Source organism: Phyllobacterium sp. SL163 (assembly GCF_049896885.1).
GTDB lineage: Bacteria > Pseudomonadota > Alphaproteobacteria > Rhizobiales > Rhizobiaceae > Phyllobacterium > Phyllobacterium calauticae.
Genome location: NZ_JAFCVE010000007.1, coordinates 1 through 110,660 on the forward strand (window position 1 = coordinate 1; position 110,660 = coordinate 110,660).

Below are 110,660 nucleotides of genomic sequence, written 5' to 3' on the forward strand. Positions count from 1 at the left end.
GACAGCTTCGACGTCAGCGGCCTGCCGGTTGCGCAGGACACCGCACTGGTGGAAGCCGGCCTCGCCTACGATATCGGCAGGGCCACCACGCTCGGCCTCACCTATACCGGCCAGTTCTCAAGTCAGGTCAACGACAATGCCGTCAAAGCCGATCTGACGGTACGGTTCTGAACCGCGGTTTGAAAAATGGCGGCAGGCTGCGTGCGCAGCCTGCCGTTTGCTTATTGGCCGCACAGAGGCTGTTACTGCTGCAGGCCGGGATAGGCCCACAGGCCCGACACACGCATCAGGTCGCGATAGATCACCAGCCGCTCATCGGCTGAAACCTTGGCCGCTTCGTCGAGCGATGGCGCATCGAGCGCCACGACTGGCACGACATTAGCGCCGATGCCATACTGCTTCAGCGCATCTTCCAGCAGGGTCCGGGCGCGGCGCATATGGCTGGAACTGGTCACCAGAATGACGCTGTCGGCCGTGTGCCGCTTCAGGAGGTTGGCGACATTCAACACATTGCCGACCGTATCCTTGGATTTGTCCTCGATCAGTATCCGGTCGCGGTCGACGCCCTTCTCCACCAGCCACTTGGTCATCAGGTCGCCCTCGGTGACACCCGCCTGCGGCTGGCCGCCGGTGACCATGACGCGCGCCGCCGGGTTGGCCTGCGCTGCCTTCAGCGTCACATCCAGCCGGTCGATGAGCGGCTTTTCCATCGTGCCATCCTTGGCCAGCGCATAGCCGAGCGCCACGATCATCACCTTGCCGGTCAATACGGGCACATCGGCATTGGGCTTGTCCGCGATGATCTGTTCGGCGCGCACAAAACGCTGACGGTAGGCTTCCGCCTTGTCGCGGTCGAGCCCGGCGAGCGCCTGATGCGCCAGCGCGGCGCCTGTTTCATCGTTGCCGACATGGGCCAGCGCCTCGATCCACGCCTGCGCCTCGAACGAGGTCTGGTCCTTGGCCAGGATGTCCTGATAGGTGGCGCGTGCCTCGCTCACCTTCTTCTGCAGGATCTGCGAGGAGGCGACGGCAAAGCGGAAATTCAGCTGCTCGGGTGCCAGCTTCGACGCCTCGGCGAAGGATTGCTCCACCACGTCGTAGCGGCCATGCAGGGTGATGCCCTTGAAAATCTCGGCTTCCGCCTTTTTGACGTCGCCGCCCGACCAGTAATATTGCATGCCGGTGTCGACGAGGGTTTTTATGCGCTCGGCATTCTGCGGATCGAAGGCGCGGGCGGGCAGTGCAACGGTGAGGGCGAGAAGGGCGGCGGTTGCGGCAAGGACGAGACGTTTCATGGGCGCTTTCTCCAGCGGGCTGTTGGGACGGGCGCAGGTTAACCGCGGCGCACGGTTTTGCAATCGCCCGTGATCACCGCTTTTTGACGGCGCACCGGTTTTGTCCGAGGGCTCGCACGTCTATATGACAGGGGTACGATCATCCCCGCCGGAGTTATCCCATGTACATCGTTTCGCTGAATTATGTCGCGCCGCTGGACGCGCTCGATGCAGCCGTTCCCGCGCACATCGCCTTTCTCGACCGCCATTATGCGGACGGCACCTTTCTCGCATCGGGCCGCAAGGTGCCGCGCACCGGCGGGGTGATTCTGGCGCGGAGCGAGAGCGAGGAGGCGCTGCGCGCCATTCTGGCTGAAGACCCGTTCTGGCAGAAGAAACTTGCGACCTATGACATCCAGCAGTTCACGGCGACAAAGACGCAGAAGGGACTGGAAGGTCTGCTGGATTGACATCGCCGCGGTTTGAAACGGTTCCGCCTATCTCATGGGATTTGCGCGACGGTGTTTTTCATCCGGAGCGGCAGTTTTAAACGTTTGTGCCTGTGAATCGCGTTTCCGCCGGATTTGAATGATGGGGCGGGCAGTGGACGGCTGCCCGCCGCGATCTTTCAACCGATTTTTACGGGTGGCACGATGACCCATGCAAATTTTATTGATACCGGTGCTTTCAAATTCAATGTAGTGGAACTCAACGGTCGCATTGGCGCCGAAATCCAGAATATTCGGCTGGATGGCGACCTGCCTGATGCCGATATAGCAGCGATCAATGGTCTGCTGCTGCGCCACAAAGTGGTTTTCTTTCGCGATCAGGGGCATCTCGACGATGTGCAGCAGGAGCTTTTCGCCCGGCGTCTTGGCGACCTTGTTCCCCATCCCACGCAGGGCGCCGTGCAAGGTACAGCTTCCATTCTCAACCTGGACACAAGCCGGGGCGGTGGACGCGCGGACCAATGGCACACGGATGTGACGTTCGTTGATGCCTATCCAAAATTCTCGGTCCTGCGGGCGGTGGTTATCCCGGCAACGGGCGGGGACACGATCTGGGCCAATACGCACGCTGCCTATGAGAATCTTCCTGCACCGCTCAAGCTTCTGGCTGAACAATTATGGGCCGTTCACAGCAATCTTTATGATTATGCTGCGGCCCGGCCGCATGCGACCGAGGCGGAACGCCAGCACTATGAGGACGTCTTTACCTCAACAATCTATGAGACCGAGCATCCGGTGGTCAGGGTGCATCCGGAAACCGGCGAGCGCACCTTGCTGCTCGGCAATTTTGTCCAGCGTCTGTCCGGTCTTTCCAAAAGCGATTCTGCCAAACTCTACGCGCTTTTCCAATCCCACATTACCAGCCCGGAAAACACCATTCGCTGGCATTGGCGGGCGGGGGATGTGGCAATTTGGGACAATCGCGCAACCCAGCACTATGCGGTCAATGATTATGGCGACCAGCACCGTGTCGTACGCCGGGCCACGGTCGACGGGGATGTGCCGGTCAGTGTCGACGGAAGGCGCAGCTTTACCCGCCGCAAGACAGCCAAGGCTTCAGCGCAGGCGGCCTGATCATCCACGTGGGGATGCCGGCGCGCCGCTGAACGCAATCACAGCAGCGGCGCGCAGTTGGCGCTTTTCAGAAAGGCATCGACCTGGGCTTTCCAGGACTGGTCGGGCACAAAGCCGCGCACGACGACAAAGCCCTCGTTCATATCCGCTTCGATCAGCACGGAATTGGCCGCCGATACCGGCTTGGTCTTGTTGAGTTCGATCATCTGCAGCGGCCGGGCGATGACGAGATCGAGCTGGTCGGCAATGGCGGTGCGGTCGTTGATCGAATAGATGTTCTCGCCCTGCCGGTCATAGACGGAAATCGACCAGTAGGGCGCCGTGCCGACGCCGGTGATGCGGGCGGGTAGGTCGGTGATGTCGAAGCGGCAAGCCACGGCTTCGAATAGCGGATCGAGCGCCAGCGGCACGGTCTGCGCCGTCGCCTGCCGCACCACGGGGTGGAAGGCCCAGTCTTCGCCATAGTCTGATATGCGCGACCAGGCATTGCGGTCGGAATAGAGCGGCACAAGCAGCACCACGGCCACATGCACGATGCCGGCGCCGACCAGGCCGAAGAGCAGGGCGCGGATCAGTCTACCCATCGCAGCTCACCTTTTTCACCGCCGGGAAGGTCATATCAACGAGGCCGGAATTGCCGCCGACCGGCGTATCGTAGAGCGTCATCACCAGCACCATGCGGCCGGAGCCGGCCGTTGCCAGCCAGTTGCCGGCCTGAGCCTTGGGCGAGACGGCAACGATGAATGCGCCGTTGTCGCCGCGGAAAATCTGGCGCGAGTGCAGGGCCGGCGGCCGGTCCGCGCCGGGATCGAGCGGAATCAGCGCCAGATCCGCCGCATAAAGCGTCCAGAAGCGCGAATTGGGACTGTTGCCGGCCATGCGGTAGGTGCACTGGCGATTGAGCGTCTGCCCCTGGTCGTCGCGGTAGGCGTAGAAGGCCAGGCCCTCGGCGCTGCCGAGCGGAAACGCACCCTCGCGCGCGGCGCGCGCCTTGGCATAGGGGTCGGACTGCGGCGTGCCCGCATCGGGATAGCCGGTCCATTGCCCGATGGTCAGCGTGCCGAAACCGTCGAAGCGGTTCACGGCATACCATGCACTCAGCGTGCCGCCGCCGACGGCAATGACAAGAGCGATGAGGGCAAGAAGCACATTTCGAAGCATGAACGATGACTACACGCGAAATGTGCGGTGAGGCAAGGTGGTGCGGGACAATTACGATTGTACCCGATGTCCTAGAATGTCAGCGTCACGACAATCCTGTCTTCGTATGTGCCCTTAGCGGGAGCAACGGCGATGGGTGTGGTCAATCGGCCTTCGACCGTGTGTTTGTTGACCGTATTGACCGTGTTGCCAATCCCCGAAAGCTTGCTCCAGGGCGAGGATTCGCCCGACGCGGTCTTGTTGAACAGCTGATAGGCCAGGAAATTGTCACCGTTTTTCATGCGCCGCGTGCCATCTTTAAAATTTTCACCATCGCCGAGATCAAGCGTGTAGGGCGTTTCATAGGTGCAGCGCACATCGATATTGGTCGTTGCGCGGATCGCCCCGGCGCCGGCATCTGCTGCGGAAAGGGCGCCTCTTGTGCCGAAATCAATCGGATCGAACGTATCCTTTTCGCCCTTGTTCTCGAGCTGGCAGGTTGTCAGGACTTCGGCTTGCAACTGGAATGGTGTCGTAACGCGCCTCGAGTGGGCCTTAATCTTTGACAGGTCATAACAGTCTGGCTCCCCCGTATTGTCATTGTAGGTAACGCTGACGAGGCTATACGTCGACGTATATGTGCCTGCCCGTACTCTACTTTGGTTTGCACGGGGCAAGTAGGTGGCCGTCAAATCCATGCGGCCCTCGAGAATGCGTGAGCCTTTCTTTAATTTCACCGCTCCTACGTTATCTTGATTGGAGTCGGGCGACTTGAATTTCCCCTCCCATGCGAGGCTGGAATCCTTCTGGGGCTGTCCCTGGTAAAACACATTGCCGTTGTTGTCTTCGATATAGGCGCAAATCACGCCCCCCATATCAACGACGTCCTGAGGGCATTCATAGATGATTTTGGCCGTGGTGGAGGCGGAAGTCGAGGCATTTGATATCAAATCTGCTATTTTTACGGTTCCAAGCGATTCCATACTTTTCACACTGCAGACCTGCGCCGATGCAGGTGATATCGACAGCAGGACGGTCAGGACCGACAGGGCGAGAAACCATCGGCGCAGGATTATGATCTTCAAGGCTCTCGCCAGAATCGCAGGCTCGCGGCGGGCAGGGCTTGGACTGGGCATTGCACTTCCTCTTTCTAGCGGCATGGGATCGGCCCGATTTCCGGCTGCGCGCCGGGCTTTGCCGCGTAGTCGAACGTGGCATGGCAGGTGCCGGCGTTTTCGGGCAGGGTGACGGTGATGCTGTTGCGGCTGGAAAGCCCGGTGAGGTAGGTGCGGCCGTCATAACCGGCGACGGTGGGCTGGCTGGACCCGTCAAGCTGCACCGCGGCGCCGAGCGGCAAAGGCTTGCCGTCCGGCCCGGTCAGGTTGACGATGGCGGCATCGACTTTGCTGACCCCAAAATCGACGACGGCGCCGGAACGGTCGGCAGGCACGACAATCGCCTGCGTCTGGTCCGGCTGCAGATCGAAGGACAGATTGGCCGGATCGATGGAAATGCGGTTGTTGCGGTAGGACTCCAGCGATGGGACGAGGGCACGCCCGCGGGAATTCGTCTTGGCGACGCGGCGGCTGTTGACCGAGACATCGACATTCGGACCGCCCGCCTTGACCACGGCAAAGGCATCGTCGACCCGATTGGCGAGGAATACGCCGCCGCCGGCGGCAACGACGGAGCCCTCGATGGTGCCGGTGACGCGGCCCTGATCGCCGGATTGCTCGACGGAGCCCGAAAGCTGCGCCAGCCGCGTGCGGTAATTGGCGCTGACCGAGCGGGCACCGTTGCCGCCACCGCCCTCACGATCCCGTATGGTCCAGCCGACAGCGCCTTCCTCGAGCCCGGAGGATCGCGACAGGCTGGTATCGACGCCGATGTGATCGCCATTGCGCGACAGGCTGGCCGAGGCGGTCATGTCCTTGCCGATGGGCATGGACAGACCGGCATAGACGCCGAAATCCCCGCCGCGGCTGAGATCGCCATAGCCGGTGACATAGAGCGAGACCTTGTCGAAGACCGTGCGCGACCAGGACGCGCTGACCAGGCTGGAATCGCTGTCGCGCCCGGCGCCATGAATGCGGGAGAAGCCGAGGCTGAGCGAGGAGGGATCGAAACCGAGCGGGAAGGAGAGGCCGACGCGATCGACCTGGCGGCTGCGGGCGGAAACCGGTGTCTCGTAATTGTTGCGCCGGTCCGCCACCAGACCGACATCATTATAACCGCCGATCATGCGGTCGCCGCCGATATAGAAGGAATAGCCGTTGCGGGAGACCTGATAATAGGCGGAAATCTTCTCGCCGACATCGCCCTCGTAACGGCTTGCCGCCACCGAGGCATTGACGGAGCCATAGGGGCCGAGGCTTGCGACAAAACCCGCGCCTGCGTTGACCAGGCTGCGGATGCCTTCCGCATGCCCCTCCAGGGTCAGCCAGTTGGCAAGCCCATAGCGGATGCTGGCGGAGGCGGCGATATCGCTGACATAGTCGAACGAGGTATAGCCGTAGCCAAGGCGCGGAAAGCCGATTTCGGCGGAATAATCCACATAGCCCTTGCGCAGCATGCCGGGGGCAAAGAAATAGGAGCGCTGGATCACGGATTCGCGGTCGAGCGCGTCCTTCATGACAATGCGCGCATCGCCGCCGCCGCCAAGGAAGGGCAGGCCGCTGAAATCGAACGGCCCCGACGGAACCTCGCCGGAATAGACCTTCATATTGTTGAGATAGAGATCGAGCGTCGAGGGCACCGAGGCGCTGCCGCTGAGACTGGGGACGGGCGTGGTGACCAGATCCGGGCGGATACCGAAATTGCGCCTGATCTGCAGGCCGCCCAGCCGATAGGACGAACTCCACGACAGCGCGCCGGAAACGGTATCGCCGATCTGGTAGGTCAGCATGCGCTTCGGATCGACATAGCGCCAGTTGCTGTCCAGCCGGGCGATGTCATAGCGTCCCGCATCGAAGGGGTTCATCCGGCCGAGGCCGCTTGTCGACAGTGTGCCGAAAGGCGTGAGCAGCCGTGACTCGGCACTGCCGCTCAGGCTGCCGTCAAGATTGTCGCCATGCCAGTTGGAACCTGATGTGGCATAGAGGGTGTAATTCGTCACCAGCCCGAAATCCGAACGGACCGCGGAATAATCGATGGGCTCGCTCTCGCCGCCGAGATCGACAGTCGTCGGCTCGCGCGCCCGATCCGGCGCGGTGAAGGCGATCATCTGGTCCACATCATTATATTCCCAGGCCACACCGGGCAGGCTGTCGAGCGGGATGAAACCATCCTTGCCCGCGACACCGCGCTCCGCGCGGAAACCGGCCTTGCGCAATTCGTCCGGCGTCGCCGCCAGCCTGCCGTCGGGCAGATGCCGGAAACGGGCAAGCACGCGCGAGGCATGGTCATTGACCTTGACGCCAAGCAGCAGCTCCTGCCCGGATGCGGGCAGTTCCGGTGTGATCGGCGGTGCCTCCTCGGCCAGGGCGGGTGACAGGGCGCCCGCCAGACAAAGCCCCATGCAGGCAAGCCGCAGATCAAGGCGTGACGACAACTGTCTGATTGACCGCATAGTCATCCCCCTTGGCCGTGACATTGACGCTGGCGCCAGGCTGGATGCGCTGCGCACCCGCACTGACGGTCCAGCGCCGGGTCGAGCCGGGCAGGACATAGCCGTTGAGCCCTTCACCGAAGGAAACCGTCCCGGCTTTGGAGGCGACCGCGAGACCGGCGATCTTGGCATGGCGATTGCCCACATTGGTGGCCTCGGCAATCAGGGTCTTGCCGGAGCGGCTGATATTCCATTTGAGCTCGGCACCGGCGGCTCTTTCGGTGAAGAAAACCGGGATGGAATAGCGCAGCAGCATATCCACCGAAGCAGCCGGGCGGCGGATATTGACCTCTGGCAGCTGGTCGACGAGCAGCCGGTAGGTTTCCTCGCCGGATTTCAGCGGCGGGGCGATGCGGGCAATGCGGATCGTATAGGTGGTGCCGGGTTGCAGCGTCGCGGCGGGCGGGCTGGCGACCACATCGCGGCTTGGCGTGAGCTTGTCTTCGCCGTTCACCTGGGTCCAGGAAAACACCCGAACCTGGACATTGACGGGACGGTCACCCTCATTGCGCAGGTTGACGGTGGACGTCTGACCGGGGGCCGTCAGATCGACGGAGATGGGCGAGACCTGCAGCGGCGCTGCGAGGGCGGTGTTGTTGAAAGCCAGCATGGAGGCAAAGGAGGTTACGGCGAAGAACAGCTTCGCGGAATGGGATAAAGTCATAAAAAATCCAGTCTAAATATTTGAAAAATCAAAATAAATGTATGTAAATCATTATCGTTCAAAATCGTTCAAATAGCGCTTGCCTGATTTTCGGCCGGACGGGCGGAGAATGGTGTTGCGTATGAGCAACACGACCGGATCGGCGACATTGCCGCCGCCGACCAGGACATCGATCAGAATTGAACCGTCACCGTCACCGTGTCCGTGTAGGTGCCGGGAAGATCGCGCATTAGGCCAACACTTTCGATTTTGCCGTAGACCGCGATCGACTGAACCGTACCATCTGCTTCTCTCGGGAGGGCAGGCATGCCAGACCGGCTACCATCACCCCAAAGTGTAGAGTGGGACGCGTCTGAGTATAAATAATAAGGGATGAAATCTTTATAGCGTGATTTAGAAGCGTCACCACTGCTTGGATCGTTTGGCAATATAAGGCGGCGGTAAAACGGTTGAGGCGGCTCACTATTCACCGGATTCATGCCAGGGCCCAGGGCGATATTGTACTGGATGCCCTTGGTGCACTGGGCTTTGATGAACCCTTCGATGACGCGACCAAAAGATCCAACAGTAGTCGTTCCGAAATCCAGAAGGGCATCGCTAACCTTGCACTCCTTGTCAATTTTCATCTTGATTTGCAGGCTGCCGCCGGTCGAGCCTGACCAGGCGGAAACGCCGGATGCAATCAGCGCGGACAGAGCAATGATGGGGATAACAATTTTCATTGTCGCTCCTAAAGGTATGTTTCAAATTCGCTGCTGGAGAGCGTGCATTCTTTGCACGCTCTCGCCACAAGAGAGCCTTAAAATGTCCGGGATAATCAGAAACTAACCGTCACTGTCACCGCATCTGTGTATTCGCCGGTAGCAACGCCTGTTGTCAACTTCGACACACGGCCGTAGACCGAATAAGGCTGCGCGGTGCCGTCTGCGATTTTAGAGTCAACGGTATCTTTTTCTTTAGTATTTCCCCAAACGTTCTTGCGGCCCTCGTCCGAATACAATTGATAGCCGACGTAGTTATTGGCGCCAGTGCCCTTCATCCGGCGGGTGGCAACATCACCCGGATTGGAGGGATTGTTACCGGCGTTCAGCCCAATACTGTAAGTGGTGCCTTTGGTGCACAGGACCTTGATGGTGCCCACGCTATCGGCATCTTGAGCCAGAATAGCCGGCGTTCCGAAATTAAGAGTGGCCTCACCGTCGGGATTGACCTTGCATTCCTCGTTGATCGTCAGCTTAACCTGCAGAGTGCCGGTCGCCGTCCTTGACTTAGGAGGCGTTTCGGCGGACCAGCCGGCAACGGTGGAGGTGAGGAGGGCGGATATGGCGATAATGGGGACGAAAACTTTCATCATTTCTCCTAAAGGGATTGTTCAAAAATCAATGTCTGAAAATGGCTGCTGAGTACAACGTTACTCACGCAGTAGTATAGTTGCCGGTTCAACGATAACCAGAAGAGACAGGATTTCAACCCGTAAATTTCAAGTTATTCGTGATACTTTAGTATAGTATATCGTGTATTTAACCTACTATAGATTGTATTAAATGCTTGAAATCAACCTTAGATTCAACCTTGAATATGTCGCCGTGCGGCGGCAGGTGATCGCTGCAAGCACAACCTGGCCCGCATTTCCGCTGCGCGCGGGGCATGGCGAATCAGTGTTATGCGCGGTTGTTCGTGCGTGGTTCACCCTTCAAAAAGCTCAGCAAGCTCACCATGAGGTGCGTGGTTCGAAAAGCTCACCATGAGGGAGGTGGTCTGGTGCACGGTTGATCACAACCGTTGCAAAAACTAACTCCCTGCAATCCCCCACCTTCCTCATGGTGAGCGAGTTTCAAGCCAGCCGTCGACCTTGCAGATTTCAGATCCCTGCAATCAACCGTCCTCCCTCATGGTGAGCTTGTCGAACCACGCACAGCATCGCGGCAAACGGCGTCAGCGGGCGGAGATTTTCGTCGGCACATCGGGCAGTTTCAGTGCCGGTGCTTCCTTCAGCGCCTGACCGATTTCACGCAGCGAGGTGACGGTGGCATTGGAGAGCACGCGCGGGCGCTCGGCTGCCTTCAACGCTTCCTCGTCCGCCGTGGCCGGTTTGGCGGCGGCCACCTTGTCCTGTTTCGGCATCGCCGGATCGATGCCGGGAATGGGCTTCAGATCGATGTTCTGGTGGGCGTAGTTCATGAAACGCTGCCAGGTCATCGCCGGCAGGATGCCGCCGGTCAGCTCCTTGGTCGGGGTGAAGTTGTCGTTGCCGAACCAGACGGCCGCGGTGTAGTTGCCGGTGAAGCCGACGAACCAGGCATCGCGGTAACTCTGGGTCGTGCCTGTCTTGCCCGCCACGCGCGTCATCGGCAGGGCGGCGCGCCGTCCTGTGCCCCATTCCGGCACCTGGCTGAGCATGATGTTCATGTTGAACGCCGCCTTTTCGGTGAGCGCCCGGTGCGGCTTGTTCCCGTCGGTCTTCCAGTCCCACAGGAGCTTGCCGTTCTGGTCGCTCACCTGGGTGAAGGCATGGCGCACGCCGGCAAGGCCGCCGGTGGCGAAGGTGTTGTAGCCCGTCGCCTGATCCATGACCGTCATGCCCGAGGTGCCGAGCACCATGGTCTTGTGCGAACTGATCACCGATTCCACGCCCATGGCTTTCGCCAGCGCCACGATGGGCGCCGTCGTCAGATAATCCTTGGCAAGGCGCACCGGCACCGTGTTGATGGATTTGACGAGGGCCGTCGTCAGGTCGATCTGGCCGAGATATTGCCGCGAATAGTTCTGCGGCGACCAGTTGCCCCAGGACACGGCGCCGCCCGAAATCATGGTTTTTGGCGTCATGCCCTTTTCCATGGCGGCGGCATAGACATAGGGCTTGAACGAGGAACCGGCCTGGCGCAGCGCCGCCGTGGCGCGGTTGAACTGGCTTTCGCCATAGTCGCGCCCGCCGACGATGGCGCGCACCGCGCCGTTGGTTTCCAGGACGACGATGGCCGCCTGCGTCACATGGTATTCCTTGCCGAACTGGCGCAGGTGATATTCCGCCGATTCCTCCGCCGCCTTCTGGATGCCGGTATCGAGCGTGGTGCGCACGACGAGGGTGTGCGAGGGCAGTTTCTGGCCGACGCGGCGGATCTCGTCAAAGGCCCAGTCGAGGAAGTAATCCGGGCTTTCGGAGCGGGCGCGGTCCACAACCGTTGCGGGATTGCGGCGGGCGCCGACCACCTGGCCCTCGGTCATCAGTCCGCCCTGCACGAGATTGCTCAACACCACATTGGCGCGGGCGCGGGCGGCAGGCAGGTTGACGTGCGGCGCATATTTGGCCGGTGCCTTGAACAGGCCGGCGAGCATGGCCGCTTCGGCGAGGTTCACATCCTTGACGCTCTTGCCGAAATAGAATTCCGAGGCCGCGGCGATGCCGAACGTGCCGCCGCCCATATAGGCGCGGTCGAGATAGGTCTGCAGGATTTCCTTTTTCGACAGGTTGGATTCCAGCCACAGCGCCAGGAACGCCTCCTTGATCTTGCGGTCGAGGCTGCGCTCATTGGTCAGGAACAGGTTTTTCGCCAGCTGCTGGGTGATGGTGGAGCCGCCCTGGACCACGGAATTGGCGCGCAGGTTTTCCGTCATGGCGCGGGAAAGACCAAGGAAATCAATGCCGAAATGGTCGAAGAAGCGGCGGTCTTCCGTGGCCAGCACCGCCTTGATCACATGGTCGGGCAATTCGTCGATGGGCACGGCGCTGCGGTGCAGGATGCCGCGCTGGCCGATCTCGTTGCCGTAGCGGTCGAGGAAGGTGACGGCGAAATCGTCGCGCGTGCGCCAGTTCTTTTCCGTGTCGTGGAAGGCTGGGATGGCGAGCGTCAGCATGACCACGGAACCGGCGGTGCCCCAGGTGAAGCCTTCGCTGAGGAGTTCGACGACGCCGCGCCGCCAGCCCGATACATGGAAACGGCGGAAGAAGATGGTGGTGTCTTCCCAGAATTCGGCGAGGCGGAAACGCAGCTCGTACAGCGACGAATCGATCCAGGCATCAAGTCCAAGCAGAGGCGAGACCTTGAATCGCTTGCGTTTCTTCTCGGTCAGAGTGTTTTTGGCCCGAGGCTCGTTCATCATGCCAATCTCTTGTCTGCCTGTCGTCAGCCACATCGCGCGCGAAGATATGATGTAGCCGATTACGCTTAACAGCTTCTTATGATGGCCGTTATAAGACCGCGGCAGTCCGTTTCGTCCCTTTCTATCTCAAGGAAAAATTTAACTCTTTTTCTGATCAGGCGACAAGGGGCGCAGCCGCCAACACCGAGATTTGATGGAGTCCGGGGCGGTTAAAATTCCACTTGCAATTGTGTTCCGGTGATGGATTGCTGTGGTTTTTTGGCGGGAGAGAAAGAGCATGTCCATCGAACACTGGCTGGCATTTGTTGCGGCATCGGCAATCCTTCTGGCCATTCCCGGTCCGACCATCCTGCTGGTCATTTCCTATGCGCTCGGCCATGGCCGTCGCTTTGCCGCTGCAACCGTGGCGGGTGTGGCGCTGGGCGATTTCACTGCCATGACGGCATCGATGCTGGGGCTCGGCGCCTTGCTTGCCGCCTCCGCCGCGATCTTCACCGTGCTCAAATGGATCGGCGCAGCCTATCTGATCTATCTCGGCATCAAGCTGTGGCGCGCCCCGGTGGCGGACAATGCCGCCGCAGGCGAAGCGCAGGAGAGCGATGGAAGCGCGCTGCGCATCTTCCTGCACACCTATGTGGTGACGGCGCTGAACCCCAAGAGCATCATCTTTTTCGTGGCGTTCCTGCCGCAGTTTCTCGACACCTCGCAGCCTGTTTTTACCCAGATGGTGATCTTTGAAACGACGTTCCTGGTGCTGGCAACGCTCAACGCCGGAACCTATGCGCTGATGGCCTCCATGGCGCGCCAGACCATCCGCAAGCCGAGGGTGCAGCGCGCGGTCAACCGCACCGGCGGTTCGCTGATGATCGGGGCAGGGCTGCTGGCGCTCGGCTGGAGGAAGGCTTCCGCCTGACGGCGGGTGTATTGAAAGAAAATAATCATATTTAGGAAAATAGTCCTTGACTGCGTGACGGAACTTCTGTAGGGTCTGGTTATCGTCAGAAATGTGCCCGGATCACTCCGGTGGCGGGCGATCTGATCTTCCAGGAATTGGCCATGACAATGATGGGGCGCGGCGAGAGCGCGCTGTGCCGCCGGCACGCCTATGATCTCTGCCGGCACTACGGGATTTCCGCCGACGCAATGGCGCCGGTGTTCGGCATCGGCCGGACGGAGTTCGAACAGCGCGTCCGCGATGACGGGCTGACGCTTGCATATCTGGAATGCCAGAACACGGAAATTACCCTCATTCACGATCTCATGGCGCTTTTGCGTGGGGAGTTGGAGCAACTGCAACTGGGAGACGAGACGGTGACGGCAAAGACACGGCTGGATGCTCTCGCGCAGCTTGCCCGCACCATGGATCGCCTCAGCGACATGCAGGAGAAGCGCGTTGAACAGCAGCGGTCCGTGCTCATGCTGAGCCCGGAAGAATTGCGCGAAGCGCTGGTGCGCATCGACGGAAGAATCCATGAACTTGCCCTCTGCCGCGCCGACGAACTGGTGCAGCGACAATCTCAGCCCTGTGCAGATGCAGGCACTGATCAACGAATGGGTGTTCCAGGGGCGGGCGAACCAGCAACCGCCGCATAGGGATTGGCGGACATGGCTGATCCTTGGCGGGCGCGGTTCCGGCAAGACCCGCGCCGGGGCCGAGTGGGTGAACAGTATCGTGCAGGGCTTTCCACCCTTCCGGCCGCGATCATCCCTCAGCATCGCGCTGGTGGGCGAAACGCTTGCCGATGTGCGCGAGGTCATGGTCGACGGCCCGTCCGGGATCATGGCAGTATCGCGGGCCGAGCGGCCGCGTTTCGAGGTGACGCGACGGCGGCTCGTCTGGGCCAATGGCGCGACGGCGGCAATGTTCTCCTCGGAGGATCCCGACAGCCTGCGCGGGCCTCAATTCGATGCAGCCTGGAGCGACGAACTGGCAAAGTGGAAACACGCGCAGGAAACCTGGGACATGCTGCAATTCGGTCTGCGCCTCGGGGAAAATCCCAAGCAGGTGGTGACAACCACGCCGAAACCCATCGCGCTGCTCAAGACATTGATGAATGATAATGCTGTTCTGGTGAACCGCATGCGAACGGCGGAGAACGAAGCCAATCTTGCCCAAAGCTTTCTGACACATGTGAACAGGCTTTATGGCGGAACCCGGCTTGGCCGTCAGGAGCTTGACGGCGAGCTGATTGAGGAGCGGCGCGATGCCCTGTGGTCCCGGTCGATGGTGGATGAGATTTACAGCAATGATGTGCCCGAGATGCAACGGATTGTCGTTGCCATTGATCCCCCGGCCAGCGCCACGCGGAAATCCGATGCCTGCGGCATTGTTGCTGCCGGACGTGATGCGGCGGGGACGGGCTGGGTACTCGCGGATGAGAGTTTTGCACCGGCCAAGCCCATCCAATGGGCACGGCGCGCGGTTGCGCTGTTTCACCGGCTGGAGGCTGACCTGATCATCGCGGAAATCAATCAGGGCGGCGATATGGTGGCTGCGGTGATTGCCGCGCAGGACGATAGGGTGCCGGTGCGCGGCGTGCGGGCCAATCGCGGCAAGGCACTGCGTGCCGAGCCCATTGCCGCCCTGTACGAACAGGGCAGGGTCCGACATGCGGGCCGGTTTGCCGCGCTGGAAGATGAGATGTGCGATTTCACCCATGCGGGCTTGTCGAATGGCCGCTCGCCGGATCGCGTCGATGCGCTGGTCTGGGCCCTGAGCGAGCTGATGCTGAAACGAGAGGTCATCCCGCGTGTTCGCGTGGTTGGCTAAACCCCGGGTTGCTTGGAAAGGCGGCGGAATTATTGTATTGTCTTGGAGTGGGACGCGAGCTTTCGCCCGCGCCCCTTTTCTTAGTAAGTGAATTGGACCCGGATGGTGAGTTGCCAGCTCGTTCGGGTCCTTTTCACTTCTAAGGTGATGCTAAGTGGCAGATACCACACGTTCACCTCCAAGTTTGAGAGCAAGGCCTTTGCCGAGGCCGGGAGGCCCATCGTCCCGGTGCACCTGCTGGCTCGGTGCGTGCTGCTTCGCTCTCAAAACCTATTCCGCTTCAATACATTGCCGGGTTTTGCAGAAGCTTCAACGAATGCAGGGTTGAATCGTCGCTGCGATATGCGGCGTGCGGTTGTTATCGGAGCGAGGGGCCATCCCGCGTGTTCGCGTGGTCGGCTAAACCCCGGGTTGCTTGGAAAGGCGGCGGAGTTATTGTATTGTCTTGGAGTGGGACGCGAGCTTTCGCCCGCGCCCATTTTCTTAGAAAATGAATTGGATCCGGATCGTTAGTTGCAAGCACGTCCGGGTCCTTTTCATTTCCAAGGTGATGCTAAGTGGTAGGTACCACACTTCCACCTCCAAGTTTGAGAGCAAGGCCCTTGCCGAGGCCGGGAGGCCCATCTTCCCGATACACCGGCTGGCTCGGTGCGTTCTGCTTCGCTCTCAAAACCTGTTCCGCTTCAACACATTGCCGGATTTTGCAGAAGCTTCAACGAATGCAGGGTTGAATCGCCGGTGCGATATGCGGCGTGCGGTTGTCCCGGCGAGCTGATCCGTTTCACCCAACAAAGAGAACATGTCCCATGGCACGTCATTGGCCGTGGCGCCGTCGCGCCGCGAACGAAAACCCGCCTCTGCAGACCAAGGCAGCGCAAGGGTTTGTCGCCCTGCAGTTCGACCGCGAAGCGCGCTGGTCGCAGGGCGGTTACACCGGACTGTCCCGGCAGGGATTCATGCGTAATCCCGTTGTCTACCGCTGCGTGCGTCTGCTGGCGGAAGCCGCTGCCGCCACGCCCTGGCTGCTCTACGAGAGGCGGACCGAACACACGCAGCATCCGCTGCTTGACCTCTTGTCAAATCCGCATCGCGGCGCCGACGGGGCCAGCCTGTTCGAAACGCTCTACGGTCATCTCCTTTTGTCCGGTAACGCCTATGTGGAAAGGGTCAGCAGCGGCAACGGTGCCAGCGAACTGCACCTTCTGCGCCCGGACCGGATACGCGTGGTCACGGGTGACAACGGATGGCCGCTGGCGCTCTGCTATGGCGTTGGCGCGAGCAAGCGCACCATCCCACTCGATGACGGGCAGGCACTGCATCTCAAACTGTTTCATCCGCTGGATGACCACTATGGATTTGCACCGCTCGAAGCGGCTTTGATGGCCCTCGATATTCACAATGCGTCCGGCGTCTGGAACAAGGCGCTGCTCGATAATTCGGCACGGCCATCCGGCGCGCTCGTCTATGCGCCTGCCGATACGGCACGGCTGACCGAAGCGCAGTTCGAGCGGCTGAAGACCGAACTGGAAGAGGGATACACCGGCGCGGCCAAGGCAGGGCGGCCGCTGCTGCTGGAAGGCGGCCTCGACTGGAAATCCATGGGCTTGTCGCCGCGCGACATGGATTTCATCGCCGCCAAGAATGCTGCCAGCCGCGATATTGCGCTGGCGTTTGGTGTTCCGCCCATGCTGCTCGGTATCCCCGGCGACAACACCTATGCCAATTATGCCGAAGCCAATCGCGCATTCTATCGCCTGACGGTGATCCCGCTGATCACCCGCACCGCCAAGGCCATCGGCAACTGGCTGGGTCCGGTTTATGGCACCGGGTTGCGGCTGGAGCCGGATTTCGATCGTATCGACGGATTGTCGATGGAACGGGACGCGCTGTGGCAGCGCGTATCGGCAGCGCCATTCCTCAGTGATGACGAGAAGAGAGAGGCCGTGGGATATGCCCGCAGGCCGCACGAATTTTCCGGAGAATGATCATGACAAACTGGTCCGATGCCGCCTGGATTCTGGCGGCAAAGGCAGCCGGTGCCGTTGCAGGCTCCGCTGTCTCACTTGCCTACATGCTGCCGAGGGACAAGAGCGAGGCAGCCATCCGCTTTATCGTCGGCATCGTCTGCGGCCTGGCCTTTGGCGGGCTGGCCGGTGTGAAGATTGCATCCGAACTCGACATTCGCGGCCAGCTCGGCGATGGCGAACTGATGCTGATGGGCGCTGCCGCTGCCAGTCTTGCGGCCTGGACCGCCCTTGGCATTTTTTCCCGTCTGACGGCGCGCATCGGTGAATCAAAACCTCCGCAGGATCATCCAAGTCCTTCCGGCAAAAGGGATATCGCCAATGCTGAGAAATAAGAGAATTGAGAAAAAGTTCGCTGGAGTGGCCATCGAACGGGTTGAGCTCGACGGCAGTTTTTCCGGCTATGCCAGCCTGTTCGGCGAGGTCGACCTTGGCAAGGATGTCATCGCGCCCGGGGCCTTTGCCGCGTCCATTCGCAAGCGTGGTGCCGCGGGCATTCGCATGCTTTGGCAGCACGATCCCAATGAGCCCATCGGCGTCTGGACCCGGATCGTCGAGGACAGGCGCGGGCTCTATGTCGAGGGCCGTTTGACGACCGGTGTTACCCGCGGGCGCGACGTGCTGGAACTCATGCGCTCCGGGGCAATCGACGGGCTGTCCATTGGTTTTCGCACCGTCAAGGCCAAGACGGATGGCCTCGGCAATCGGCGTATCCTCGAGGCGGACCTCTGGGAAATTTCCGTGGTGACGTTTCCGATGCTGCCCTCGGCTCGGGTCGGGCAGGTCAAGGCGCAGCCGGCAGACGTTCATGCGGCGCTGGCTGCAACCCTGCGGGCGGCCGCCCGGCGGCTCCGCGCTTGAATCATTCTCTCCATTTCACACACAAAGGATTTGAAATGACCGAACAATTTTCCACTCCGGCACCCGAAGCCAAGAATGCGGGCACACAGAATGTAGCCGAAGCATTCAATGATTTCATGCAGGCTTTCGATGAGTTCCGCCAGAACAATGACGACCGGATCAGGCAAATTGAAAAACGTGCCAGCGCCGATGTTCTGACCGATGAAAAGGTCGAACGCATCAATCACGCGCTGGATGAACAGAAGCGCGTGATCGACCATATGCTGCTGAAAAAGGCGCGGCCCACTCTGGAAACAGGGATGAGCCCGTTGCTGTCGCTGGAGCACAAGACCGCCTTCGACAGTTATATCCGGCGCGGCGACGAGCATGGCGTGCGCACCATCGAAGCCAAGGCTCTCTCCATCGGCTCCGCGCCCGATGGCGGCTATCTCGTGCCGCCGGAACTTGAGCGCGATATCGGCATGCGGCTGGCCGCGCTCTCGCCCATCCGTGCCCTCGCAACGGTGCGGCAGGTATCCGGCTCCGTGCTGAAAAAGCCGTTTGCGGTGAAGGGACCGGCTGTGGGCTGGGTCGGGGAAACCGACGCCCGCCCGCAGACGGAAGCCTCCAAACTGGCGGAACTGCAATTTCCCACCATGGAACTTTACGCCATGCCGGCGGCATCCTCGTCGCTGCTGGATGACGCGGCCGTCGATGTGGAACAGTGGATATCCTCCGAGGTCGAGACCGCTTTCGCCGAACAGGAGGGGCAGGCCTTCATAAACGGCAACGGCACCAGCCAACCCAAGGGTTTCCTGACCTATGACAGCATTGCCGATGCGATCTGGAGCTGGGGCAAGCTGGGCAGCGTCTCGACCGGCATTGCCGGTGGGTTTGCAGCCTCGAACGCCTCGGACATCCTGTTTGATACGGTTTACACGCTGAAGGCCGGATACCGGCAGAATGCCAGCTGGGTGATGAACCGCAAGACGCAGGCAGCCGTGCGCAAGCTCAAGGACAATGACGGCAACTATCTCTGGACGCCGCCCGCAGCACCTGGCCAGCAGGCCTCGCTGCTGGGCTTCCGGCTGACCGAAGCAGAGGCGATGCCACCGATGACAACCGGCGGCGCTGCCATTGCCTTCGGCGATTTCGCCCGCGGCTACCTGGTGGTGGATCGCACCGGGGTGCGGGTCCTGCGTGATCCCTATTCCGCCAAACCCTACGTGCTGTTCTACACGACCAAGCGCGTGGGCGGCGGCGTGCAGGACTTCGATGCGATCAAGCTGCTGAAATTCGCGGCGTAGTCAAACAGGGATCGGCTGCACGACACTTATCCAGCCGAACGCTTCTCAACCAATGCAGGAATGTCCATGACCATCACGGTAGTAAGGCCGCCGGCTGTGGAGCCGGTGGCTCTGGCGGATCTGCGTCAGTTCCTGCGGCTGAGCGGAACCGGCGAGGATGCACTGCTTTCCGGGTTGCTGAAGGCGGCACGCGAAACACTGGAGACCCTGACCGGACTGGTGCTGATCAAACAGCAGCTGCGGTTTTACACCGACCGCTGGCCGAATGACGGCCTGATAAGAATTGATCGCTATCCCGTGCAGTCCGTCGCTGCCGTGACGGCCTACGAGCCTGACGGGGTGCCGGTCGTTCTCCCGACCGTGGCGATGCATCTGGAGGCCGCAAGCCGTCCTGCACGGCTGCACCTGCAATCTCCGGCCCATGGGCTGGGCGGATTGGAGATCGATGTCATAGCCGGTTTCGGCGAAACGGGGGTGGATGTGCCGGATGCGCTCAAACACGCACTGATGACCCTGGTTGCCCACTGGTATGAGTTTCGCGGGACCTATAGCCCGGCCGACCATCCCGCCGCCCTGACGCCGGCATTCGAGCGTGTTGTCAATCTCTGGCGAAGGGTCTCGCTCTGATGCCGACGCTGTTCATTGATCCCGGCAAACTGGCGCATGAACTGCAGCTGGAACGGGCGGTTCTTGCCGATGATGCCGTGAACGGCAGCGTCGAACAATGGCAGGAAATAGCCACCGTCTGGGCGCATATCGAGCCGGCGGGTGCAGGCATGGTGTTTTACGGCGGGCAGAGCCTGGCCGAAATCACGCATCGCATCACGCTGCGGGGACGGGGTGATGTGAAAAGCGGCATGCGCCTGCGCAAGGGAGCCCGCATTTTCCGGCTGGTGACAATTCACGATCCCGATGAAACCGGGCGATATCTCGTCTGCCGGGCACGGGTGGAGGGGCTATGAAACTGAGCCTGCAAATAACGGTAGCGGACCTCATCCGGACACTGCGCTGGCGCGCGATTGAGCTGCGCGAAGAGATGACGGACGCGTCAAGGCCGGCCGGGTACGAACAGGAAGCGCCGGACAAACGAAAGCCCGTGCGATGACCAGCGCCGGGCTTCAACTGCAAAAGGCACTGTTGCAGGTACTCAAGGCGGATGCGGGTCTCAATGAATGGGTGAACCGGCGGGTTTTCGATCATGTGCCGCAGCAGGCCGACTTTCCCTACATCACCTTCGGGACGGCCAGCACCTATGACTGGAGCACGTCTACCGAACGCGGCGGCGAGCATTTGCTGACGCTGCTTGTGTGGACACATCGGGCCAGCCGAAAAACGGTTTTCGACATTATGGATCGGATCGAGCAGCTCCTGCTGTCAGTGACGCTACCTCTGGAAGGGCACAAACTCGTCAGCATCCGCCTCGAATACGCGCAGACGGCGCTGGCCGACAACCGCGGCAGCTTCGCCGGTGTCATGCGGTACCGGGCGGTGACGGAAGAGTTTCAGCCGTAGACTTCAAACGAGCCAGGGCACCGGCCGGGTGCCCTTTTGCATGGAGGACTTCAAACAATGGGCGCCCAGAGAGGCAAGGATATCCTGCTCAAACTGCAGGATGCGGGCGGCAAGTTCGTCACCTGCGCGGGGCTGCGGTCCAACCGGATCGCCTTCAACACCGAAACCATCGATGTGACCGACGCCGATGCGGCGGGGCGGTGGCGCGAACTCCTGGGCGGCAGCGGCGTGCAGCGCGCGTCGATCAGCGGTTCAGGTCTGTTCAAGGATGCGCAATCGGACGCGCTGATCCGGCGGGCATTTTTTGCAGGCGATATCCTGGCATGGCAGATCATCCTGCCGGATTTCGGTTCCCTGCAGGGACCTTTCCAGATCACGGCGCTCGAATATGGCGGCAAGCACGATGCCGAGGTGACCTTTGACATCGCCCTGGAATCCGCCGGCCTCATCCGTTTCACCGAGGCGGCCTGATGGCAAACCGGCATCGCGGTGAAATCAGCGCCGTCCTGGACGGGCGCGAATGGACGCTGTGCCTGACGCTGGGCGCATTGGCCGAATTGGAGGACGCCTTCATGGCGGCCGACATGGGTATGCTGTTGCAGCGCTTTTCCGGCGGTACGCTTTCCGCCCGTGACGCGGCAAAGATCATTGCTGCCGGGCTGAAGGGCGGCGGCAACAGCATAACGCCGGAGGAAGCAGCGCAGATGCGGGCGGAGGGCGGGGCAACGGGCTTTGCCCGCATCGTCAGTGAACTGCTGGCGGCGACCTTCGGTGAATCAAAAACGGAGCAATCCAGCGCAAACCCTTGAATGCCGCAGCAGATTCCGGCCTCGTCTTTCCGTGGGCGGTCCTCATGGGCGCAGGCTTTGGTCTGCTGCGGCTTTCCACATATGACTTCTGGGCAATGACGCCACGGGAAATCTGCGCGGCTTTCGCGGAGCCGCCGGGACAGGCAGCCTTCTCCCGGCCGCGGTTCGAACAATTGATGCAGGCGTTTCCCGATGCACCGGCTTTGAGCGAGGAATAGCCATGAACGACAAAATGACGGTGGCGATCGACGCCGATACATCGGGTTTCGAGAAGGCATTGTCTGACCTGAAGGCGCAGTCCGAGCAATTCGGCCGTGTCCTGACCGGGTCGTTGAAAAGCGCCGTGATGAGCGGCAACGACCTCGGTGACGTGCTGCGGCAGTTGGGGCGGGACATGGCTGGCATGGCGCTGACCACCGGTATGAAATCGCTCGAAGATTGGAGCGCGTCGATGTTTTCAAGCTTGCTGGGCGCGGCAAAACCGCATGCGAAGGGTGGCGTGGTTTCCAGCCCGACTTACTTTGGTGCGGGCGGATCGCTCGGGCTGATGGGCGAAGCGGGTGCGGAGGCCATCATGCCTCTGGCCCGCGGAGCGGATGGCAGGCTGGGTATTGCTGCGCATGGAGGCGGTTCGCCGGTGCAGGTGGTCCTGCACGTGAATACGCCCGATGCAGCCTCATTCCGCAAATCGGAAGCCCAGTTGACGGGGATGCTGGCGCGCGCCGTGCACCGCGGCACGCGCACCCTATAGGAAACAACGCGATGCAGCCTTTCCATGATGTCCGGTTTCCGCTCGGCATATCCTTTGGCGCAACGGGCGGCCCGGAATGGAAGAACGAAATTGTGGCGCTGACCTCGGGACACGAACAGCGCAATGCGCGCTGGGCGTCATCACGCCATCACTACGACGCAGGAACCGGCGTACGGTCACTGGCCGATCTGGAAGAGGTCCTGAGCTTCTTCGAGGCGCGGTGCGGTTCGCTGCTTGCGTTCCGGTTCCGCGATCCTTTCGACCATCAGTCCTGCGCGGCGGGCAAGCCGATTGCCGCGACGGATCAGGTGTTGGGACAAGGTGACGGAAAGCAGGCGGCGTTCCAGCTGCAGAAACGCTATGGCGATTATCGGCGCATCATCTCCAAGCCGGTACAAGGCTCCGTGCGGGTTGCGGTGGGCGGCATTGAAAAGCAGGAGCCGGCTGATTTTACGGTCGATGTGCTGACGGGCCAAATCGTGTTCAAACCAGACCGCATACCACCCGCAGGAACGTCTGTGACCGCCGGCTTTGCCTTTGACGTTCCCGTCCGCTTCGATACGGACCGGCTGACCATCAGCGTCAAATCGTTCAACGCGGGTGAAATCCCGACCATTCCGATCATCGAGGTGAAGGCATGAACCCCCTTTCTCCCGAGCTTGAATCACATCTTGCAGGTGATGTGACAACCCATTGCTTTTGCTGGATCATCCGTCGAAAGGATGGCGTCCTCCTCGGTTTCACCGACCATGACCGGCTATTGAGCATCGAGGACGTGCGCTGTGAACCGCAGACGGGTCTGACGGCCAGCGAGGCGACAAGTGCGCTGGGGCTCGCTGTTGATGGCGCGGAAGTCGAGGGTGCCCTGTCATCCCTCGGCATTACCGATAGCGGCGTGGAATCCGGTGCATTCGACGACGCCCTTGTCGAGACATTTATCGTCAATTGGGCGGCACCGCAGCAGCGGGTCCTTTTGCGGCGGGCAAGGATAGGCACCGTTACCCGCAGCGGCAACCGTTTCGTGGCGGAGCTGAAAAGCAGCGCCGTCGACCTCGACAAGGTGAAGGGACGGCGGATCACGCGGCTGTGCGATGCGGAGCTCGGTGATGCGCGCTGCGGCTATCGCAGCGATGACGAGAAGGGCAGCGTTTCCGGCGTGATATCCGACCGCGCCTTTCTGGCGAGCGGCCTGCACGCCGCCGCCGCGAACTGGTTCCGCAATGGCGTGCTCACCTGGACTTCCGGCGGCAAAGCCGGCCGCACCAACGTGGTGACCGGGCAGGAGATGGCGGGGAATGACATCCGGCTCGATCTGCGCGATGCGCCGGTGCCGGACATGCAGGCGGGCGATACATTTTCGCTGCTGCCAGGCTGCGACAAGAGCTTTGGCACCTGCAAGACAAAGTTCAGCAATACAGCCAATTTTCGCGGATTTCCGCATCTGCCTGGCAATGACGCCGCCTATAATTATGCCGACGGATCGGGCAATTTCGACGGCGGCGTGCTGGTGCCATGACCATCGCAATCGACGTTGTCGCCGAAGCACGTCGCTGGATTGGTACGCCATACCGGCATGGCGGCTCCACGCTCCACGTCGGCTGCGATTGCCTTGGGCTGGTGCGTGGCATCTGGCGCACGCTTTACGGATGCGAACCGGAAGAGATTCCCGTCTATTCCGCTGACTGGGCGGAAGCAGGACACGGCGATCCGCTCGTCCAGGCAGCGAGACGTCACATGGCCGAGAAGGCCGTGCAGGGTGTGGACGCGGGCGATCTCATCCTCTTCCGCTGGCGGGACGGCATGGCAGCCAAGCATCTCGGCATTTTGACGGGCGAGGAACACTTCATTCACGCCTATGAGGGGCACAGGATCATGGAATCGGCGCTGGTGCCGCAATGGCGAAAACGCATCGCGGCGGTCTTCGCCTTTCCCCTCCGCAGATAGGAACCACCCGGCATGGCCACGCTTATTCTTCAAGGAGTCGGAGCCTATATCGGCAGTGCCGTAACTTCGCTGGGCGCCTATCTGATTGATCGGGCTTTCTCCGGCACAAAGCCAATCGAGGGTCCCCGGCTGGCTGCCATGAAGCCGATGACCGCCGAGGAAGGGGCCGCCTTGCCGAAAGTCTACGGCTCGGTGCGGTTGACCGGCACCCTGATCTGGGCGACCCGCTTCGAGGAGGTGAAGTCCAGGCGCCGGACCGGTGCCAAGGGCGGACCGAAGGTGACGGAGTATTCCTATGTCGGCAATTTTGCCATTGCCCTGGCGGAGGGCGAAATCAGCCTTGTCAGGCGGATCTGGGCCGACGGCAGGGAAGTGGACCAGAATGCATTGACCCTGCGCGTTCACAAGGGCGGTGCGTCACAATTGTCCGACCCGCTGATCGAGGCGAAACAGGGAACCGGCAACGCGCCGGCCTATCGCAACACCGCCTATGTGGTGTTCGAACGGTTTCCGCTTGAGATGTATGGCAACCGCATACCGCAATTCCAGTTCGAGGTGGTGCGCGCCATCGGTACGCTTGCCCGCGATCTCAAGGCGGTCGCGCTCATTCCAGGGGCCACCGAATTCGGCCTGTCACCGACGCCGGTCACCTGCGAGCCCGCAGCCGGCGAAACGCGCGGCCTGAACCGCAATTGCCTGCGCGGCGCAACCGACTGGCAGGCTTCGCTCGACGAACTGCAGGCGCTTTGTCCGAGCCTGGAAAACGTTGCCATTGTCGTGCCGTGGTTCGGCACGGATCTGCGCGCTGGCCATTGCCGCATCCGGCCGGGCGTGATGGACCGCGAGGGCTATGACGAAAGCGAGGCATGGCGTGCCGGCGATGTCGCCCGCGACGAGGCCCATCTGATGTCGCGCAGCGGCGATTGTGCTGCCTATGGCGGTACGCCGTCGGATCGCAGCGTGACCGAGGCGATCCGCGCGGCGAAGGCGCGGGGCCTGAAAGTGACGCTTTATCCGTTCCTGATGCTTGATATCGCCGCCGATAACACATTGCCCGATCCCCATGGCGGCGCCCGGCAGGCGGCCTATCCGTGGCGCGGCCGCATCAGTTGTCACCCCGCGCCCTATCGGCCGGGCAGCAGCAACGGCACGGCTGCGGCGGCCGCCGAGGTCGCCGCTTTCCTGGGGGCCGCCGAAATCCGCTCGTTCGGAACCGATGACGGATCGGTGATCTATCACGGTGAGGGCGATGACTGGGGGTATCGGCGTTTCATCCTGCATCTGGCGCATCTTGCCGTTTGCGCCGGCGGTGTGGATGCGTTTCTTCTCGGCTCGGAGCTGTGCGGTCTGACGGGTATCAGGGGAACGGGTGACAGTTTTCCCTTTGTCTCCGGCCTGTGCACGCTGGCGGACGATGTCCGCACCGTGCTCGGCAGTGGCTGTATTTTGACCTACGGCGCGGACTGGACCGAATATTTCGGTCATCACCCGCAGGACGGATCGAACGACGCCTTTTTCCATCTTGATCCGCTCTGGGCGCATCCGGCCATCGGTGCGGTCGGGATCGACAATTACATGCCGCTCAGCGACTGGCGCGACGAGGACTACAGCGCCTCGGGCGCCAACGGTTTTTCCGGCCCCTATGACCTAGCGGCGCTGCAAAGCCAGATTGCCGCCGGCGAGGGCTTTGACTGGTACTATGCAACAGATGCGGATCGAACCGCGCGGCGGCGCACGCCGATCACCGACGGCTCGGGCAAGCCTTGGGTCTACCGCTACAAGGACATCGAGGCCTGGTGGAAAAACCCGCATTACAACCGCAAGGGCGGCGTCGAGAGCGCCAATGCCACGGCGTGGCAGCCAATGGGTAAGCCGGTCTGGCAGACGGAACTGGGCTGTCCGGCGGTCGACAAGGGCCCCAATCAGCCCAATGTCTTTCCCGATGCCAAATCCTCCGAGGGGGCGTTTCCGTATTTTTCCGATCACGGCCGCAGCGACCTCGCGCAGAACCGTTTTCTGCGTGCCCATCTAGACCATTGGCGCAGCCATGGCGGCGCCATGCTGAACACGAGCCGCGTCTATGTCTGGGCCTGGGATACGAGGCCGTTTCCTGAATTTCCCCTCAACCGCAAGCTCTGGTCCGATGGCGACAACTGGACCTCGGGGCATTGGCTGAACGGCAGGCTTTCCGGGGTTGCGCTCGATGAGCTGATTGGCGCTGTTCTCGCCGATTTCGGTCTTGCCGGGGTGGATGCGAGTGCGGCCGATGGCTTTGTCAGCGGTTTGATCGTCGAAGAGCCCGCACATGCCCGGTCGGTCCTTGAGCCGCTGCTGGAGGTGTTTGGTATCAACGCCTTCGAAGACGGTGCGACGCTGGTGTTTCAAAGCGCGGCGCGTGTTCCCGCGCAAACCGCGCTGATCGATGAATGCGTCGAGCCCGATGACAGGGGGCCGGTGCAGCGAAAGCTGCATGAAATCATGGAGCAGCCCGCCCGGGTCGAAATCGCCTATCGCGATCCGATGCTCGACTATCAGGTGGCGATGGCATCCGCCGGCAGGCCGGACGGCAAGGGAACGGAAAATCTCGCCGTTGCGGCCATGCTTGAGGCCGGTCAGGTCAAAGGCTTGGCGGAGGACTGGCTGCAGGCACGCCGTGCCGCCCGGCGGACCATATCGTTCGAATTGCCATGGAAACATGCCGCATTGAAGGTGGGCAGCCGCATACGGCTGGATGGCTCCATGCCAGTCAAGGATTATCTCGTCACCTCCATTGAAGACGGTGCAACCCGCCGGGTCGAGGCAAAAGGCTTGCCCCGGCATGTGCGGCACGCGGACCGGGCGGGATTGCCCGCTTCAACGGGGGTGGCAACGACGGTGTTCGGCCGTCCGCGTTTTCATCTGTGCGATCTGCCGATGTGGCCGGGTGCTGAAAATCCGCTTGATCAATTGCGGGTTGCCGCCTTTGCCAGGCCATGGGCGGGCGCATCCGTTCACGCCTCGCCGGAAGACACCGGTTTTGAGGCGCGGGCCGCGCTGCCGGAGCGGGCGGTGATGGGCAGGCTGGCGCAAACGCTGCCGGGCGGTGTCAGCGGCCGCCTGCTCGGCAATGCCGGTCTGGAGGTCGATCTTGACTTTGGCGAGCTGCGTTCCACCACGCTGCCACAGCTCTTCAACGGGGCGAATTCAGCCCTTCTGGCATCCCCCGACGGTCAATGGGAAATCCTGCAATTCCTCCACGCCGAGGAGGTTGCTGCCGACCGGTGGCGTCTGTCCGGCCTGCTGCGCGGGCAATGCGGAACCGAACGGGAGGCGCTGCAGCCACGGGAAAAGGGTGCGCCGTTCATCCTTCTGGACGGTGCGGTGATGCCGGCGGGATTGAAAGCCCGGGAAACGGGCTTGGCCCTGCGCTGGCGCATTGGTGCGGCGGGCCAGGATTTTTCCGACCGCTATTTCAGCACGGTGACAATGACCGGAGGCATCCGGGCGCTCGAGCCGCTCGAACCTGTCCACCTCAGCGGCAGGGCAGATGAGCAGGGCAATCTGCATATTGCCTGGATACGGCGCGGGCGCATCGATGCGGACAGCTGGCTGGCTGCGGAAATTCCGTTGGGTGAGGAGCGCGAGGCCTATCGGATCGAAATACGGAGCAGCGGCAAATTGATCCGGTCGGCCGAGGTTGCGCGACCGGAATGGCTTTATCCGGCGGCGCTGCGCCTGGCGGATTTCGGCAGTCTTGCAAGCGCAGTCGATTTCAGCGTTGCCATGATTTCCAGTGCTGCCGGTGCGGGCAGATACGCCCGGGCCATTTTTGATACGTCGACAAAAGTCCTTTAAAATCAAACTGTTTCAAAAGGAATTGATTATGACCAATGAAAAACAATGGTACCTGTCAAAGACCGTCTGGGCAGCAATCGCAACGATCGTCCTGTCCTGTTCAAGCTTCTTCAACGTGTCGCTGGATCATGACCTCGAGGCCCGGCTTGCCGATACCATCATGCAGTTTCTGACGGCGCTCAGCGGCATCGCCGCGCTTTTTGGCCGGTTGAGTGCAACGGCGCTCATTTCACGTAAAGAAATATGATGTTAAAAGACGTGACCTGTGGCAAACCTGTTATCAAAGGCTCACGCCACGTCCAACTGTTCATGCATCGTTCAGACTGCGATTGATAATAATAGCGCCATGATGAAACACACACTTTTCTCCTTGCCCCTAGCGGCCCTGATTTCAGCATCCGGCGTGCTTCATGCCGGGGCTGTTCCGATTGCACCCGATGCATCGCAGAACGGTGCGTTGCTTCAGCTGGCTGCGGCCGACTGCTCGCAGGTCGGCCAGCAGGTGGCCCAGTCCCAGGGAGGCACCCTGGCGCGCGCCACCTCGCAGACGCAGAACGGCCGCGAGGTTTGCGTGGTCGTGGTGCTCATTCCCGGCAAGGATGGTGAACGTCCGCGCCGCGTCGAGGTTGCGGTTCCAGCGAACTGAACCGGATGCCGTTTGATCTGTTGTTCAGCCTGTCCGGCGGGGAAAGTTGTGCATGAGAATACTCATCGTTGAAGATGACCGTGATCTGAATCGCCAGCTGGTCGAGGCAACGACCGAAGCCGGCTATGTGGTGGATCACGCTTTCGACGGCGAAGAGGGGCATTTTCTCGGCGATACGGAACCCTACGACGCGGTGATCCTCGATATCGGCCTGCCGCAGATGGACGGGCTGACTGTGCTCGAGAAGTGGCGGCGCGACGGGCGCATTATGCCCGTGCTGTTGCTGACGGCACGCGACCGCTGGAGCGACAAGGTGGCCGGCATCGATGCCGGGGCCGATGACTACGTCGCCAAGCCGTTTCACATCGAGGAAGTGCTGGCGCGCCTGCGCGCGCTGATTCGCCGGGCGGCGGGGCATGCCTCGTCGGAAATCACCTGCGGTCCGCTACGCCTTGATACCAAGACGTCGAAGGCGGCGGTTAACGGCACAACGCTGAAGCTGACCTCGCACGAATTCCGCCTGTTGTCCTATCTCATGCACCACATGGACGAGGTCGTTTCGCGCACCGAACTGGTGGAGCACCTCTACGATCAGGATTTCGACCGCGATTCGAACACGATTGAAGTGTTTGTCGGGCGTCTGCGCAAGAAAATGGGTATCGATCTGATCGAAACCATCCGCGGCATGGGCTATCGTATCAAATCCCAGGACAACAAGGCCTGACGGGCAGGAGCAGGGCACACGCGTGATCATACGGCTGACCCGCTACCTCCCCAATGTCCGGTCACTTTCCCTGCGCGTCATCCTCTTCTCGACGCTGTGGACCATCGTATCCTTCGTTGCCATCGCCACCATCATTTCGGCGCTCTATGGCGAAGCGCGCCAGCACAGCTTCCAGCAGCTGCTTTCGGCGCATCTGTTCAGCGTCATCGCTTCCGTCAGCGTGAATGACGGCACGCTGGTCGGACGGCCGGACCCCGGCGAAGTGCGCTATTCCAGCCCGTTTTCCGGCTGGTACTGGTCCGTCGATCCGGTCGCGGACAATCTCAAGGGGTCGCTGCGGTCGATCTCGCTGGGCGGAAAGAGCATCGATTCCCCGTCAACCCTGATGGTTCCCTTCGATACATCGTTCCAGCGCTCCTATACGGAGCCCGGCCTGAAGGGCGAACAGCTCTCCATCGTCGAAACGGAAGTGGTGCTGGATGCGGAAAACCGCGTCGCCCGGTTTCGTGTGATGGGCAATCTGAGCGAGCTGGAAGGCGAAATCGCCGATTTCCGCAACACGCTTTATTTCTATCTCGGCGTTTTCGGCATTGCCGGAACGCTGATCAATGCGGCTGTCATCCTGTTCGGCTTGCGCCCGCTTGACCGCGTGCGCCGTTCGCTCGCCGATATCCGTGAGGGCAAGGTTTCGCGGCTTGACGAGGATCTGCCCATCGAGATTGCGCCGCTTGCGCGTGAAATGAATGCGCTGATCGAAAACAACCGGCGCATCATGGAGCGCTCGCGCACGCAGGTGGGCAATCTCGCCCATTCCCTGAAAACGCCCCTGTCGGTTCTGGCCAATGAAAGCCGGACGATTGGCGGCGTAAAGGGCAAGATCGTCGCCGAACAAAGCGCGGCCATGCAGGTGCAGATTCAGCACTATCTGCAGCGGGCCCGCGTGGCGGCGCAGCGCGACAGCGTGGTCTTTCGCGCGTCCGTCACCCCGATCCTGACGCGTCTGGTGCGTGTCACCGCCAAGCTCAATCCGGGCATGGATATGCGCTTCGACAACAGGATGCCCGATGCCGTGTTTGCGGGCGAGCAGGAAGACCTTGAGGAAATCGTCGGCAATCTTCTGGAAAATGCCGGGAAATGGGGACGCAGCGCCATCCGGCTTACAGTGTCGGCCGCCAATCGGGAAACCATGGACAATGCATTCGATATCAGCGTCGAAGATGACGGTCCGGGTCTCGCGCCCGGCCAGATCAAGGACGCACTGACACGCGGAAAACGCCTGGATGAGAGCAAGCCGGGAACCGGCCTCGGGCTGTCCATCGTCCATGACACCGTGCGCGAATACGGCGGAACGCTGCGCCTGGAACGCAGCGAGGACCTCGGCGGTTTGCGCGCGCGGATCACGCTTCCGGTGGCCGGCGACTGAATGGCGCTTGCAACGGCACACCCAATCGGGTCATAAGTAATTGCCAGCTATTGCCTTTGTTGCGAGGCCCCGTAAAAACGGACCCATGATGAAATCCCAGATTGCTCTTTCGCTTATTGCCGTTCTTCTTCTCTCCGCGTGCTCGACCACGTCCGGCGCCAAGGGTGGAGGCACCTTTGCCCGCCTGACCGGCAAATCGTCCCAGCCGGCGACCTCGGGCGTGCTTGCGCCGCTCGGCAATGGCCTGCTCGGCAGCCGCCTGGCGGCTTCGCTCGATCCGGCTGACCGCAAGAGCGCGCTTCAGGCCGAATATCAGGCGCTGGAATATTCGCCTGCCGGCAAGGCTGTCGACTGGAAGAACAGTTCGGGTAGCCGCAGCGGCGAAGTAGTGGCGGCGCAGCCATACCAAGTCGGCTCGCAGAACTGCCGCCAGTATACCCACACCATCCGCATCGACGGAACGCCGCAGACGTCACGCGGGACGGCCTGCCGCAACGAAGACGGCAGCTGGACGCCGCTGATCTGACGCTTCCATAGCCCGATCATTTGCCCGCTTTGCGGCGAATTGCCCTAGCCGTGAAATCCATTTGGATTTTACGGCGCTTGCAGACTATGTCTCAACGCATGGTTTTCTGGATTTCTGCCGCACTGTTGACCGTTATCGCAACGCTCGTGGTGCTATTGCCGCTGACACGCCGCGTCAAAACAAGCGTGTCGGACAACACATATGATGTCGAGGTTTACCGTGACCAGTTGCGGGAGCTGGAGGCTGATGAGAAGCGCGGCATCATCGATGCTGCCAGCAGCGAACAGGCGCGCGCTGAAATCAGCCGGCGTCTGCTGAAGTCGGCTGCCGCCGCCGAAGCCGACAAAACGGTCTATCGCCCGCAGAAGAGCGCCACCCGCGAATGGCTGACGCTGGTGACCGTGCTGGCCATCCCGCTGCTTTCCTGGAGCATTTATGCCAAGACCGGCTCGCCGGATCTGCCTGCGCAGCCTCTGGCCGAGCGCCTGTCCCGTCCGGCGGATCAGGCGACACCTGCCGAACTGATTGCCCGTGCCGAAGCGCATCTCACCCTCAATCCCGATGACGGGCAGGGATGGGAAGTGCTGGCGCCGATCTACCTGCGCACGGGACGCCCCGCCGATGCGGTGACCGCCTACCGCAATGCCATCCGCCTGAACGGCGACAGCGGTCCGCGCCAAATGGGTCTGGGTGAAGCGTTGAGCGCCGTAGCGGGCGGCACGATGACGCCCGAGGCGGAAGCCAGTTTCAACCGGGCGCTCACGCTCAATCCCGGCGATATGCGCCCGCAGTTCTTCATCATCAACGGCTGGATGCAGCAGGGCAAGCTGGTTGAATCGCGCGACCTGATCCGCAAGCTGCTGGTCGATGCGCCCAGCGACGTGCCGTGGCGCGACGAGGCACAGGCGGCGTTGACACGGCTCGACAAGGAGATCGCCGGCGATGCGCCCGATGTCAGCGACATCGACAGGGCGACAGGTCCCGATGCGTCGCAGGTCGAGGCGGCGGCCGGGATGAATGTGCAGGATCGCGCCGCCATGATTGAGGGCATGGTCTCCAGCCTTGCCGAAAAACTCAAGCAATCGCCCGACGATGTCGAGGGCTGGGAAAAGCTGGTCCGATCCTATGTGGTTCTCAACCGCCCCAACGATGCGCTGGAAGCGCTGGCGAATGCTCGCAAAGTGTTGAGCGCCGACAAGGTTGCGCGTCTCGACGCAGTCGCCGATGATCTGGGCCTGGTGGAACAGCCCGGCGACACGCCGCGGGAGAAGAAATAATGACGCGCAAGCAGAAACGGCTTTCGGTGATCGGCGGCGCCCTGGTGGTGCTGGCCTGCGCGGCCGGCCTGGTGCTGTTTGCGCTGCAGCAGCGGATCGCGTTTTTCCGCATGCCGTCGGATATCGCCGCTGCGGACCTGCAGTCGGAATCGCGGTTCCGGCTGGGCGGCCTGGTTGAAAAGGGCAGCGTGGTGCGCGGCACGGGCACACGGATCACCTTTGCCGTCACCGATCACATCAAGAGCGTTCCCGTGACCTATGACGGTATCCTTCCCGATCTCTTCCGTGAGGATCAGGGCGTGGTGATCGAGGGCACGTTTGCGCCGGGCGGTGCGTTTCAGGCGGACAGCGTGCTTGCCAAGCATGATGAAAACTATATGCCCAAGGAAGTTGCCGACAGTCTGAAGGCCAAGGGCGTCTGGCAGGGGGAGAACAAGCAGCCATGACCGTTGAGCTCGGACATTTCGCACTGGTTCTGGCGCTCGCCCTGTCCATCGTGCAGGCTGTGGTGCCCGTGTGGGGTGCGCGGCGTAATGATGACCGCATGATGGCCGTTGCCGTTCCCGCTGCCTTCACGGTCTTTGCCCTGATCGCACTTGCCTTTGTCGCACTGACATCCGCCTACGTCGTGTCGGATTTCTCCCTGCAGAATGTCTGGGAGAACTCGCATTCGCAAAAGCCGATGCTGTACAAGATCACCGGCGTCTGGGGCAATCATGAAGGCTCCATGCTGCTGTGGGTACTCATCCTGACGTTCTTCAGCGCGCTGGTTGCCTTTTTCGGCAACAATCTGCCGCCTTCGCTCAAAGCCAATGTGCTGGGTGTGCAGGCCTGGATCGGCTCGGCCTTCCTGCTGTTCATCGTTGCCACATCCAATCCGTTCACACGTACCAGTCCTGCACCGATCGAAGGGCAGGACCTCAACCCGATCCTGCAGGACATTGGTCTCGCCATCCATCCGCCGCTGCTTTACCTCGGCTATGTCGGCTTTTCCGTCTGTTTCTCCTTTGCCGTGGCGGCGCTCATCGACGGGCGTATCGACGCCGCCTGGGCGCGCTGGGTGCGCCCATGGACGCTGACGGCCTGGATGTTCCTGACCGGCGGCATCGCCATGGGTTCCTACTGGGCCTATTACGAGCTTGGCTGGGGCGGCTGGTGGTTCTGGGACCCGGTTGAAAACGCCTCGTTCATGCCGTGGCTGGCGGGAACGGCGCTGCTGCACTCGGCCCTGGTGATGGAAAAGCGCTCTGCCCTGAAAATCTGGACGGTGCTGCTCGCCATCCTGACCTTCTCCCTGTCGCTGCTCGGCACCTTCCTCGTCCGCTCTGGTGTCCTCACTTCGGTGCATACCTTCGCCACCGATCCGGGCCGCGGCCTGTTCATTCTTGCCATTCTCGTGCTTTTTATCGGCGGATCGCTGGCGCTGTTCGCGCGCCGTGCCCAGACGCTCGCGCCGGGCGGGCTGTTCCAGCCGATCTCACGGGAAGGGGCGCTGGTGTTCAACAACCTCTTCCTGACGACGGCGACCGCAACGGTACTGATCGGCACGCTCTATCCGCTGCTCCTGGAAACATTGACCGGCGAAAAGATTTCCGTCGGGCCGCCGTTTTTCAACATGACCTTTGGTCCGCTGATGATCCCGCTGCTCGCCGCCGTGCCGTTCGGACCGCTGCTGGCATGGAAGCGCGGTGATATCCTTGGCGTCGCCCAGCGGCTGATGATGGCATTCTTCCTCGCCCTGCTGGTGGTGGCCGTGGTTCTCTACAAGACCTCGGGCACGGCGGTCTTCTCGGCGTTCGGCATCGGCCTGGCGTTCTGGTTGATGCTGGGCGCACTTACCGATCTTTCCCTGAAAGCCGGTTTTGGCAAGGCGCCCGTCAGCGTCATGCTGCGGCGGCTCGCCGGCCTGCCGAAATCGGTGTTCGGCACCGCCTTCGCCCATTTCGGCCTTGGCGTCACCCTCCTGGGCATCGTTGTCGTCTCGACGTTTGCCACGGAAGATGTGACGGTGATGAAGCCGGGCCAGACCGTCCGGGTCGCCGATTACACGCTGCGCTTTGACCGCATCGATCCGGTCAAGGATTCGAATTTCACCGAGGATCAGGGCAAGTTCACCATCCTCGACAGCGCGGCGCGGGAGGTGGACACGATGATGTCGTCCAAGCGCTTCTACCCCGTGCGCAAGATGCAGACCACCGAGGCGGGCATTAAGACATTCCTCTTCAGCCAGCTCTATGTCTCGCTGGGTGACGCCACGCCGGATGGCGGCATGGTCGTGCGCGTCTGGTGGAAACCCTATGTCACGCTGATCTGGCTCGGCGCGCTGGTGATGATGGCCGGCGGTGCCATGTCCCTGGCTGACCGGCGCCTGCGGGTCGGCGCACCCGGCAAGGCAAAAGCTGCCAAGCCGCAGCGGGCGAGGGGAGCCGTGGCATGAGGCGCGCGCTCGCCGCGGTTTTGCTGTTGCTGACGGCCCTGAGCTTCGCGGCGACCGGCGCACGCGCCGTCTCGCCCGACGAGATGCTGGCCAACCCGGCACTGGAGACACGGGCGCGCACCCTCTCCACCGAGCTGCGCTGCATGGTGTGCCAGAACCAGTCGATCGATGATTCCAACGCGGACCTGGCCAGGGATTTGCGCGTGCTGGTGCGTGAACGGCTGACGGCAGGCGATACGGACGAGCAGGTGCTTGATTTCATCGTCGCCCGCTACGGCGAATTCGTCCTCCTGAAGCCGCGCCTGATGCTGAGCACGATCCTGCTGTGGGGTTTTCCCGTTGCGGCACTGGTTGCCGGTGCAATCGCCATCGTGGTTTCGATTCGCCGCCGCCGCCGTTCTCCTCTGGAAACGCCGCCGCTGTCCGACAGCGAAAAGAAGCAGCTCAAGAAACTCCTGGCTGCTTCCAACGATTGATCCGCAACCGCTATGTGCGATGCGCGCCGATGACCGATTCCACATTCTGCCTGTGGACCGGCTCGTAGGGTGCGTAATAGGTCAGCACGCCCGAACGGAAATCGTCCGCGGTAAACGCCTGCAGGTCATCGCCAGCCAGTTCCGGCTCGTTGCGCAGGCGCATCAGCTTGCTGACATAGCGCCCCGTGGCGGCAATCAGCTCCGGCCCGTAGCCGCCGGCCACGATCACATTCTCCGCGCCGTGATTGGGCAGGATTTTTTCGATATCCCAGGTTGAAATCCGTTCCAGATCGAGCAGGTGGTTTTCCAGCCGGTTCGGTTCCGCCACATAGGTGATCGGCTCTTCCAGCGTGTCACCGGCAAACAGCAACTTCAGATGCGGCAGGATCATCACCGTGCCGTCGTGGCTGTGAATATCCACGTGGCGCAGCTGCACCGCGATGTCGCCGATCTTCAGGTCGCGCTCGCCCGTGAAGATGCTGTTGGGCATGACCAGCGGCCGGATGGGCGGCGTGCCGTTCTCCAGCCGTTCCCTGTTGTCGGTGAGCGCCTTGGCCGTCAGGTCATTGGCGATGATCTCGCAATCGGCAAACACCGCATTGCCCGCCACATGATCCACATGCCAATGGCTGAGCACCACGCGGATGTGCCGCACGCCTGCCTCCTGCAGCGTGTTGCGGATCAGCGCCGCATGCTGGTTTGAAATACTGGTGTCATAAACAAGAGCTTCCTCGCCGGAAACGATGGCGTAGGAACACAGGCCAAGCGTATAGGCTCCGTCATCCAGCCAGTTCGGATCGGCGGAATAGGCGCGCGCGCCGTCTATCCTGCCATCGTAAAATGCATAAACGCCCGGATAGGGCTGGTGCGTACGCATTGTGGATCCGAGCGGCGGCATTGATGGCATATGGGCTATCCTCCAGTGGCTGACGAATCGCAGCGCCAGAAAATTATCTTACAAATTTGTCATGTTGCGGAAATGGCGGCGTAACGTTCTTATCTGTATCACTGTTGGTTATTAAACGGTCGGATTTCCGATCGGGCGTCCAAGGAGAAAGTTTTATGTCTAACAATCGTACGTCCTCCACATACCGCAAGGGCATTGCTGCCGCGCTGCTCGCCTCGGCGCTCGCCGGGGGACTGCTGGCCACAGGCCCGCTCGCTGCCGTTGTGCCTGCGCAGGCTGAAGCCGTGCGTGTAGACGGCGCGCAGCAGCCTGGCTTTGCCGATGTCGTTGAAAAGGTGAGCCCCGCTGTTGTCAGTGTCAGGGTGAAGAGCTCCGTCCAGCAGACCGCCGATGACGGTTCGGGCATTCCCGGCTTCGACCAGCTTCCCGACAATCATCCGCTCAAGCGCTTCTTCTATGAATTCGGCGGCCCGAACGGTCAGCGTGGCATGCAGCCGCGCAAAGGTCAGCGCGATCACCAGAACCGTCCGGACCGCATGCGTCCCACCGCCCAGGGCTCCGGCTTCTTCATTTCGGAGGATGGCTATCTCGTCACCAATGACCATGTGGTCGAAGACGGCAGCACCTACACCGTTGTGCTCAATGACGGCACCGAACTCGATGCAAAGCTGATCGGCAAGGACAAGCGCACCGATCTCGCCGTTCTGAAGGTCGACGACAAGCGCAAGTTCACCTACGTGTCCTTCGGCGATGACAACAAGATGCGTGTCGGCCAGTGGGTCGTTGCGGTCGGCAATCCCTTCGGTCTCGGCGGCACGGTGACGGCCGGTATCATTTCGGCCCGCGGCCGCGATATCGGCGCCGGTCCCTATGACGACTTCCTGCAGATCGATGCGGCCGTCAACAAGGGCAATTCCGGCGGTCCGGCTTTCAACCTGAACGGTGAAGTCGTCGGCATCAACACCGCGATCTATTCGCCGTCCGGCGGCAGCGTCGGCATCGCCTTCGCCATCCCGTCGACGACGGCCAAGATGGTCGTCGACCAGCTGATCAAGACCGGCACCGTCTCCCGTGGCTGGATCGGTGTGCAGATACAGCCGGTCAGCAAGGAAATCGCCGAATCGCTTGGCCTTTCCGAAGAGAAGGGTGCGCTGGTCGCCGAACCGCAGTCCGATGGGCCCGCTGCCAAGGCTGGTATCCAGTCGGGCGACGTGATCACCGCCGTCAATGGCGAGACGGTCTCCGATCCGCGTGATCTGGCCAAGAAGATTGCCGCGATCAATCCGGGCAAGGATGCCGAGCTGACCGTCTGGCGCAAGGGCGAGGCCAAGTCGCTCAACGTGTCGATCAAGTCGATGCCCGGCGATGACAAGCAGGCATCGAACAAGGACAGCGGCGGCAAGCATCAGGATCCGGCTTCGGTGCTGGATGATTACGGCCTGACGGTTGTTCCTTCCGACGATGGCAAGGGTGTCGTGGTGACCGATGTGGATCGCTCCGGCGATGCCGCCGACAAGGGCATCACGACCGGCGACATCATCGTCTCGGTCAACAACAAGCCGGTCAAGAGCGGCTCTGACATCGATGCGGCGATTGCCGAAGCGACGAAGAGCGGACGCAAGGCCGTTCTCCTGCAGGTGCAGACCAACGACCAGTCGCGGTTCGTGGCCCTGCCCATCAACCAGGGCTAAGCGGTCCGGATAGGATTGCAGCGGCGCTGCACCTGTCCCCCCGTTAGCGCCAAAGCAAAGGGCAGCAGATTGTCGACAGATCTGCTGCCCGCCGCCGTAAAGGGTGCCATTGCTATGGTGCTTACCTCTGTCTCAAAACCGGCTTAGAATGAACGTCATGAAGATTCTCGTTATTGAAGATGACCGTGAAGCGGCCCGTTATCTGGAAAAGGCCTTTGCCGAGGCTGGGCACTCCGCCGATCTGGCAGGCGATGGCGAGACCGGCTATACCCTGGCGGAGCAGGGCAGCTATGATGCGCTGATCGTTGACCGCATGCTGCCGCGCCGTGACGGCCTGTCCGTTGTCGCCGCCCTGCGCGCCCAGGGCATCGATACGCCGGCGCTCATTCTTTCCGCGTTGGGGCAGGTGGATGACCGGGTGACCGGCCTGCGCGCCGGCGGCGATGATTATCTCACCAAACCCTATGCATTCTCGGAATTGCTGGCGCGCATCGAAGTGCTGCAGCGCCGTTCCAGCCCGAAAGAGGCGGAAACCATGTACCGGGTCGGCGATCTGGAACTCGACCGCCTGTCCCACACGGCCAAGCGCGCCGGGCAGGCCATTGTCCTGCAGCCGCGTGAATTCCGCCTGCTGGAATATCTGATGCGTCACTCCGGTCAGGTGGTGACCCGCACCATGCTGCTCGAGCATGTCTGGGATTATCATTTCGACCCGCAGACCAATGTGATCGACGTGCATGTCTCGCGCCTGCGCGGCAAGATCGAGAAGGGTTTCGACACGCCCCTGCTGCACACGGTGCGCGGCGCCGGCTACATGCTCAAGGCTGGCGGACTCGATGCATGAGCCGATTTTTTGCCATGATGAAAATGACAGCCGTCCGGCTGTCAGCGCTGTATCTTCTGCTTTTTACCGTATGCGCCATCGTGCTGGTCTTCTACATGACCAGTCTTTCCGTCAACCTTCTCACATCCCAGACTGAAGCCGCTGTCAACGAGGAGGTCGAAAGCGTCGGCCAGTCCTATCAGCGTGCGGGCATTGCCGGTCTTGTGCGTTCGGTTGACCGGCGCAGCCGTCAGCCCGGCGCCTATCTCTATCTCGTCGCCGATCCCGCCGGGCGCATCGTCGCCGGCAATGTGCAGAGCATCGAGGCGGGTGTTCTGCAGACCGACGGCTGGATCGAGCGGCCGATTGCCTATGAACGCTACGGCGAAACCAGCAGCGATCCGCAGGTGCATACCGCCATCGCGCGGGTGATCGTCATGCCCAATGGCATCCGCGTCATGGTCGGCCGCGATCTGGGCGAGCCGGAAAAGATCCGGCTCGTGGTCCGGCGTTCGCTCGGCGCGGCGCTGGGCATCATGGGCATCGGTGCGTTTCTGATCTGGTTTTTCGTCGGGCGGCGCGCATTGCACCGGATCGATGAGGTTTCCGCCGCGTCGCAGCGCATCATGGGCGGCGATCTCGCCGGACGCCTGCCGGTCAGCGGGTCAGGCGATGAGTTCGACCGTCTGGCCGCCAATCTCAACGGCATGCTGGCGCGCATCCAGGAATTGAACGAAGGGGTGCGCCACGTCTCCGACAATATCGCGCATGACCTCAAGACACCGCTGACCCGCATGCACAACCGGGCGGAATCCGCCCTTGCCAATGCCACGACCACCAAGGCCTATCGGGCGGCGCTGGACGGAATGATTGCCGATTCCGACCAGCTGATCCGCACCTTCAATGCCATTTTGATGATTTCGCGGCTGGAATCCGGTTATTCCTCCGAGACGATGGAGCTGTTGCCGCTGTCGACGGTCGTGCAGGACGTCTATGAGCTGTACGAGCCAACGGCCGAAGAGGCGGGCATCCGTTTCGTGCTCGGCGCGGAGGATGCAACGCCGGTCCGCATCAACCGCGAACTGGTTGGGCAGACCATCTCCAATCTGGTCGACAATGCCATCAAATATGCCGGCGGCGGTGAAAAGCCGGTGGAAATATCCCTCGCTGTGGAAAAGCAGGATCACACGATCCGGGTGATTGTCACGGACAATGGCCCGGGCATCCCGCCCGATCAGGTGGATCGGGCCACGGAGCGTTTCGTGCGCCTGGAGGAAAGCCGTTCGCAACCGGGGTCAGGACTGGGTCTCAGTCTTGCCAAGGCGGTGATGAAATTGCACGGTGGCACTCTGGAATTGCAGGACAATGCTCCGGGGCTGCGCGCTGTGCTCGCTTTCCCGGTGGGGGAGGAGACCAAATGAATGTCAGGACCAGGGCATCCGGCCTTGATGATGCAGCGTTTTTCGCCCGCGATCTGCGCCCGCTGACACCGCTGGACAAGAAGGCGGGCGCCGCCTTTCTGGCCGAGCTTGCCGACAGCGCCGCCGGGAAGGAATGCCCTGTCACCGCTGGCGTGAAGGGCCATGGACAAGCGGCAGCCTTCCTCGCGGCTGTCCTCGACCTCTCGCCCTATCTGCGCACGGTCTTCATTCGCCGCCCTGGCATCCTGGAACCGCTGTTCGCCATGCCGCTGGCACAGCGTCTTGACGCGCTCATGCAGAGCGTGGCGGCAAGCTCGGAAGCCGAAAACATCACCGAAACCGGCATTATGGCTGTCCTGCGCCAGCTGAAGCTGGAGGGGCATGTGCTGATCGCGCTGGGCGATCTTTCCGGCGTGTTCGATACGGCAGAAACAACCCGCTGGCTGTCGCGGCTGGCGGAAGAAAGCGTGCGGGCGGCCGTGCGGTTCCTGCTGCGCGATGCGCACGAGTCCGGCAAACTCAAGCTTCCGGACCCGGAACACCCGGAAAAGCAGTGCGGCTGGATCATCCTCGCCATGGGCAAGTTCGGCGCGTTCGAACTGAACTATTCCTCCGATATCGACCTGATCGTCTTCATCGACGAGCACAGCCCGGCCATTCCCGACCCCTATGAATGCGTCGAGACTTTCTCGCGGCTGACACGGCGCCTCGTGCGCATCCTGCAGGACCGCACCGCCGACGGCTATGTCTTCCGCACCGATCTGCGCCTGCGCCCGGATCCAGGATCAACCCCGCTGGCAATTCCCGTCGGCGCTGCGCTCAACTATTATGAGGGGCGCGGCCAGAACTGGGAACGTGCCGCCATGATCAAGGCGCGGCCCGTCGCCGGCGATATCGCTGCGGGCAGGCAGGTGCTGGCGGAGCTTGCGCCCTATGTCTGGCGCAAATATCTCGACTATGCCGCCATTGCCGACGTGCATTCGATCAAGCGGCAAATCCATGCCCATAAGGGCCATGGCGAAATTGCCGTACGCGGGCACAACGTCAAGCTTGGCCGGGGCGGCATTCGCGAAATCGAGTTCTTCGTGCAGACCCAGCAACTGATTGCCGGTGGCCGTTTTCCGCAGCTGCGCGGCTCGCGCACGGTGGACATGCTGGCGGCGCTCAACGGCCTTGGCTGGATCAGTGCGGAGGCACGCGACACGCTGGTAGAGAAATACGGTTTTCTGCGCGATGTGGAGCACCGCATCCAGATGATCGCCGACGAGCAGACCCACATGCTGCCGGAAGACGACGAGAATTTCCTGCGGGTGGCCCACATGATGGGCTATCGCGACGGTGACGCCTTTGCCGCCGATTTCCGCCAGTCGCTGAAAACCGTCGAAACGCACTATGCGGCGCTGTTCGAACAGGCGCAGGAACTGGCGGGCGAGGCTGGCAATCTGGTGTTCACCGGCGATGTCGACGATCCCGATACATTGGAAACCCTGGCGAAATTCGGCTTCGAACGCCCGAGCGATATCTGCCGCGTCATCCGCACCTGGCATTTCGGCCGTTACCGCGCCACCCAATCGGCGGAATCGCGCGAGCGCCTGACTGAACTCACGCCCGTGCTGCTCAAGGCCTTCGGCGCGACAAGCCGGGCCGACGAAGCGCTGATGCGTTTCGATGAGATGATCAAGGGCCTGCCAGCCGGCATCCAGCTGTTCAGCCTTTTGCAGTCCAACCCGCGGCTGCTTGATCTGCTCGTCCTGATCATGGGCGCGGCGCCGCGCCTTGCCGACATCATCACCCGCAAGCCGCATGTCTTCGACGGCATGCTCGATCCGGCGATCTTCGCCGATATTCCGACCCGCGCCTATCTGGCCGAGCGGCTGGAAAACTTTCTCGGGCCCGCCCAGGTCTATGAGGACATTCTCGACCGCCTGCGGATTTTCGCAGCCGAGCATCGCTTTCTCATCGGCATCCGGCTTCTGACCGGCGCCATCGACGGCATCCGGGCGGGCAAGGCCTTTTCCGATCTCGCCGATCTGGTCATCGACCGGGCCTTGCAGGCGGTGATCGACGAATTCGCCAGCAAGCACGGCACCGTGTCTGGCGGGCGCATCGCCATTCTCGGCATGGGCAAGCTTGGCAGCCGCGAGCTGACCGCAGGCTCCGACATCGATCTCATCCTGCTCTATGACCATGATGCGGATGCAGAGGAATCCGATGGCGAAAAGCAGCTGGCGCCATCGCAATACTATATGCGGCTGACCCAGCGTCTGATTGCGGCGCTTTCCGCCCCTACGGCGGAGGGCGTTCTCTACGAGGTGGATTTCCGCCTGCGCCCCTCCGGCAACAAGGGGCCGGTGGCGACGCATATCGATTCCTTCCGTAAGTATCAACGCACGGAAGCCTGGACCTGGGAACACATGGCGTTGACCCGGGCGCGGCCCGTGGCGGGCGATACCGCGCTCTTCGGCGAGATCGAGACGGATATCAGCGAGATTCTCAGCCTGCCGCGTGATCCGGCAAGGATCGCCAAGGACGTGGCCGAAATGCGAACACTGCTGGAAACGGAGAAGCCGCCGCGCGATGCCTGGGACATGAAGCTGGTTCCCGGCGGCATCATCGATCTCGAATTCATTGCCCAGTTTGCCGTGCTCACCGGCAATGTCGAGGGTCCGATCATTGCCCATTCGACAGCCGAAGTGCTGACAAAACTCAAGGCCGGTTTTGCCGAACCTGTCGTGACGGATCAGCTGGTGGGCGCGGCCAATCTCTATACGGAGCTGACGCAGATCATCCGGCTGTGCCTGAACAGCGACACCCGGCGCGAGGATTTTCCGCCCGGCCTCGGCGATCTCCTGTGCCGCGCCTGCGATCTGCCCGATCTCGGGCGGGTGGAAACCCATCTGGAAGACACGGCCAAAGCGGTCCGCAAGACATTCAATGCGGTGCTGCGCGACGCCCGGGCGAGTAAGTCCAATGGAAAATAGAGCGTTCTAAACCCGCCATTCCTCCCGCACCGGGCCGATGGTCCGGGTGGGGATGCGCACGGAGACGATGGTGCCGACGCCCTCGGTCGAGCGGATTTTCAGCGCGCCGCCATGCAGCTCGGTCAGCGAGCGGGAAATGGCAAGCCCGAGGCCCGAACCCGTATGGGTCTTGGTGAACTGGTTTTCCACCTGTTCGAACGGCTGGCCGATCTTCTTCAGCGCCGATTTCGGAATGCCGCAGCCCGTATCCTCGATGGTGAACACCAGCGCGCCCGACACCTTGCGCGCCCGCACCGAGATGCGTCCGCCCGTATCGGTGAATTTCACGGCGTTCGACAGAAGGTTGATCAGGATCTGCTTGATCGCCCGCCGGTCGGCATTGAGCGTGACGCTGTCGGCGATTTTTGTTTCCACCTTCACGTCCTTGTTCAGCGCCTGCAGCGAGACGACGCGCACCGTCTCGTTGATCAGCGGGCAAAGGTCGATCTCTTCACGGTCGAGCGAGAAGTGACCGGCCTCGATCTTCGACATGTCGAGAATGTCATTGATCACGTTGAGCAGGTAATTGCCGCTGGTGTGGATGTCGTGCACATATTCCTCGTAGCGGTCGGAACCGAGCGGCCCGAATGTGCCGGAATGCATGATTTCGGAAAAGCCGATGATGGCGTTGAGCGGCGTGCGCAGTTCGTGCGACATGTTGGCGAGGAATTCGGATTTGGCCCGGTTGGCCGCCTCGGCGCGTTCCTTCTCCACCGCATATTTGCTGTTGAGTTCGGTGAGTTCGAGCGTGCGCTCGACTTCGGATTTGCGCGCAAGGCTGAGATCGTGAATGGTCGCCATCAAGCGGCGCTCGCTGTCGACCAGCCGCTCTTCGTGCACCTTCAATTGGGTAATGTCCGTGCCCACCGAAACGAGCCCGCCATCCTGCGTGCGCCGTTCATTGACCTGCAGCCAGCGACCGTCGGCCAGCTGCCGTTCGAAGGTCAGCGCGCCGGCACGGCCATGTTCATTGGCCATGCGCTTTTCAAACGCAACGGCGCGGATGCGCGGCTCCAGTTCATCCCTGCCGATGCCGGGAAGCAGGCATTCATTGGCGAGGCCGGAATATTCGTTGAACTTGCTGTTGGACATGACGAGGCGATTGTCCGCGTCCCAGAGAACGAAGGTTTCGGAAATGCTCTCGATGGCTTCGCGGATGCGCTGGTCGGCCTGTGCGGTCTGTTGGGCAAAGCGGTGCTGCTCGCTGACATCGACGGCGACGCCGACGAGATGGGTGTCGCCGACGGTGGCATCGGCAACCTGCGCGCGTACCCGCATCCAGACCCAGTGACCCTCGGCGTGGCGCATGCGGAACACCCGGTCGATCTGGCTGATCTCGCCCGCCGCCACCTGCGCGGCCAGACCGTAAAGCTTGTCATCATCCTCGTGGATGATGGACGAGATATCGCCGAGCGACAGGATCGCGTCATAGGCTTCATAGCCGAGCATTTCATACATGGACCGCGACCAGTAGACCCGGCCGCGCGCCATGTCCCAATCCCACAGGCCGCAGCGTCCGCGTGCCAGCGCCGTATCCACCCGCGCCTGGGTGTGCTGGTAGAGCGCATCGGCATCCTGCGCCCGCGCCGACTGGCTGAAATAGGCGTAGAGGACCACCAGCATGATCGCGGCGGTTCCGGCGAACAGGGTAACATTGACGGATATCATCCGCCGCCATTCGGCAAAGATCGCATCGACCGGATGCATGACGAAGACGGAATAGCCGCCGCTGCCGGTCCGGCTGAACGCGGCAAGGCCCGTCGTGCCGTTCATGCGCACTTCCATCACCCCGGCGCGCTCGCCGAACAGGAACAGCGGCTGGCCGTCGGTGACAAAACTTTCCAGATTCTTGTCACGCCAGCGGTCGCCGCCATCCGACGAGGCGACGATCTTCGATTCACCCGAGGCGATGGCGATCCACATGCCGTGCGGGATGAGGTCGTTGGAGCGCATCTCGGCGATGATGTTCTGCAGCTCGCCGCTGTCGAGTTTCTGGCCGGCCTTCATCCGGTTGTCGATGATGCTCGCCATGTGGTTCGCGGCCAGCGCCAGCGTGGCGCGGGCCGTCCGCTCCGTATCGTCGCGCCAGGACAGGAGCGACATCGCGCGGGCTGTTGCGAGGATGATGAGGAAAATAATGATCAGCGGCGGAATGGCACGGCGCAGGTAAGGCTCGGCAGCCAGCAGCTTGCCGTAGGCAGGGTCAGCGAGAAGTTTGATATGACCGGAAAGACGGGTGCGCCCCCGCGCAGTCTCCCGCTTTCCGGCATAATCCTTCCCCGTCGGCGCGCGATACGCGTCCGCATTTGCCATCGAATGGCCCCCTCAATTGCCTGTATAATCAGTGATTTGCTTCGCCACGCCGCACATCCGAAGCACCTGTAGTGAATCAAAACTGATTCGGTGTGTCCAGTCCTTTTGTTAAATATTTAGCAATCATTGTGGCAGCCATGAATCAGTTTTGCAGCCGATTCGACTAAGCCTTTGAAAAGACTCCACGTCCGGAAAAGGCCGGCGAGGGGTAAAACGATGCCCCGGCCGGTGGATAACCGGCCGGGGCATCAAAACGGGGAAGAGACAGCCGAATCTTCAGGCAAAACCGGTGCGAAGCAGGCTCAGGCAAGCGTCCTTTGAACGATGTCGCTGACGTCGGCGGAGAGGTCCTTGACCACGGCGATGGAGGCCAGGGCCTCGCGCGCATGCTCGCGCCGCACCGCCTCGAACGAGCGCCAGGAACGCATGGCTGTCAGGAGCCGCGCCGCAAGCTGCGGGTTCTTCTTGTCGACGGTCAGGATGGTCTCGGCGAAGAACCTGTAACCCTCGCCATCGGCACGGTTGAACCCGGTCTGGTTGCCGCTGGAGAAGGCGCCGATCAGGCCGCGTGTCCGGTTGGGGTTGTCGAGCGAGAAAAGCTTGTGAGTCATCAGATAGCGCACCCTGGCCAGAGCGCCTTCGCCCGGCTGGGTCGCCTGGACGATGAACCATTTGTCCATGACGAGGGCATCATTGCCGAAGCGGTCTTCGAACGCCTTGAGCGCATTCTTCGTCTGGCTGCTGTCGCCGAACCGCTGCACGAGCACCGCCAGTGCCGCGACGCGGTCCGTCATGTTGTCCGCATGGCTGAACTGGGCCGCCGCGCGTTTCGGGCTGCCGTCGGCAGCGCTGAGATAATCGAGCAGCACATTGCGCAAGGCGCGCCGTCCGGCGCCTGTCGCATCGGGCTTGAACGGGCCGCTGTGGTCGAGATCGTCATACAGCTGATCGAATTTGGCGACATGCGCTTCGGCAACGGCAAGAATGAACGCCTCGCGGCTGCCCAGAATCGCATCGGGGTCGATATTGCTGCCGAGTTCCCGGGCGATATCGCTTTCCGACGGCAGGCCGAGGCACAGCGCCCGGAAGGCTTCGTCCAGATTGCTGTTGAAGGCGATTTCTCCGAGAAGCTTGATCGACGAGCTTTCAATGGTGGCGGATTTGCCGCCGCGCACGCGCTTGGCATTGCTGGTCAGTTTCGCCGTCAGCAGCTGCGTCAGTGCCTGCCAGCGGTTGACGGCATCGCCGTCGTGACGGGCAAGGAACGTCAGATCGGAGCGGGTGAGTTCGCTGGTCATGGTGACCGGAGCGGAGAAACCGCGCAAGAGGGAGGGCACCGGCCGTTCGGTGATGCCGGAAAAGCTCAGCCGTTCCTTGCGCTTGAACAGGTGGATGACATCGCCCTTGACCGTTCCGCCCTTGACGGATTTCGGCCTCAGCTCACGCCCCTTGGCGCCCAGCAGGGCAAACTGCACGGGAATGTGCATGGGCTTTTTCGACGATTGTCCGGGGGTGGCCTTCAGCGATTGTTCGATCTCGATTTCGAAGGTCTGCGTCGCCTGATCGTAATCATAGGTGATGGCGAGGTTGGGCGTACCGGCCTGGTCGTACCAGAGGGCAAACTGGCTCAAATCCTCGCCGGACGCCTCCTCAAACACCTTGATGAAGTCCTCGATTGTCGCCGCATCGCCGTCATGACGCTCGAAATACAGATCCATCCCCTTGCGGAACAGGTCGGCGCCGAGAATGGTGCGGATCATGCGCACGACTTCCGAGCCCTTTTCATAGACGGTTGCCGTGTAGAAATTGTTGATCTCGCGGAACTGGCGCGGGCGCACGGGATGGGCGAGGGGGCCGGCATCTTCCGGGAACTGGTGGGCTTTGAGACCCTTGACCTCGGCGATGCGCTTGACGGCGCGCGAGCGCATGTCGGCGGAAAACTCGTGATCGCGGAAAACCGTCAGGCCTTCCTTCAGGCACAGCTGGAACCAGTCGCGGCAGGTGATGCGGTTGCCCGTCCAGTTGTGGAAATATTCGTGGGCGATCACCGCCTCGATGCCGGCATAGTCGATGTCGGTCGCGGTCTCGTGGTCGGCAAGCACATATTTGTCGTTGAAGACGTTGAGCCCCTTGTTCTCCATCGCGCCCATGTTGAAATCGGAGACGGCAACGACGTTGAAGACGTCGAGATCATATTCGCGGCCGAAAACATCCTCGTCCCATTTCATCGAACGCTTCAGCGCATCCATGGCATAGAGCGCGCGGGGCTCCTTGCCGTGCTCGACATAGATGCCGAGATCGACGGGGCGGCCGGACGCGGTGGTGAAACTGTCGGTGATGACCCCGAGATCGCCCGCCACGAGCGCAAAGAGGTAGGCAGGCTTGGGATGGGGATCGTGCCAGACGGCAAAATGCCGGCCATCGGCCAGGACACCCTTTTCGCCCGGATTGCCGTTGGCCAGAAGCAGCGGCGCTTCCACGGCATCGGCTTCGACGCGGACCGTATAGACAGACAGAAGGTCAGGGCGGTCGTAGAAATAGGTGATGCGGCGAAAACCTTCCGCTTCGCACTGGGTGCAGTAGACGCCGCTGGACCGGTAGAGGCCGGTCAACTGGCGGTTGGTGGTCGGATTGACTTCCGTGGTGATCTGCAGCTTGAACGTGCCGCTGTCGGGCAGGGCGCTGATTTCAAGGCGATCGGGCGTGGCGACATAGGCATTGTCGCCCAATGCGACGCCGTCGATGCTGATGTCGATGAGTGTGAGTTCGTCGCCGTCAAGGACAAGCGGTGCATCGGCGGCAACGCCCGGCCGGCGTTCGATATGCAGTATCGACTTGACGATGGTGCGCTCGGGATGGAGCGAGAATTCAAGGTGGGTTTCAGGAATAAGAAAATCGGTTGGCTTGTAATCTTCAAGATGAAAGATCTGGCCGGTATCGGTACGCATTGGGAAACTGTCCTTTTTGTGGTGCCGGACCGTAGCCGTGTTTGCCCCGGCATACAACAAAGCAGCCGGTTTTTTCCGCGTATGCCGTTGCTTTTGTTCACTTCCGTATGTGCTTGGAACATGCAACGTGATCGCATTGGTATCTGGAAGGATTCGTCAAAGTAACCTATACAGATATATCAATTCTGTTTCTCTCCGTTCGCTCCCTCAAGGAATACCAGTCGTGACAACTATCGTTCACCAGAAAGACGGTGGACCGCCCCTCACGGATAAGGTGCGCAGCACCAATGTCATGCTCGGAATTGGCCTCAAGGTCGCTTCGGTCTGCGTCTTCGTCTGCATGTCCAGCCTGCTGAAAGCGTCGGATGGCATCCCCGCAGGACAGCTGGTGTTCTTCCGCTCCTTCTTCGCCATCTTTCCGGTTATCGTGTTCATCGCGTGGCAGGGCCAGCTGAATGTCGCATTCAAGACCAACGAACCCTTCAGCCACTTCTGGCGCGGTTTTGTCGGCGTCAGCGCCATGAGCGCCAGTTTCTACGGCCTTACCAAGCTGCCTTTGCCGGAAGCGATTGCCCTCAGCTATGCCACGCCCCTGCTGACCGTGTTGTGCAGCGCGGTGTTCCTGCGCGAGACCGTGCGGCTTTACCGTTGGAGCGCTGTGTTTGTCGGGCTCATCGGCGTGCTGATCATTCTCTGGCCGCGCATGACCTTCTTCACCGGTCAAAGCGAATTTGGTGGTGAAGAGGCAATCGGCGCGCTGGCCACCCTTTGCGGGGCGGGGCTTGCGGCCATCGCCATGCTGCTGGTGCGGCGGCTGGTCCAGACCGAGCGCACCCCGACCATCGTCGTCTACTTCTCGATTGCCTCGAGCGTCATCGCGCTGGTCAGCCTGCCTTTCGGCTGGGTCTGGCCCACGCCGATGCAGGCGACTTTCCTGGTCATGGCCGGTATTGCCGGCGGCGTGGCGCAAATCCTTCTGACCGAGAGCTACCGGCACGCTGACATGTCGACCATCGCACCGTTTGAATATACGTCGATGCTGCTCGGCCTGGTCATCGGCTACATGCTGTTCGGCGATATTCCGTCCAGCGAAATGATGACGGGTGCGGTCATCGTCATCAGCGCCGGCATCTTCATCATCTATCGCGAGCGCCAGCTCGGGCTTGCCCGGGCACGGGCGCGCAAGGCCTCGACGCCACAGGGCTGACCCTAGTCGTCCTTGGCCGCGCTGATAGCCGGATTGAGCTGCAGCGTTTCCGGCGTCTGCGGCCTGTCCGGCGCGCGGTAGACGAAGTCCGGCCGTTCCGACGGCACCTGCCGGGCCCGGCGCAGGCTGCGCCAGAAGGCGTAGGAACCGTAGGCCGCATAGCAGCCCGCCATGGTCATGAAGAACCCGGCGGGGCCAGTGACATCCATCAGCCGCCCGGCAATCTGCGGGCCGATCATGCTGCCGATGCCGTAGACGATCAGCAGCCCGCTCGAGACTTTGACGAATTCGCTCGGCTCGGCAAAATCATTGGCATGGGCGACGTTGAGCGAATAGATCGGAAACAGCACCGTGCCGAAGGCGAACATCAGGGAATAGATGACCCAGGGGGTAACAGGCTGCACGATGATCATCGTCACGGACAACAGGACGCCGACAATACCGGCCACCACCATCACATAGCGCCGGTCGACAAAGTCGGAGATGCGCCCGATGGGGTACTGGAAGATGGCGCCGCCGATCATGGCGCTGGCAATCATCGTGGCGATGTCGAAGGTGGAAAGGCCGATTTCGCGGCCATAGATCGCCGAGAGGAAATTCCACGCGCCCGCTATGATACCGGCAATCAGCGAGCCGATCATCGCAGCGGGCGATTTGCGGTAGAGGCCGGGCAGGTCGAGCGAAACCTCGGTCAGCGGGCGCGGCGACTGGGCATTGGAAAGCCCGGTTGGCACGAGGGCTGCGGCATAGATCAGTGCACCGATCATGAACAGCGCCTGTGTCGCCGGATTGCCGAACGGCAGGATGTATTGCCCGACCAGCAGGCCGATCATCGATACGATCATGTAGATTGAAAACACCATGCCGCGCGTGGCGTTGGTCACGCGCTCGTTCAGCCAGCTTTCAATCACCATGTAGCTGCCGGCCAGCGAGAAACCGGCAAGCGCCCGGAACAGGGTCCAGGCCCACGGGTCGATGATGAGCCCGTGCAGCAGCATCGACATGCTGAGCAGGGTCAGGAGAACGGCAAAGACGCGGACATGGCCGACGCGGCGCACCAGACGCGGAACGACAATGCAGCCACCGGTGAAGGCGAGGGCATAGCCCGTGCCAAGCCAGCCGACCGTGGTCGGCGACCAGCCTTCTATTCCCGCGCGCAACGGCAGCAGAATGCCTGCCAAACCGCCGGCGGTCAGCATCAGGAAGGTGCTGGTCAACAGTGCCGCAATCGGCAAGAGCTGGCGAAACATATGGGGACCCTGCGTTTCTGCACCGGAAAGTACAGGTTTCACCGGGCTTCAGAGCCGGAAATTACGACACTGTCATTCCAGTTTTGCGCCATGGCATATGAATTATTGCGTGAGGGCGCGCAACTGTATTTTGGCGGCAATGAAATCACGCCAGGCAAAGCGCTTCTGGGCTGAATTGCGCAGGAGATAGGCCGGATGCAGCGTCGGCATGACCGGGATGTCGATCCCCGCCGCCGTGCGGTGGGTTTTCCAGTTGCCGCGCAGCCGCAAAATGCCTTCCGGCGCATGCGTCAACGCCTTGGCAGCAGGGCCACCAAGGGCAACCAGCAGTTTGGGGCCGGCAAGTTCGATCTGCCGTTCAAAGAAGGGGCGGCAGATCTCGGTTTCCAGCGGCGTCGGTGTGCGGTTGCCCGGCGGGCGCCAGGGAATGGTGTTGGCGATGTAGACGCCGGTGCGGTCAAGGCCGATGGCGCTGAGCATCCGGTCGAGCAACTGCCCGGAACGGCCGATGAACGGCACACCTTCCAGATCCTCTTCGCGTCCCGGTGCCTCGCCGACGAACATGATGGGGGCGTGCGGATTGCCGTCGGCAAAGACCAGGTTCTTGGCAGTGAATTTCAGATTGCAGCCATCGAAGGATGCAAGCTGCTCGCGCAACTGTTCAAGCGTGGTGGCGCTCGAGGCGAGCTGCCGCGCCAGCGCAATCTTGGTGTCGTCGGGGACGGAGGTCTTGTTCAATGCCGGCGCTGCCACCGGTTGCGGCTCCGGTCGCGGCCGCTCGGCCTGCGGTACTGCCTGGCGCGTTGCTGCGGGCGGCTGAACAGGCTTGCGTGCGGGCTCCACTGCGGTAAAGCGGTCGACCGGCGCGTCCTCAAGCGGTGTGTCGGCACCGGCTTCGGCATAAAAGTGCAAGAGTTCACGCAGGTCGGGCAATGGCTGATCCTTGAACCCGGATTGGAGCGGGTCTCTCCTTCAAGTCGCAAATTGCGCGCGTGATTGCAAGGTCAGGTGGAGGGAATGCGCGGCTCCTGCACCAGATAAAAGATGCGCTTGGGCGTAAAATCGCCGATCGGGAAATCCATGCTCACATTTGCCTTTGGATCTACCTTGCCATCATGAAACAGCATGCGGTCATAGGGCTCGAAATCGTCGTCGTAGGCGGCAAACAGATTGGAATGGATCATCCCGGTCACATCGCAGGGCTGGCAGAAGGACAGCCCGTCACTATAGTCGCTCGGTTCCCCGAGCAATGACTGCAATTCGAAGAAAAACTCCTGCCACGGGCGGCCGCTGCCATTAATGGCCCGGATCTGCAGATGGAACAGCAGGCCAAAACCCTGGGGCACGAATCCTGGCTTTCCCACGCTGGAGTTGCGAATGACGAGCGTGACCGGAACGATATCATTCAGCTCTTCGGTGATGACGATCGGATCTTCGGTTGTGCCGGTCCCGCTGACCGAGCGGATACTGAACCCGCCCATTTCATCGGAAAAACTATAGGGCCCAACGGTCCATTTCTTCTGCTCCTGCGCTGCAGAATGGGTAAAAATCATGGTGACAGCCAGAACACTGCCCATTGTCCAGATCATCCAGAGTGATCTCATCCCGTCCCCGCTTGTTGGTTATCCCCGATCCACCAGCAGTTTTTTATGCGAGACATGTCAATGGAGACGAGTATGAACGAAATGCGCAAAGGCGCAACTGGGTTGACCTGCCAGCGGATGGCATGGTGCGCGGTGCGTGGTTCGACACGCTCACCATGAGGAAGGTGGTTTGATTGCAGGGCGCATCTGCGATGTCGCAGATTGTGGCTCCCTGCAACTCTCACTCTCCCTCATGGTGAGCGTGTCGAACCACACACAATGGCCCTGCAACTTCGCCCGAGAAACACCGGCAAACGCCCTTGATGTCACAGCCGTCATCCTGTTCCCGCGCTTTGGAAATTCCGCGACACACAGGGCCAAATTATTGACGTTTACGTTAAGGTAAATTATAAATTGTGGAAATGGTCGTAGGATGAGGGCAATTGGCCGCATCTTGAATGGATGCTAGCCTCTGTCATACGGCTATTGTTGCGTTACAAATGGGAAAAACACAGGCGAAGTGTTTGCGGGGCATAGCATTCAGGAGGACTTCATGAGCGAGACAAACGAACTTCCAGAGCGGGAGAGCATGGAGTTTGATGTCGTGATTGTCGGCGGCGGCCCATCGGGCCTGTCAGCGGCGATCAGGCTCAAGCAGATCAATCCTGAACTGTCGGTCGTCGTGCTGGAAAAGGGCGGCGAGGTCGGTGCCCATATTCTTTCCGGCGCGGTGGTCGATCCCATCGGTGTCGACAAGCTCTTGCCCGGCTGGCGGGACGAGGAGGGACACCCCTTCAAGACACCGGTGACAGCGGATCACTTTCTGGTTCTGGGGCCGGCAGGCTCCGTCCGCCTGCCGAATTTCGCCATGCCGCCGCTGATGAACAATCACGGCAATTTCATTGTTTCGCTGGGGAATGTCTGCCGCTGGCTCGGCACCAAGGCGGAAGAGCTGGGCGTCGAGATTTATCCTGGATTTGCCGGTTCCGAAGTTCTCTATGACGATAGCGGTGCGGTCATCGGTGTGGCTACCGGCGACATGGGCATCGAAAAGGACGGTTCGCACGGTCCGGCCTATACGCGCGGCATGGCGCTGCTCGGCAAATATACACTCATTGCCGAAGGCGCGCGCGGCTCGCTCGCCAAACAACTCATCGGCAAGTTCAAGCTTGATGAAGGCAAGGAACCGGCCAAATTCGGTATCGGCCTGAAAGAGCTCTGGCAGATCGATCCGGCCAAGCACAAGCTGGGCCTGGTGCAACATTCCTTCGGCTGGCCGCTCGACCTGAAGACGGGCGGCGGTTCGTTCCTCTATCACCTCGAGGACAATACGGTGGCCGTCGGCTTCGTCATGCACCTCAACTACAAGAACCCCTATCTGTCGCCGTTCGAGGAATTCCAGCGCTTCAAGACGCATCCGGCCATTCGCGGCACGTTCGAGGGCGGCAAGCGCCTTGGCTATGGTGCGCGCGCCATTACCGAAGGCGGCTGGCAGTCGGTGCCGAAACTGTCCTTCCCCGGCGGCGTGCTGATCGGGTGTTCGGCGGGCTTCGTCAACGTGCCGCGCATCAAGGGATCGCACAATGCCATGCTCTCGGGCATGCTGGCGGCGGAACATGCGGCGGCGGCACTGGCTGCGGGACGCGCCAATGACGAACTCATCTCCTACGAAAACGCCTGGCGCACCAGCGAGATCGGCAAGGACCTGAAGCGGGTGCGCAACGTCAAGCCGATGTGGTCGAAACTGGGCACCGTCGGCGGCGTGGTGCTTGGCGGCATCGATATGTGGCTGAACACGATTTTCGGCGGCTGGTCGCCCTTCGGCACGTGGAAGCATGGCAAGTCCGACGCGGCGTCGCTGGAACCGGCGGCCAAGCACAAGCCGATCGCCTATCCCAAGCCCGATGGCGTCTTGACCTTCGACCGCCTGTCCTCGGTGTTCCTGTCGAACACCAACCACGAGGAAAACGAACCGGTCCACCTCATCGTCAAGGATCCGGCACTGCAGAAATCGTCGGAACACGATGTCTTTGCGGGGCCATCGACACGCTATTGCCCGGCGGGCGTTTATGAATGGGTCGAGGAAAGCACCGGACCGAAATTCGTGATCAATGCCCAGAACTGCGTTCACTGCAAGACCTGCGATATCAAGGATCCGAACCAGAACATCAACTGGGTGCCGCCGCAGGGCGGCGAGGGGCCGGTCTATACCAGCATGTGATGAAAAGCCCGGTTGATCCGGGCTTTTTTCCGATTGAGGCCCGGGTGAAAGCTCGCGTCTTTTGTCGATCAACCGACCTGTACCGGAGTTTGCCCGTGATCACCTGCTATCTCAAATATGTCATCGATCCCTACAAGCTTGCCGAATTCGAGGACTATGGTCGCCGCTGGATCGCGCTCGTCAATCGGCTGGGCGGAAACCATCACGGCTATTTCCTGCCGAGCGAAGGGGCAAGCAACATCGCCTATGCGATGTTCAGCTTTCCCAGTCTTGCTGACTATGAAACATACCGGCAGCGCATGGCAAAAGACCCCGAATGCCAGGCGGTGTTTGAAATGGAAAAACACAATCGCAGCATCGTCAGCTACGAGCGCAGTTTCCTGAGGCCGGTATTCGAATAATCACTGCGTCAGCATCACGGTCTGCAGATCCGGACCATCATCGGCTGCCGCATCGATTGCAAACCGCAGGAGCAGCGGCAGGTGATCCGAGCCGACGGGCCCGAGCGTTTCGACGCTTGCGCCCGATATGCGGCTTGAGACGAGAATATGATCAAGCGGCAGGCCGATCCATCTGGCCGCTTTTGCCAGCGTGCCGTTGATCAGCCAGCTCGGGCGCAATCCATCCACCGGCATGGTTTTGCTTGCCGCCGCGATCTGGCGAACGGTTTGGCTCCATGGCGCGGCATTGAAGTCACCGGCGACAATCATCGGCCCCTGCAGCCGTTCGAAATAGGCACGCATTTCCTCAACATTGTCAGGTTGCGCAAACGGCCAAGGCCAGTCCAGGTGCAGGGCGGCAACCAGTGCGGTGCGGCCGCCGAAATCAATCCGGGCGAGGCCGGCAAGAGCGTTGCCGATGCATTGCGGCGTCGTGCCCAGCGCAAAGGGGCGGCGGGAGAGGATCGCCACGCCGCCGATGCGTTTGCTGCTGGGGCAGTAGAGATTGTAGGGATACCGCGCTTCAATCGCCGCGAGCTTCGCCCGCCAGCTGTCCGAAACCTCCTGCAGGGTGATGACGTCGGGGCTCTGCTGCGCAATCAGTCGGATAACCTCCGTCTGGTCGGCATTGTCAAAGCGGAGGTTCAACTGCAGCAGCGTATATTGCGGTTGGCCGGATGGCGTGGCGGCTAGCGGCGTTCCGGCTGATGCGGGCGCGGGAGCTGGGGCCAGCACGGTCGACAGGGCCATGACCGCCAGAATGATGGTCATCAGGCTTTCCCGCCACAACCCCATGAAAAGGGCTGGCAGTGCCGTGAGGATCATGAGCGCGGCGAGGTGCATGCGGAAGTGCGCGAATGCATCGAAAGCCGGATGCACGGAACCGAAAAATCCGAGCACCAGCGGTACCGACAGCAGGACCGGTACAAGCACGGCCGCGAGCTTCACCCAGGATGATTTTGTCGTTGTTGTCATGGTCACGCATTAAACGGTCAATTGCGACGCAATCAAGATGCGGAATGTCAGATCGCGTTCTCCGCTCATTCAGCGATGAGCCATCGCCGCAACCTCGAAATGCAGACCGTCTTCAACATTCAACTCTGCATTCGTTGCTGTTTTCGCGGGATTTGCAAAGGTGTCCATCACTCAGGCATTTGAGAGCGAAGCAGTATGCATCGAGCCAGCCGGTGCATCGGGAGGATGGGCCTCCCGACCATGGCAATGGCCTTGCTCTCAAAACTGGAGGTGACGCGATGTGGTATCTGCCGCTGAGCATCACACTGGAGATGAAAAAAACCCGGAGCAGCTGGTCACTGATCCTCCGGGTTCAATTCACTATCTAGAAAAAGGAGGTGGGCGAAAGCCCATCTCCACTCCAGAAGAATACGGCAATTTGTCCTTGTTTCCAAGCAGGATTTGCTGACTTTGGGCGCCAGTTTGCCGATATAAAGCCCTTAATTCTACTGGAAGGCCATTTCGAAGAAGCTGCGCAACTTGCGCGAGTGCAGTTTTTCCGGCGGCATTTCCGCCAGTTTCTCCAGCGCTCGGATGCCGATCTGCAGATGCTGGGCGACCTGACGCTTGTAGAACTCCGTTGCCATGCCCGGCAGCTTCAATTCGCCATGCAGCGGCTTGTCGGAGACGCACAGCAGCGTTCCATAGGGCACGCGGAAGCGGAAGCCGTTGGCAGCAATGGTCGCCGACTCCATGTCGAGCGCAATGGCGCGCGATTGCGACAGGCGCTTCACCGGTCCGCGCTGGTCGCGCAGTTCCCAGTTGCGGTTGTCGATGGTGGCAACCGTGCCCGTGCGCATGATGCGCTTCAGGTCATAGCCCTCAAGTCCCGTGACTTCGGCGACCGCCTGTTCGAGCGCCACCTGCACTTCGGCCAGCGCCGGGATCGGCACCCAGACCGGCAGGTCGTCATCAAGCACGTGATCCTCGCGCACATAGGCATGGGCCAGCACATAGTCGCCGAGCGCCTGCGTGTTGCGCAGTCCAGCGCAGTGGCCGAGCATCAGCCACGCATGCGGGCGCAGAACCGCGATGTGGTCCGTGATGGTCTTGGCGTTGGAGGGGCCGACGCCGATATTGACCATGGTGATGCCGGCATTGTCTTTCTTCGCCAGATGATAGGCGGGCATCTGCGGCAGCCGTCCAATCGGCACGCCCGAAGTCGGCGCGTCGTCACCGGCTTCGGTGATCAGGTTACCCGGTTCGATGAACCGCTCGTAGCCGCCGCCACCCTCGGCCATCAGCCGCCGCGCCAGCGCGCAGAACTCATCGATGTAGAACTGATAGTTGGTGAAGAGAACATAGTTCTGGAAATGCACGGGACGGGTCGCGGTATAGTGCGACAGGCGGTGCAGGGAATAATCCACGCGTTGCGCCGTGAATGGCGACAGCGGCATGATCCCGTCAATATCGTCGGTCTCATATTCGCCATTGACGATCCGGTCATCCGTGGCGTTGAGATCGGGAACATCGAAGAGATCGCGCAGCGGGCGCTGGAACGCATCGGCAACCGAGGATTCCACATAGGTGCCTTCAAGGAAGGCAAAGTGGATGGGGATCGGTGTCGTTGATTCCTGCACCGTGACCGGGCCGCCATGATTGCGGATCAGCAGCCTGATCTGTTCTTCCAGGTAGCTTTCGAAAAGATCGGGCCGGGTGATGTTGGCCGAATACTGGCCGGGCGCCGACACATGGCCGAAGGCGAGGCGGGAGTCGATCTGCGCATAGCTTGATGTGGACAGACGCACTTCCGGATAGAAGGCTCGGAAATGCGTGTTGTTTTCCACTTTGCCCTTGGCGACCTTGTCGAAGCCATCGCGCAGAAACTGCGTGTTCCGCTCGTACAAGGCGATCAGCGCCTGCACGGCGGCTTTCGCGTCGGTGAATTCTTCGGGTTCAACATGGGGCGGCATGCTGATGGCGACGGGTTTCTTTGTTCCGATTCGATTGTTCATGCTCCTAATATAGTGAAATCGGATGTCAGTTGGGAGATGGCAAAAAGCCTGAAATTTCAATTCGGTTCAGGCTGCCCGCCAAAGCCGGCCGGAAATCGGTCGCCGGCTATTGCGATCGGGCATCGGGCACTTATGTTTGACCGGATAGAGTAAGCTCCCAGGAGATCGATATGACGACGCAGACCAAGCCGATTGAACTTTACTACTGGCCGACACCCAACGGCTGGAAAATTTCCATCATGCTGGAAGAGCTTGGGGTTCCATACGATCTCAAATTGGTCAATATCGGCAAGGGCGAACAATTCGAACCGTCATTCCTCAGGATCGCGCCCAACAACCGCATGCCCGCGATCATTGATCCGGAAGGGCCGGGCGGCGAACCGATCTCCGTGTTCGAATCCGGTGCCATCCTGCAATATCTCGGCCGCAAGTTCGGCAAGTTCTATCCGCAGGGCGAGCGCAAGCGCGTCGCCGTGGAGGAGTGGCTGTTCTGGCAGGTGGGTGGCCTCGGGCCCATGGCCGGGCAGGCGCATCATTTCCGGCAATATGCACCGGAAAAGATCGAATACGGCATCAACCGCTACACCAACGAGGTCAACCGTCTTTATGGTGTGATGAACCGGCGTCTGGAAGGCCGGGACTATCTTGCCGATGACTATTCCATCGCCGATATGGCGTCGTTCGGCTGGATTGTCTCCCACGCCAATCAGGGGCAGGATCTCAATGATTTTCCCAATCTCAAGCGCTGGTTTGAAGCCATAAGCGCCCGCCCTGCCGTTCAGCGGGGCAGGGATCTGGGCAAGGAAGCGCGCCGCAATCTTGCCGACGACAAGGACGCGCAGAAAATCCTGTTCGGCCAACGGGCGCGCTGACAGGCGAGCCATCGTCGGGAGCAGGATCAGCCCTCTACAGGTGCCGCGCCTCCGGCGGCGCCTCTGCCCAGTTGTCGTGCAAGCCATCCTGATATTGCACAGGGGCCGCCAGCAGTTCTTCCAGTGAAAGGTCATCGAGAACGGACAGGTTGACGGCATAGAAGGGCCCGCCCATCACCTCCAGATTGCCCTGTCCGAACGGCTTGACGCCGCAGGTCCTGCAGAAGGAATGCGTGATCGTCTTGCTGCCGAACTGGTATTGCGTGAGATTGTCAGCGCCTGCGAGGATCTGTACCGCATCACCGCTGGTAAAGGCTTTCCAGAACCGCAGCTTGGCACAGAACGAGCAATTACATTTGCTCGTACCGGCATCGAGATCGATCGTGCATTCGAAACGGACGGCCTGGCAATGACAGCTGCCATGATAGGTTTTTTTCATCGGATATCTCCGCGGGGAATGATCGAAATCAGTGACAGCAGCTATCGTCGGCGGATTTGGCGGTGCCGGCATATTCGTCATGGCGCTTGACCCAGTTCTTGCCGAGACCGCCAAGATCGGGCGTGCCGTCCCAGCCCTCCTGCCGGCCGAGCGGCGTCAGGTCGAGATAGTTGTAGGTGCCCAGCTGCAGGTCGCCGCCGCGTCCATAGCTTGAATAGGTGTGGTAGACCGTATCGCCGTCGCGCAGGAAGACACTGGTTCCCGGCTGTTCGCCCCGCATGAACCAGGGCATGCCCTTGCGCTCATATTCCTCGGCCGTGGTGTAATTGTAGACGGGCGGCATGACGGCCTCGTCCAATGTCACGTGAAAATCATAGTTGAAATCGCTGTCATGCGACGACATCCACGGGAAGGTCCAGCCCATGCGTCTTCTGTAAGCTTCGATTTCGGCGACAGGTGCGCGCGAGACGGCGACCAGCGTGGTGTCGCGGGCGTGCAGATGTGCCAGATTGCCGATACTGTCGGCAAGGAAGGAGCATCCGGGGCAGCCTTCGCCTTCGCCCGGTCCCAGCATGAAATGATAGACGATCAACTGGCGGCGCCCCTCGAACAAATCGGACAGGCCGAGTTTGCCCTTCGGCCCCTCGAAAACATAATCCTTGTCGATCCGGACCATCGGAAGCGCACGGCGCTCACGGTTCAGGGCATCGCGCTGTTTGGTGAAGGCCTTTTCCTTCAGCAGAAAGGCTTTTCTGGCCTCGTCCCACTCGGCGCGGGAAACAACCTTGCGGTCGTCAGGGTGTGCATGGGTGTTCATCGTTTCCTCCTTGATATTGGCTCAAGCGATAATCAGTCCATAAGCGAGGGCATGCGCTCCTCAGTGAAGGCGGCCCAGCGGCTCGACATAGGCCTCCAGCCGTTCCATGCATTCGGTCCAGCCATTCTCATGCGAATCCCGGTCGCCGGCGGAATCGAACGGTGCCTGATGGAAGACGAGCCGCGTGCGCTGTCCCTGCGCGCTCATGGTGACGGTTACCAATGTCTGCGGCCCGCGCAGGCCATCGCTATCCTCCCAGGCAAAGGTGAAGACGATCCGCTCCGGCTCGACGATCCGCGTGTAACGGCCGACCATCCAGGCATCCTCGCCATCGGGAGAGCGGATGGACGAGCGATAGGCACCGCCCTCCCTGAAATCGATCTGGCAGTTCGGGCAGGTGAAATTCTTCGGCCCCCACCAGCGCACGACATGCTCCGGCTGTGACCAGACCTTGAAAACGAGCGCCACCGGCGCATCGACGATTCGGACGATTGTCAGTTCGCGATCATTGTCCCTGCGGGCCAGCGCTGCGGTCATGGTTCCTCTTCCTTCCCATTCCGAACGGATATTACCTAACTCATAGGTTAAATAACCTTTTGGTTTAATACACTCTGATTTTGCCAACGTCAACATTGCCGGGGCGTACTTTTTTGCGTCACACATTTTCCTTGGAAAGCGCCACATCCGGCATCAGTTTCCGCTCCGGCAAGGACCGCCTTGCGATTCACGATGCCGGAGACGCAGATGAGACATGTCAGGTCATATTACACGCCGCGCTGCACGTGTTGGGTCCATGCCGGTTGTTCCGGCCCTGTCGCTGTCGATCAGACCGGCGGGCGCAGCGAAGGAGCGGGATATCGAAGCCGCGTTCAAAGACCTGGAGAGGGCAAGCGGTGCACGCCTTGGGGTTTCGGCGCACGGTACGGGCAGCGGTAAGCGCATCGCAAGAAGGCGCAACCCGGACGGGCCGGCCATATCTGGCGCAAGCAAACAAAAACCCCGCGAGAGCTCTACGCTTTCACGGGGTTTGGCATGCCGTCTGAAAATTACTGGCGTGTCAGGCTTTCGCTCTTGCAGATGAGCCCGCCCAGCACGCAACCGGACAGGGACAGGGTGTTGCCACTGACGCTGGCCTTACCATTATAAGTCTTGCCCTCGTCAAGCTTGTTGACCTGTCCCTTGTAGGACCCGCCCTTGCCGGACATCTCGCCGATGGATTTGCCCTTGTATTCGCCGGTCAAGACCGTGCCGCAATACTTGTCGGCGCCGCAGGACGAGTACTGGATGAGCGTACCTGTCGGCCGCTTCCACGTGCCGACGATCGGTTCCTCGGCCAGTGCCGGACCTGCCATCAATACAACGCCGGCGCATGCCAATAAGAGTTTGCGATTCATATGTTCCTCCCGATAAGGGTTGTGCGGCAAATGGGGTCTCTCCGCGTCCATTTGCATGTCCCTTACGTAAACGTAATTCAAAAAAACCCTGAAAGGAAGCCTTATGCGTGCTCGCAGCCGGGCTTTTTTGCAGGCAGGCGTTGCGGAACGGAGAGGAGATTTCTGTGTGAATGGCTCCAAGCCCGGCAAAAAGAAGCTGTGCCTTGGTTAGCAAAGGCTTGAAATCGGACATTGGCATTTTAAGCGAATTTGATCCAAATGCCTGCAATTGCTGGGGCGATATATTTAATGAATTCCGAAGTTTACCAGTTGTTTTTGTTTTGTTTGGCTCCAGTTAATCATGCCCCTTAACAGCAATTTGAGGGCTGTGTGGCATTCTCGAAAACATCGAAAGAGCACGCCAAAACAAACAAATCAGGCGGTTCTCAGAAGTCTAACAGGGCTTATCGGTTTAAACAGGGACTCGGTAAAATGGCACGCTTTGATCTTCAGAATATCGATGCCGGACATGTCGGCGGCACCGCAGAAACGGACATCCTCTTTGAAATGGGCATCATGTATGCCACGGGCCGTGACTGTGCCGTTGATCATGTCGCCGCGCATAAATGGTTCAACATTGCGGCCATCAAAGGCAGCGACCGGGCTGCGGAACTGCGCGCCGAACTGGTGAAAACCATGTCCAAGGCCGATCTGGCAACGGCCATGCGCGAAGCCCGCGAATGGATGACCACACACTGAACTGCAGATGCCTGGTGCGTGGTTCGACAAGCTCACCATGAGGGAAGTGGGTTGGTGCAAGGTTAATCACAAACGTTGCAGAACCTAACTCCCTGCAATCCTCACTCTCCCTCATGGTGAGCTTGTCGAACCACGCATGAGCGCTCAAGCCACAGCGGCACGAGACAACAATGGCTCAGCCCATCGGCTGGAACGCATCGCGGATCACCTTGGCCATGCCGTCAATCGCAGGGCTCATCATCCGCGGATTGCGCCGCAGCACGACATTCGATGAATCAATGACCGGAAATCCCTCTGCTTCCGTCAGTTCGCGGCAGCCCGGCGGGATGTTGCTGCGCGCGAGCGGGGCGATGGCAAGGCCGGAAACCGCTGCTATTTTCAAGCCTCCGCCCGTATCGCAGCTGTAGGCCACGCGATAATCGATCCTGTTGCGCTCCAGCGATCCCATGGCGAATTTCCTGCACCAGTCCGAGCGCTCGTAGATCGCGATGGGAACGGGCGTGATTTCATGCACGCAATGCACCTCCGAGGTGACCCAGACGGTCGGGTCGATAAACAGAACCTCGCCGGTTGCCGGCGGCTCCCAGTTGAATATGACGGCAAGATCAAGCTCGTCCGCATCCAGTGCGGCCAGTTGCTGCGCCGAATATCCGCATTTGACCGTTACCTCCACTTGCGGATGCTGGCTGGCAAAGGCGGCGAGGGCGCGCGGCAGGATCGTGTAGCCATATTCTTCGGGAAGGCCGATCCGCACGGGGCCGCCAAGCGGCTTGGCCCGGATCGTCGCCATGGTTTCATCGAGCAGCGCGACGATGCGCTGCGCGTTGACGAGCAGTGCTTCGCCCTGGGCGGTCAGCGCAACGCCGCGCGAGCCGCGGGCAAAAACGCTTTCTCCCAGAACCTCCTCAAGCCGTTTGATCTGGACGCTCACGGCCGATTGCGTGCGCCCGATCCTTTCCGCCGCGCGGGTGACATTGCCGGCCGTTGCCACGGCCAGGAACGTGCGGAGCAGATCGCTGTCGAGCGGCGGGTTCATGGTGTTCCCTGCAATTAAAAATTCGAATGACAGGCATAATTTCTATTCGTTTGATGTATGTCAATGCTTGCGGCAAGCATGGTGATTATTCACCATTCGAGATCATCTCCATGTCTGTTTTCTGCTTGTTTTCAAATCTTTGGAAGGGTTTGCAGATCGCTGATCGCGAGGCTCGCCAACTCGCGGTATTGTCGCGCAAGCCGGGTGAACATTTGCTGCGCGATGCCGGTATCACGCGCCAGGACGCAGCCGGGATCGCCTGCTGCTATCGTCTGAAGCGGCTGCGGGTACTCCTGCGGCACGGGAACCAGCCCCGCCATTGACATGGCTGCCGGTTTGACGCTGAACACTCTTCTTCGGCAATTCCACATTATTGACGCAATCAGGACGAGATTATTGTTGCGATTGCAACCTAGCCGTTAGATGGCATCATGCTAAGGGGCCATTGTTCTCGTGGGAGCGCCGCTGCGATCCGGCAGGTCTGAGTTACCGGCCCGATTTCAAGGGGGCTGCACATTCGGGAGAATCTGGAGCAAGATGCTTTAGATTGTCACAGTAATGCAAATATTTTCTTCTAAACGATGTGTAGTATAAAGTTTTAAATCAGATATATTTTTATCGATTTAGAATTGATTTGATAATAATGCTCATTTTCTATGTTGTTTTGTCTTTGTGTTATGAATTTTTGTGAGAGGCTATGATTAAACCTATCATTAGAATTATGATAGTTAATTCGATTTAATGTGGTTTTTTAGTGAGACTTTCGCAACTCTTAGGGGTTGCGAACACTGGGATATCAGCTAAGTAAACGGTTTATGGAATTTTTGATTCTTAAAGAAGACGGGGAAGTTATGCAGGACGAGCTTGGGGCATTATTATCAAGGTTGAGCCACGCTCAAAAAGAGTTGATAATTTTGACTGCAAAGACCAATGCTTTTCCTGACAATAACACCTTGAAACGGATAGCCACACTGGCGTTGAACATTTCCGCCGTGGAAGCCCTGATTGCCGATACGCAGAACCGCGACAAACGCGCGAAAATGACCAAGGCAAACGATTAAAAGCATTGAACGGCATGAACACCCGTTGCCGATAGAGGCGCTGTTCATGCCGTTCTGTCGATGAAACCGTTGTCAGCACATCAGACGCTGGCAGGACCGGTGCGGGTTGCCTCGAACAGGAACCAGTGGCGGCGCTCGGATTCATCGATGTAATTCTCGATGATGCTCGTGGTGGCACTGTCATGGTATTCGCTGCAAAGCTCATGCACCTGCCGCAGATAGCCGATAAAGCTCTTCGTGTCATCGCGCAGTTCGGCCAGCATGTCCTCCGGCGTCACGAAATTGGCGTCGTTGTCGAGCAGGCGCTGCTGGGCGGAAATCTGCCCGATGGAGCGCAATGTTGTGCCGCCGATCTTGCGCACGCGCTCCGCCAGAACGTCGGTCATGTCAAAAATCTGGGCGCCCTGTTCATCCAGCATCAGGTGATAATCGCGAAAATGCGGCCCGCTCATATGCCAATGGAAGTTTTTCGTTTTCATGTAGAGCGCGAAGGTATCGGCGAGCAGCGCGTTGACGGCGGCTGCGATATCGCGGGTCGCGTCCGCGCCGAGATCGGTGGGCGTTGCGGTGGGCGCGCGTTTGATCGTCTGCAATGATTTGGTAGCCATGGGTCGATCTCCTCTGCTGTGAATGGGAAATTCTTACGACTTGAGTAGGCAAGTGGTGCTCGTCACAGATATACGACTAGCACGACTGTTTGTCATTTCTGCTTCAAATCTTGGTCAACGCGGCGACTTCCGCCTCTTCGAAGCGCACAAGGGCGGTCTTCTCCTTAACTTGAGCCCCTTCGTTGACGATCTCGGCAATTTTTCCGTCATGCGGAGCGGTGATGGAATGTTCCATCTTCATGGCCTCCAGCACCAGGAGAACCTGCCCCTTCCTGACGAGATCGCCGGCAGAGACCCGGACGGATTTCACCAGACCCGGCATCGGCGCGGTCAGCCGGTCACCCGCTCCTCCGGCCTCGTCGGCCTGCTGCAGGGGATCAGGCACGGCAAAAATTGCCACCACGCCCCTGGCGATGACCGCAATGCCTTGCGGTATTGCCGCGGTCTTCGCCCGCAGGTTGATGCCTTTGCCGGTGATGTGCCAGCCGCTGCCATCGCGCCGCACCCGCAGGTCAAGGGTGGCGTCGGCTGCGGCGACCTCGAAACGATCGTCATCCAGAACCGTAATGCCATAGCGAAGCGTATGGCCGGGCTCGCCCAGCGTGACCGGGTATTGCGGCGGCGCCAGATGGCTGTAGCCGCGCAGTGCCGTCCAGGGATCGTCGGAGGTGATCTTTGTCAGCAGGCCGCTGGCATAGAGCACGGCCAACTCCTTTGCGCCCGCCGGCATGGCCACGGGAACGACCAGACTGTGAAGATCCCGGTCAATCAGGCCGGTATCGACATCACCGGCGGCAAAACCCGGATGTCGCGCCAATGCGGCGAGAAATGCCGCATTGGTTACCGTTCCCGCAATCTCCGTGTTCAGAAGGGCGTCTTCCATCGCTTGCAGCGCGGTCGCGCGATCTTTGGCGTGAACGACGATCTTGGCAATCATCGGATCGTAATAGGGGGAAATGGTGTCGCCAGGGCGCACGCCGGTCTCAATCCGCACCGTGCCTTCCCTGACGGCAGCGGGAAAGGCGAGGTGATGCAGCGTGCCGATGGCTGGCAGAAAGCCCTTGGCCGGGTCTTCCGCATAAAGCCGCGCTTCCACGGCATGGCCATTCAGCGGGATTTGCGCCTGGGTGAGCGGCAGGGCTTCGCCCGCCGCCACGCGCAATTGCCATTCCACCAGGTCAAGCCCGGTGATCATTTCGGTCACGGGATGCTCGACCTGCAGCCGCGTGTTCATTTCCATGAACCAGAAGCCGTCCGGTCGTAGGCCCTGGCTGGCATCGACGATGAATTCGATCGTGCCCGCGCCGGAATAGTTGATGGCTTTGGCCGCCTTCACGGCGGCGTCGGTCATCGCCGCGCGCATCTCCGGCGTGATGTCGGGAGCAGGGGCTTCCTCGATCACCTTCTGGTGGCGGCGCTGCAGCGAACAGTCGCGCTCGTAGAGATGCACGGCATTGCCGTGATTGTCGCCGAACACCTGCACTTCGATATGGCGCGGTTTGGAGACGTATTTTTCCACCAGCACGCGGTCATCGCCGAAGGCGCTCTTGGCTTCGCGCCGCGCGCTGCCCAGCGCTTCGGCGAAATCATCAGGGCTGTCGACCTTGCGCATGCCCTTGCCGCCACCGCCGGCGCGCGCCTTGATCAGCACGGGATAGCCGATCTCGCGCGCCTTGGAGGCAAGCACGACCAGTTCCTGTGCTTCACCGTGATAGCCGGGAACGACAGGCACGCCCGCTTTTTCCATCAGCCGCTTGGCGGCGTCCTTCAGGCCCATGGCGCGGATGGAATCGGCCGAGGGGCCGATGAAGACGAGGCCGGCCTTGACCACGGCATCTACAAAGCCGGGGTTTTCCGACAGGAACCCGTAGCCGGGATGAATGGCTTCGGCGCCCGTATCGATGGCCGCCTGAATGATGCGGTCGGCACGCAGATAGCTTTCCGAGACCGAGGAGCCGCCGATATGCACGGCCTCGTCGGCCATTGCCACATGCAGCGCATCGGCATCGGCGTCGGAATAGACGGCAACGGTGCCGATACCCATCTTCTGCGCTGTGCGGATGACCCGGCAGGCAATTTCACCGCGATTGGCAATGAGGATTCTGGAGAACATTTTTGTCATGGTTTTTCTCCTTACATCCTGAAGATACCGAATGTGGTATCCTCCACGGGTGCATTCAGGGCTGCGGAAAGTGAAAGGGCGAGAACCTCGCGGGTTTTGGCCGGGTCGATGATGCCGTCGTCCCACAGGCGCGCCGAAGAGTAGAGCGGGTGGCCCTCGCGCTCGTATTTTTCCAGGATCGGCGCACGAAAGGCCGCCTCTTCGGCTGCGGGCCAATCACCGCCCTTGCGTTCGATTCCCTCGCGCTTGACCAGCGCCAGCACCGTTGCCGCCTGTTCGCCGCCCATGACGGAAATGCGGGCATTGGGCCACATCCACAGGAAGCGCGGCGAGAAGGCGCGGCCGCACATGCCGTAATTGCCCGCGCCAAACGATCCGCCGATGATCATCGTCACCTTGGGCACGCGCGCCGTGGCAACCGCCGTCACCAGCTTGGCGCCGTCCTTGGCGATGCCGCCCGCTTCATAGGAACGGCCCACCATGAAGCCGGTGATGTTCTGCAGGAAGACGAGCGGAATGCCGCGCTGGGTGCACAGCTCGATGAAGTGCGTGCCCTTCAGCGCGCTTTCGGAAAACAGCACGCCATTGTTGGCGATGATGCCGACCGGCATGCCGTAGAGATGGGCAAAGCCGGTGACGAGGCTGGTGCCGTAATTCTGCTTGAACTCATCGAATTCGGAACCGTCGACCACGCGGGCGATGACTTCGCGCACATCATAGGGCTGGCGCAGGTCCGTAGGCACGATGCCGTAGAGTTCATGCGGATCGTAAAGAGGCGGACTCACTTTGCGAAGGTCGAGCCCTATCACCTTCTTTCGATTCAGGTTTCCGACGATGCGCCGGGCGATGGCAAGGGCATGGGCATCGTCCATGGCATAGTGATCGGCAACGCCGGACTCGCGCGTGTGCACCTCGGCACCGCCAAGGTCCTCCGCCGTCACGTCCTCGCCGGTCGCAGCCTTCACCAGCGGCGGGCCGGCAAGAAAGATGGTCGCCTGGCCTTTGACCATGATGGTTTCTTCAGACATGGCCGGCACGTAGGCGCCGCCCGCCGTACAGGAGCCCATGACCACCGCGATCTGCGGAATACCCGCCGCTGACATGTTCGCCTGGTTGTAGAAGATGCGCCCGAAATGCTCGCGGTCCGGGAAAACCTCGTCCTGGTTCGGCAGGTTCGCGCCGCCGGAATCGACGAGATAGATGCAAGGGAGGTTGTTCTGCAGCGCGATTTCCTGCGCACGCAGATGCTTCTTCACGGTCAGCGGATAATAGGTGCCGCCCTTGACCGTGGCGTCGTTGACGACAATCATCACCTCCTTGCCGGACACGCGCCCGATACCGGCGATCAGCCCCGCCGATGCGATATTGTCGCCATACAAGTCCCAGGCGGCAAACTGTCCGATTTCCAGAAAGGGCGAACCGGGATCAAGCAACTGTACCAGCCGGTCCCGCGGCAGCAGCTTGTTGCGCGCGGTGTGGCGCTTGCGTGCTTCGTCGGTCCCGCCCTTGCTCACCAGCGCAGCCTTGGCCTTGATGTCATCGACAAGGGCGCGCATGCGCTCCGTATTGGCGGCAAAGGTTTCGGATGTGGTGGTGATCTGGGACTGAAGTATGCTCATGTATTCTCCTATCGGATCACTTCGATGTGGCAGCCGACATCAAGGTCGGCCCAGGCGCGGTCGGTGGTAATGGCAGTGGCGCCTTCCCGTATGGCAAGAGCAAGGCAGGCGCGGTCGCCGAGAGAAAGACCCTTGTGGCGGGTTGCGGGGCGCAGCAAGGCGGCGGTCAGTGCGAGATCCTTGTCGAAATCAACATACCGGACACTGTATCCGGTCATCAGTGCATCGGGAACGGCAAGGGAAAGACCCTTGTCGGCGCAGGCGGCCATGATCTCGGCCAGGTTGACAGTCGTGCAGAGCGCGCCGGAAAGGCAGGCCTGCGCACGGTCTGCCCCCGGCTCCTGCAGAAGAACCGCCAGCACCGCCGAGGCATCAAGGACCACCGTGGTCATTTCTTCGGTGCCTTGGCGATTTCCGCTGCTTCGCGCGCCAGCCGGTCAAACCGCGCATCAGACGCGCGTTGTTCGGCCAGTCTGTCCGCAATGAATTCGTCCACCAGACTGACACCCGGCCTTTTGAGCTTTTCGGCGCTCTCCCAGATCTTTTTCAGCGTCGCGCTCTGGGAGGCAACCTGAAGATAACCGTCGACCATGCGCAGGGCGACGGTGTCGCCCGGCTTCACGTTCATGAGCTTGCGCATCTCGGCCGGAATAACCAAGCGGCCGCCATCACCTATCGTAGCAGTCACAGCCCAGGAAAACGGCGCCGACGAGGTGTCTGCATCGTGCTCAAACGCTTGTGGTTCCTCACGGAAACCTTCATTCCTCTTGCGTGCCATTGTTAAAGACCTCTTTGAGAACAATGGAAGAAATCTGCCATCATTCATAAAACATGGCAATTCTACCAAAGAATGACATAAAATAGAATTCATGCCATTCAGGCGCTCTCACCGAACATTTCGCGCCCGATCAGCATGCGGCGGATTTCACTGGTGCCAGCGCCGATTTCATAGAGCTTGGCGTCGCGCAGCAGGCGTCCCGTCGGGTAATCGTTGATGTAGCCGTTACCGCCCAGCGCCTGGATGGCTTCCAGAGCACACCAGGTGGCCTTCTCCGCCGCATAGAGAATGCAGCCGGCGGCATCCTTGCGCGTGGTCTCGCCGCGGTCGCAGGCGGCAGCCACGGCGTAGACATAGGCACGCGAGGCGTTCATCGTCGTGTACATATCGGCAAGCTTGCCCTGCATCAGCTGGAATTCGCCGATCGGCTGGCCGAACTGCTTGCGCTCATGCACATAGGGCACCACCACGTCGAGGCAGGCAGCCATGATGCCGAGCGGGCCGCCGGCAAGCACGACCCGTTCATAGTCGAGGCCGGACATGAGGATGCGCACGCCCTTGCCCTCTTCGCCGAGCACGTTCTCGAACGGGATCTCGCAATCCTCGAATACCAGTTCGCAGGTGTTGGAGCCGCGCATGCCGAGCTTGTCGAGCTTTTGCGCCGTGCTGAAACCCTTGACGCCTTTCTCAACCAGAAACGCCGTCACGCCACGCGACCCGGCGGCGGGGTCGGTCTTGGCGTAGACCACCAGCGTATCGGCATCGGGACCATTGGTGATCCACATCTTGTTGCCGTTCAGCACATAGCGGTCATTCTTCTTGTCGGCCCGCAGTTTCATCGACACGACGTCGGAGCCGGCACCGGGCTCGGACATGGCGAGTGAGCCCACATGCTCGCCCGAACACAGCTTCGGCAGATATTTCGCCTTCTGCGCGTCTGTGCCCCAGCGGTTGATCTGGTTGACGCAAAGGTTGGAATGCGCGCCGTAGGACAGGCCGACGGACGCCGATGCCCGGGAAATCTCCTCCACGGCAATGGCATGGGCGAGATAGCCGAGGCCCGAGCCGCCGAAATCCGGGTTTGCCGTCATTCCGAGCAGGCCGAGCGCGCCCATTTCCTGCCAGAGATGCATGGGGAACTGGTTGGACCGGTCCGTTTCGGCGGCAAGCGGTGCGATGCGTTCCTGCGCGAACCGGTGCACCGTCTCGCGCAGCGCTTCGAGATCATCTGAAAGTCCAAATCGCAGACCTGACTGATACATGCTACTCTCCCATGTCCTTTGTCGTGACATTCTTGGCGCCCACGAGGCGCAATCCCATAGTGACGTATTTTTCCGCAATCTGCGTGACAGTAAGCCTGTCGTCCGGACGAAACCAGACATTCACGCCGGTGGTCATCGCAATGATGGCCCGGGTCGTCAGCGGAATGTCGTCGATATCGAATTGACCGGATGCGCTGCCCGCTTCGAGGATCAGCCGCAGCTCGTTCTCGTAGACCGCCCGCAATTCCACCAGAATGGCGAGCTTGTCACCCTGCAGGCTGCGCAGTTCCATATTGGCAATGTGCACATCGTCCCGCCGCTCCACATGGTAACGGATGTGAAAACGGATGAAGGCGGCAAGACGTTCGAACGGCGTGGTCAGGGTCTGGCTCTCGGTCTGCCAGGCCGCCAGCAGCCGGTCCATGTGGTCGCGCATCACCGCGAACAGCAGCTCCTGCTTGGTCGGGTGATAGCGGTAGAGGGCCGCCGCCTGCACGCCGACCTGTTCCGCCAACTGGCGCATCGACATGGCCTCATAGCCTACCTTGGCGATCAGCCGCCGTGCCGCGACATGAATCGCTGCCTGGGTCTTCTCGCCGTCTGAGCCAATTGTTCGAGCCATGCAGCTTTAATAAAACGAACGTTCAATTCATTCAAGGAGAAATTCAACCCTCGATACTGGTTTGCACAACTGCGGGACGAAGGCTCTCAGACGAAGTGATAAGGGGCGCCCGATGGTGCCACGGCGCAAAATCGGGTAGATTCAGTTCATTGCCAGTCTTCAATATGCCTTTGATTGAATAGCGTTTTTCATAAGACTGAGAGTTGAACAGCATGGTTGGTCGAGAATTCAAACATCTGTTGCCTGCGCTGGGCGCTGCAATTGTTCTGCTGGCAGGGGGTGTGCCGGCGCAGGCCGTTTCAATGAAGGACTGCAGTGCCAGGTACAAAGCTGCGCAAGCGGCAGGCAGCACAACGGGCTGGAACGAATTCCGCAAACAGGAATGCGCAAAAGCGGCGTCTGCGGCGGCGGAAACTGAGTCACCGGAGACAAAACCGGAGATTGCGCCAAAGGCCGCCCCGACGGCCGGGGTGCCGAAATCACTCGTGTTTCCGAGTGCCGTTTCCAGCAAATTTGCGGCGGAGAAACCGGCCAAGGCGCGCATGCACACCTGTCTGGAGCACTATCACATCAACAAGGACAACAATACGCTGGGCGGCATGCGTTGGATCGAGAAAGGCGGTGGTTACTACAAGCTGTGCAACAACAAGCTGAAGGGAATAAGCTGATCTCATCGTCCCGGCTGCAGGGCGTGATGCCTCTCTGTATCGTGGCAGCTATTTCCTGAAATCGAATGTGCGGAAGGCTGTGGCGGCAACGAGCAGCCAGCCAAGGATGAGCAGTGTACCGCCTGCAGGTGCGGCGCCGGGGAACAGGCGGTCACCGGTGATATCGCGGGAAGCGAGATCGCCGATGAACAGGAGGAGGCCGAGCAACAGCGCGAGGCCGCCGCCATAGGCCGCGCGGCTGATTTTCGCCAGTACCGCAAGCGCGAGGAAAGCCGGGGCGTGGATGAACAAGATGGGCGCAATCGTTGCCATATGCGGACTGGCGCTGTGCGCGGCGGCTGCATAGGCGGCGATGCCAGCGGCGCCGATCAGGCCGCCGAGGCAGGCGAATGTCCGATTGATCGTGTGCTGGTGGAGGGTGCCGCTGTTGGTATCACCAAGGTGGGTGTCGCCATTCAATGCCATGTTCGGTTCCAGTCCATGTCGGTGCGGTTCTGATCTGCTCTCGCAGTCTGCTATCCAGATTTACTTGAGTGCAGCCAGTGTCTCGGCGAGCTTTTCCTCAAACAGGTCCAGTTCCTCGTCCAGTCCGACACTGACACGAATACAGCGGTCAAGCACGGGGGCCATGGGCTTGCGGACGAAAATGTCGCGCTCGATGAGACCGCTCAGCACGCTGGCGGCGTAGGTCCCATCGCGCCCGCAGTCGATGGTGACGAAATTGGTGGCCGAAGGGATGGCGGCAAGGCCGTTCCTGGCGGCGATGGCTGCGATTCGGTCGCGCCCGGCAATGATCCGCGCCACCACCGTGTTGAGATAGGGTTGGTCGGCAAGGGCGGCCAGCGCAGCGATCTGCACCATGCGGTTCATGCCGAAATGGTTGCGAATCTTGTCGAAGGCGGTGATCTGGCTTTCCGCGCCAATGGCATAGCCGCAGCGCATGCCGGCCAGGCCATAGGCCTTGGAAAAAGTGCGCATACGCAGCACGTTGGGCCGCGAGACGTCGATGGCGGGCAGGGCGGAAGCCGGGGCGGTCTCGCCATAGGCTTCGTCGAGGATCAGCAGGGTGGTTTCGGGCAGGGCGGCGACGAAGGCTTCGATCGCCGCTGCCTCGTGCCATGTCCCCATGGGGTTGTCGGGATTGGAGAAATAGACCAGTGGCGCCTTTTCGCGAATGACGGCGTCCAGCAGGGCATCAAGGTCTTCCCGGTCATCCCGGTAGGGAACAGTGACAAGCTGCCCGCCGAACCCGGCCACGTGAAAGTTGAAGGTGGGATAGGCGCCGAGCGAGGTGACAACCGGCGTTCCCTCGCGCACATATTGGCGAACCGTCAGCCCCAGCAGGGTATCAACGCCTTCGCCGACCACGACATTGCGCGGCGTGACGGCGAGATGCGCGGCGAGCGCCGCCTTCAGGTCGAAATTCTCCGGGTCGCAATATTTCCACACCTCCGGCGCGGCGGCGCGCATGGCTGCGATCACCGATGGTGCCGGTCCAAACCCGTTTTCGTTGGCGCCAAGCCGGGCGCGAAATGGCCGGTTGCGTTGGCGTTCCAGTGTTTCCGGTCCGACGAAGGGCACGGTGGAGGGGAGCGATTCAATCAGGGGGGTAAGCTGCGGTTCCATGGCCACAGCGATAGCATTTTTTCCGGCGGTGAAAAGCAAAACCTGTCTCTTATTTCGGTGTAACAGGATTGAGTTTGCGGCCTTGCCGGTTGGCCGCCGGCTTTATGCCAACCCACAGGGCCGGAAGCAGCGCCGCCGCCAGCACCCACCACATCGGGCGGATCGAATAGGCGAAGGAGAGGTTGGCCAGCAGCACCCGCATCGGCGGAATTCGGGTGGCGAGCGCGAACCAGGCATATTCGGCAAGGGCGGTTCCAAGCGCCGCCAGCACGGCAATGGCAAGCGGCGTCCACGGCGAAGACAGGGCAAAGCCGCGCGCATGGGCAAAGCGGTAGAGCAGCAGCGCGATGAGAAAACCCGCCATCAGCGTCGCCTGCGTGACATCGGCCTTCGACTGCATGAAAAAGTGCAGGACGCCGAGCGCTGCCAGCGGATAGGCCAGCATGTGCAGCCGGTTCCAGTTCCTGCCCATGCGCCGGATCATGCCATCGGTGGAGGTCACGCCGAGCGCAACCAGGCCAAGCAATGCGGTGAAGCCGATCAGCAGATAGATGCGCAGCCAGATCTCGCTGGCCACTCGCAGCAGGTTGCCGTTCTGGTCAACGATGTAGAGCGAGAAGTGCAGGGCGGCATAGGCGAGGGCGGTGAGGCCGAGAATGCGCCGGATCAGGATAAGCCTGTTCCAGCGGGTGATATGGCGCAGCGGCGTTATGGCGAGCGAGATCAGGAAGAAGCGGATCGCCCAGTCGCCGGTCTGGTGAATGGCTTCCGTGATCGGACGCGGCCCGAGAATATTGACCTTGTAGCCCGTGGTGATGAACACCAGAGGGACAAAGGCAGCAATGAGGGCTGCGATTTTGATGGCCGACGGCTTTCCTGCGCGGTCATTCCATGGAAACTTGATCACGCTGCTGTCTTTCCCTGATCACGTGGCTCCTTACATCCACAGGAATCCGGCAGTGACAAGACAACAAGCCGTGAAAATGCCGGGATGTGTGGTGCGCGCAATCCGGCCGCTCAGTCAGCCGGGCCGGCAAACAGAATGAGATTGCCGTCCGGATCGAGCACGATGAAGTTTCTCGCGCCCCAAGGCTCCTTCTTCAGCGTCTGGTGAAAGGACACGCCCGCCGCCTGGAAATCGAGGAAAAGCTGCTTGATCTCCGCCGCGCTGTCGACGGCGATTGAAGCGGAAAGCAGATGCTCCCGGCTGCGGATATCGCCGGCAAAGACAGGCTCGCAGACCAGCCGCAAGGCAAGCTTGGCCCGGTCGCGGATGAGTTGTCCGTAGAACGGCGGCTCTCCATAGAGGAAATCAACGGCAAAGCCGAGTTTGCGGGTGTAGAAATCGCATGATCGCTGGATATCGGCGACGAAAAGCTGGGCAGCAATGGAACTGAGGACGGCGCGCGGCGCGGGTTGATGGATGGGGGTGCTCATGGTGTAGGCTCCTGATAGGAGCGCCTGCCACCCTTCGAAACCGCGCTGGCGTGCCACAAGTTCCTGCGCATCGCTGAGCCTGAACGGCGCATCCAGCACGTCCTTGTCATCGAGATGCCGGAACCGCGGCAGGGCGGCCCGGATTTCGGCGGCAACGGGATGGTACCGTTCACGATGCCAGCGCAGATACTGCTTGGCTTGCTTTCTGAGGTTTTCGAGGTTCGGCATTGGCGCATCTGTTGTCATTTGACGCAGGCGGGCATTGCCCTTTCGACCGCACGTCGATGCGCCCTACGCAGCCCGGCAATAGTCGTGCGAACCAGGGGTCTTTGTCAAGACGGGCCCGCAACAGCAAAAAATCCGCCGACGGGTCACCGGCAGATGTACGGAAGGCAATGGCAGGGATAGGTCAGGGGCGCTGGGTCGCCAGCCAGCGGTCGGCGCTGGCCCGGCCGAAAACCCGGGCGCGGCGATTATATTCCGCGGTCAGCTGCCGCCGGCTTTCTTCGCGCGCATAGGTCCGTTTGGCCGGCCGGTTCTTCCGGATGCGTGCGGACATGGCATCCTGTTCAGGGCGAACGCGTGTGGCTTGCGCATTGGCACCGGGAGCATTGACACTGGGGGCAGCGGCATTGGGCATACCTTGCGCCTGGCTTTCAGCAGCAAAAAGTCCCGCAGCCACCGCTACGGCAAAAAACAGGCTTCGCATCAATATTATCCTTCTTGATTCGTCTGTGTTTTGACGGGTGCCAAAAGAGTTCACGACCTTTTCGTGAAGTTTCAAAACCCGTCAAGGGACATCGCTGTCCCCTGTTTATAACTTACCAGCGGTAATGGCGGCCCCCATAGATAATCAGGGGCGGCGAATTGAATCGCATGTCATCGAATTGAGCCCGGCTTGTGGCACGGCGGTCCAGTTCAAGGTCGAGCAGGCAGCGGGCAAAGGCGTCGGTGCCCCGCTTGAAACCATAGGACGAACAGGTCCGGCCATCGATGGCGCGCCGTTCTTCCGGGGTGATGGTCTGGCATCCGGCAACGAACAGAATGAGTAGCAACACCGAACAGGTTGCACGTTTCATTGGGCTCTCCATGCCGCCGTTCTCCTGCGCGAGACGGCGGCCAAATCAGTTCAACAGGCCGAGATTATCACAGAGCATCCGCTCGTGTTATCCCAATTGATTGATTGGATGGAGGAATTGCCGGAGAGGCAAAAATGTCCTGGAAAATAAAGTCCGGTCAGACGATGAGGACGCCGGCAAGCATCACGATAATGATCATTCCTGCCAGCAGGGGCAGGATCGACATGCTGGCTTCCGCCTGTTTGGGTTTCAATACCAATTTGGCAAAGTCAGCAGCACGGTTGCCGCGATTTCTGTGACCACAAGGAACAAGACCAGAGGGAAGAATCCGTCGCTGATCTTTCTGTTGTCATTGGCTGGTGCAACGCTTGTCAAAGTCTGCTCCTGATTTAAACGACCTCCGCGGAACGCGAAACCCGGTCATGCTCGTCAGTGCCGATAGTCGGCTTGGTCACGCAACTGTAACAGTTTGAAACTTTTTGTCACCCCAAAAAGCACGTTCAGGCCCCAAACGTCTTTGTGAACGGCCCGTCCGGCGGGCCTTTTGCCTGTCAATGCCGAAGAAAACAATGTGGTTTCAGTGACTTGATTCGCGCGGTGCACAGGCGGAAAAACCTGCGCACCGCGCGTGTTTTTTACTCGGCCGGAGCCGGGGCGGGATGAACCATGGCCGAATTGTGGCTTGATTCGCCGTCGAAGTGGCTTCCCTGACTCGCATGCTTGAGCGGCCGGTTGCCGGTCATGGCACGAACGAGCACGTAGAAGACCGGTGTCATGAACAGGCCGAACAGCGTCACGCCGATCATGCCGGAGAACACGGCCACGCCCATGGCGCTGCGCATTTCCGAACCGGCGCCCGTTGACGTGACGAGCGGAACCACGCCCATGATGAAGGCAAGCGAGGTCATCAGGATCGGGCGCAGCCGCAGGCGGCTGGCTTCGATCACCGCCTTGAACGGCGTTGATCCCGCAAACTCCAGTTCCCGCGCGAACTCCACGATCAGGATGGCATTCTTGGCTGAGAGACCCACCAGCACGATCAGCCCGATCTGCGTGAAGACGTTGTTGTCACCGGCGGTCAGCCAGACGCCGAAGAGGGCGGCGAGCAAACCGAGCGGGACGATCATGATGATCGACAGCGGCAGGGACAGGCTTTCGTACTGGGCCGACAGCACCAGGAACACCAGCAGGATCGACAGCGGGAAGATCAGGTAGGCGGAATTGCCGGCGATGATCTCCTGATAGGTAAGCTCCGTCCATTCATAGCCGATGCCGGCCGGGAAGGTCTCGGCGGCGATGCGTTCGACGGCAGCACGCGCCTGCCCGGAAGAGAAGCCCGGCGCCGCGTTGCCGTTCACATCGGCTGCGAGGAAGCCGTTGTAACGCATGGCGCGGTCGGGTCCGGCACTCGACTGCACCTTGAGCAGGGCCGACAGCGGGATCATTTCACCCGAACCCGAGCGGACCTTCAGGTCGCCAATGTCTTCCGCCTTCGCCCGGAAGCCGGAATCGGCCTGCATGCGGACCGAATAGGTCCGCCCGAACTTGTTGAAGTCGTTGACATAGACGGAGCCGAGATAGATCTGCAGCGTGTTGAAGATTTCCGGCAGCGAGACATTGAGCTGGCGTGCCTTGGCACGGTCCACATCGGCGTAAAGCTGGGGAACGTTGATCTGATAGCTGGAGAACAGGCCGATGAGTTCCGGAGCGGCGGCAGCCTTGGCAAGGAACGCCTTGGTGGCGTCGTCCAGTGCCTGATAGCCCAGGCCGTTGCGGTCCTCGATCTGGAACTTGAAGCCGCCGATGGCGCCCAAACCCTGAACAGGGGGAGGCGGGAACACGGCGCTGAACGATTCCTTGATGCCGAACAACTGCATGTTCAGCGCCTTGGCAATCGCTCCGGCACTTAAGTCAGGCGTCTTGCGCTCCTCGAATGGCTTGAGCGAGACGAAGACGATACCGGCATTGGAGCTGTTGGTGAAACCGTTGATCGACAGGCCGGGGAACGCAATGGTGCTCTGCACGCCCGGGATCTTCAGGGCGATGTCACCGATGCGGCGAACGACGGCCTCCGTGCGGTCAAGCGTTGCACCATCCGGCAGCTGGGTGAAGCCGACGAGATACTGCTTGTCCTGCGGCGGCACGAACCCGCCGGGAACACTCTTGAACATGAAGGCCGTCGCACCGATCAGCAGGACATAGATGCCCATCATCACGGTCTTGCGCGAGATGACGGCGGTGACGCCGCGGCTGTAGCCGTTGGCGCCGCGTGTGAACACGGCATTGAACCCGCGGAACAGCCAGCCCAGCGTCTTGTCCATGAACCGCGTCAGCGCATCCTTCGGCTCGTCATGGCCTTTCAGAAGCAGGGCGGCGAGGGCCGGCGACAGGGTCAGCGAGTTGAAGGCGGAGATGACGGTCGAGATGGCAATGGTCAGCGCGAACTGGCGGTAGAACTGTCCGGTCAGGCCGCTGATGAAGGCAAGCGGCACGAAAACTGCAACCAGCACCAGCGCAATGGCGATGATCGGACCCGACACTTCGCGCATCGCCTGAACGGTTGCCGCACGTGGCGCCAGACCGTTTTCGATGTTGCGTTCGACGTTTTCCACCACCACGATCGCGTCATCCACCACGATGCCGATGGCGAGCACGAGGCCGAACAGGCTCAGCGCATTCACCGAGAAGCCGAAGAGGTGCATGACGGCGAACGTACCGATGATCGAGATCGGAACCGCAATCAGCGGGATGATCGAGGCGCGCCATGTCTGCAGGAACAGGATGACCACGAGAACGACGAGCACAACGGCTTCCAGCAGCGTGTGAACAACGGCTTCGATGGAGGCGCGGACGAACTGCGTCGTATCATAAACGATCTCGTAGCTGACGCCTTCCGGCATGGTCAGCTTCATCTCGTCCATGACCGCACGCACCTGATCGGCGATCTGGATGGCGTTGGAGCCCGGTGCCTGGAAAACGGGGATGGCGACGGCCGGCTTGTTGTCGAGCAGGGAGCGCAGCGAATACTGGGCAGCGCCAAGCTCGATACGGGCGATATCGCGCAGATGCGTGATCGCGCCATTGGCGGCGGTCTTGACGATGATCTGACCGAATTCTTCCTCGGTTTGCAACCGGCCCTGCGCGTTCACCGACAATTGCAGGTCAACACCGTTGGGGCTGGGGGAGGCGCCGATGACGCCCGCTGCGGCCTGGACGTTCTGCGCGCGGATTTCATTGAGAACATCCGTTGCCGAAAGACCAAGCTCCGCCGTCTTCTGCGGATCAAGCCATACGCGCATGGAATAATCGCCCGAGCCGAACAGCTGCACGTCGCCGACACCATTGATGCGGGCGAGCCGGTCCTTGATGTTGATCAGCGCGTAGTTGCGCAGATAGGTGATGTCATAGCGGTTGTTGGGCGAAATGAGGTTGACCACCAGCATCAGGTCCGGCGAGCTCTTCACCGTGGTGATGCCGAGGCTGCGCACCTCCTGCGGCAGGCGGGGTTCGGCCTGCGATACACGGTTCTGCACCAGCTGCTGCGCCTTGTCGGGGTCGGTGCCGATGGCGAAAGTCACGGTCAGGGTCATCTGGCCGTCGGTGGTTGCCTGGCTGCCCATGTAGAGCATGCCTTCAACGCCGTTGATCTGTTCCTCGATCGGCGTTGCCACGGTTTCGGCAATGACCTTCGGGTTGGCACCCGGATATTGCGCGCGCACCACGATGGATGGCGGCACGACATCCGGATATTCCGATACCGGCATGGCCGTCAGGGCGATCAGGCCGCCGAGGAAAATCACGAAAGACAGAACGCCCGCGAAGACCGGGCGGTCGATGAAGAAATTGGAGATATTCATGTCACTATCCGCCTGCCCGTTGCGGGGCTTTGATGCGATTACTGTTGTGTCTTGGCTGGATCGGTGGCCAAGGCCTGCAAATTGTGCGCTGCAGCGCCCATGGCGACCATTTCAGGAGCGACGAGCGAGCCGGGACGAATGCGCTGCAAGCCGTTGACGACGATCTTTTCGTCCGGCTGCAGGCCGCTGGTGACGATACGCAGGCCTTCCGCCGGTGCCCCGAGCGAAATCTCGCGGTATTCGACGATGTTCTTGTCGTTGACCACCATGACGAACTTCTTGCTCTGGTCGGTGCCGACAGCCTTTTCATCGACCAGCAGTTCCTGCTTTTCGTTGGCCGTGCCCATGCGCAGCTTGGCAAACTGGCCCGGCATGAACTTGCCGTCCGCATTGTCAAACACCGCCCGTACCTTGACCGTGCCGCTGGCGACATCGACGCTGTTGTTGATCAGCTGCAGCTTGCCCTTCACGTCACTCTGGCCGTAAACGTCCATCACGACGGGGATGCGGTCGGAGAAATCGCGGCTGTTGAGACCCTGCGGCAGGTCGGCGAGGGCCTGTGCCACGGTGTTCTCATTGGCCTCGAAGCTGGCATAGATCGGGCTGATCGAGACGATGGTGGTCAGCAGCGGCGAGCTGGGACCGGAGGCGATCAGATTGCCGGCGGTGATTTCGATGCGGCCGACGCGGCCGCTGATGGGCGCACGGATTTCCGTGTAATCGAGATTGAGCATGGCGGTCTTGAGCCCGGCCTGTGCCGCTTCGAGATCGGCCTGTGCGCCGCTCTGGACGTTGATGCGCTGGTCATAGTCGCTCTGGGACACCGTGCGCGAATCGATCAGGCGCTTGCCGCGTTCCAGTTCGTTCTTGGCGAGGGACAGTTTCGATTCGGCGGCGCTGACGGCGGCCTTTGCCCGCGCGACCTCGGCTTCATAGGGAGCCGGATCGATCTTGACGAGGAGGTCGCCCTGCTTGACCAGCGCACCTTCCTTGAAGGCGACGGACTGGATGGCCCCGGCGACGCGCGAACGAAGGTCGACATGGTCGATGGCTTCGAGGCGGCCGGAGAACTCGCTCCACCGGGTGATGAGCTTCGGTTGGACGACAGCGACGGAAACGGGCGTTGCCACGGGCGCGGCCTGCTTGCTGGTTTCGGCATGGCTCTTGCCAAGATCGAACAGTTGGGTCGAACCCACGGCTGCCAGCGCCACAATAAAGCCGCCGACATAGAGTGATCTTTTGTAAGTGCTGATTGACATCGTGGTCATCCTGCTTTGAAAGTTGTATCGCCATTGGGAGTGGCTAAACGAAATTGGATCGTTGACGATCGATACCGATCGGTATAAAACGAGATATAAGGCTGCGGTACGGTGGCTGTCAATTGGATTTTATACCGAGCGGTATATTTCTTCTAGGGAGTCTTGTCCATGGGACGGCCGAGGGAATTTGATGCCGATGAGGCACTGCAGACTGCGCTCGAACTTTTTTGGCGCAAGGGCTACGAGGGCACATCCATCACTGACCTGACGGACGGCATGGGTATCACCAAGCCAAGCCTTTACGGCGCCTTCGGCAACAAGGAAGAACTGTTCCGCATGGCGCTGGAGCGCTATGAGCAGAATTACATGGCGTTTTTCTGGAAAGCGCTGGAGCAGCCGGACGCACGCACCGTCGCCATGGATATTCTGCACGGCTTTGCCGATGCGCAGACCTGCGACTGCAATCCTTCGGGGTGTATGGGAATCAATGCGGCCATGGGCTGCAGCGATGCCGCCGCCGCCATCCAGAAAACCATCATCGAAAAGCGCAATATGGGCCAGAAGGCACTGGCGCGGCGTTTTGCCCGGGCGAAACGCGAGGGTGACCTGAAAACCGAGTGCGATGCGGAAGATATCGCCCGGTTTATCATGACCGTATCCCAGGGTACCGCGGTACAGGCATCGAGCGGAACCGCGCGGGAAGAGCTTTACAGGCTGATCGATATCGCCATGCGCTGCTGGCCGGGCTGATCACGGACGACTGGCATTCCCTTCAGTGCGTGGTTCGACAAGCTCACCATGAGGGAGGGAGTAGATTGCAAGGAGCCATATTCTGCGACATATCCGATTGGCTTTGTCATCAACAACATCCCTCATGGTGAGCTTGTCGAACCACGCACCACGCAATCAGGTCGTCCAGGATTTTCACACCAGCCGGTGACGGAACAGCCAGGATGAAACCGGCAGTGTCACCACGGAAATGCCGATGAGCGCCAGCATTTCCGGCAGGAGCTGGCGAATGCCCGCGCCTTCCAGATAGACCTGGTGCGTGATGCTGATGGCATAGCGCAGCGGATTGATCAGTGTGAAATATTGCAGGATATCCGGCATGTTGCCGATGGGCGCCGTCAGGCCTGACAGCAGCATGAACGGCATCAAGAGCACGAAGGAAAAGATCATCGCCTGCTGCATGTTCGCGGCCAGCGACGACAGGAAAAGCCCGATGCCGACCGCCGCCGCCAGAAACAGGATCAATCCCATATAAAGAATGAGGTAGGACCCGGCGAAGGGGATCTGGAACCACAGCTGCGCGACGAGCAGGATGAGCGTTGCCTGCGTGGTGCCCACCATCATCGACGGCAGGGCCTTGCCCACCATGATTTCGGAGGGGCGGAAGGGCGTGACCAGCAGCTGGTCGAGCGTTCCCGCCTCCCGCTCGCGAGCCACGGACATGGCCGTCAGCATCATCGTCATCATCATGGTGATGGTGCCGATCAGTGACGGGATCATGTTCCAGCGCGTCTCCAGGCTCGGGTTGTACCAGGCGCGTGTCGTCACCGTGATTCCGGTATTGGCGGCCTGGTCGTTCTCGGCACGCCAGCGATGGGTGAAATCCGTCACGATGGCGCTGACATACCCCTGTGCCGTGCCCGCCGTATTGGAATTGCGCCCGTCGGCGATAACCTGCAACTGGGCAGGCTTTCCGGCCATCAGGTTCTTTTCAAAGTCCTGGTCGATGACCAGCACCAATAGAACGCGCCTGTTGTTGATGTAACCGGCGATATCGCCTGTCCGCTGCAGAGTGGCGATACGGGTGAACGTCGCGGAACCGTCAAACCGTGCGGCCAGCGCCATCGAGGCGGCGCTGTGATCGTGATCGAGAAGGGCGTAGGGCACGTTGTTGAGGTCGTAGCTCGCGGCATAGCCGAAGACCAGGCATTGCATGATCGGCGGCACCACCAGTACGATGCGGCTCTTGGGGTCCTTCAGCATTGCCAGCAGTTCCTTGCGGATAAGGGCGATGATGCGGAAGAGCGACTGGATCATGACGGCTTCACCCGAGTTTCTTGCGCGTTGCCCGCACGGAAGCGGCCATCAGCACCGTTGCCATCACCGCGAGCACCGCGGCATTGGGCAGGATCACTCCCCAGATATCGCCGGCGAGAAACAGGGTCTGCAGCACGCTGACGAAATAGCGGCCGGGGAAAATATAGGTGATGAACTGGATGACGAGCGGCATGCTGCGGATGTCGAACATGAAGCCGGACAGCATCATCGCGGGCAGGAAGGTGACGACGAGGGTGACCTGACTGGCAACGAACTGGCTCTTGGTGACCGATGAAATCAGCAGGCCGATGCCGAGCGCCACGATCAGATAGAGCATCGAGACGATGACGAGTATCCACAGCGAGCCGCGCAGCGGCACATGGAACAGGATCTGGCTGCCGACAACGGACAATGCCAGCCCGAGCATGCCGAGAACGAAATAGGGAATGATCTTGCCGAGCAGGATTTCAACCGGCCGCACCGGCGTAACGAACAGGGCCTCGAAGGTGCCGCGCTCCCATTCCCGCGCCATGACGAGCGCGGTCAGGAGTGCGCCGATCAGCGTCATGACCAGCACGATCAGCCCCGGCACGAGGAAATAGCTGCTTTCATTGGCCTCGTTGAACCAGAGCCGCGTCTGTATCTCCACGGAAGCGCCATTGCTTGTGATCCTGCCTTCGGCCGCCTGCCGCGCCAGCCACGTGGCAACGGCGCCTTGCGCATAGGCCAGCGAAATGCGCGCCGTATTGGCATCGGTGCCGTTGACGACGATCTGGATATCGCCATTGCCCAGCGCAACGTTTCGGGCAAATTGCGGCGGAATGCGCACGATGCCGCTGACGGTCTTGTCCTTGAGCAGCCGCTCGGCCTCCGCCATGGTCTTGACCGGATGGGTCTGGAAATAGTCCGAAAGCTCGAAACCCGACACCGCGCCGCGCGCTTCGGCGGAATTCTCTTCCATCACGAGGGCGACCGGCAGGTTCTTCAGATCGAACGACAGGCCGTAGCCGAACAGGATCAGCAGCATCATCGGCATGACGATGCCGACGGCGATGCTGCTGGGATCGCGGATCACCTGCCAGGATTCCTTGCGCACCAGCGCCAGGATGCGCCGCAGGCTGCCATGATGCTGGATCGGGACGGGTGTGCTCATGCGGCCTTGCCCCTTGTTTCGGCGGCGCTGCGCGATTCCTCGACAATGGCGATGAATGCATCCTCCATGTTCGGCTCGCGCCCGTCCTGCGGTTTGGCATGGCCACGGATGTCGGCGGGCGTTCCCTCGGCGAGATTGCGCCCGGCATCCATGATCATGATCCGGTCGCAATATTCCGCTTCTTCCATGAAATGCGTGGTGACGATGACCGTTACACCCTGTTCCGACAGCGCGGTGATGCGTCCCCAGAATTCGCGCCGGGCGAGGGGATCGGCGCCGCTCGTCGCCTCGTCGAGGAACAGGATATCCGGTTCGTGCAACAGCGCGGCGGCCATGGCCAGGCGCTGCTTGAACCCGCCGGGCAGCTGGCCGCTCGGCAGCGTCGCCAGTTCACCGAGTTCAAACTGCTGCTTCGACCAGTCGATGCGTTCGCGTTTTTTGGCACCGCGCAGGCCATAGGCGCTGGCGAAGAAATCCAGGTTTTCGTCCACCGAGAGGTCGCCATAGAGCGAGAATTTCTGCGCGACATAGCCCAGATTCTGCCGCGCCTCCGCGCGCGCCGTGCGCAAATCCGCACCAGCAACCCGCAATGTTCCGCTGGTTGCGGGAATCAGCCCGCACAGCATGCGGAATGTGGTGCTCTTGCCCGCGCCGTTCGGGCCGAGCAGCCCATAAATCTCGCCGCGCTTCACCAGGAAACTGACATGGTTCACCGCGGCGAAATCCCCGAACATGCGCACGAGGTCATGCACCTCCACGGAAATCTCGTCCTTGCGTGCCGCGTCTGCCGCGCGCTGCAGCTCCAGGCTGCTGGAATGGCCTTCGCCCGCCACGGCGCTGAACAGCACCATGAAGCCGTCCTCGAAACGCGGCGGCGTTGCTGTCAGCGCCACCGGCCGGCCGTCGACGCTGAGTTTGCCGTTGAAACCCGGTTGCCGGACGATGCGCACCTTGCCTGCTTCCGGCACCGCATCCACCACGCCGTCATGACGGAACAGCCGCGCCTGCAGCGAGCGGGCATTCATGCCGTCCTGCGGCTTGGCGATGAACACATTGCCTTTCGCGCGGGCGGTGATCTCGTCGGGCTTGCCCTGCGCCAGCACCTTGCCCAGATGCATGACGACCGCATGGTCGCAGAACTCGGCCTCGTCGAGATAGGAGGTGCTGACGACGACCGTCAGGCCGTCTTCGCGCACCAGTTTCAGCACGATCTGCCACAGTTCCCGCCGCGACAGCGGATCGACGCCGACGGTCGGCTCATCGAGCAGCAGCAATTCCGGCGAGCGCACCAGCGTGCAGGCAAGACCGAGCTTCTGCTTCATGCCGCCGGAGAGCTTTCCCGCCAGCCGTTCGGTGAAGCGGCCAAGATTGGTCATGTCCATCAGCCGCGGATAAATCTCGCGGCGCTGGTCCGGGGTGATGCCATGCAGGTCCGCATAAAGATCGAGATTTTGCTGGACGCTCAGATCCTCATAAAGACCGAATTTCTGCGGCATGTAGCCGATGCGGTTCTGCACCGCCTGCGGATCGGCCGCGACATCGATGCCGAGCACCTTGAGTTCGCCGCTCTCGGCCGCCATCAGCCCGGCCATCAGCCGCAGGATCGTCGTCTTGCCCGCGCCGTCTGGCCCGACAAGGGCGGTCACCGTCCCGTGGCGCGCCTCAAACGAGACATCGTCGAGCGCCTTGACCGTTTCGCCGGTATCGCGGTGGAACGTCTTGTGGATGGACCGCGCCGTGACGGGGGAGGCTGGCGCGGCGGCGGTCATGGTTTTGTGTCCGCCATTGGCGCAATCGCGTGCGGCGCGGCATCCGGCTGCAACGTGACGGTGGCCGGCATGCCGAGCCGCAGCACATCCTTCTGGTCCTCGACAAAGACGCGCACCTCATAGACGAGGCTGGTGCGCAGGTCCGTCGTCTCCACGGTTTTCGGGGTGAACTCTGCTACCGGCGAGATAAAGCCGACCCAGCCGTCCAGCGGCTGATCGGGAAAACTGTCGGTGGTGATCCTGGCCCGCATGCCGGGGCGCAGATGGCCGAGATTGGTTTCGGAGACATAGGCGCGCACCCATTTCGTGCCGCGCGTTGCCAGCGAAAACACCGGCTTGCTGGGCGCTGCAATCTCGCCCGGTTCCATCAGCCGCGAGCGCACGACGCCATCAAACGGCGCAAAAAGCTGTGCATCGGCAAGCTGCTGGCGCATGAGCGCCAGTTGCGCCTCGCTGCCGCGCAACTGCGCCTCGCTCTGGCTGATTTCCTCAACACGCGGCCCGGCGATGGCAAGCGCCAGCGCACTTTGCGCCACGTCCACCTTGGCGTCGGCAACCGCTGCCGCCGCGCGCGCCGTATCAAGGTCCTGCTTGCTGGCGGTGGCATTGGCGGTCAGCACGCTTTGGCGCTCGAATTGCGCCTTGGCGTTCAGCGCGTCGGCCTGTGCCGACACCAGATTGGCGCGCGCCTGGGCAATTTCCTCAGGCCGGCTGCCGTTTTTCAGCTGGAGCAGGGCGGCCTGCTGGGCGGCGACGGTTGCCTCCGCCTGCTGCACCTGCGGGGCAAGGCGGCTGGTATCGAGCCGCGCCAGCACCTGGCCCTTGCCCACCACATCGCCTTCTTCCGCCAGCACCTCGGCAATCCGCTCCGACCCGTTGAAGGCAAGCGATGCCTGCCGCAGATCGACATTGCCATACAGCGTCAGCGCATCGTTCGCCGATGACGGGCGATAGTACCACCAGGCTCCGCCGGCGAGGGCGGCGATAAGGATCAGCGGAATGAGAATGCGAAGAATTTTGCTCATGCGCCATCATACAGGCCGTATGCGCATTATGTCAAATTTGAATTTCAATTTGAACTTTTAATCCTTTCAAATCTGGGTTACTGTACGGGCATGATACGCAAAACACCTCGAAAACTTCCCGGACGGCGCGAGGACGGCGCTTCGACCAAGGCCCAGATTCTGGAAGCGGCAGGCGAAATCTTTGCCGAAAAGGGCTTTGACCGCGCCACGGGCAAGGAGATCGCCGAACGGGCCGGGAGCAATTCGGCCGCGGTGAATTATTATTATGGCGGCATTGAAGGGCTCTATGCCGCGGTGCTGGTCGAGGCGCACCGGCGGCTGCTGACCTATGACCGGCTGGTGGCGCTGGCGCAGGGACCGGGGGCTTCCATCGACAAGCTGAAAATCCTCATCGGACTGATTGCCGCGGCAATCATCGCCCCGGCTTCATCCACATGGGTGCTGCGGGTATTGAGCCGCGAGATTCTCGCGCCATCCCAGGCCTTTCCCGTGCTGTTGAATCAGGAGGTGCTGCCGAAGAAACAGGTGGTAACCGGGCTCGTTGCCGATATTCTGGGGGTGCCCGCCGACCATCCGGCGGTGGGGCGGTGTTTGCTCAATATGGTCTCGCCCTTTGCCATGCTGCTGCTCGGCAACCGCCAATTGCTGTCGCAGGTTCTGCCCGATCTCTTCGCACCGGCGCCCGGTGCGCAGGAAACCATCATCGCCCATTTCCAGCGCTTTGCCCTTGCGGGATTGGAGGCGACAGCGGCGGAGTTGAAGCGGGAAGCCGGGGCCTAGCGTCTGTTTCTTGCTGGAAGCGCGGCAGGCCGGATCATTCTTTCATCCGCAGTCTCACCCCTGGACCACCATTCACCGTTTCACCATCCGCCTCAAAGATAACCCCCGCTGTTTCCAGAGCCGCTGCGATAGCCATGATGGTCGCAGGTTTCAGCCTCTCACCACGTTCCAATCGGGCGATTGTATCCGTCGATACGCGGGCAAGCGCTGCCAGATCACGCACCCCAAGTCCCAAAGCCGCACGCGCCATTTTGCACTGTAAATCGATCATTTTCGCTACACGGTTACGATTTTTGTTGACACCAATCCTGGTGAGGCACTATCGTCTCACTGTTGCGATTTTTACGCCGGTGAAACAGTGATGCCCAGCCTTATTGTTTTGGTGCCTATTATGTTTGTCTGAAACATTTTTAGATTAATTTTCAACCCTATTGAGGCCCTATCATGAGCCATGAATCAAGCAAAATCATTGATGCTCAGAACCGTCTGACTGAAGTGAAATATCTTGTCGAAGTGCGGTTCATGGCCGCTGCCAATATCGGCAATGAGCGGCAGCAATCGGCAATCCAATATGTCTGCGACATCGCCGACGAGCGTCTGGTTGTCGTCAAGGCTTTGCTCGACGGGGCGAACACGAACGCTGCTTAAAGTCGTAGTTGGACCGTTGCCACAGCATTCCGCCTCGGATATCCCGATCAAAACCTATCCCGCAGAAGAGACCGGTCCCCATGCACGCGACATCCCACCCCATTGCCGCGGTTCTGGTTCATGTCGGCGATGTCGAAGCGGGGCTTGCATGGTATCAACGCGCTTTTCCTGAGGCTGTCCGCACGCGGCTCGATGAATTTGATTTCGAGTTCCTGCAGCTCGGCTGCGTCTGCCTTGAAATCGTGCCTGCAGACGCGCAAGTGGGCTCCGGGCCCTTCGGCTCCGTTGTCTATTGGGCCGTGGACGATTTTAACGCGGCTCTGGCGCATGTGGAAAAACTGGGCGCCACGCTCTATCGCGGGCCGCTGGCGATACAGGATGGTCTTGCCATGTGTCAGGTGCGCGATCCCTGGGGCAACTGCATCGGTTTGCGGGGTCCCCGGCCTGCGGCGATATCCGGATAAGGCGCGCTGCGGGCGAGGTGAAAGCAATACCGTTCATACTCTGTTCATCCTTGAAGGCGCACCTATCCCCGGTATGAATCGATAGGAGTGACTAATGAAAAATCTTGTTTCGCTGTTTACCGCCGGCTTGCTGGCGGTTCTCGTTGGATTGACCTCGGTCGTTTCTTCGAATGCGGCACCGGTATCGGCCCAGAAGGCGCCGGTCGTATCCAATGTCGAGCAGGTGCAGTACGTTGAGCGGCGCCGCCACGACAATCGCCGTTGGGATCGCCGCGATGACCGTCGCTGGGATCGCCGTGACGATCGCCGCCGCCCGCACTACAACAACCGCGATTATCGTCCGGGATACTGGAAGAATCATCGGGGCTACCGTGAACATCGCCGCGGCTATCGCCGTCACAGCGATGGCTACTGGTATCCGCTGGGTGTTTTCCGTCTCTGATTCCCATCAGAACGCTTGAATGCAGAAAGGGCGGCTCGCGAGAGCCGCCTTTTTCTATGGCCGGCTGCTCTCCAGTGCCGCGCCGAGAGTGGCCAGCAGATCCCTCGACGCGGCGATATCCTCAAGCCGCATCCCGGCGGACAGCGCATTCACCCATTCGGCCTGGCGCCGCATCAGCGCCGCATAGGACGCAGCCCCCTCAGACGTCGGGCTGAGCAGGCTGGCGCGGCGGTGCCGCGGGTTCGGGCCGTAGGCCGCAAGCCCGTCATGCACCAGCTCATCGGCCAGCCGCTGCACGCTCTGGCGTGTCTGGGCGAGGTGGCGGGCGACATCCGCCACGGTTGCGGCCTCCTGAACGATCGCGCCCATGACCTGCCAGCGCGCGGCGGTCAATCCGAACGGCGCACTCAGCCGGTTGCCGGCCTCGGTCAGGCGGCCGGCGGTTTGCAGGATGTCCCAAACGAGCCGGCTCAATTCTTCGCCCTGAGGGGTGCGCATGATGATCTCCCGAATTTCCAGCGGTATATTGACAGTATGTTGTCAAAATGCAAAATTGACAGCATATTGTCAATTTGAGGTATAGCATGACCCCGTCTGAACTTGTCAAAGGCCTGTATGAGGATTGTCTCAATCCGCGCCTGCTCGAGCGGCTTCCGGAGTATCTGTCGGAGGGTTTCGTCGGCGCGGGCGGCGAGCAGGGGCCGCAAGGCTTCCGGCAGACCGTCGAACGGATGATCACGGCGTTTCCCGGCCTGCGGTTTGAGCTGGAAGACCTGTTTGCGGCGGGAGACAGGGTCTGCGTGCGCTGGCGCTTCGAGGCGGCGCATCTGGGACCGCTGTCGGGTATCGCGCCCACCGGCAGGACCGCGGTTCAGCAGGGAATCGCCATCTATCAGGCGCAGGATGGCAAGCTGATCCGGGCATGGCTGCAAGTCGACCGTCTGGGGGTCCTGCAGCAGATCGGGGCGGTAACGCTCTGACGGAAAGGGGCGTGCCAGACAGACCGGGACATGCACGGCAACCGGCGATGTCCGAGTGTCTGCACTGCGGGATAACTGTCTTGGAGGGCAAGCGTGGAAAATGGCGGAGAGGAAGGGATTCGAACCCTCGAGACCGTTTAACGGGCCTACTCCCTTAGCAGGGGAGCGCCTTCGACCACTCGGCCACCTCTCCAAGGACGCTGACTAAAGAGGAAACCCTTTGTTGGCAAGGCCTTTGTGCAAGTTTTCTGATTTTTCTATTTTGCAGTTCCGAGCCGTGGAAAACGGAACGAAGCGGTCATGGTCAGACACAAACCGCACAAAATTGGCGCAAGCAAATCACCGTTTGTTCTTGCGGGTTTTGCCGGAAAACACCCGGTTTGCCACCTCCCGGTCGGCATCGCCGTGGATATGGGTGTCGAGCAGCAGCCCCCGGCTTGTGGAGCCGCCCGAATTGGTGGCTGGTCAGTTTTGGCGGCCCGAATCCTTGATGGCTTTGTTAAGCGGCTTCGCAATCGAATGCCTGCTGGCATACCCAAACACGAGACGCGGATGTCGATCACTGATGCTGGCAAGATCGACCGTCTAAAGCGGCTCAGCGATCTCGTAACCAGACAGGACCGCGACCTACTTGCTGTATTTCTCGCAGATATTCTTCCTATGAGGATCTCCGTATTCCTCGCAATTATAGCCGCACTGATAGTCGCCGCGGCCATTGACCTGGATTTCGTTCATCTTCTCTTTCGCAGAATCCAGGCAGTACGACACGGACGTGAAATGCGGCGTTACGACGAATTTTGTTCGGTCGGTTCGATCCGGGTAAACAATGGCAGACCACCCGGCAGGGCGGTCATCACAACCAGCCAGCAAGAGAAGAGTTAGGAATAGTAGAATTCTCAATATAGCGTTTCCAGTTCCTGTTGATCTTCATTGAGAATTTAACCGTCACTCATTTATGTTCTGGGTCCGGGGAGCCGTCAAAGTTTTTCTCATCCTCTAAAGCATTTCTTCCATGCGGATGGGACTTTGGAAGACACGCGGCCAGCTTTCGCGAGCAGGGGGGCGGCAAGAGGGTCTGGAAGGTTTTTACAGAAAACCAAACTGCCGGCACTTGCTGAGAAAGCTTTTCACCGGCTCGGCGTTCATTGCCGGGTCACGTGCAAAATTCTCGCAGACGGTGCGAACCTTCTCGGTTTCTCCCACTTTTGCTCCGGCGGCGTCATAAAATGCGTTCTCGGCATCCCGCATTGGCTGCGTTTGTTCGTTCTGCTGCCTGTATGCGGCGTTGTACGTTGCCGCATAAAAGGCACCTCCGGCAACAAGCACGATACACGCAGCAATAGTCAGGTACTTCATCTGGTTGCCCTTTGTTCTCCCGTCCCGGTGCAGCCTATCCGATCCGGGAATGGCGCGCCATGCGCGATACGCATCAGGCATAGGCGACCCAGCCCCGAAAGCTGAAAGCCGCATAAAACAGCTCGACGCGCGCAAAACCCGCCTCGATCAGGATTGCTTCGTCCTGCTCGGGCGCAAGAATGTGGGTTTTTGTGTCGACAGCCCGCTGCATGCTCGCTGCCTTTTCAGGATCAAGCCCGGCCGCGACCGCAAAGGCGGCGTAGCGCGATAGCCATGTTGCACGCGCGCCGTCGCCTTGCGGGAAACTGAGATGGGCGGTGACGAACGGCGCGCCGGGCTTGAGGCGGCGCCTGACTTCGGCTGCCGTACGCCGCCGCTCATTCATATCCATGAAATGCTGGGTCAGCAGGCACGTCGCCGCATCGTAGGGGCCGTCAGGCGCATCGCCGATATAGCCCTGCTGCAGCCGCGCCCGCGCGGCCAGCGGCCCCAGCGTCCGTTCGGCCAGATGGAGCATCTCGGCGGACGGATCAATGCCGTCGAAGATCCAGCCCGGATGGGCCTGCGCAAACATCTTTAATTCCAGCCCGCCGCCAGCGCCAAGAACCAGCACCCGGGCATCGTCAGGGGCGCGTTCGGCCAGCAGAAGCGTGGTCATGCGCTGCATGGCATCAAAGCCGGGCACGAAACGGGTTGGTCCGTCGGCATAGCGCGCCACGGCCTGCGGATCGGAAAATGGGGTCATTGCGCTTGCGCCTCCCGCGGGTATGGCATCGGTTTGAACATCCGCCGGGCAGGGAACTGTGCTCGGCAACCGGTTTGCAGATTTCATGACACTTTATATGTTACGTGATATGGCGAAATCAAGACCTGGAGCCATTCTGCCGGCGGGCCGGCACCGTCGCTCTGCCGATGCGCCGGCAGAAACCGCTTTGTCAGTTGACGGCCCGCCACTGGCTGCATCAGTGCCTGCGCATCGTTCCGATGCCTGAGGGGTAAAGTGCGGCGCAGCACAGCCCATGTATTATCGGACGCGTGGAATAATTTTTTCTTGGCAGTTTTACTGACACAGGAACGCAATTCTTGCCTGTATCTTGTTTTGCCCTCTTGTCTTGTGATTTTTTTTGAGAGACGTAATATATGCGCTGATTCACGGTGATTTTGAACATGTCGAGGTTGGGTATACTTGACTGACGCTGTTGCAAAGCCGGAAATGAGGCCCGGCAGGGGGGGATCATCGGGGGATGAATTGCCGAGCCTCACGTTGCCCGAAGGTGACAACGTGCGCTTGATACCATCAGAAGCTGAGGGGGAGATTATCCCAACCTGAAGCGAAACTGAGGGAATCACAGTGATGAGTCAAAAGGCCTGGACCCGGCGCCATGCGCGGGGTCCAGGCTTTTTCCGGGGTGGCAGACACTGCCAAACCATTCAAGCCCCACGCATTTTCCAGAACAAAATGCCTATGTTTAATTTTGTGTTTCTTCTTCCCGCGTTTTTTGTATCGTGTGCGCCAGACTCGTCTTATTCAGGAACCATGAGGGCAGAGATGAAATCTTGGCGTTCGGTTGGTGTTGGAGCGCTGGTCAGCGCGGCAGTTCTCGGGTTTTCTTCCGGTCAGGCAATGGCCGCCAGCAAGGCCCATCCCTTCATATATTTTGCCACGACGGATCCTTTCCTGCAGCCCGGAGAGGCGCCGACGCGCAATGATGTCACGCTGCTGGGCGGACCATTCGCACGCGATACCGCGGGCAGCGCCATCCATCTTTTCAATGTGGACTACACCAAGAACTATCTGGTCGGCGTCACCTATGGGCGCGATGTCTACAATCTCGGATCAGGATTTCAACTTGGCGGCGTCGTCGGTGTCGCGTTGCGGTTCGGTGAGGACGACGACACATCAGGCGAGATCTGGACCGGCGTCCGGCTGCGCCACCAGGGTCTCGTTATCGGCAATGTCGTGATCTCCCCGGCATTCACGGCCGGCTTCAGCGCGGTAACCGGCGAGACCCAGATCGAGAAGGAACGCGAACTGCGCTATAATGGCGATGCTTCCTTCCTTGGCTTTCTCGGGCCGGAACTTTCATTTCGCTGGGGCGGCGCGCCCAACCTTGAAGTGACGTGGCAATTGCATCACCGCTCCGGTGCCGGCGAAACCTTCGGCAATATGGGGGAAGGTTCAAACGCCAATACGATCGGTATCCGTTATCGCTTCTGAGGCCGTTTGCCGATCGGGCGCGGTGCAGGCTGCGAACGCTCCGGCCTCTGATCGCATGGGGCAGTCGCGAATATCCGGCTTTTCCGCGCCGGTCGTCAATTCTGCTCCAGCACGACAACGCAGGGATCGAGATCATGCGTTGCCAGATGCGCGTACCGCATGGTCATCTGCAATGTCTGGTGGCCGAGCCAGATCTGCACGCGCCTGATATCGATGCCGCCGCGCACCAGCCGCGATGCGCAGGTATGGCGCAAAATATGCGGCACGACCTGATCGTCTGTCCCCAATCCGACCTCGGCCTTGGCTTCATTCCAGATGGCACGGAAGCGCGGCTGATCGTGCATGGCAAACGGACCCTTCAAGCGCCCGCGTGGAATCTGGGTGACGTCATGGGCGCGCCGGGTCAAAGGCACGGTCCGGCTGCGCCCGGATTTTGTCAGCCAGAAGGTCGAGCGGTTTTCCTGCAGATCGTTCCAGTTCAACCCGATCGCCTCGCCGAGCCGGCACCCCGTATCGACGAGAAAGATGCTCAAACGATAGCTGTCTTCGCATTTGGCGCGAATGGCCGAGAACAGGCGGGCCTCTTCCTCCAGTTCGAGAAAGCGAATCCGGCCCTGTCTTTCCTTTTGCCGCCGAAACTCGGGCAGGCTGTAAATATCGCCCATCTTGTAAGCTTTCCGAAGCAATTTGCTCAAAGCAGCCATTTTGCGGTTGATGGTTGCATTGCTGTTACCGCGCTCGCGGAGCGTGCCGATCACCGAATCGAGCATGTCCTGGGTGAAGACACTGAACCGGTTGCCGGCCAGAATCTCGCTGGTCTCGCCCAGGAAGGATTTGACATTGCCCTTGTGCGAACCGTCGTCCCAGAGAATCCCGATATAGCGCGCTGTCAGCTCGTCCAGAGAATGGTCCCTGACCACGCGATTGCCGGTACGGTCCGCCGCTGCGTAGGTGACGTTGTACTGAAATCGAACCGGGAAGTCCGTGTCTGCCTGTTTGGCACCCATCGATGAAATTGTCATAGGGATCACGCTCTAAATCAGAAAAATATGCATAAGTGAAATATGCAACGAGTTGTAATCGTCTTTCTGAAAAGCACAATCGGGTGGGGAATAGCACTTTAGGATAATACCATCCCGTTCGAGGAAGCCTTGCACAGTTCCCTCAACAGTCCGTTCCCAGCGATATTGCCTCGACATTTCCAAATCTCCTCGGTCCGCGACCGCTTTGCTTTCCTTTCCTGCTAAATGTCTGTGCGCCGTGTTGACGGGCGCTGAAAATGGATTGGTGAAAATGAATTTGGGAAAATCCAGCGCCGGTAAATTCCGGCGCTGGTTCTGTGTGTCATGACATCAGAAATTGCGCTGGAAGCGAAGGAACCCGCCAAACGCGTCATCGCTTCCATTGCTGGCCAGGGATTTGGCCTTACGGGCACCATCGAACTTGGTGTAGTTGAGTTCAGGCGTGATGGTGAAGCCGGGAACCAGTTCGTAGGCGACATTGATTGCGCCGGCGTAGGTCCCTTCGGATTCGTAAGCCAACTGCGCGTTGAACGTGGCCTTGTCCGAAGCCTTGGCGGTCAGACCGCCCCAGATGGCCCAGTCGCCATTCCACGGGCCGTAATAGGAGGTGGTGCGTTTTTCCTTGGCGTGGTCGCCGTAACCGGACTGATAACCGCCCAGAACGAAGGCGGAGACAGTGTCGGTGAACTTTACATCCAGACGCAGCTTGCCGCCAAACTCTTCCACGACGGAATCGTAGCCGGCAACAACGGAGATGCCGCCCCAGGCCTGTTCGAACTTCACGCCGCCAATGATGTGCGGCACGTAATCCACGATCACGTGATCCTTGTCACCCTGTTCCAGGCCGATGAGGGCCGAGAAACCATTGCCGCCGGTGAAGGTGTAGCTGACCTGATTGTCGCCATCTCCGGCATAGGAGATCACGCCGTCTCTGAGGACATTACCGGCCGAACCGGTCCATGTGTCAAAGAGCGAGTCGGTCAGGCCGATGCGGAAGCCGCCGAGCGAGATATAGGCGTGGGGAAGCGACGAACTGTTGTCACCGTTCGTATAATTGAACTGTGTTTCGGCAAAGGAACGCAATGTACCAAGTTCGGTGTCCGAACGGGCATCGAAGCGGATGGTGGCGCGGGATAGAAGTTTCCAGGTACCGAGTTTGCCGCCCTTGGAGACATCATCGCCGCCCTTGGCATCAAACCGCACATGACCGCTGACTTTCAGGCATGTCTCGGTTCCGGGGATGTAGAAGAAGCCCTTGCCGTATGCGTCGCAAACGCGAACATATTCGACAGCTTCCGGTTCGGCGACGACAACTGCATCGGCAGCGCGTGCGCCAGTGACTGCAACGAGAGCTGCAGCGGAGCCGAGTAGAAGGCTCTTGATGTTCATTTCTGACCTCCAGTCAAAGTTTGACGGAAGGCCAGGCGATTCAACGGATTTTTACCGGCAGGAAAGGCTTTAGTGTCCCACGGTTCCCGAGAACAGGTTGACGATGAGAACACCGGCGATAATCAGCGAAAGGCCGATGATTGCCGGCGTGTCGAGCGGCTGCTTGAACCAGAACCAGCCAATGGCGGCGATGAGCACGATCCCGGCGCCGGACCAGATGGCATAAACGATCCCGACGGGCATCGTCTTGACCAGTATGGACAGGAAATAGAAAGCCGCCGCATAACCGGCCAAACAGATCAGCGACGGCCAAAGCTTTGTAAAACCATCCGCTTGCTTGAGCGCCGATGTGGCCGCCACCTCGAAAATTATGGCTACAAAGAGATAGAAATAAGTCATGGCAAACCACCTGTCAGAATCAGTCCGTGCCGCATTTGATTCGATGCATACACTGTAAATATGCCGGTGATGCATGCCCGATTTCGAGTCAAAACACCGTTCCGTTTCCGCCATCGATGCAGAGAAATTGATGAAAATCCGGTTACCTATATTAATGAGTGGTAAAGATTTCGCCGGGGTCGCGACGTTTTCGTGTCATTTGTGCAACAGGGATAAGGCATAGAGGGGCCGCGAGGTGTGGATGCCGACATTCATGGTTGAAACCCCGGAGAGGGCGAGTATGTTCGGTCGCAGAGGAACGGCGTTGATCGCATTTCTTCTAGGACTTAGGGGATGGGGACAAGGTTGTCCTTCAGCCAAATTGGAATGCCCAGACCCATTTTTAACTTTGACTGGAGGTCAGAAATGAACATCAAGAGCCTTCTACTCGGCTCCGCTGCAGCCCTCGTTGCAGTAACTGGCGCACGCGCTGCCGATGCAGTTGTCGTCGCTGAGCCAGAAGCTGTCGAATATGTTCGCGTTTGCGATGCATACGGCAAGGGCTTCTTCTACATTCCTGGTACTGAGACCTGCCTGAAGATCGGCGGCTATCTGCGTTACGACGCCAAGGGCGGCGACAGCGTATACACCGGCGGCCACGTCAACCAGGGCAGCGATCCTGATGGCGACGGCACATACGACAAGCTGACACGTGCAACGATCCGCTTTGACGCCCGTTCGGAAACCGAACTCGGCACACTGCGTTCGTACATTGAAACACGTTTCAACTATAAGAACGGTTCCAACAACAGCTCCATTCCTCAGGCATTCATCGAACTCGGTGGTTTCCGCGTTGGTGTTGCTGACGAACTGTTCGGTTCGTGGACCGGTTATGCTGGCGACGTCATCAACGACGACGTGATCAACTATCAGTCAGGCACTTCCAACCAGATCAGCTACACATTCACAGCTGGTAACGGTTTCTCGGCGATCATCGCTGCTGAACAGGGTGAAGTTGAGTCGGACAACGATGGTGCAAGCCATGACTACCGCATCAACGACTACATGCCACACGTACTTGGTGGTGTGAAGTACGAGCAGGGTTGGGGCGGCATCTCGGCTGTTGCTGGTTATGACTCGGTTATCGAAGAATGGGCCGGTAAGGTTCGTTTGGACGTCAAGATCACCGACGCTGTTAAGGCATTCGTCATGGGTGGCTATCAGTCCAACTTCGACGACAATTACACGACCGGTCACGTCCGCAGCCTGAACTGGTTCGGCCGCTGGGAAGGCGACTGGGCTGTTTGGGGTGGTCTGTCCGCCAAGGTTTCGGATAAGGCAACTGTCAATGCACAGGTTGCATACGAATCCGAAGGCACCGTTGCTGGTACTTTGAACGTTGCTTACGAGCTCGTTCCTGGCTTCACGATCACGCCAGAAATCAGCTACACCAAGTTCGACGGTCATCGTAAGGATATCGCGACCAGCCCCGCTGTCGGCGGTAACGACGATGCATTCGGTGGCATGATCCGCTTCCAGCGCAACTTCTAATCCTTAACAGGATTGAGTTCATAGGACCCGGCAGCGCAAGCTGCCGGGTTTTTCTTTGTGGCGCGCGGCCAGTTTTCCGGCGTTCGCAGTTCGCCGCGAGGCACCGTGTTGATATTCCCACCGACATCGGGCAAGACAGCATTCTGTTCGATTGCCGTAAGGGGAAAATGCCATCCATGCACATTGTTAAAAGCTGGTTCTGGCCTGGTCTGATTACCGTTGCGTGTTTGACAACGCTTGCCGGCTGGTTCCTTGCCGAGCCGATTGACCGCCAACTGACGGAGACCGTCGCTGCCGCATTGGAAGCGGATAACAGCTGGGCCAGCATCGAGGTGGACGGGCGCGATCTGACCCTCAAGGGGGTGGCGCCATCGGCCGAAGCCCTCGCATCGGCACTGAAAATCGCTGAAACGACCGATGGCATTCGCGTGGTCGAGAACGCAGCGACGCTTTTACCCCTGGTTGATCCCTTCAGTTTCGTGGTGACCAAGTCGGATCAGGGCATCCTTTTGTCGGGCAATGTCCCCTATGGCGATACACGCGCCAAGCTTCTGGCTGCGGCTGAAAATGCCATGCCGGGCATTGAAATCCTGGACGAAATGGCCGTCGCGCGCGGCGCGCCGCAGGGATTTGTCGAGCTTGCCAATTTCGCGCTGAAACAGGCATCGCAGCTGATCAGCGGTGAGGTCCGGCTTGCCGGGGAGACCTACAGCATCACCGGAACAGCCGCAAATGCCGCGGATTATGAGTCCGTCACCAACGCATTGAAGACACAACTTCCGGGTAATGGTAGGGTGGGCGAGGTGAAGCTGGCGCCGCCGCCGGCCGGCAATGCCGGGTGATTTCCCGGCGGGAATGCTGATCCAGTGCAATCAACGGGAGCGCGGACAATCATGTATCTCATCACGAAGCTATGGCTCTTTCTGTTGGTGGCCGCTCTTGTCGGTTTCTATGTCGGCTGGTCGACCCAGGGCGGCAAGCGCAACTGATCTGTGTTGAAACTGGGGTAACGAGCTGTGGTCATTTTTCTTCTTCAGGCGCTTTTGCTCATTTCAGCCGCGTTCATTGTCGGCGCCATTTTGGGTCATCTTTTCAAAAAGTTCTCTCCGAAAACCGATTCAGTTTCTCAAGAGTCGACGCGCGCCGCTGACGCCCGTCTCGCCGCCGCAACGCATGTACCGGTCACGCCTGCCAATGACGATGTGAGCAAGCCGCTGTCCGGTCCGGCAATGGTGCCGCCGGCCGAGCCTGTCCCGGCGATGGCATCCCCCGTCGCCGCGCGATCAAAGACGAAAGCTCCGGCCCAAAAGACCGTGGCAAAGACTGCAGGCAGCCGGGCGGTCAGAGTGTCTCAAGACGACACGCACCGCCCCGCTTTGTTGAAAAACGCGCGGCGGGGCAAGCCGGATCGCCTGTCGGACATCGAGGGGATCGGCACCGTGATCCAGTCGGAGCTCCATACGCTCGGCGTGTTTCACTTCGACCAGATTGCGGGTTGGGATGTCGATCAGGCTGCGTGGGTGAGCCGTGCGATTGGCTTTCCCGGCCGCGCCCATCGCGAAGGCTGGATGAAGCAGGCTGCCGATATGATCAGGCAGGCAGGGGACGTCCCCGCCAAGGCAAAGACTGCGGCCAAGGCCAAGCCCAAGGCAGCACCCAAGAAGCCTGCAAAGAGCGGCTAGTCCGCGCGCAAATCAACGCCTGCGCAAAACGCGGCGATCAGCTCGGGCATGCGGCCTGTCTCCAGCAGCGGCGCATGGCCCTGACCCGCAACATTGAACACCTGCAGCGCGCTATGCCGCCGCGCCATCTCGTCAACGGTTTCCTGCGCCAGCAAAGTGGTGTTTTCGCCCCGGATCAGCAGCAGCGGCAGGTCTTTCATCAGTTCGAACTGGGCCCACAAATCCGGCAGTTTTTGCGAATAGTCGATGTTCTCCATCGTCTTGCGGAGATTGGGATCGTAATCCGGGCGGATCACACCGTTGTCTTCGCGGTAGATCATCCGGGCAAAACGCTGCCAGTCGTCCTGGGTCAGGGCAGGGAAGGCTGCTCCGTGCACCGACCGCTGCAACTCTACCGCGTCATTCCAGTCGCCGGGCTGGCGCGTGCCATTGAGATAGGCGCTGATCTGCTGCAGGCCCTCGACCGCTATCTCCGGCCCGATATCATTGAGAATGACGCCGGCGAGAAGCTGTGGCGCGATGGCTGCCAGAATATGCGTGATCAGCCCGCCGCGGGATGTGCCGAGAAAAATCGCCCGGTTGATCTGCAGATGGGCAAGACCGGCAATGACATCGCCCGCTTCCATCCCGATATTGTAGTGCGACCAGTCCGGATCATAGGCTGACAATCCGCGTCCGCGGTAATCGACGCTGATCACCGGGCGTGGCGTCTGCGGGTGCTGCGACAATGACAATGCGAGGTCGTGAAAGTCGCGGCTGTTGCGGGTCAGCCCGGGCAGGCAGACGACCGGCAGGTTGTCGCTTTTGTGCTCGGGCTGGTAAAGCCTCATATGGAGATGCAGGCCATCGGGGGCGTCGAAATGAATGTCGCGCAATAAATCGGCCAATCCGCAATCCTGTTGTTGAGTGTAGAGCCCGGCTAACGCTGCAGCCGTCCGGCGGTCAGATCGCTCTCGATCTGGGCCTTGCCATAGAGCCGCGATTTGTAGACCTCGTAGTTCTCCATGACGCGCTGCACGTAATTGCGGGTTTCCGTGTAGGGAATGCGCTCGATCCAGTCGACGACCTCGTCGACGGATTTGCCGCGCGGATCGCCATAGCGCGAAACCCACTCATTGGCGCGGTTGGGCCCGGCATTGTATCCGGCAAAGGTCAGGACGTAGGAACCGTCGAATTTGGCGATCTGTTCGCCGAGGAAGCGTGCACCCAGGGTGGCGTTATAGGCGGCATCGCCGGTAAGCCGGTCCTTGGAATAGGAAATTCCGGCGCGCTTGGCGACGTCCTTGGCTGTGCCGGGCAGCAACTGCAACAGGCCGCGCGCGCCCGCGCTGGAAACGGCGCTGGCGTTGAACTCGCTCTCCTGCCGGGCGATGGCATAGGCAAGGGCAGCACCGGAACCAGAAATATTGGCATTGCCGGGGATGGCGCCGATGGGATGCGACAGGGCGCCGACGTCGATGCCGCGCTGCGCCGCAATCTTGCCGACGCGCAGGGCGACGAAGTGATTGCTCGTGCGTTCCGCCATGACCGCCAGCAATGCCAGTTCGCCGGGACTGTCGAGTTCCTGGCTCAGGCTGGCGTACAGAATGGCGGCGCGCTGCGCATAGCCGGTGTCTTCCAGGCGCTGGATGGCGCGCACGGCTTCGCGCTGGGCAAAACGGGCGCGATCCGCATCGCTCGGGCGCGGATAGGGCAGTTGCAGGCTCGCCTGTCCGAGCTTGGCGGCGGCCAGCTGGCCATAGAATGTCGTGCCGAAACGCGCCGCACGGCTGTAATAGTCACGCGCATTGCCGCCCGCGCCCGCTTCGGCGGAACGGCCCAGCCAGTAATAGGCGCGCGAGGCGGACATGGGCCGCGACGAAATCTCGGCGATGCGGGCGAAATGGCGCTGCGCCGTCTGCGGGTCCTTGAGCGCCCGCAGGGCATACCAGCCCGCATGGAATTCCGCCTCGGCGGCGACGGACGGGGTTTCGGCGCTGTGCATGGCCGCGATCTTGTAGGCGCGCGTGGCATCGCCGATATCCAGCAGCTCACGCGACAGCACGCGCCGTTCCACCCACCAGGCGTCCGGGTCAATCAGCGATGCCGCATCGCGCGGTGCGGTGGCCAGCACATCGGCCGCTTCCTTGAAGCGTTCCTGGCGGCGCAGATACTGCGCCTTGGCAAAGATGTAGGCCGGGTTCGATTGCCAGGAGCCGGTGACAGCCGCCAGTTTCTGCGCCGCATCCGGCGATTTCTGCAGAACCGCGGCAAAGGCCTGATAGAGCACGTCGGCATTGGCAAGCTTGGCGACGCGGCCGGCGGATTTTGCCTTGCCTTCGTAAAGCATGGTCAGCATGCGCACCAGATGGTCTTCGCGCGGAATGACCTGCGCAAATTCCTTCAGGATCGCCGTTTCCTGCGCATCGTCCAGCTTCTTCGTCCGCCAGAAGGGGCCGAGAACCTGGCGGGCACGGGTGGTGTTGCCGGTGGCGACAAAGGCGCGGGCCAGGATGATGGTGCCTTCGGCCGTCTGCGGCGGGGTGCCGCCAAAGGCATTGATCACCGTAGCCGCCGGCGGATTCTCCTTGAACAGCGCCCGTTCCGAATTGTTGCGGAAGGTCGCCATGCCGGGCCAGCCCGGCAGTTCCGCTGCCGCATGGGCGATTTCCGAGCTGGGAACACCCGGCGCATTCGACAGGCCGATAGCCCAGGTCAGGATATGACGGTCCAGCGCGTCGGCCGGCAGTCCGTTGCGGATACCGAGAGCCTGCTGCACGTCGCCGCCCGACAGGGCATCGAGGCCGCTTTTGAGGCTGCCTGCAATGGCCGACGGTTTCGACGGCTGAGCGATTCCCGCCGTGGTCACCGGATCGGGCTTGGCCATGATCTGTGCTGCGGGGCTGGTCCGTGTCTGGGTGGGGGCAAACGGTTTGAGCGTTGGAATGGGCGGCGTTGAATTTTGCGCAAACGAAGCCGTCGTCACCAGCAGCGATGACGCGAGAAGAACATGACGCAAAACAGAAGTTCTCAGCATTCAGGCAACCAATTTAATCGAAAGGATCACGCGCAGCCCCGGATCCAGAACTGTTGGATCAGATAATAGTGGCGGACGTGTGAAGGCAATCTTAACGAAAGGTTAGCATGGTCCGTTGGTTCTACGCAAAACATCAATTGTATTGCTGTTTTTCATCACGGAAATCATCTTGCCCGGCGAAGGTTGCACGACTATGGTGCGCCACCTCCTGGTTGGCGCCATGCTGGCCCGGCCTTGATCTAACGTTGTTTTCTTGGAGTTCACCATGCTGAAAGGCTCAATCACCGCTCTCGTCACGCCATTCGACCAAAACGGGTCGTTTGACGAGAAAGCCTTTCGCGCATTCCTGGCCTGGCAGCTCGCCGAGGGCACCAATGGTTTCGTGCCTGTCGGAACGACGGGCGAATCGCCGACGCTGTCCCATGCCGAGCACAAGCGCGTGGTCGAAGTCTGCATTGAGGAAGCCAAGGGCAAGGTGCCGGTGATTGCCGGTGCGGGCTCCAACAACACACGCGAAGCCATCGAGCTGGCGCAGCATGCGGAAAAGGCCGGAGCGGACGCGATTCTCGTCGTCACGCCCTATTACAACAAGCCGAACCAGCGCGGCCTCTATGCCCATTACAAGGCCGTGGCCGAATCCGTCTCGCTGCCGATCATCATCTACAACATTCCCGGCCGTTCGATCATCGACATGACCCCGGAGACGATGGGCCAGCTGGCGCATGACTTCAAGAACATTGCCGGCGTGAAGGATGCGACAGGCAAGATCGAGCGCGTTTCGGAACAGCGCATCACCTGCGGTCTGGATTTCATCCAGCTGTCCGGCGAAGACGCGACGGCGCTCGGCTTCAACGCCCATGGCGGTGTCGGCTGCATCTCCGTCACCTCGAACGTCGCGCCGCGCCTGTGTGCCGAGTTCCAGGCTGCGACCCTGCGGGGCGACTTCACCGCGGCGCTCGCCATTCAGGACCGCCTGATGCCGCTGCACAAGGCGCTGTTTATCGAACCAAACCCGACAGGCCCGAAATATGCCCTGGCCAAGCTCGGCAAGATGAACAATTCGGTGCGTTCCCCGCTCGTCCCGATTGAAGCGGCTACCGCCGAACGTATCGATCAGGCGATGAAACATGCGGGTTTGATCAACTGACAATTGAGGTCGTACACTCATAAATCTGGTCGAAATGGACCATATCCTGCGGACGCCGAAACGGCTGCAAGCTGCAGTGTCGAGCCGCTCGGCCGGGGGAAAGACCCCGCCCTTCGCGCCTCTCCTCGCATCTTCTTGCCGTTTCAGGCGCCATTTCGACCAGATTTGTGAGTGTACGACCTACTTGCAAAGCATTATATAGGCCTCATGAACAAGCCCAAAGCTGCCAAAAAACCCATTACGGTTCGCAAGGTCATTGCCGAGAACCGCAGAGCGCGTTTCAATTTCGAGATTCTCGACACGATGGAGGCTGGCATCGTGCTGCAGGGCACGGAAGTCAAATCCCTGCGCAACAACCAGTCCAACATTGCCGAAAGCTATGCCAGTCTCGAAAACGGCGAGTTCTGGCTGATCAATTCCTATATTCCGGAATATCTGCAGGCCAACCGCTTCAACCACGCGCCGCGCCGCCACCGCAAGCTGCTGGTCAGCAAGCGTGAAATGGCACGGCTGGCGCAATCGGTGGACCGCGAAGGCATGACCGTCGTGCCGCTGAAGCTCTATTTCAACGATCAGGGCAGGGCGAAGCTCGAACTTGCCGTTGCCCGCGGCAAGAAACTGCACGACAAGCGCGAGACGGAAAAGCAGCGCGACTGGAACCGTGAGAAGTCACGGCTGCTGCGCGACCGCGGCTGATTGCGTGGGTGCTTCGTACCCTTAAACCGAAGCATCCAGATGCGTGCGCACGGCGGCGAAGACGCTCTTGAACATGGGTTCGGTCAGGCGTCCGGTGTTCGTGTTGTAGCGCGAACAATGATAGCTGGAAAAAATGCGGATATCGCCGATATCGGACTGTCCGCCATGGCTGAACGGAAATTTCGCCACCGGCTGCTTCAGCGACCGCATCGTCGACTGGTGCGCGATGGTGCCAAGGGTCACGATGGCGCGCAGGTTGCGGAACTGCTGGATGGTCGGCGTCAGAAACCGCCGGCAATTGTTGATCTCGCCGCCGACCGGTTTGTTTTCCGGCGGAACACAGCGAACGGCATTGACGATCGCCGCATCGAGCAGTTCCAGGCCGTCATCCGGCCGGGCGGCGAATGTGCCGCGGGAAAAGCCGAATTCTGCCAGCGTGCCGTAAAGCAAATCCCCCGCATAGTCGCCCGTGAACGGACGGCCCGTCCTGTTGGCGCCGCGCAGGCCGGGCGCCAGCCCGATAATGAGCAACTGAACCGACTCAATCCCACCCGCAGGCAGGAAGGCGGGGACTGGTGCGTTGTGCCACGCCGGTTCTTTCACGCGCCATCCGGCGATGAAGTCATGCAGTCGCGGGCAGATCGGGCAATCGGGGGAAGGTTCGACACTCATAGGGCGCTAAAAAGCACAATGCCGCATGGTTTTCCATGCGGCATTTCCGAATCTTTCGACAAATATCAATAAGCGATTATTAGTAATCGACCTGTTCTTCTTCGACACGGCGCGGGGCGCGCTCGGATGCCTCGCGGCCGATTTCGGTGCGTAGCGATGTCAGGTCGATGAAATGATCCGCCTGACGGCGCAGTTCGTCCGATATCATTGGCGGCTGGGTCGAAAGTGTCGAGACGACGCTGACCTTGCGGCCCTTGCGCTGCAAGGCTTCCACCAGGGAGCGGAAATCGCCATCGCCGGAGAAGATAACAAAATGGTCCACCGTGTCCGTCAACTGCATGGCATCGACAGCAAGTTCAATGTCCATATTGCCCTTGATCTTACGGCGGCCGGCAGAATCGGTAAATTCTTTTGCGGGTTTCGTAACAACCTTATATCCGTTGTAATCAAGCCAATCGATCAATGGGCGTATCGATGAGTATTCCTGATCCTCTACAAGCGCTGTATAGTAATACGCGCGAAGCAAATAGCCTCTTTTCTGGAAAGCTGTAAGAAGTTTGCGATAGTCAATATCAAATCCCAGTACCTTTGAGGCTGCGTAGAGATTTGCACCATCGATAAACAAAACGATCTTTTCACGTGGATCAAACATAATAAGGTTCCATTTCAAAAAGGTGAGCTTCAATTTCAAATCAGCTAGAAGGTAATAAAGCTCGATCTGATCTTATACGAAAGTAGCATATTTACTACGTCGGGTTCGGTGAAAAGCCAATAGCTGGGCGGAAAATTTGTCCGAATTTTGGATAGAACCGCTCAATCTATGGTGATTGTTTTTTACTGTTAAACAGCCCGTGTCGAACCTGTTGACGGCTTTTGCTTGTTTTTTCCGTGTAACCGCGTTATGTCCCGCTTAATCCGCTAATTCAGTTAAAAATGAAAGGGGCAGCTCATGGCCCGCGTCACTGTTGAAGATTGCGTTGACAAGGTCGAAAACCGGTTTGAACTGGTTTTGCTCGCCAGTCACCGCGCGCGCCTGATTTCACAGGGTGCAGCGATCACCATCGATCGCGACAATGATAAGAATCCGGTTGTTGCCCTGCGCGAAATCGCAGAGGAAACGCTTTCGCCGGGCGACCTCAAGGAAGATCTGATCCACTCGCTGCAGAAGCATGTGGAAGTCGATGAGCCGGAAGCCGTTGCTGTGGTACCGCAGGTCACCTCCGGCGACAGCGAAGGCAATGAGATTGCCGAGATCGAAGCCGACGACAATGTTTCCTTCGACAGCATGTCGGAAGAGGAATTGCTGGCCGGTATCGAAGGTCTGGTAGCTCCGGAAAAAAGCGACGACTATTAATCAAATGTCGCGCTTTCAGCGCGACTGATTGCCGGTTCAGGCTATCGTGATGCGTCGCAGTCTTTCTGCGGCGCATTATTTTTGCGTCTTGGTAACGCAATTACCATATATCGCTCGATAATTTAGAGTTTTGGGTTTGGAGGCTTCCGTCCATGATGCGTCAGTATGAGCTTGTCGAGCGTGTTCAGCGTTACAAGCCTGACGTCAATGAGGCGCTTCTCAACAAAGCCTATGTCTATGCCATGCAGAAGCATGGTCACCAGAAACGCGCATCGGGCGATCCGTATTTTTCCCATCCGCTCGAAGTGGCCGCGATCCTCACCGACATGCATCTGGACGAGGCGACGATCGCCATTGCCCTGCTGCACGACACCATCGAGGATACCTCGGCAACCCGGCAGGAAATCGACACGCTGTTCGGACCCGACATCGGCAAGCTTGTCGAGGGCCTGACCAAGCTGAAAAAGCTGGACCTCGTCTCGAAAAAGGCCGTGCAGGCGGAAAACCTGCGCAAGCTGCTTCTCGCCATTTCCGACGATGTGCGGGTGCTGCTGGTCAAGCTCGCCGACCGCCTGCACAATATGCGGACCCTGCATCACGTGCCGCCGGACAAGCGTTTGCGCATTTCCGAGGAAACCATGGATATCTATGCGCCGCTCGCCGGGCGCATGGGCATGCAGGATATGCGCGAGGAACTGGAAGGGCTGGCCTTCCGCTACATCAATCCCGAAGCGTTCAACGCCGTGACCAACCGGCTCGCCGAGCTGATGGAAAAGAACCGCAGCACGCTGACGCAGATCGAAACCGATCTTTCCAGCCTGTTCGAAAAGCGCGGCATCAAGGCCAGTGTCAAAAGCCGGCAGAAGAAGGCCTGGTCGGTGTTCCGCAAGATGGAAAGCAAGGGGCTCTCCTTCGAACAGCTCTCCGATATCTTCGGCTTCCGCGTCGTCGTCGATACCGTCGCCGATTGCTACAATGCGCTTGGCATCATCCATACCACGTGGTCGATGGTGCCGGGCCGCTTCAAGGATTATATCTCGACGCCCAAGCAGAACGACTACCGTTCGATCCACACCACCATCGTCGGTCCGTCGCGCCAGCGTGTCGAACTGCAGATCCGCACCCGCGAAATGAACGACATTGCCGAATACGGCGTGGCCGCCCACTCGATCTACAAGGATCGCGGCAGCGCGCAGAACCCGCATGTCATTTCGACCGAAACCAACGCCTATGCGTGGTTGCGGCAAACCATCGAAGCGCTCGCGGAAGGCGACAATCCGGAAGAGTTTCTCGAACACACCAAGCTGGAGCTGTTTCAGGACCAGGTTTTCTGCTTCACGCCGAAGGGCCGGCTCATCGCCCTGCCGCGCGGGGCAACGCCGATCGATTTCGCCTATGCGGTGCACACCAATATCGGCGACAGCTGCGTCGGCGCCAAGGTCAATGGCCGCATCATGCCGCTGATGACCGAATTGCATAATGGCGATGAGGTCGAGATCATCCGCTCCAAGGCGCAGACACCGCCGGCCGCCTGGGAATCGGTGGTTGTCACCGGCAAGGCGCGCGCTGCCATCCGCCGTGCCACGCGCATTGCGGTGCGCAAGCAGTATTCCGGCCTCGGCACGCAGATTCTCGAGCGGGCTTTCGAGCGGGCGGGGAAAGTCTATTCGCGCGATGAACTCAAGAAGGGCCTGCCGCGCCTAGCGCGGAAAGAGATCGACGATGTTCTGGCCGCCGTCGGGCGGGGTGAATTGCCGTCCTCCGATGTCATGAAGGCGGTCTATCCGGAATATCAGGACTCCAAGCCCAAGCCGACGCCGAGCGAGCGCGAGGAAGGCTGGGTCAATTTCCGCAACACGTCGGGCATGATCTTCAAGATGCCGGAAGGCAGCGACGGCGCAGCGGGATGGGAGCCGGGCGGCCCGCATGCCCTGCCGATCCGCGGGGCAAGCCCCGACATGCCCGTGCACTTTTCGCCGGAAGGCGCGGTGCCGGGAGATCGCATCGTCGGCATTCTCCAGCCCGGTGCGGGCATGACCATCTATCCGATCCAGTCATCGGCGCTGATGGCCTATGACGACCAGCCGGAGCGCTGGATCGACGTGCGCTGGGATATCGACGAAAGCAGGCGCGACCGCTTCCCGGCCCGCATCAACATTTCGGCGATCAATGCGCCGGGTTCATTGGCAGAAATCGCTGAGATCATCGCCGCCAACGAAACCAATATTCACAATCTCTCCATGGTCCGCACGGCGCCTGACTTTACGCAGATGATCGTCGACCTGGAGGTCTGGGATCTGAAACATCTCAACCGGATCCTGTCGAAACTCAAGGAAAGCAAGTGCGTCAGCGACGCACAGCGCGTGAACGGATAGAGGGGCACACATGAATACGGATGAAGTTCTGCAGGTATTTCGCGAAGCAGGGGCAGTGCTGGAAGGGCACTTTATCCTGACATCGGGCTTGCGCAGCCCGACATTCCTGCAAAAGGCCCGCGTGTTCATGCACGCCGACAAGACCGAGCGCGTGTGCCGTGCGCTGGCCGACAAGATCAGGAATGCCGGTCTTGGCCCGATCGACTACGTGGTCGGACCAGCCATCGGCGGCATCATCCCGGCCTACGAAACATCGCGCCATCTCGGCGTCCCGGCCATCTGGGTCGAACGCGAGAACGGTGTGTTCCGCCTGCGCCGCTTTGAAATTGCCAAGGGCGCGCGCGTCGTCATCGTCGAAGATATCGTGTCGACGGGCTTGTCGATCCGCGAAACGGTCACCACCTTGCAGGAACTGGGTGCCGAGGTTCTGGCCGCCGCCTGCATTATCGATCGCTCCGCCGGCAAGACAGATGTCGGCGTGCCGCTGATTGCACTGGCGGAATATGAAGTCCCGGCCTATCCTGCTGACCAATTACCGCCTGAGCTTGCCGCAATTCCGCCCGTTAAGCCTGGTAGTCGTAATATTTGATTAACCAAAAGACGTGAGCGCTTGAGCCAGTTGCGCACTCGCTGGCTCCGGCGTCGAGGGACTTGAATACCAATGCTCTTCAAACGGCGTATCAAACCGGGCTTCCGTGAACGGATGCGTACTGCAGTGTGGCCGCGCCGCTCGGTCGGCCG

The 110,660-nt window shown here is 60.4% G+C and carries 112 protein-coding genes and 1 tRNA gene (1 of these 113 running past the window's edge); 60 read left to right on the plus strand and 53 right to left on the minus strand.

Annotated elements, in window-relative coordinates; all coding sequences use genetic code 11:
* Positions 1 to 242 precede the first annotated feature (242 nt).
* Positions 243 to 1,295: a YdcF family protein gene (locus ACP7B1_RS16000; protein WP_346305133.1), complete on the minus strand. Its 1,053-nt coding sequence runs from the start codon at positions 1,293 to 1,295 to the stop codon at positions 243 to 245.
* A gap of 161 nt (positions 1,296 to 1,456) precedes the next feature.
* Between ACP7B1_RS16000 and ACP7B1_RS16005 the strand changes: the two genes are divergently transcribed.
* Complete coding sequence (locus ACP7B1_RS16005) at positions 1,457 to 1,744, plus strand: YciI family protein (protein ID WP_346305132.1); 288 nt, start codon at positions 1,457 to 1,459, stop codon at positions 1,742 to 1,744.
* Between the two features lie 183 nt (positions 1,745 to 1,927).
* Entirely contained in the window at positions 1,928 to 2,857 is a 930-nt protein-coding gene (locus ACP7B1_RS16010) for a TauD/TfdA dioxygenase family protein (protein WP_346305131.1), read from the plus strand.
* 38 nt (positions 2,858 to 2,895) lie between these two features.
* Here the strand turns inward: ACP7B1_RS16010 and ACP7B1_RS16015 are convergent, their stop codons facing one another.
* From ACP7B1_RS16015 to ACP7B1_RS16045, 7 genes are all read right to left on the minus strand, one after another.
* A complete protein-coding gene (locus ACP7B1_RS16015) occupies positions 2,896 to 3,441 on the minus strand; it encodes a DUF1254 domain-containing protein (RefSeq protein WP_346305130.1) in 546 nt (181 codons plus the stop codon).
* Positions 3,434 to 4,018 carry a DUF1214 domain-containing protein gene (locus ACP7B1_RS16020; protein ID WP_346305129.1) on the minus strand — a complete coding sequence of 195 codons (585 nt, stop codon included), beginning with the start codon at positions 4,016 to 4,018 and terminating at the stop codon, positions 3,434 to 3,436. The genes ACP7B1_RS16015 and ACP7B1_RS16020 overlap by 8 nt, the downstream gene beginning before the upstream one ends.
* A gap of 71 nt (positions 4,019 to 4,089) precedes the next feature.
* A complete protein-coding gene (locus ACP7B1_RS16025; protein ID WP_346305128.1) occupies positions 4,090 to 5,133 on the minus strand; it encodes a spore coat U domain-containing protein in 1,044 nt (347 codons plus the stop codon).
* Positions 5,134 to 5,147: 14 nt separating this feature from the next.
* The gene (locus ACP7B1_RS16030) at positions 5,148 to 7,565 is read right to left on the minus strand and encodes a fimbria/pilus outer membrane usher protein (protein ID WP_346305127.1); all 2,418 of its coding nucleotides are present in this window, start codon (positions 7,563 to 7,565) and stop codon (positions 5,148 to 5,150) included.
* Positions 7,531 to 8,268 (minus strand): molecular chaperone, encoded by a 738-nt coding sequence (locus tag ACP7B1_RS16035; RefSeq protein WP_346305126.1) that lies wholly within the window; start codon positions 8,266 to 8,268, stop codon positions 7,531 to 7,533. Before ACP7B1_RS16035 ends, ACP7B1_RS16030 begins: the two co-directional genes overlap by 35 nt.
* Before the next feature lie 173 nt (positions 8,269 to 8,441).
* The gene (locus ACP7B1_RS16040) at positions 8,442 to 8,990 is read right to left on the minus strand and encodes a spore coat U domain-containing protein (RefSeq protein WP_346305125.1); all 549 of its coding nucleotides are present in this window, start codon (positions 8,988 to 8,990) and stop codon (positions 8,442 to 8,444) included.
* 95 nt (positions 8,991 to 9,085) lie between these two features.
* Positions 9,086 to 9,619, minus strand: coding sequence for a Csu type fimbrial protein (locus ACP7B1_RS16045; protein WP_426137109.1), 534 nt, complete (start codon positions 9,617 to 9,619; stop codon positions 9,086 to 9,088).
* Between the two features lie 193 nt (positions 9,620 to 9,812).
* On the opposite strand from ACP7B1_RS16045, the gene ACP7B1_RS16050 reads away from it, so the two are divergent.
* Entirely contained in the window at positions 9,813 to 10,016 is a 204-nt protein-coding gene (locus ACP7B1_RS16050) for a hypothetical protein (RefSeq protein WP_164045357.1), read from the plus strand.
* 187 nt (positions 10,017 to 10,203) lie between these two features.
* On the opposite strand, the gene ACP7B1_RS16055 is transcribed toward ACP7B1_RS16050, so the two are convergent.
* Complete coding sequence (locus tag ACP7B1_RS16055; RefSeq protein ID WP_426137110.1) at positions 10,204 to 12,369, minus strand: transglycosylase domain-containing protein; 2,166 nt, start codon at positions 12,367 to 12,369, stop codon at positions 10,204 to 10,206.
* A 277-nt stretch (positions 12,370 to 12,646) separates the two neighbouring features.
* On the opposite strand from ACP7B1_RS16055, the gene ACP7B1_RS16060 reads away from it, so the two are divergent.
* The 28 genes from ACP7B1_RS16060 to ACP7B1_RS16195 all read left to right on the plus strand — a co-directional run bounded on the left by ACP7B1_RS16060 (position 12,647) and on the right by ACP7B1_RS16195 (position 35,669).
* Complete coding sequence (locus ACP7B1_RS16060) at positions 12,647 to 13,282, plus strand: LysE family translocator (protein ID WP_346305869.1); 636 nt, start codon at positions 12,647 to 12,649, stop codon at positions 13,280 to 13,282.
* A gap of 143 nt (positions 13,283 to 13,425) precedes the next feature.
* On the plus strand, positions 13,426 to 13,962 hold the full coding sequence (locus ACP7B1_RS16065) for a hypothetical protein (protein ID WP_346305870.1): 537 nt from the start codon (positions 13,426 to 13,428) through the stop codon (positions 13,960 to 13,962).
* Complete coding sequence (locus ACP7B1_RS16070; RefSeq protein ID WP_346305873.1) at positions 13,901 to 15,139, plus strand: DNA-packaging protein; 1,239 nt, start codon at positions 13,901 to 13,903, stop codon at positions 15,137 to 15,139. Before ACP7B1_RS16065 ends, ACP7B1_RS16070 begins: the two co-directional genes overlap by 62 nt.
* Positions 15,140 to 15,945: 806 nt before the next feature.
* A complete protein-coding gene (locus tag ACP7B1_RS16075; RefSeq protein WP_346305871.1) occupies positions 15,946 to 17,124 on the plus strand; it encodes a phage portal protein in 1,179 nt (392 codons plus the stop codon).
* 2 nt (positions 17,125 to 17,126) lie between these two features.
* Positions 17,127 to 17,498 carry a DUF6107 family protein gene (locus tag ACP7B1_RS16080; RefSeq protein ID WP_346305872.1) on the plus strand — a complete coding sequence of 124 codons (372 nt, stop codon included), beginning with the start codon at positions 17,127 to 17,129 and terminating at the stop codon, positions 17,496 to 17,498.
* Positions 17,485 to 18,024: an HK97 family phage prohead protease gene (locus ACP7B1_RS16085; RefSeq protein WP_426137111.1), complete on the plus strand. Its 540-nt coding sequence runs from the start codon at positions 17,485 to 17,487 to the stop codon at positions 18,022 to 18,024. Before ACP7B1_RS16080 ends, ACP7B1_RS16085 begins: the two co-directional genes overlap by 14 nt.
* Before the next feature lie 35 nt (positions 18,025 to 18,059).
* Positions 18,060 to 19,310, plus strand: a complete 1,251-nt coding sequence (locus ACP7B1_RS16090) for a phage major capsid protein (RefSeq protein WP_426137113.1) — start codon at positions 18,060 to 18,062, stop codon at positions 19,308 to 19,310.
* 66 nt (positions 19,311 to 19,376) lie between these two features.
* Positions 19,377 to 19,937, plus strand: a complete 561-nt coding sequence (locus ACP7B1_RS16095) for a head-tail connector protein (RefSeq protein ID WP_346307405.1) — start codon at positions 19,377 to 19,379, stop codon at positions 19,935 to 19,937.
* Positions 19,937 to 20,272 (plus strand): phage head closure protein, encoded by a 336-nt coding sequence (locus tag ACP7B1_RS16100; protein WP_346307406.1) that lies wholly within the window; start codon positions 19,937 to 19,939, stop codon positions 20,270 to 20,272. Before ACP7B1_RS16095 ends, ACP7B1_RS16100 begins: the two co-directional genes overlap by 1 nt.
* Positions 20,269 to 20,415: a hypothetical protein gene (locus ACP7B1_RS16105; protein WP_346307407.1), complete on the plus strand. Its 147-nt coding sequence runs from the start codon at positions 20,269 to 20,271 to the stop codon at positions 20,413 to 20,415. Before ACP7B1_RS16100 ends, ACP7B1_RS16105 begins: the two co-directional genes overlap by 4 nt.
* Complete coding sequence (locus ACP7B1_RS16110) at positions 20,412 to 20,822, plus strand: DUF3168 domain-containing protein (protein WP_346307408.1); 411 nt, start codon at positions 20,412 to 20,414, stop codon at positions 20,820 to 20,822. The genes ACP7B1_RS16105 and ACP7B1_RS16110 overlap by 4 nt, the downstream gene beginning before the upstream one ends.
* 57 nt (positions 20,823 to 20,879) lie before the next feature.
* Positions 20,880 to 21,293, plus strand: a complete 414-nt coding sequence (locus tag ACP7B1_RS16115; protein ID WP_346307409.1) for a phage major tail protein, TP901-1 family — start codon at positions 20,880 to 20,882, stop codon at positions 21,291 to 21,293.
* Positions 21,293 to 21,631 (plus strand): gene transfer agent family protein, encoded by a 339-nt coding sequence (locus ACP7B1_RS16120; RefSeq protein WP_288195043.1) that lies wholly within the window; start codon positions 21,293 to 21,295, stop codon positions 21,629 to 21,631. The genes ACP7B1_RS16115 and ACP7B1_RS16120 overlap by 1 nt, the downstream gene beginning before the upstream one ends.
* Positions 21,628 to 21,849, plus strand: coding sequence for a phage tail assembly chaperone (locus tag ACP7B1_RS16125; protein ID WP_346307410.1), 222 nt, complete (start codon positions 21,628 to 21,630; stop codon positions 21,847 to 21,849). Before ACP7B1_RS16120 ends, ACP7B1_RS16125 begins: the two co-directional genes overlap by 4 nt.
* Positions 21,850 to 21,851: 2 nt before the next feature.
* Positions 21,852 to 22,382, plus strand: coding sequence for a phage tail tape measure protein (locus ACP7B1_RS16130; protein WP_346307411.1), 531 nt, complete (start codon positions 21,852 to 21,854; stop codon positions 22,380 to 22,382).
* A gap of 11 nt (positions 22,383 to 22,393) precedes the next feature.
* Positions 22,394 to 23,023, plus strand: a complete 630-nt coding sequence (locus ACP7B1_RS16135) for a DUF2460 domain-containing protein (RefSeq protein WP_346307412.1) — start codon at positions 22,394 to 22,396, stop codon at positions 23,021 to 23,023.
* On the plus strand, positions 23,020 to 23,898 hold the full coding sequence (locus ACP7B1_RS16140) for a DUF2163 domain-containing protein (protein WP_346307413.1): 879 nt from the start codon (positions 23,020 to 23,022) through the stop codon (positions 23,896 to 23,898). Before ACP7B1_RS16135 ends, ACP7B1_RS16140 begins: the two co-directional genes overlap by 4 nt.
* Positions 23,895 to 24,326 carry an NlpC/P60 family protein gene (locus tag ACP7B1_RS16145; RefSeq protein ID WP_346307414.1) on the plus strand — a complete coding sequence of 144 codons (432 nt, stop codon included), beginning with the start codon at positions 23,895 to 23,897 and terminating at the stop codon, positions 24,324 to 24,326. The genes ACP7B1_RS16140 and ACP7B1_RS16145 overlap by 4 nt, the downstream gene beginning before the upstream one ends.
* Positions 24,327 to 24,338: 12 nt before the next feature.
* Positions 24,339 to 28,160 (plus strand): baseplate multidomain protein megatron, encoded by a 3,822-nt coding sequence (locus ACP7B1_RS16150; RefSeq protein ID WP_346307415.1) that lies wholly within the window; start codon positions 24,339 to 24,341, stop codon positions 28,158 to 28,160.
* Between the two features lie 28 nt (positions 28,161 to 28,188).
* Positions 28,189 to 28,407 carry a hypothetical protein gene (locus ACP7B1_RS16155; RefSeq protein ID WP_346307416.1) on the plus strand — a complete coding sequence of 73 codons (219 nt, stop codon included), beginning with the start codon at positions 28,189 to 28,191 and terminating at the stop codon, positions 28,405 to 28,407.
* A 99-nt stretch (positions 28,408 to 28,506) separates the two neighbouring features.
* Entirely contained in the window at positions 28,507 to 28,806 is a 300-nt protein-coding gene (locus ACP7B1_RS16160; protein ID WP_374042749.1) for a hypothetical protein, read from the plus strand.
* A 52-nt stretch (positions 28,807 to 28,858) separates the two neighbouring features.
* Positions 28,859 to 29,530, plus strand: coding sequence for a response regulator transcription factor (locus tag ACP7B1_RS16165; protein ID WP_105736062.1), 672 nt, complete (start codon positions 28,859 to 28,861; stop codon positions 29,528 to 29,530).
* A gap of 79 nt (positions 29,531 to 29,609) precedes the next feature.
* Positions 29,610 to 30,953, plus strand: a complete 1,344-nt coding sequence (locus tag ACP7B1_RS16170; protein ID WP_223612369.1) for an ATP-binding protein — start codon at positions 29,610 to 29,612, stop codon at positions 30,951 to 30,953.
* Between the two features lie 88 nt (positions 30,954 to 31,041).
* On the plus strand, positions 31,042 to 31,479 hold the full coding sequence (locus ACP7B1_RS16175; RefSeq protein WP_288194122.1) for a hypothetical protein: 438 nt from the start codon (positions 31,042 to 31,044) through the stop codon (positions 31,477 to 31,479).
* Positions 31,480 to 31,577: 98 nt separating this feature from the next.
* The gene (ccmI, locus tag ACP7B1_RS16180; RefSeq protein WP_426137164.1) at positions 31,578 to 32,756 is read left to right on the plus strand and encodes a c-type cytochrome biogenesis protein CcmI; all 1,179 of its coding nucleotides are present in this window, start codon (positions 31,578 to 31,580) and stop codon (positions 32,754 to 32,756) included.
* On the plus strand, positions 32,756 to 33,202 hold the full coding sequence (gene ccmE, locus ACP7B1_RS16185) for a cytochrome c maturation protein CcmE (protein ID WP_346307418.1): 447 nt from the start codon (positions 32,756 to 32,758) through the stop codon (positions 33,200 to 33,202). The genes ccmI and ccmE overlap by 1 nt, the downstream gene beginning before the upstream one ends.
* Positions 33,199 to 35,193 carry a heme lyase CcmF/NrfE family subunit gene (locus ACP7B1_RS16190; protein ID WP_346307419.1) on the plus strand — a complete coding sequence of 665 codons (1,995 nt, stop codon included), beginning with the start codon at positions 33,199 to 33,201 and terminating at the stop codon, positions 35,191 to 35,193. The genes ccmE and ACP7B1_RS16190 overlap by 4 nt, the downstream gene beginning before the upstream one ends.
* The gene (locus tag ACP7B1_RS16195; RefSeq protein WP_346307420.1) at positions 35,190 to 35,669 is read left to right on the plus strand and encodes a cytochrome c-type biogenesis protein; all 480 of its coding nucleotides are present in this window, start codon (positions 35,190 to 35,192) and stop codon (positions 35,667 to 35,669) included. The genes ACP7B1_RS16190 and ACP7B1_RS16195 overlap by 4 nt, the downstream gene beginning before the upstream one ends.
* A gap of 10 nt (positions 35,670 to 35,679) precedes the next feature.
* Here ACP7B1_RS16195 and ACP7B1_RS16200 read toward each other — a convergent pair whose 3' ends face one another.
* Entirely contained in the window at positions 35,680 to 36,546 is an 867-nt protein-coding gene (locus tag ACP7B1_RS16200; RefSeq protein WP_346307421.1) for an MBL fold metallo-hydrolase, read from the minus strand.
* Between the two features lie 185 nt (positions 36,547 to 36,731).
* Here ACP7B1_RS16200 and ACP7B1_RS16205 point away from each other — a divergent pair, with 185 nt between their 5' ends.
* From ACP7B1_RS16205 to ACP7B1_RS16220, 4 genes are all read left to right on the plus strand, one after another.
* Positions 36,732 to 38,267 (plus strand): Do family serine endopeptidase, encoded by a 1,536-nt coding sequence (locus tag ACP7B1_RS16205; protein ID WP_346307422.1) that lies wholly within the window; start codon positions 36,732 to 36,734, stop codon positions 38,265 to 38,267.
* A gap of 157 nt (positions 38,268 to 38,424) precedes the next feature.
* Positions 38,425 to 39,111, plus strand: a complete 687-nt coding sequence (locus ACP7B1_RS16210) for a response regulator transcription factor (RefSeq protein ID WP_346307423.1) — start codon at positions 38,425 to 38,427, stop codon at positions 39,109 to 39,111.
* On the plus strand, positions 39,108 to 40,511 hold the full coding sequence (locus tag ACP7B1_RS16215; protein WP_346307424.1) for a sensor histidine kinase: 1,404 nt from the start codon (positions 39,108 to 39,110) through the stop codon (positions 40,509 to 40,511). Before ACP7B1_RS16210 ends, ACP7B1_RS16215 begins: the two co-directional genes overlap by 4 nt.
* Positions 40,508 to 43,492 (plus strand): bifunctional [glutamine synthetase] adenylyltransferase/[glutamine synthetase]-adenylyl-L-tyrosine phosphorylase, encoded by a 2,985-nt coding sequence (locus ACP7B1_RS16220; RefSeq protein ID WP_346307425.1) that lies wholly within the window; start codon positions 40,508 to 40,510, stop codon positions 43,490 to 43,492. The genes ACP7B1_RS16215 and ACP7B1_RS16220 overlap by 4 nt, the downstream gene beginning before the upstream one ends.
* A 6-nt stretch (positions 43,493 to 43,498) precedes the next feature.
* Here the strand turns inward: ACP7B1_RS16220 and ACP7B1_RS16225 are convergent, their stop codons facing one another.
* Together ACP7B1_RS16225 and pepN are read right to left on the minus strand one after the other, a co-directional pair.
* Positions 43,499 to 45,844: a PAS domain-containing sensor histidine kinase gene (locus tag ACP7B1_RS16225; protein WP_346307426.1), complete on the minus strand. Its 2,346-nt coding sequence runs from the start codon at positions 45,842 to 45,844 to the stop codon at positions 43,499 to 43,501.
* Positions 45,845 to 46,146: 302 nt separating this feature from the next.
* Entirely contained in the window at positions 46,147 to 48,792 is a 2,646-nt protein-coding gene (gene pepN, locus ACP7B1_RS16230) for an aminopeptidase N (protein WP_426137115.1), read from the minus strand.
* 292 nt (positions 48,793 to 49,084) lie between these two features.
* Between pepN and ACP7B1_RS16235 the strand changes: the two genes are divergently transcribed.
* The gene (locus tag ACP7B1_RS16235; RefSeq protein WP_346305347.1) at positions 49,085 to 49,999 is read left to right on the plus strand and encodes a DMT family transporter; all 915 of its coding nucleotides are present in this window, start codon (positions 49,085 to 49,087) and stop codon (positions 49,997 to 49,999) included.
* Between the two features lie 2 nt (positions 50,000 to 50,001).
* Here the strand turns inward: ACP7B1_RS16235 and ACP7B1_RS16240 are convergent, their stop codons facing one another.
* The 3 genes from ACP7B1_RS16240 to ACP7B1_RS16250 all read right to left on the minus strand — a co-directional run bounded on the left by ACP7B1_RS16240 (position 50,002) and on the right by ACP7B1_RS16250 (position 52,853).
* On the minus strand, positions 50,002 to 51,249 hold the full coding sequence (locus ACP7B1_RS16240; RefSeq protein WP_346305346.1) for an MFS transporter: 1,248 nt from the start codon (positions 51,247 to 51,249) through the stop codon (positions 50,002 to 50,004).
* A gap of 102 nt (positions 51,250 to 51,351) precedes the next feature.
* Complete coding sequence (locus tag ACP7B1_RS16245) at positions 51,352 to 52,182, minus strand: uracil-DNA glycosylase (RefSeq protein ID WP_346305345.1); 831 nt, start codon at positions 52,180 to 52,182, stop codon at positions 51,352 to 51,354.
* Between the two features lie 71 nt (positions 52,183 to 52,253).
* Positions 52,254 to 52,853: a hypothetical protein gene (locus tag ACP7B1_RS16250; RefSeq protein ID WP_346305344.1), complete on the minus strand. Its 600-nt coding sequence runs from the start codon at positions 52,851 to 52,853 to the stop codon at positions 52,254 to 52,256.
* A gap of 532 nt (positions 52,854 to 53,385) precedes the next feature.
* Here ACP7B1_RS16250 and ACP7B1_RS16255 point away from each other — a divergent pair.
* Both ACP7B1_RS16255 and ACP7B1_RS16260 read left to right on the plus strand, forming a co-directional pair.
* Entirely contained in the window at positions 53,386 to 55,053 is a 1,668-nt protein-coding gene (locus tag ACP7B1_RS16255; protein WP_346305343.1) for an electron transfer flavoprotein-ubiquinone oxidoreductase, read from the plus strand.
* A 95-nt stretch (positions 55,054 to 55,148) separates the two neighbouring features.
* Complete coding sequence (locus tag ACP7B1_RS16260) at positions 55,149 to 55,454, plus strand: NIPSNAP family protein (RefSeq protein WP_346305342.1); 306 nt, start codon at positions 55,149 to 55,151, stop codon at positions 55,452 to 55,454.
* Here ACP7B1_RS16260 and ACP7B1_RS16265 read toward each other — a convergent pair whose 3' ends face one another.
* Entirely contained in the window at positions 55,455 to 56,468 is a 1,014-nt protein-coding gene (locus tag ACP7B1_RS16265; protein ID WP_346305341.1) for an endonuclease/exonuclease/phosphatase family protein, read from the minus strand. It lies immediately after the preceding gene.
* A gap of 485 nt (positions 56,469 to 56,953) precedes the next feature.
* On the minus strand, positions 56,954 to 58,462 hold the full coding sequence (locus ACP7B1_RS16270) for an AMP nucleosidase (RefSeq protein WP_346305340.1): 1,509 nt from the start codon (positions 58,460 to 58,462) through the stop codon (positions 56,954 to 56,956).
* A gap of 170 nt (positions 58,463 to 58,632) precedes the next feature.
* Between ACP7B1_RS16270 and ACP7B1_RS16275 the strand changes: the two genes are divergently transcribed.
* Entirely contained in the window at positions 58,633 to 59,334 is a 702-nt protein-coding gene (locus ACP7B1_RS16275; protein WP_346305339.1) for a glutathione S-transferase N-terminal domain-containing protein, read from the plus strand.
* Between the two features lie 34 nt (positions 59,335 to 59,368).
* Here ACP7B1_RS16275 and ACP7B1_RS16280 read toward each other — a convergent pair whose 3' ends face one another.
* The 4 genes from ACP7B1_RS16280 to ACP7B1_RS16295 all read right to left on the minus strand — a co-directional run bounded on the left by ACP7B1_RS16280 (position 59,369) and on the right by ACP7B1_RS16295 (position 61,984).
* A complete protein-coding gene (locus ACP7B1_RS16280) occupies positions 59,369 to 59,773 on the minus strand; it encodes a GFA family protein (RefSeq protein WP_346305338.1) in 405 nt (134 codons plus the stop codon).
* 28 nt (positions 59,774 to 59,801) lie between these two features.
* On the minus strand, positions 59,802 to 60,590 hold the full coding sequence (locus tag ACP7B1_RS16285) for a DUF899 domain-containing protein (RefSeq protein WP_346305337.1): 789 nt from the start codon (positions 60,588 to 60,590) through the stop codon (positions 59,802 to 59,804).
* 60 nt (positions 60,591 to 60,650) lie between these two features.
* On the minus strand, positions 60,651 to 61,127 hold the full coding sequence (locus ACP7B1_RS16290) for an SRPBCC family protein (protein WP_346305336.1): 477 nt from the start codon (positions 61,125 to 61,127) through the stop codon (positions 60,651 to 60,653).
* A gap of 509 nt (positions 61,128 to 61,636) precedes the next feature.
* Positions 61,637 to 61,984: a DUF2147 domain-containing protein gene (locus ACP7B1_RS16295; protein WP_223611351.1), complete on the minus strand. Its 348-nt coding sequence runs from the start codon at positions 61,982 to 61,984 to the stop codon at positions 61,637 to 61,639.
* Between the two features lie 471 nt (positions 61,985 to 62,455).
* Between ACP7B1_RS16295 and ACP7B1_RS16300 the strand changes: the two genes are divergently transcribed.
* Positions 62,456 to 62,722, plus strand: a complete 267-nt coding sequence (locus tag ACP7B1_RS16300; protein WP_223611350.1) for a sel1 repeat family protein — start codon at positions 62,456 to 62,458, stop codon at positions 62,720 to 62,722.
* A gap of 175 nt (positions 62,723 to 62,897) precedes the next feature.
* Here the strand turns inward: ACP7B1_RS16300 and ACP7B1_RS16305 are convergent, their stop codons facing one another.
* Entirely contained in the window at positions 62,898 to 63,758 is an 861-nt protein-coding gene (locus ACP7B1_RS16305; protein ID WP_346304941.1) for a LysR family transcriptional regulator, read from the minus strand.
* 26 nt (positions 63,759 to 63,784) lie between these two features.
* On the opposite strand from ACP7B1_RS16305, the gene ACP7B1_RS16310 reads away from it, so the two are divergent.
* Positions 63,785 to 64,081, plus strand: a complete 297-nt coding sequence (locus tag ACP7B1_RS16310) for a hypothetical protein (protein ID WP_346304940.1) — start codon at positions 63,785 to 63,787, stop codon at positions 64,079 to 64,081.
* A 492-nt stretch (positions 64,082 to 64,573) separates the two neighbouring features.
* Complete coding sequence (locus tag ACP7B1_RS16315) at positions 64,574 to 64,819, plus strand: hypothetical protein (RefSeq protein WP_223611347.1); 246 nt, start codon at positions 64,574 to 64,576, stop codon at positions 64,817 to 64,819.
* An 80-nt stretch (positions 64,820 to 64,899) separates the two neighbouring features.
* Here the strand turns inward: ACP7B1_RS16315 and ACP7B1_RS16320 are convergent, their stop codons facing one another.
* From ACP7B1_RS16320 to ACP7B1_RS16350, 7 genes are all read right to left on the minus strand, one after another.
* On the minus strand, positions 64,900 to 65,427 hold the full coding sequence (locus tag ACP7B1_RS16320) for a Dps family protein (protein WP_346304939.1): 528 nt from the start codon (positions 65,425 to 65,427) through the stop codon (positions 64,900 to 64,902).
* A gap of 103 nt (positions 65,428 to 65,530) precedes the next feature.
* Positions 65,531 to 67,540 carry an acetyl/propionyl/methylcrotonyl-CoA carboxylase subunit alpha gene (locus ACP7B1_RS16325; RefSeq protein WP_346304942.1) on the minus strand — a complete coding sequence of 670 codons (2,010 nt, stop codon included), beginning with the start codon at positions 67,538 to 67,540 and terminating at the stop codon, positions 65,531 to 65,533.
* 20 nt (positions 67,541 to 67,560) lie between these two features.
* The gene (locus tag ACP7B1_RS16330) at positions 67,561 to 69,168 is read right to left on the minus strand and encodes a carboxyl transferase domain-containing protein (RefSeq protein WP_346304938.1); all 1,608 of its coding nucleotides are present in this window, start codon (positions 69,166 to 69,168) and stop codon (positions 67,561 to 67,563) included.
* Positions 69,169 to 69,176: 8 nt separating this feature from the next.
* Complete coding sequence (locus tag ACP7B1_RS16335; protein WP_346304937.1) at positions 69,177 to 69,560, minus strand: type II toxin-antitoxin system VapC family toxin; 384 nt, start codon at positions 69,558 to 69,560, stop codon at positions 69,177 to 69,179.
* Complete coding sequence (locus ACP7B1_RS16340) at positions 69,557 to 69,946, minus strand: AbrB/MazE/SpoVT family DNA-binding domain-containing protein (RefSeq protein ID WP_346304936.1); 390 nt, start codon at positions 69,944 to 69,946, stop codon at positions 69,557 to 69,559. The genes ACP7B1_RS16335 and ACP7B1_RS16340 overlap by 4 nt, the downstream gene beginning before the upstream one ends.
* Before the next feature lie 98 nt (positions 69,947 to 70,044).
* Positions 70,045 to 71,208, minus strand: a complete 1,164-nt coding sequence (locus tag ACP7B1_RS16345; RefSeq protein WP_426137117.1) for an isovaleryl-CoA dehydrogenase — start codon at positions 71,206 to 71,208, stop codon at positions 70,045 to 70,047.
* A 1-nt stretch (position 71,209) separates the two neighbouring features.
* Positions 71,210 to 71,830, minus strand: coding sequence for a TetR/AcrR family transcriptional regulator (locus ACP7B1_RS16350; RefSeq protein ID WP_346304934.1), 621 nt, complete (start codon positions 71,828 to 71,830; stop codon positions 71,210 to 71,212).
* Positions 71,831 to 72,042: 212 nt separating this feature from the next.
* On the opposite strand from ACP7B1_RS16350, the gene ACP7B1_RS16355 reads away from it, so the two are divergent.
* Entirely contained in the window at positions 72,043 to 72,498 is a 456-nt protein-coding gene (locus ACP7B1_RS16355) for a hypothetical protein (RefSeq protein ID WP_346304933.1), read from the plus strand.
* Between the two features lie 48 nt (positions 72,499 to 72,546).
* Here ACP7B1_RS16355 and ACP7B1_RS16360 read toward each other — a convergent pair whose 3' ends face one another.
* The 8 genes from ACP7B1_RS16360 to ACP7B1_RS16395 form a co-directional block, all read right to left on the minus strand.
* Complete coding sequence (locus ACP7B1_RS16360) at positions 72,547 to 72,963, minus strand: DUF423 domain-containing protein (protein ID WP_346304932.1); 417 nt, start codon at positions 72,961 to 72,963, stop codon at positions 72,547 to 72,549.
* A 60-nt stretch (positions 72,964 to 73,023) separates the two neighbouring features.
* The gene (locus ACP7B1_RS16365) at positions 73,024 to 74,124 is read right to left on the minus strand and encodes a pyridoxal phosphate-dependent aminotransferase (protein WP_346304931.1); all 1,101 of its coding nucleotides are present in this window, start codon (positions 74,122 to 74,124) and stop codon (positions 73,024 to 73,026) included.
* A 49-nt stretch (positions 74,125 to 74,173) separates the two neighbouring features.
* Positions 74,174 to 75,031, minus strand: a complete 858-nt coding sequence (locus ACP7B1_RS16370) for a protein-methionine-sulfoxide reductase heme-binding subunit MsrQ (RefSeq protein WP_346304930.1) — start codon at positions 75,029 to 75,031, stop codon at positions 74,174 to 74,176.
* A 110-nt stretch (positions 75,032 to 75,141) separates the two neighbouring features.
* Positions 75,142 to 75,789 (minus strand): VOC family protein, encoded by a 648-nt coding sequence (locus ACP7B1_RS16375; RefSeq protein WP_346304929.1) that lies wholly within the window; start codon positions 75,787 to 75,789, stop codon positions 75,142 to 75,144.
* Positions 75,790 to 75,970: 181 nt separating this feature from the next.
* Positions 75,971 to 76,270, minus strand: coding sequence for a hypothetical protein (locus ACP7B1_RS16380; RefSeq protein WP_346304928.1), 300 nt, complete (start codon positions 76,268 to 76,270; stop codon positions 75,971 to 75,973).
* A gap of 112 nt (positions 76,271 to 76,382) precedes the next feature.
* Positions 76,383 to 76,640 carry a hypothetical protein gene (locus ACP7B1_RS16385; protein WP_223611335.1) on the minus strand — a complete coding sequence of 86 codons (258 nt, stop codon included), beginning with the start codon at positions 76,638 to 76,640 and terminating at the stop codon, positions 76,383 to 76,385.
* 635 nt (positions 76,641 to 77,275) lie between these two features.
* Positions 77,276 to 80,497, minus strand: a complete 3,222-nt coding sequence (locus ACP7B1_RS16390; RefSeq protein WP_346305990.1) for a multidrug efflux RND transporter permease subunit — start codon at positions 80,495 to 80,497, stop codon at positions 77,276 to 77,278.
* Positions 80,498 to 80,535: 38 nt separating this feature from the next.
* Positions 80,536 to 81,756, minus strand: coding sequence for an efflux RND transporter periplasmic adaptor subunit (locus ACP7B1_RS16395; RefSeq protein WP_426137118.1), 1,221 nt, complete (start codon positions 81,754 to 81,756; stop codon positions 80,536 to 80,538).
* 168 nt (positions 81,757 to 81,924) lie between these two features.
* Here ACP7B1_RS16395 and ACP7B1_RS16400 point away from each other — a divergent pair, with 168 nt between their 5' ends.
* Positions 81,925 to 82,506 carry a TetR/AcrR family transcriptional regulator gene (locus ACP7B1_RS16400; protein WP_346305988.1) on the plus strand — a complete coding sequence of 194 codons (582 nt, stop codon included), beginning with the start codon at positions 81,925 to 81,927 and terminating at the stop codon, positions 82,504 to 82,506.
* Positions 82,507 to 82,680: 174 nt separating this feature from the next.
* Here ACP7B1_RS16400 and ACP7B1_RS16405 read toward each other — a convergent pair whose 3' ends face one another.
* Genes ACP7B1_RS16405 through ACP7B1_RS16420 form a run of 4 tightly spaced genes read right to left on the minus strand, consistent with a single transcriptional unit; the run spans position 82,681 to position 87,749 of the window.
* A complete protein-coding gene (locus tag ACP7B1_RS16405; protein ID WP_346306544.1) occupies positions 82,681 to 83,802 on the minus strand; it encodes an ABC transporter permease in 1,122 nt (373 codons plus the stop codon).
* A gap of 7 nt (positions 83,803 to 83,809) precedes the next feature.
* Positions 83,810 to 84,955, minus strand: a complete 1,146-nt coding sequence (locus tag ACP7B1_RS16410; RefSeq protein WP_346306543.1) for an ABC transporter permease — start codon at positions 84,953 to 84,955, stop codon at positions 83,810 to 83,812.
* The gene (locus ACP7B1_RS16415) at positions 84,952 to 86,724 is read right to left on the minus strand and encodes an ATP-binding cassette domain-containing protein (RefSeq protein ID WP_346306542.1); all 1,773 of its coding nucleotides are present in this window, start codon (positions 86,722 to 86,724) and stop codon (positions 84,952 to 84,954) included. Before ACP7B1_RS16415 ends, ACP7B1_RS16410 begins: the two co-directional genes overlap by 4 nt.
* On the minus strand, positions 86,721 to 87,749 hold the full coding sequence (locus tag ACP7B1_RS16420; protein WP_346306541.1) for an HlyD family efflux transporter periplasmic adaptor subunit: 1,029 nt from the start codon (positions 87,747 to 87,749) through the stop codon (positions 86,721 to 86,723). The genes ACP7B1_RS16415 and ACP7B1_RS16420 overlap by 4 nt, the downstream gene beginning before the upstream one ends.
* Positions 87,750 to 87,839: 90 nt before the next feature.
* On the opposite strand from ACP7B1_RS16420, the gene ACP7B1_RS16425 reads away from it, so the two are divergent.
* Entirely contained in the window at positions 87,840 to 88,529 is a 690-nt protein-coding gene (locus ACP7B1_RS16425) for a CerR family C-terminal domain-containing protein (RefSeq protein WP_426137119.1), read from the plus strand.
* Positions 88,530 to 88,563: 34 nt separating this feature from the next.
* On the opposite strand, the gene ACP7B1_RS16430 is transcribed toward ACP7B1_RS16425, so the two are convergent.
* A complete protein-coding gene (locus ACP7B1_RS16430) occupies positions 88,564 to 88,800 on the minus strand; it encodes a helix-turn-helix transcriptional regulator (protein WP_346306539.1) in 237 nt (78 codons plus the stop codon).
* Positions 88,801 to 88,973: 173 nt separating this feature from the next.
* Here ACP7B1_RS16430 and ACP7B1_RS16435 point away from each other — a divergent pair, with 173 nt between their 5' ends.
* From ACP7B1_RS16435 to ACP7B1_RS16445, 3 genes are all read left to right on the plus strand, one after another.
* Positions 88,974 to 89,177 (plus strand): hypothetical protein, encoded by a 204-nt coding sequence (locus tag ACP7B1_RS16435; protein ID WP_346306538.1) that lies wholly within the window; start codon positions 88,974 to 88,976, stop codon positions 89,175 to 89,177.
* An 80-nt stretch (positions 89,178 to 89,257) separates the two neighbouring features.
* Complete coding sequence (locus ACP7B1_RS16440; protein WP_346306537.1) at positions 89,258 to 89,641, plus strand: VOC family protein; 384 nt, start codon at positions 89,258 to 89,260, stop codon at positions 89,639 to 89,641.
* 94 nt (positions 89,642 to 89,735) lie between these two features.
* Positions 89,736 to 90,083, plus strand: a complete 348-nt coding sequence (locus tag ACP7B1_RS16445) for a hypothetical protein (protein ID WP_346306536.1) — start codon at positions 89,736 to 89,738, stop codon at positions 90,081 to 90,083.
* A 54-nt stretch (positions 90,084 to 90,137) separates the two neighbouring features.
* On the opposite strand, the gene ACP7B1_RS16450 is transcribed toward ACP7B1_RS16445, so the two are convergent.
* Complete coding sequence (locus ACP7B1_RS16450) at positions 90,138 to 90,581, minus strand: MarR family winged helix-turn-helix transcriptional regulator (protein ID WP_346306535.1); 444 nt, start codon at positions 90,579 to 90,581, stop codon at positions 90,138 to 90,140.
* Positions 90,582 to 90,667: 86 nt separating this feature from the next.
* Here ACP7B1_RS16450 and ACP7B1_RS16455 point away from each other — a divergent pair, with 86 nt between their 5' ends.
* A complete protein-coding gene (locus tag ACP7B1_RS16455; protein WP_346306534.1) occupies positions 90,668 to 91,063 on the plus strand; it encodes an ester cyclase in 396 nt (131 codons plus the stop codon).
* 101 nt (positions 91,064 to 91,164) lie between these two features.
* Here ACP7B1_RS16455 and ACP7B1_RS16460 read toward each other — a convergent pair.
* A tRNA-Ser gene (locus ACP7B1_RS16460) sits at positions 91,165 to 91,256 on the minus strand.
* Between the two features lie 107 nt (positions 91,257 to 91,363).
* On the opposite strand from ACP7B1_RS16460, the gene ACP7B1_RS16465 reads away from it, so the two are divergent.
* On the plus strand, positions 91,364 to 91,945 hold the full coding sequence (locus tag ACP7B1_RS16465; RefSeq protein WP_346306533.1) for a hypothetical protein: 582 nt from the start codon (positions 91,364 to 91,366) through the stop codon (positions 91,943 to 91,945).
* A 204-nt stretch (positions 91,946 to 92,149) separates the two neighbouring features.
* On the opposite strand, the gene ACP7B1_RS16470 is transcribed toward ACP7B1_RS16465, so the two are convergent.
* Both ACP7B1_RS16470 and ACP7B1_RS16475 read right to left on the minus strand, forming a co-directional pair.
* Positions 92,150 to 92,419, minus strand: a complete 270-nt coding sequence (locus tag ACP7B1_RS16470; RefSeq protein WP_346306532.1) for a hypothetical protein — start codon at positions 92,417 to 92,419, stop codon at positions 92,150 to 92,152.
* A gap of 73 nt (positions 92,420 to 92,492) precedes the next feature.
* The gene (locus ACP7B1_RS16475) at positions 92,493 to 93,164 is read right to left on the minus strand and encodes a class I SAM-dependent methyltransferase (RefSeq protein ID WP_346306531.1); all 672 of its coding nucleotides are present in this window, start codon (positions 93,162 to 93,164) and stop codon (positions 92,493 to 92,495) included.
* A gap of 804 nt (positions 93,165 to 93,968) precedes the next feature.
* Here ACP7B1_RS16475 and ACP7B1_RS16480 point away from each other — a divergent pair.
* The gene (locus ACP7B1_RS16480) at positions 93,969 to 94,637 is read left to right on the plus strand and encodes a hypothetical protein (protein ID WP_346306530.1); all 669 of its coding nucleotides are present in this window, start codon (positions 93,969 to 93,971) and stop codon (positions 94,635 to 94,637) included.
* Between the two features lie 95 nt (positions 94,638 to 94,732).
* Here the strand turns inward: ACP7B1_RS16480 and ACP7B1_RS16485 are convergent, their stop codons facing one another.
* From ACP7B1_RS16485 to ACP7B1_RS16495, 3 genes are all read right to left on the minus strand, one after another.
* Complete coding sequence (locus tag ACP7B1_RS16485; RefSeq protein WP_403171207.1) at positions 94,733 to 95,659, minus strand: tyrosine-type recombinase/integrase; 927 nt, start codon at positions 95,657 to 95,659, stop codon at positions 94,733 to 94,735.
* A 330-nt stretch (positions 95,660 to 95,989) separates the two neighbouring features.
* Positions 95,990 to 97,048 carry a porin gene (locus tag ACP7B1_RS16490; protein WP_346306529.1) on the minus strand — a complete coding sequence of 353 codons (1,059 nt, stop codon included), beginning with the start codon at positions 97,046 to 97,048 and terminating at the stop codon, positions 95,990 to 95,992.
* Positions 97,049 to 97,117: 69 nt separating this feature from the next.
* Positions 97,118 to 97,447, minus strand: a complete 330-nt coding sequence (locus tag ACP7B1_RS16495; protein WP_346306528.1) for a DMT family transporter — start codon at positions 97,445 to 97,447, stop codon at positions 97,118 to 97,120.
* Positions 97,448 to 97,852: 405 nt separating this feature from the next.
* On the opposite strand from ACP7B1_RS16495, the gene ACP7B1_RS16500 reads away from it, so the two are divergent.
* From ACP7B1_RS16500 to ACP7B1_RS16510, 3 genes are all read left to right on the plus strand, one after another.
* Positions 97,853 to 98,977: a porin gene (locus ACP7B1_RS16500; RefSeq protein ID WP_426137123.1), complete on the plus strand. Its 1,125-nt coding sequence runs from the start codon at positions 97,853 to 97,855 to the stop codon at positions 98,975 to 98,977.
* Positions 98,978 to 99,153: 176 nt separating this feature from the next.
* Positions 99,154 to 99,819 carry a BON domain-containing protein gene (locus ACP7B1_RS16505; RefSeq protein WP_346306459.1) on the plus strand — a complete coding sequence of 222 codons (666 nt, stop codon included), beginning with the start codon at positions 99,154 to 99,156 and terminating at the stop codon, positions 99,817 to 99,819.
* A gap of 174 nt (positions 99,820 to 99,993) precedes the next feature.
* A complete protein-coding gene (locus ACP7B1_RS16510; protein ID WP_346306460.1) occupies positions 99,994 to 100,659 on the plus strand; it encodes a hypothetical protein in 666 nt (221 codons plus the stop codon).
* Here the strand turns inward: ACP7B1_RS16510 and ACP7B1_RS16515 are convergent.
* Positions 100,656 to 101,489 (minus strand): alpha/beta fold hydrolase, encoded by an 834-nt coding sequence (locus tag ACP7B1_RS16515; protein ID WP_346306479.1) that lies wholly within the window; start codon positions 101,487 to 101,489, stop codon positions 100,656 to 100,658. The two genes, ACP7B1_RS16510 and ACP7B1_RS16515, sit on opposite strands and share 4 nt — an antisense overlap.
* Before the next feature lie 89 nt (positions 101,490 to 101,578).
* Positions 101,579 to 103,675, minus strand: a complete 2,097-nt coding sequence (locus ACP7B1_RS16520) for a lytic transglycosylase domain-containing protein (RefSeq protein WP_346306461.1) — start codon at positions 103,673 to 103,675, stop codon at positions 101,579 to 101,581.
* A gap of 265 nt (positions 103,676 to 103,940) precedes the next feature.
* On the opposite strand from ACP7B1_RS16520, the gene dapA reads away from it, so the two are divergent.
* On the plus strand, positions 103,941 to 104,822 hold the full coding sequence (dapA, locus tag ACP7B1_RS16525; RefSeq protein ID WP_223611308.1) for a 4-hydroxy-tetrahydrodipicolinate synthase: 882 nt from the start codon (positions 103,941 to 103,943) through the stop codon (positions 104,820 to 104,822).
* A 207-nt stretch (positions 104,823 to 105,029) separates the two neighbouring features.
* Positions 105,030 to 105,518: an SsrA-binding protein SmpB gene (smpB, locus tag ACP7B1_RS16530; RefSeq protein ID WP_105735936.1), complete on the plus strand. Its 489-nt coding sequence runs from the start codon at positions 105,030 to 105,032 to the stop codon at positions 105,516 to 105,518.
* 21 nt (positions 105,519 to 105,539) lie between these two features.
* Here smpB and ACP7B1_RS16535 read toward each other — a convergent pair whose 3' ends face one another.
* Together ACP7B1_RS16535 and ACP7B1_RS16540 are read right to left on the minus strand one after the other, a co-directional pair.
* Complete coding sequence (locus ACP7B1_RS16535; protein WP_346306463.1) at positions 105,540 to 106,190, minus strand: uracil-DNA glycosylase; 651 nt, start codon at positions 106,188 to 106,190, stop codon at positions 105,540 to 105,542.
* Between the two features lie 79 nt (positions 106,191 to 106,269).
* Positions 106,270 to 106,842, minus strand: a complete 573-nt coding sequence (locus tag ACP7B1_RS16540; protein WP_223611306.1) for an NYN domain-containing protein — start codon at positions 106,840 to 106,842, stop codon at positions 106,270 to 106,272.
* A 297-nt stretch (positions 106,843 to 107,139) separates the two neighbouring features.
* On the opposite strand from ACP7B1_RS16540, the gene rpoZ reads away from it, so the two are divergent.
* The 4 genes from rpoZ to ACP7B1_RS16560 form a co-directional block, all read left to right on the plus strand.
* Positions 107,140 to 107,544 (plus strand): DNA-directed RNA polymerase subunit omega, encoded by a 405-nt coding sequence (gene rpoZ, locus ACP7B1_RS16545; RefSeq protein WP_223611305.1) that lies wholly within the window; start codon positions 107,140 to 107,142, stop codon positions 107,542 to 107,544.
* Between the two features lie 152 nt (positions 107,545 to 107,696).
* The gene (locus ACP7B1_RS16550; RefSeq protein ID WP_346306464.1) at positions 107,697 to 109,919 is read left to right on the plus strand and encodes a RelA/SpoT family protein; all 2,223 of its coding nucleotides are present in this window, start codon (positions 107,697 to 107,699) and stop codon (positions 109,917 to 109,919) included.
* Between the two features lie 10 nt (positions 109,920 to 109,929).
* A complete protein-coding gene (gene pyrE / locus ACP7B1_RS16555) occupies positions 109,930 to 110,508 on the plus strand; it encodes an orotate phosphoribosyltransferase (protein ID WP_223611303.1) in 579 nt (192 codons plus the stop codon).
* A gap of 72 nt (positions 110,509 to 110,580) precedes the next feature.
* On the plus strand, positions 110,581 to 110,660 hold the 5' end (the start) of the coding sequence (locus tag ACP7B1_RS16560) for a DUF2062 domain-containing protein (protein ID WP_346306465.1). The gene runs 481 nt beyond the window's last position; the window shows 80 of its 561 coding nt (coding positions 1-80); it begins with the start codon at positions 110,581 to 110,583; the stop codon falls past the right edge of the window.

Excerpts from the sequence above, each read along its gene's own strand:
- ACP7B1_RS16000 (WP_346305133.1), bottom strand. The coding sequence starts at position 1,295 with ATGAAACGTCTCGTCCTTGCCGCAACCGCCGCCCTTCTCGCCCTCACC.
- ACP7B1_RS16005 (WP_346305132.1), top strand. The coding sequence starts at position 1,457 with ATGTACATCGTTTCGCTGAATTATGTCGCGCCGCTGGACGCGCTCGAT.
- ACP7B1_RS16010 (WP_346305131.1), top strand. The coding sequence starts at position 1,928 with ATGACCCATGCAAATTTTATTGATACCGGTGCTTTCAAATTCAATGTA.
- ACP7B1_RS16015 (WP_346305130.1), bottom strand. The coding sequence starts at position 3,441 with ATGGGTAGACTGATCCGCGCCCTGCTCTTCGGCCTGGTCGGCGCCGGC.
- ACP7B1_RS16020 (WP_346305129.1), bottom strand. The coding sequence starts at position 4,018 with ATGCTTCGAAATGTGCTTCTTGCCCTCATCGCTCTTGTCATTGCCGTC.
- ACP7B1_RS16025 (WP_346305128.1), bottom strand. The coding sequence starts at position 5,133 with ATGCCCAGTCCAAGCCCTGCCCGCCGCGAGCCTGCGATTCTGGCGAGA.
- ACP7B1_RS16030 (WP_346305127.1), bottom strand. The coding sequence starts at position 7,565 with ATGCGGTCAATCAGACAGTTGTCGTCACGCCTTGATCTGCGGCTTGCC.
- ACP7B1_RS16035 (WP_346305126.1), bottom strand. The coding sequence starts at position 8,268 with ATGACTTTATCCCATTCCGCGAAGCTGTTCTTCGCCGTAACCTCCTTT.
- ACP7B1_RS16040 (WP_346305125.1), bottom strand. The coding sequence starts at position 8,990 with ATGAAAATTGTTATCCCCATCATTGCTCTGTCCGCGCTGATTGCATCC.
- ACP7B1_RS16045 (WP_426137109.1), bottom strand. The coding sequence starts at position 9,619 with ATGAAAGTTTTCGTCCCCATTATCGCCATATCCGCCCTCCTCACCTCC.
- ACP7B1_RS16050 (WP_164045357.1), top strand. The coding sequence starts at position 9,813 with ATGCTTGAAATCAACCTTAGATTCAACCTTGAATATGTCGCCGTGCGG.
- ACP7B1_RS16055 (WP_426137110.1), bottom strand. The coding sequence starts at position 12,369 with ATGATGAACGAGCCTCGGGCCAAAAACACTCTGACCGAGAAGAAACGC.
- ACP7B1_RS16060 (WP_346305869.1), top strand. The coding sequence starts at position 12,647 with ATGTCCATCGAACACTGGCTGGCATTTGTTGCGGCATCGGCAATCCTT.
- ACP7B1_RS16065 (WP_346305870.1), top strand. The coding sequence starts at position 13,426 with ATGACAATGATGGGGCGCGGCGAGAGCGCGCTGTGCCGCCGGCACGCC.
- ACP7B1_RS16070 (WP_346305873.1), top strand. The coding sequence starts at position 13,901 with ATGCAGGCACTGATCAACGAATGGGTGTTCCAGGGGCGGGCGAACCAG.
- ACP7B1_RS16075 (WP_346305871.1), top strand. The coding sequence starts at position 15,946 with ATGGCACGTCATTGGCCGTGGCGCCGTCGCGCCGCGAACGAAAACCCG.
- ACP7B1_RS16080 (WP_346305872.1), top strand. The coding sequence starts at position 17,127 with ATGACAAACTGGTCCGATGCCGCCTGGATTCTGGCGGCAAAGGCAGCC.
- ACP7B1_RS16085 (WP_426137111.1), top strand. The coding sequence starts at position 17,485 with ATGCTGAGAAATAAGAGAATTGAGAAAAAGTTCGCTGGAGTGGCCATC.
- ACP7B1_RS16090 (WP_426137113.1), top strand. The coding sequence starts at position 18,060 with ATGACCGAACAATTTTCCACTCCGGCACCCGAAGCCAAGAATGCGGGC.
- ACP7B1_RS16095 (WP_346307405.1), top strand. The coding sequence starts at position 19,377 with ATGACCATCACGGTAGTAAGGCCGCCGGCTGTGGAGCCGGTGGCTCTG.
- ACP7B1_RS16100 (WP_346307406.1), top strand. The coding sequence starts at position 19,937 with ATGCCGACGCTGTTCATTGATCCCGGCAAACTGGCGCATGAACTGCAG.
- ACP7B1_RS16105 (WP_346307407.1), top strand. The coding sequence starts at position 20,269 with ATGAAACTGAGCCTGCAAATAACGGTAGCGGACCTCATCCGGACACTG.
- ACP7B1_RS16110 (WP_346307408.1), top strand. The coding sequence starts at position 20,412 with ATGACCAGCGCCGGGCTTCAACTGCAAAAGGCACTGTTGCAGGTACTC.
- ACP7B1_RS16115 (WP_346307409.1), top strand. The coding sequence starts at position 20,880 with ATGGGCGCCCAGAGAGGCAAGGATATCCTGCTCAAACTGCAGGATGCG.
- ACP7B1_RS16120 (WP_288195043.1), top strand. The coding sequence starts at position 21,293 with ATGGCAAACCGGCATCGCGGTGAAATCAGCGCCGTCCTGGACGGGCGC.
- ACP7B1_RS16130 (WP_346307411.1), top strand. The coding sequence starts at position 21,852 with ATGAACGACAAAATGACGGTGGCGATCGACGCCGATACATCGGGTTTC.
- ACP7B1_RS16135 (WP_346307412.1), top strand. The coding sequence starts at position 22,394 with ATGCAGCCTTTCCATGATGTCCGGTTTCCGCTCGGCATATCCTTTGGC.
- ACP7B1_RS16140 (WP_346307413.1), top strand. The coding sequence starts at position 23,020 with ATGAACCCCCTTTCTCCCGAGCTTGAATCACATCTTGCAGGTGATGTG.
- ACP7B1_RS16145 (WP_346307414.1), top strand. The coding sequence starts at position 23,895 with ATGACCATCGCAATCGACGTTGTCGCCGAAGCACGTCGCTGGATTGGT.
- ACP7B1_RS16150 (WP_346307415.1), top strand. The coding sequence starts at position 24,339 with ATGGCCACGCTTATTCTTCAAGGAGTCGGAGCCTATATCGGCAGTGCC.
- ACP7B1_RS16155 (WP_346307416.1), top strand. The coding sequence starts at position 28,189 with ATGACCAATGAAAAACAATGGTACCTGTCAAAGACCGTCTGGGCAGCA.
- ACP7B1_RS16160 (WP_374042749.1), top strand. The coding sequence starts at position 28,507 with ATGATGAAACACACACTTTTCTCCTTGCCCCTAGCGGCCCTGATTTCA.
- ACP7B1_RS16165 (WP_105736062.1), top strand. The coding sequence starts at position 28,859 with ATGAGAATACTCATCGTTGAAGATGACCGTGATCTGAATCGCCAGCTG.
- ACP7B1_RS16175 (WP_288194122.1), top strand. The coding sequence starts at position 31,042 with ATGAAATCCCAGATTGCTCTTTCGCTTATTGCCGTTCTTCTTCTCTCC.
- ccmI (WP_426137164.1), top strand. The coding sequence starts at position 31,578 with ATGGTTTTCTGGATTTCTGCCGCACTGTTGACCGTTATCGCAACGCTC.
- ccmE (WP_346307418.1), top strand. The coding sequence starts at position 32,756 with ATGACGCGCAAGCAGAAACGGCTTTCGGTGATCGGCGGCGCCCTGGTG.
- ACP7B1_RS16190 (WP_346307419.1), top strand. The coding sequence starts at position 33,199 with ATGACCGTTGAGCTCGGACATTTCGCACTGGTTCTGGCGCTCGCCCTG.
- ACP7B1_RS16195 (WP_346307420.1), top strand. The coding sequence starts at position 35,190 with ATGAGGCGCGCGCTCGCCGCGGTTTTGCTGTTGCTGACGGCCCTGAGC.
- ACP7B1_RS16200 (WP_346307421.1), bottom strand. The coding sequence starts at position 36,546 with ATGCGTACGCACCAGCCCTATCCGGGCGTTTATGCATTTTACGATGGC.
- ACP7B1_RS16205 (WP_346307422.1), top strand. The coding sequence starts at position 36,732 with ATGTCTAACAATCGTACGTCCTCCACATACCGCAAGGGCATTGCTGCC.
- ACP7B1_RS16210 (WP_346307423.1), top strand. The coding sequence starts at position 38,425 with ATGAAGATTCTCGTTATTGAAGATGACCGTGAAGCGGCCCGTTATCTG.
- ACP7B1_RS16215 (WP_346307424.1), top strand. The coding sequence starts at position 39,108 with ATGAGCCGATTTTTTGCCATGATGAAAATGACAGCCGTCCGGCTGTCA.
- ACP7B1_RS16220 (WP_346307425.1), top strand. The coding sequence starts at position 40,508 with ATGAATGTCAGGACCAGGGCATCCGGCCTTGATGATGCAGCGTTTTTC.
- ACP7B1_RS16225 (WP_346307426.1), bottom strand. The coding sequence starts at position 45,844 with ATGGCAAATGCGGACGCGTATCGCGCGCCGACGGGGAAGGATTATGCC.
- pepN (WP_426137115.1), bottom strand. The coding sequence starts at position 48,792 with ATGCGTACCGATACCGGCCAGATCTTTCATCTTGAAGATTACAAGCCA.
- ACP7B1_RS16235 (WP_346305347.1), top strand. The coding sequence starts at position 49,085 with ATGCTCGGAATTGGCCTCAAGGTCGCTTCGGTCTGCGTCTTCGTCTGC.
- ACP7B1_RS16240 (WP_346305346.1), bottom strand. The coding sequence starts at position 51,249 with ATGTTTCGCCAGCTCTTGCCGATTGCGGCACTGTTGACCAGCACCTTC.
- ACP7B1_RS16250 (WP_346305344.1), bottom strand. The coding sequence starts at position 52,853 with ATGAGATCACTCTGGATGATCTGGACAATGGGCAGTGTTCTGGCTGTC.
- ACP7B1_RS16255 (WP_346305343.1), top strand. The coding sequence starts at position 53,386 with ATGAGCGAGACAAACGAACTTCCAGAGCGGGAGAGCATGGAGTTTGAT.
- ACP7B1_RS16265 (WP_346305341.1), bottom strand. The coding sequence starts at position 56,468 with ATGACAACAACGACAAAATCATCCTGGGTGAAGCTCGCGGCCGTGCTT.
- ACP7B1_RS16270 (WP_346305340.1), bottom strand. The coding sequence starts at position 58,462 with ATGAACAATCGAATCGGAACAAAGAAACCCGTCGCCATCAGCATGCCG.
- ACP7B1_RS16275 (WP_346305339.1), top strand. The coding sequence starts at position 58,633 with ATGACGACGCAGACCAAGCCGATTGAACTTTACTACTGGCCGACACCC.
- ACP7B1_RS16280 (WP_346305338.1), bottom strand. The coding sequence starts at position 59,773 with ATGAAAAAAACCTATCATGGCAGCTGTCATTGCCAGGCCGTCCGTTTC.
- ACP7B1_RS16285 (WP_346305337.1), bottom strand. The coding sequence starts at position 60,590 with ATGAACACCCATGCACACCCTGACGACCGCAAGGTTGTTTCCCGCGCC.
- ACP7B1_RS16290 (WP_346305336.1), bottom strand. The coding sequence starts at position 61,127 with ATGACCGCAGCGCTGGCCCGCAGGGACAATGATCGCGAACTGACAATC.
- ACP7B1_RS16295 (WP_223611351.1), bottom strand. The coding sequence starts at position 61,984 with ATGAATCGCAAACTCTTATTGGCATGCGCCGGCGTTGTATTGATGGCA.
- ACP7B1_RS16300 (WP_223611350.1), top strand. The coding sequence starts at position 62,456 with ATGGCACGCTTTGATCTTCAGAATATCGATGCCGGACATGTCGGCGGC.
- ACP7B1_RS16305 (WP_346304941.1), bottom strand. The coding sequence starts at position 63,758 with ATGAACCCGCCGCTCGACAGCGATCTGCTCCGCACGTTCCTGGCCGTG.
- ACP7B1_RS16310 (WP_346304940.1), top strand. The coding sequence starts at position 63,785 with ATGACAGGCATAATTTCTATTCGTTTGATGTATGTCAATGCTTGCGGC.
- ACP7B1_RS16315 (WP_223611347.1), top strand. The coding sequence starts at position 64,574 with ATGGAATTTTTGATTCTTAAAGAAGACGGGGAAGTTATGCAGGACGAG.
- ACP7B1_RS16320 (WP_346304939.1), bottom strand. The coding sequence starts at position 65,427 with ATGGCTACCAAATCATTGCAGACGATCAAACGCGCGCCCACCGCAACG.
- ACP7B1_RS16325 (WP_346304942.1), bottom strand. The coding sequence starts at position 67,540 with ATGTTCTCCAGAATCCTCATTGCCAATCGCGGTGAAATTGCCTGCCGG.
- ACP7B1_RS16330 (WP_346304938.1), bottom strand. The coding sequence starts at position 69,168 with ATGAGCATACTTCAGTCCCAGATCACCACCACATCCGAAACCTTTGCC.
- ACP7B1_RS16335 (WP_346304937.1), bottom strand. The coding sequence starts at position 69,560 with ATGACCACGGTGGTCCTTGATGCCTCGGCGGTGCTGGCGGTTCTTCTG.
- ACP7B1_RS16340 (WP_346304936.1), bottom strand. The coding sequence starts at position 69,946 with ATGGCACGCAAGAGGAATGAAGGTTTCCGTGAGGAACCACAAGCGTTT.
- ACP7B1_RS16345 (WP_426137117.1), bottom strand. The coding sequence starts at position 71,208 with ATGTATCAGTCAGGTCTGCGATTTGGACTTTCAGATGATCTCGAAGCG.
- ACP7B1_RS16350 (WP_346304934.1), bottom strand. The coding sequence starts at position 71,830 with ATGGCTCGAACAATTGGCTCAGACGGCGAGAAGACCCAGGCAGCGATT.
- ACP7B1_RS16355 (WP_346304933.1), top strand. The coding sequence starts at position 72,043 with ATGGTTGGTCGAGAATTCAAACATCTGTTGCCTGCGCTGGGCGCTGCA.
- ACP7B1_RS16360 (WP_346304932.1), bottom strand. The coding sequence starts at position 72,963 with ATGGCATTGAATGGCGACACCCACCTTGGTGATACCAACAGCGGCACC.
- ACP7B1_RS16365 (WP_346304931.1), bottom strand. The coding sequence starts at position 74,124 with ATGGAACCGCAGCTTACCCCCCTGATTGAATCGCTCCCCTCCACCGTG.
- ACP7B1_RS16375 (WP_346304929.1), bottom strand. The coding sequence starts at position 75,789 with ATGCCGAACCTCGAAAACCTCAGAAAGCAAGCCAAGCAGTATCTGCGC.
- ACP7B1_RS16380 (WP_346304928.1), bottom strand. The coding sequence starts at position 76,270 with ATGCGAAGCCTGTTTTTTGCCGTAGCGGTGGCTGCGGGACTTTTTGCT.
- ACP7B1_RS16385 (WP_223611335.1), bottom strand. The coding sequence starts at position 76,640 with ATGAAACGTGCAACCTGTTCGGTGTTGCTACTCATTCTGTTCGTTGCC.
- ACP7B1_RS16390 (WP_346305990.1), bottom strand. The coding sequence starts at position 80,497 with ATGAATATCTCCAATTTCTTCATCGACCGCCCGGTCTTCGCGGGCGTT.
- ACP7B1_RS16395 (WP_426137118.1), bottom strand. The coding sequence starts at position 81,756 with ATGTCAATCAGCACTTACAAAAGATCACTCTATGTCGGCGGCTTTATT.
- ACP7B1_RS16400 (WP_346305988.1), top strand. The coding sequence starts at position 81,925 with ATGGGACGGCCGAGGGAATTTGATGCCGATGAGGCACTGCAGACTGCG.
- ACP7B1_RS16405 (WP_346306544.1), bottom strand. The coding sequence starts at position 83,802 with ATGATCCAGTCGCTCTTCCGCATCATCGCCCTTATCCGCAAGGAACTG.
- ACP7B1_RS16410 (WP_346306543.1), bottom strand. The coding sequence starts at position 84,955 with ATGAGCACACCCGTCCCGATCCAGCATCATGGCAGCCTGCGGCGCATC.
- ACP7B1_RS16415 (WP_346306542.1), bottom strand. The coding sequence starts at position 86,724 with ATGACCGCCGCCGCGCCAGCCTCCCCCGTCACGGCGCGGTCCATCCAC.
- ACP7B1_RS16420 (WP_346306541.1), bottom strand. The coding sequence starts at position 87,749 with ATGAGCAAAATTCTTCGCATTCTCATTCCGCTGATCCTTATCGCCGCC.
- ACP7B1_RS16425 (WP_426137119.1), top strand. The coding sequence starts at position 87,840 with ATGATACGCAAAACACCTCGAAAACTTCCCGGACGGCGCGAGGACGGC.
- ACP7B1_RS16430 (WP_346306539.1), bottom strand. The coding sequence starts at position 88,800 with ATGATCGATTTACAGTGCAAAATGGCGCGTGCGGCTTTGGGACTTGGG.
- ACP7B1_RS16435 (WP_346306538.1), top strand. The coding sequence starts at position 88,974 with ATGAGCCATGAATCAAGCAAAATCATTGATGCTCAGAACCGTCTGACT.
- ACP7B1_RS16440 (WP_346306537.1), top strand. The coding sequence starts at position 89,258 with ATGCACGCGACATCCCACCCCATTGCCGCGGTTCTGGTTCATGTCGGC.
- ACP7B1_RS16445 (WP_346306536.1), top strand. The coding sequence starts at position 89,736 with ATGAAAAATCTTGTTTCGCTGTTTACCGCCGGCTTGCTGGCGGTTCTC.
- ACP7B1_RS16450 (WP_346306535.1), bottom strand. The coding sequence starts at position 90,581 with ATGCGCACCCCTCAGGGCGAAGAATTGAGCCGGCTCGTTTGGGACATC.
- ACP7B1_RS16455 (WP_346306534.1), top strand. The coding sequence starts at position 90,668 with ATGACCCCGTCTGAACTTGTCAAAGGCCTGTATGAGGATTGTCTCAAT.
- ACP7B1_RS16465 (WP_346306533.1), top strand. The coding sequence starts at position 91,364 with ATGGTCAGACACAAACCGCACAAAATTGGCGCAAGCAAATCACCGTTT.
- ACP7B1_RS16470 (WP_346306532.1), bottom strand. The coding sequence starts at position 92,419 with ATGAAGTACCTGACTATTGCTGCGTGTATCGTGCTTGTTGCCGGAGGT.
- ACP7B1_RS16475 (WP_346306531.1), bottom strand. The coding sequence starts at position 93,164 with ATGACCCCATTTTCCGATCCGCAGGCCGTGGCGCGCTATGCCGACGGA.
- ACP7B1_RS16480 (WP_346306530.1), top strand. The coding sequence starts at position 93,969 with ATGAAATCTTGGCGTTCGGTTGGTGTTGGAGCGCTGGTCAGCGCGGCA.
- ACP7B1_RS16485 (WP_403171207.1), bottom strand. The coding sequence starts at position 95,659 with ATGACAATTTCATCGATGGGTGCCAAACAGGCAGACACGGACTTCCCG.
- ACP7B1_RS16490 (WP_346306529.1), bottom strand. The coding sequence starts at position 97,048 with ATGAACATCAAGAGCCTTCTACTCGGCTCCGCTGCAGCTCTCGTTGCA.
- ACP7B1_RS16495 (WP_346306528.1), bottom strand. The coding sequence starts at position 97,447 with ATGACTTATTTCTATCTCTTTGTAGCCATAATTTTCGAGGTGGCGGCC.
- ACP7B1_RS16500 (WP_426137123.1), top strand. The coding sequence starts at position 97,853 with ATGAACATCAAGAGCCTTCTACTCGGCTCCGCTGCAGCCCTCGTTGCA.
- ACP7B1_RS16505 (WP_346306459.1), top strand. The coding sequence starts at position 99,154 with ATGCACATTGTTAAAAGCTGGTTCTGGCCTGGTCTGATTACCGTTGCG.
- ACP7B1_RS16515 (WP_346306479.1), bottom strand. The coding sequence starts at position 101,489 with ATGAGGCTTTACCAGCCCGAGCACAAAAGCGACAACCTGCCGGTCGTC.
- ACP7B1_RS16520 (WP_346306461.1), bottom strand. The coding sequence starts at position 103,675 with ATGCTGAGAACTTCTGTTTTGCGTCATGTTCTTCTCGCGTCATCGCTG.
- dapA (WP_223611308.1), top strand. The coding sequence starts at position 103,941 with ATGCTGAAAGGCTCAATCACCGCTCTCGTCACGCCATTCGACCAAAAC.
- smpB (WP_105735936.1), top strand. The coding sequence starts at position 105,030 with ATGAACAAGCCCAAAGCTGCCAAAAAACCCATTACGGTTCGCAAGGTC.
- ACP7B1_RS16535 (WP_346306463.1), bottom strand. The coding sequence starts at position 106,190 with ATGAGTGTCGAACCTTCCCCCGATTGCCCGATCTGCCCGCGACTGCAT.
- ACP7B1_RS16540 (WP_223611306.1), bottom strand. The coding sequence starts at position 106,842 with ATGTTTGATCCACGTGAAAAGATCGTTTTGTTTATCGATGGTGCAAAT.
- rpoZ (WP_223611305.1), top strand. The coding sequence starts at position 107,140 with ATGGCCCGCGTCACTGTTGAAGATTGCGTTGACAAGGTCGAAAACCGG.
- ACP7B1_RS16550 (WP_346306464.1), top strand. The coding sequence starts at position 107,697 with ATGATGCGTCAGTATGAGCTTGTCGAGCGTGTTCAGCGTTACAAGCCT.
- pyrE (WP_223611303.1), top strand. The coding sequence starts at position 109,930 with ATGAATACGGATGAAGTTCTGCAGGTATTTCGCGAAGCAGGGGCAGTG.